Source organism: Pseudomonas sp. NFACC51, from assembly GCF_900103575.1.
Classification (GTDB): Bacteria; Pseudomonadota; Gammaproteobacteria; order Pseudomonadales; family Pseudomonadaceae; genus Aquipseudomonas; species Aquipseudomonas fluorescens_Q.
Window position 1 is genome coordinate 56637 of record NZ_FMXH01000013.1, and the last position, 110797, is coordinate 167433.

At 60.0% G+C, this 110797-nt stretch carries 110 protein-coding genes and 2 pseudogenes (2 of these 112 only partly in view); 52 read left to right on the forward strand and 60 right to left on the reverse strand.

The features are described from left to right. From BLT00_RS22870 to BLT00_RS22895, 6 genes are all read right to left on the reverse strand, one after another. Nucleotides 1-47, reverse strand: the start of a protein-coding gene (locus BLT00_RS22870) for a YkgJ family cysteine cluster protein (protein ID WP_003205513.1). Its footprint begins 259 nt before the window's first position; 47 of the gene's 306 nt are visible here — the first part of the coding sequence; its start codon is at nt 45-47; its stop codon lies off the left edge, out of view. A 27-nt stretch (nt 48-74) separates the two neighbouring features. Continuing rightward, complete coding sequence (locus BLT00_RS22875) at nt 75-848, reverse strand: SDR family NAD(P)-dependent oxidoreductase (protein ID WP_092149575.1); 774 nt, start codon at nt 846-848, stop codon at nt 75-77. A gap of 123 nt (nt 849-971) precedes the next feature. Beyond that, nucleotides 972-2423 carry a deoxyribodipyrimidine photo-lyase gene (gene phrB / locus BLT00_RS22880; protein ID WP_063325223.1) on the reverse strand — a complete coding sequence of 484 codons (1452 nt, stop codon included), beginning with the start codon at nt 2421-2423 and terminating at the stop codon, nt 972-974. A gap of 12 nt (nt 2424-2435) precedes the next feature. Then, on the reverse strand, nt 2436-3383 hold the full coding sequence (locus BLT00_RS22885; RefSeq protein ID WP_092149572.1) for a MerR family transcriptional regulator: 948 nt from the start codon (nt 3381-3383) through the stop codon (nt 2436-2438). After that, on the reverse strand, nt 3383-4345 hold the full coding sequence (locus BLT00_RS22890; protein WP_092149570.1) for a YbgA family protein: 963 nt from the start codon (nt 4343-4345) through the stop codon (nt 3383-3385). The genes BLT00_RS22885 and BLT00_RS22890 overlap by 1 nt, the downstream gene beginning before the upstream one ends. A 172-nt stretch (nt 4346-4517) precedes the next feature. Continuing rightward, nucleotides 4518-5504, reverse strand: a complete 987-nt coding sequence (locus BLT00_RS22895; RefSeq protein ID WP_092149567.1) for an NAD(P)/FAD-dependent oxidoreductase — start codon at nt 5502-5504, stop codon at nt 4518-4520. A 196-nt stretch (nt 5505-5700) separates the two neighbouring features. On the opposite strand from BLT00_RS22895, the gene BLT00_RS22900 reads away from it, so the two are divergent. Continuing rightward, the gene (locus tag BLT00_RS22900) at nt 5701-6600 is read left to right on the forward strand and encodes a TIGR01777 family oxidoreductase (RefSeq protein WP_092149564.1); all 900 of its coding nucleotides are present in this window, start codon (nt 5701-5703) and stop codon (nt 6598-6600) included. Between the two features lie 13 nt (nt 6601-6613). Next, nucleotides 6614-7639 (forward strand): ferrochelatase, encoded by a 1026-nt coding sequence (gene hemH / locus BLT00_RS22905; protein WP_092149561.1) that lies wholly within the window; start codon nt 6614-6616, stop codon nt 7637-7639. A gap of 119 nt (nt 7640-7758) precedes the next feature. Here hemH and BLT00_RS22910 read toward each other — a convergent pair whose 3' ends face one another. Together BLT00_RS22910 and upp are read right to left on the reverse strand one after the other, a co-directional pair. After that, nucleotides 7759-9033, reverse strand: coding sequence for a uracil-xanthine permease family protein (locus BLT00_RS22910; RefSeq protein ID WP_092149559.1), 1275 nt, complete (start codon nt 9031-9033; stop codon nt 7759-7761). 2 nt (nt 9034-9035) lie between these two features. Beyond that, on the reverse strand, nt 9036-9674 hold the full coding sequence (upp, locus tag BLT00_RS22915) for a uracil phosphoribosyltransferase (RefSeq protein ID WP_003185330.1): 639 nt from the start codon (nt 9672-9674) through the stop codon (nt 9036-9038). Nucleotides 9675-9838: 164 nt separating this feature from the next. Between upp and BLT00_RS22920 the strand changes: the two genes are divergently transcribed. Together BLT00_RS22920 and BLT00_RS22925 are read left to right on the forward strand one after the other, a co-directional pair. Beyond that, nucleotides 9839-10396 carry a hypoxanthine-guanine phosphoribosyltransferase gene (locus BLT00_RS22920; RefSeq protein WP_053125250.1) on the forward strand — a complete coding sequence of 186 codons (558 nt, stop codon included), beginning with the start codon at nt 9839-9841 and terminating at the stop codon, nt 10394-10396. Between the two features lie 3 nt (nt 10397-10399). Next, entirely contained in the window at nt 10400-10873 is a 474-nt protein-coding gene (locus tag BLT00_RS22925; RefSeq protein ID WP_092149556.1) for a WbuC family cupin fold metalloprotein, read from the forward strand. A gap of 126 nt (nt 10874-10999) precedes the next feature. Here BLT00_RS22925 and dauA read toward each other — a convergent pair whose 3' ends face one another. Next, nucleotides 11000-12739, reverse strand: a complete 1740-nt coding sequence (dauA, locus tag BLT00_RS22930; protein WP_092149553.1) for a C4-dicarboxylic acid transporter DauA — start codon at nt 12737-12739, stop codon at nt 11000-11002. Between the two features lie 266 nt (nt 12740-13005). Here dauA and BLT00_RS22935 point away from each other — a divergent pair, with 266 nt between their 5' ends. From BLT00_RS22935 to BLT00_RS22945, 3 genes are all read left to right on the forward strand, one after another. Beyond that, entirely contained in the window at nt 13006-13491 is a 486-nt protein-coding gene (locus BLT00_RS22935) for a hypothetical protein (protein ID WP_092149550.1), read from the forward strand. A gap of 61 nt (nt 13492-13552) precedes the next feature. Further along, on the forward strand, nt 13553-13840 hold the full coding sequence (locus tag BLT00_RS22940) for a PA4642 family protein (protein WP_092149547.1): 288 nt from the start codon (nt 13553-13555) through the stop codon (nt 13838-13840). Nucleotides 13841-14028: 188 nt separating this feature from the next. Continuing rightward, on the forward strand, nt 14029-14493 hold the full coding sequence (locus tag BLT00_RS22945) for a hypothetical protein (RefSeq protein WP_063324402.1): 465 nt from the start codon (nt 14029-14031) through the stop codon (nt 14491-14493). A 56-nt stretch (nt 14494-14549) separates the two neighbouring features. Here the strand turns inward: BLT00_RS22945 and mqo are convergent, their stop codons facing one another. After that, entirely contained in the window at nt 14550-16055 is a 1506-nt protein-coding gene (gene mqo / locus BLT00_RS22950; RefSeq protein WP_063324403.1) for a malate dehydrogenase (quinone), read from the reverse strand. 738 nt (nt 16056-16793) lie between these two features. Then, a complete protein-coding gene (locus BLT00_RS22955) occupies nt 16794-17027 on the reverse strand; it encodes a hypothetical protein (RefSeq protein ID WP_092149544.1) in 234 nt (77 codons plus the stop codon). Nucleotides 17028-17232: 205 nt separating this feature from the next. On the opposite strand from BLT00_RS22955, the gene BLT00_RS22960 reads away from it, so the two are divergent. After that, nucleotides 17233-17817, forward strand: a complete 585-nt coding sequence (locus BLT00_RS22960; protein WP_003205489.1) for a YajG family lipoprotein — start codon at nt 17233-17235, stop codon at nt 17815-17817. A 62-nt stretch (nt 17818-17879) separates the two neighbouring features. Here the strand turns inward: BLT00_RS22960 and BLT00_RS22965 are convergent, their stop codons facing one another. Next, nucleotides 17880-18086 (reverse strand): hypothetical protein, encoded by a 207-nt coding sequence (locus BLT00_RS22965; protein WP_003185312.1) that lies wholly within the window; start codon nt 18084-18086, stop codon nt 17880-17882. 361 nt (nt 18087-18447) lie between these two features. Between BLT00_RS22965 and BLT00_RS22970 the strand changes: the two genes are divergently transcribed. Then, nucleotides 18448-18729 carry a hypothetical protein gene (locus BLT00_RS22970; protein ID WP_063324405.1) on the forward strand — a complete coding sequence of 94 codons (282 nt, stop codon included), beginning with the start codon at nt 18448-18450 and terminating at the stop codon, nt 18727-18729. Nucleotides 18730-18938: 209 nt separating this feature from the next. On the opposite strand, the gene BLT00_RS22975 is transcribed toward BLT00_RS22970, so the two are convergent. Further along, the gene (locus tag BLT00_RS22975) at nt 18939-20105 is read right to left on the reverse strand and encodes a 1-acyl-sn-glycerol-3-phosphate acyltransferase (RefSeq protein WP_063324406.1); all 1167 of its coding nucleotides are present in this window, start codon (nt 20103-20105) and stop codon (nt 18939-18941) included. 139 nt (nt 20106-20244) lie between these two features. On the opposite strand from BLT00_RS22975, the gene BLT00_RS22980 reads away from it, so the two are divergent. The 3 genes from BLT00_RS22980 to BLT00_RS22990 are packed head-to-tail and all read left to right on the forward strand — an operon-like array spanning nt 20245 to nt 21364. Next, on the forward strand, nt 20245-20427 hold the full coding sequence (locus BLT00_RS22980) for a CPXCG motif-containing cysteine-rich protein (RefSeq protein ID WP_092149541.1): 183 nt from the start codon (nt 20245-20247) through the stop codon (nt 20425-20427). A 13-nt stretch (nt 20428-20440) separates the two neighbouring features. After that, nucleotides 20441-20701 (forward strand): putative signal transducing protein, encoded by a 261-nt coding sequence (locus BLT00_RS22985; RefSeq protein WP_092149538.1) that lies wholly within the window; start codon nt 20441-20443, stop codon nt 20699-20701. Between the two features lie 39 nt (nt 20702-20740). Then, nucleotides 20741-21364 (forward strand): SOS response-associated peptidase, encoded by a 624-nt coding sequence (locus BLT00_RS22990; protein WP_063324407.1) that lies wholly within the window; start codon nt 20741-20743, stop codon nt 21362-21364. Between the two features lie 77 nt (nt 21365-21441). On the opposite strand, the gene BLT00_RS22995 is transcribed toward BLT00_RS22990, so the two are convergent. The 3 genes from BLT00_RS22995 to algW all read right to left on the reverse strand — a co-directional run bounded on the left by BLT00_RS22995 (nt 21442) and on the right by algW (nt 25767). Next, the gene (locus tag BLT00_RS22995; protein ID WP_092149535.1) at nt 21442-22161 is read right to left on the reverse strand and encodes a DUF4198 domain-containing protein; all 720 of its coding nucleotides are present in this window, start codon (nt 22159-22161) and stop codon (nt 21442-21444) included. 10 nt (nt 22162-22171) lie between these two features. Further along, nucleotides 22172-24277, reverse strand: a complete 2106-nt coding sequence (locus tag BLT00_RS23000; RefSeq protein WP_092149532.1) for a TonB-dependent siderophore receptor — start codon at nt 24275-24277, stop codon at nt 22172-22174. A gap of 329 nt (nt 24278-24606) precedes the next feature. Further along, nucleotides 24607-25767, reverse strand: coding sequence for a Do family serine endopeptidase AlgW (algW, locus tag BLT00_RS23005; RefSeq protein WP_014340162.1), 1161 nt, complete (start codon nt 25765-25767; stop codon nt 24607-24609). Between the two features lie 104 nt (nt 25768-25871). Here algW and BLT00_RS23010 point away from each other — a divergent pair, with 104 nt between their 5' ends. The 3 genes from BLT00_RS23010 (at nt 25872) to cysN (ending at nt 29692) form a co-directional block, all read left to right on the forward strand. Then, on the forward strand, nt 25872-26630 hold the full coding sequence (locus tag BLT00_RS23010; RefSeq protein WP_092149529.1) for a Nif3-like dinuclear metal center hexameric protein: 759 nt from the start codon (nt 25872-25874) through the stop codon (nt 26628-26630). Between the two features lie 236 nt (nt 26631-26866). Further along, nucleotides 26867-27784, forward strand: a complete 918-nt coding sequence (gene cysD, locus BLT00_RS23015) for a sulfate adenylyltransferase subunit CysD (protein WP_003178041.1) — start codon at nt 26867-26869, stop codon at nt 27782-27784. 9 nt (nt 27785-27793) lie between these two features. After that, entirely contained in the window at nt 27794-29692 is a 1899-nt protein-coding gene (gene cysN / locus BLT00_RS23020) for a sulfate adenylyltransferase subunit CysN (protein WP_063324412.1), read from the forward strand. Nucleotides 29693-29824: 132 nt separating this feature from the next. Here the strand turns inward: cysN and BLT00_RS23025 are convergent, their stop codons facing one another. Genes BLT00_RS23025 through BLT00_RS23035 form a run of 3 tightly spaced genes read right to left on the reverse strand, consistent with a single transcriptional unit; the run spans nt 29825 to nt 33233 of the window. Next, complete coding sequence (locus BLT00_RS23025) at nt 29825-30733, reverse strand: acyltransferase (RefSeq protein WP_072344415.1); 909 nt, start codon at nt 30731-30733, stop codon at nt 29825-29827. After that, nucleotides 30734-32833: a phosphate acetyltransferase gene (pta, locus tag BLT00_RS23030; protein WP_063324414.1), complete on the reverse strand. Its 2100-nt coding sequence runs from the start codon at nt 32831-32833 to the stop codon at nt 30734-30736. Nucleotides 32834-32888: 55 nt separating this feature from the next. Beyond that, complete coding sequence (locus BLT00_RS23035) at nt 32889-33233, reverse strand: DUF3565 domain-containing protein (protein WP_072344588.1); 345 nt, start codon at nt 33231-33233, stop codon at nt 32889-32891. Here BLT00_RS23035 and BLT00_RS23040 point away from each other — a divergent pair. The 3 genes from BLT00_RS23040 to BLT00_RS23050 all read left to right on the forward strand — a co-directional run bounded on the left by BLT00_RS23040 (nt 33202) and on the right by BLT00_RS23050 (nt 35645). Continuing rightward, on the forward strand, nt 33202-33687 hold the full coding sequence (locus BLT00_RS23040) for an FKBP-type peptidyl-prolyl cis-trans isomerase (protein WP_003205467.1): 486 nt from the start codon (nt 33202-33204) through the stop codon (nt 33685-33687). The two genes, BLT00_RS23035 and BLT00_RS23040, sit on opposite strands and share 32 nt — an antisense overlap. Before the next feature lie 121 nt (nt 33688-33808). Next, complete coding sequence (locus tag BLT00_RS23045; RefSeq protein ID WP_072344396.1) at nt 33809-34291, forward strand: glutathione peroxidase; 483 nt, start codon at nt 33809-33811, stop codon at nt 34289-34291. 250 nt (nt 34292-34541) lie between these two features. Then, nucleotides 34542-35645, forward strand: a complete 1104-nt coding sequence (locus BLT00_RS23050) for an NADH:flavin oxidoreductase (RefSeq protein WP_092149522.1) — start codon at nt 34542-34544, stop codon at nt 35643-35645. A 138-nt stretch (nt 35646-35783) separates the two neighbouring features. Here the strand turns inward: BLT00_RS23050 and BLT00_RS23055 are convergent, their stop codons facing one another. Both BLT00_RS23055 and BLT00_RS23060 read right to left on the reverse strand, forming a co-directional pair. Beyond that, nucleotides 35784-36983 (reverse strand): glycosyltransferase family 4 protein, encoded by a 1200-nt coding sequence (locus BLT00_RS23055; protein ID WP_092149519.1) that lies wholly within the window; start codon nt 36981-36983, stop codon nt 35784-35786. 40 nt (nt 36984-37023) lie between these two features. After that, nucleotides 37024-37389 (reverse strand): annotated as a pseudogene (locus tag BLT00_RS23060) (EI24 domain-containing protein); the annotation flags it as partial. Between the two features lie 132 nt (nt 37390-37521). Here BLT00_RS23060 and BLT00_RS23065 point away from each other — a divergent pair. From BLT00_RS23065 to kwaB, 6 genes are all read left to right on the forward strand, one after another. Then, nucleotides 37522-38322, forward strand: coding sequence for a hypothetical protein (locus BLT00_RS23065; protein ID WP_139199645.1), 801 nt, complete (start codon nt 37522-37524; stop codon nt 38320-38322). A 153-nt stretch (nt 38323-38475) separates the two neighbouring features. Beyond that, nucleotides 38476-38904, forward strand: coding sequence for a very short patch repair endonuclease (locus BLT00_RS23070; RefSeq protein ID WP_092151204.1), 429 nt, complete (start codon nt 38476-38478; stop codon nt 38902-38904). Then, nucleotides 38864-40102, forward strand: coding sequence for a DNA cytosine methyltransferase (locus BLT00_RS23075; RefSeq protein ID WP_256572788.1), 1239 nt, complete (start codon nt 38864-38866; stop codon nt 40100-40102). Before BLT00_RS23070 ends, BLT00_RS23075 begins: the two co-directional genes overlap by 41 nt. Then, nucleotides 40099-40749, forward strand: coding sequence for an Eco29kI family restriction endonuclease (locus tag BLT00_RS23080; protein WP_092151202.1), 651 nt, complete (start codon nt 40099-40101; stop codon nt 40747-40749). Before BLT00_RS23075 ends, BLT00_RS23080 begins: the two co-directional genes overlap by 4 nt. Nucleotides 40750-40940: 191 nt before the next feature. Then, complete coding sequence (gene kwaA, locus BLT00_RS23085) at nt 40941-41525, forward strand: anti-phage protein KwaA (RefSeq protein ID WP_092151200.1); 585 nt, start codon at nt 40941-40943, stop codon at nt 41523-41525. After that, a complete protein-coding gene (kwaB, locus tag BLT00_RS23090) occupies nt 41525-42508 on the forward strand; it encodes an anti-phage protein KwaB (RefSeq protein ID WP_092151197.1) in 984 nt (327 codons plus the stop codon). The genes kwaA and kwaB overlap by 1 nt, the downstream gene beginning before the upstream one ends. Before the next feature lie 246 nt (nt 42509-42754). On the opposite strand, the gene BLT00_RS31460 is transcribed toward kwaB, so the two are convergent. The 3 genes from BLT00_RS31460 to cysZ all read right to left on the reverse strand — a co-directional run bounded on the left by BLT00_RS31460 (nt 42755) and on the right by cysZ (nt 44291). Then, nucleotides 42755-43018, reverse strand: coding sequence for a hypothetical protein (locus BLT00_RS31460; protein WP_139199644.1), 264 nt, complete (start codon nt 43016-43018; stop codon nt 42755-42757). Nucleotides 43019-43106: 88 nt separating this feature from the next. Continuing rightward, nucleotides 43107-43451 (reverse strand): DUF6538 domain-containing protein, encoded by a 345-nt coding sequence (locus tag BLT00_RS32620; RefSeq protein WP_371856984.1) that lies wholly within the window; start codon nt 43449-43451, stop codon nt 43107-43109. A gap of 84 nt (nt 43452-43535) precedes the next feature. Continuing rightward, the gene (gene cysZ / locus BLT00_RS23095) at nt 43536-44291 is read right to left on the reverse strand and encodes a sulfate transporter CysZ (protein WP_092152569.1); all 756 of its coding nucleotides are present in this window, start codon (nt 44289-44291) and stop codon (nt 43536-43538) included. A 310-nt stretch (nt 44292-44601) separates the two neighbouring features. On the opposite strand from cysZ, the gene trxB reads away from it, so the two are divergent. After that, on the forward strand, nt 44602-45564 hold the full coding sequence (gene trxB / locus BLT00_RS23100) for a thioredoxin-disulfide reductase (RefSeq protein ID WP_030139882.1): 963 nt from the start codon (nt 44602-44604) through the stop codon (nt 45562-45564). A gap of 175 nt (nt 45565-45739) precedes the next feature. Here the strand turns inward: trxB and BLT00_RS23105 are convergent, their stop codons facing one another. From BLT00_RS23105 to BLT00_RS23135, 7 genes are all read right to left on the reverse strand, one after another. Beyond that, nucleotides 45740-46990 (reverse strand): 2-aminoadipate transaminase, encoded by a 1251-nt coding sequence (locus tag BLT00_RS23105; RefSeq protein ID WP_092149355.1) that lies wholly within the window; start codon nt 46988-46990, stop codon nt 45740-45742. A 298-nt stretch (nt 46991-47288) separates the two neighbouring features. After that, entirely contained in the window at nt 47289-47627 is a 339-nt protein-coding gene (locus BLT00_RS23110) for a HopJ type III effector protein (protein ID WP_175456253.1), read from the reverse strand. Then, on the reverse strand, nt 47620-47916 hold the full coding sequence (locus tag BLT00_RS23115) for a DUF1244 domain-containing protein (RefSeq protein ID WP_063324421.1): 297 nt from the start codon (nt 47914-47916) through the stop codon (nt 47620-47622). Before BLT00_RS23115 ends, BLT00_RS23110 begins: the two co-directional genes overlap by 8 nt. Before the next feature lie 99 nt (nt 47917-48015). Beyond that, nucleotides 48016-48396 (reverse strand): dihydroneopterin triphosphate 2'-epimerase, encoded by a 381-nt coding sequence (gene folX, locus BLT00_RS23120; protein ID WP_063324422.1) that lies wholly within the window; start codon nt 48394-48396, stop codon nt 48016-48018. Further along, nucleotides 48397-48957 (reverse strand): GTP cyclohydrolase I FolE, encoded by a 561-nt coding sequence (gene folE / locus BLT00_RS23125; RefSeq protein ID WP_092149361.1) that lies wholly within the window; start codon nt 48955-48957, stop codon nt 48397-48399. A gap of 20 nt (nt 48958-48977) precedes the next feature. Continuing rightward, nucleotides 48978-49688: a dihydromonapterin reductase gene (gene folM / locus BLT00_RS23130; RefSeq protein ID WP_092149364.1), complete on the reverse strand. Its 711-nt coding sequence runs from the start codon at nt 49686-49688 to the stop codon at nt 48978-48980. A gap of 249 nt (nt 49689-49937) precedes the next feature. Continuing rightward, nucleotides 49938-50507, reverse strand: a complete 570-nt coding sequence (locus tag BLT00_RS23135) for an antibiotic biosynthesis monooxygenase (protein WP_092149367.1) — start codon at nt 50505-50507, stop codon at nt 49938-49940. Between the two features lie 221 nt (nt 50508-50728). Here BLT00_RS23135 and BLT00_RS23140 point away from each other — a divergent pair, with 221 nt between their 5' ends. Next, nucleotides 50729-51688, forward strand: a complete 960-nt coding sequence (locus BLT00_RS23140; RefSeq protein ID WP_092149370.1) for a MerR family transcriptional regulator — start codon at nt 50729-50731, stop codon at nt 51686-51688. Nucleotides 51689-51849: 161 nt separating this feature from the next. Here BLT00_RS23140 and BLT00_RS23145 read toward each other — a convergent pair whose 3' ends face one another. Beyond that, entirely contained in the window at nt 51850-52455 is a 606-nt protein-coding gene (locus tag BLT00_RS23145) for a hypothetical protein (RefSeq protein WP_092149373.1), read from the reverse strand. 54 nt (nt 52456-52509) lie between these two features. Next, nucleotides 52510-52983, reverse strand: coding sequence for a PAS domain-containing protein (locus BLT00_RS23150; RefSeq protein WP_063324428.1), 474 nt, complete (start codon nt 52981-52983; stop codon nt 52510-52512). Between the two features lie 153 nt (nt 52984-53136). On the opposite strand from BLT00_RS23150, the gene BLT00_RS23155 reads away from it, so the two are divergent. The 4 genes from BLT00_RS23155 (at nt 53137) to BLT00_RS23170 (ending at nt 56586) form a co-directional block, all read left to right on the forward strand. Beyond that, complete coding sequence (locus tag BLT00_RS23155) at nt 53137-53592, forward strand: flavodoxin (protein ID WP_063324429.1); 456 nt, start codon at nt 53137-53139, stop codon at nt 53590-53592. A gap of 136 nt (nt 53593-53728) precedes the next feature. Beyond that, on the forward strand, nt 53729-54511 hold the full coding sequence (locus tag BLT00_RS23160; RefSeq protein WP_063324430.1) for a class II aldolase/adducin family protein: 783 nt from the start codon (nt 53729-53731) through the stop codon (nt 54509-54511). Next, nucleotides 54511-55413: an alpha/beta fold hydrolase gene (locus BLT00_RS23165; RefSeq protein WP_063324431.1), complete on the forward strand. Its 903-nt coding sequence runs from the start codon at nt 54511-54513 to the stop codon at nt 55411-55413. Before BLT00_RS23160 ends, BLT00_RS23165 begins: the two co-directional genes overlap by 1 nt. A gap of 261 nt (nt 55414-55674) precedes the next feature. Continuing rightward, nucleotides 55675-56586, forward strand: a complete 912-nt coding sequence (locus tag BLT00_RS23170; protein WP_092149376.1) for an SDR family oxidoreductase — start codon at nt 55675-55677, stop codon at nt 56584-56586. Nucleotides 56587-56692: 106 nt separating this feature from the next. On the opposite strand, the gene BLT00_RS23175 is transcribed toward BLT00_RS23170, so the two are convergent. The 3 genes from BLT00_RS23175 to BLT00_RS23185 all read right to left on the reverse strand — a co-directional run bounded on the left by BLT00_RS23175 (nt 56693) and on the right by BLT00_RS23185 (nt 60592). Next, nucleotides 56693-57475 (reverse strand): ATP-grasp domain-containing protein, encoded by a 783-nt coding sequence (locus BLT00_RS23175; RefSeq protein ID WP_092149379.1) that lies wholly within the window; start codon nt 57473-57475, stop codon nt 56693-56695. Nucleotides 57476-57599: 124 nt separating this feature from the next. After that, on the reverse strand, nt 57600-57851 hold the full coding sequence (locus BLT00_RS23180) for a bacteriocin immunity protein (protein WP_092149382.1): 252 nt from the start codon (nt 57849-57851) through the stop codon (nt 57600-57602). Continuing rightward, entirely contained in the window at nt 57848-60592 is a 2745-nt protein-coding gene (locus BLT00_RS23185; RefSeq protein ID WP_092149385.1) for an S-type pyocin domain-containing protein, read from the reverse strand. Before BLT00_RS23185 ends, BLT00_RS23180 begins: the two co-directional genes overlap by 4 nt. Nucleotides 60593-61222: 630 nt before the next feature. Here BLT00_RS23185 and BLT00_RS23190 point away from each other — a divergent pair. The 4 genes from BLT00_RS23190 (at nt 61223) to BLT00_RS23205 (ending at nt 68096) form a co-directional block, all read left to right on the forward strand. Beyond that, nucleotides 61223-63016 carry a DUF1302 domain-containing protein gene (locus BLT00_RS23190; RefSeq protein ID WP_092149388.1) on the forward strand — a complete coding sequence of 598 codons (1794 nt, stop codon included), beginning with the start codon at nt 61223-61225 and terminating at the stop codon, nt 63014-63016. A gap of 22 nt (nt 63017-63038) precedes the next feature. Then, nucleotides 63039-64406 carry a DUF1329 domain-containing protein gene (locus tag BLT00_RS23195; RefSeq protein ID WP_063324435.1) on the forward strand — a complete coding sequence of 456 codons (1368 nt, stop codon included), beginning with the start codon at nt 63039-63041 and terminating at the stop codon, nt 64404-64406. Between the two features lie 304 nt (nt 64407-64710). After that, nucleotides 64711-67263 (forward strand): LuxR C-terminal-related transcriptional regulator, encoded by a 2553-nt coding sequence (locus BLT00_RS23200; protein ID WP_092149391.1) that lies wholly within the window; start codon nt 64711-64713, stop codon nt 67261-67263. 131 nt (nt 67264-67394) lie between these two features. Next, a complete protein-coding gene (locus BLT00_RS23205) occupies nt 67395-68096 on the forward strand; it encodes a hypothetical protein (RefSeq protein ID WP_092149394.1) in 702 nt (233 codons plus the stop codon). Here the strand turns inward: BLT00_RS23205 and BLT00_RS23210 are convergent. Next, entirely contained in the window at nt 68061-68882 is an 822-nt protein-coding gene (locus tag BLT00_RS23210) for an IclR family transcriptional regulator (protein ID WP_092149397.1), read from the reverse strand. The two genes, BLT00_RS23205 and BLT00_RS23210, sit on opposite strands and share 36 nt — an antisense overlap. 151 nt (nt 68883-69033) lie before the next feature. On the opposite strand from BLT00_RS23210, the gene hmgA reads away from it, so the two are divergent. The 3 genes from hmgA to maiA are packed head-to-tail and all read left to right on the forward strand — an operon-like array spanning nt 69034 to nt 72292. Beyond that, on the forward strand, nt 69034-70338 hold the full coding sequence (gene hmgA, locus BLT00_RS23215; protein ID WP_092149400.1) for a homogentisate 1,2-dioxygenase: 1305 nt from the start codon (nt 69034-69036) through the stop codon (nt 70336-70338). A 3-nt stretch (nt 70339-70341) separates the two neighbouring features. Next, nucleotides 70342-71646 carry a fumarylacetoacetase gene (gene fahA, locus BLT00_RS23220; protein ID WP_092149403.1) on the forward strand — a complete coding sequence of 435 codons (1305 nt, stop codon included), beginning with the start codon at nt 70342-70344 and terminating at the stop codon, nt 71644-71646. 10 nt (nt 71647-71656) lie between these two features. Continuing rightward, nucleotides 71657-72292 carry a maleylacetoacetate isomerase gene (gene maiA / locus BLT00_RS23225; protein ID WP_092149406.1) on the forward strand — a complete coding sequence of 212 codons (636 nt, stop codon included), beginning with the start codon at nt 71657-71659 and terminating at the stop codon, nt 72290-72292. A gap of 164 nt (nt 72293-72456) precedes the next feature. Here the strand turns inward: maiA and BLT00_RS23235 are convergent, their stop codons facing one another. Next, nucleotides 72457-73260, reverse strand: a complete 804-nt coding sequence (locus BLT00_RS23235) for a SirB1 family protein (protein ID WP_063324442.1) — start codon at nt 73258-73260, stop codon at nt 72457-72459. 187 nt (nt 73261-73447) lie between these two features. Here BLT00_RS23235 and BLT00_RS23240 point away from each other — a divergent pair, with 187 nt between their 5' ends. Then, entirely contained in the window at nt 73448-74467 is a 1020-nt protein-coding gene (locus tag BLT00_RS23240) for a Glu/Leu/Phe/Val dehydrogenase family protein (protein WP_003205422.1), read from the forward strand. 268 nt (nt 74468-74735) lie between these two features. Here the strand turns inward: BLT00_RS23240 and glyA are convergent, their stop codons facing one another. The 5 genes from glyA to BLT00_RS23265 form a co-directional block, all read right to left on the reverse strand. Next, complete coding sequence (gene glyA / locus BLT00_RS23245) at nt 74736-75974, reverse strand: serine hydroxymethyltransferase (protein ID WP_063324443.1); 1239 nt, start codon at nt 75972-75974, stop codon at nt 74736-74738. A gap of 11 nt (nt 75975-75985) precedes the next feature. Further along, nucleotides 75986-77239 carry a threonine synthase gene (thrC, locus tag BLT00_RS23250; RefSeq protein ID WP_092149412.1) on the reverse strand — a complete coding sequence of 418 codons (1254 nt, stop codon included), beginning with the start codon at nt 77237-77239 and terminating at the stop codon, nt 75986-75988. A 93-nt stretch (nt 77240-77332) separates the two neighbouring features. Continuing rightward, on the reverse strand, nt 77333-77764 hold the full coding sequence (locus BLT00_RS23255) for a Rid family detoxifying hydrolase (RefSeq protein WP_003205417.1): 432 nt from the start codon (nt 77762-77764) through the stop codon (nt 77333-77335). A gap of 30 nt (nt 77765-77794) precedes the next feature. Next, nucleotides 77795-78967, reverse strand: a complete 1173-nt coding sequence (locus BLT00_RS23260; protein ID WP_092149415.1) for an NAD(P)/FAD-dependent oxidoreductase — start codon at nt 78965-78967, stop codon at nt 77795-77797. Beyond that, on the reverse strand, nt 78964-80169 hold the full coding sequence (locus BLT00_RS23265) for a benzoate/H(+) symporter BenE family transporter (protein WP_092149418.1): 1206 nt from the start codon (nt 80167-80169) through the stop codon (nt 78964-78966). The genes BLT00_RS23260 and BLT00_RS23265 overlap by 4 nt, the downstream gene beginning before the upstream one ends. Before the next feature lie 342 nt (nt 80170-80511). Between BLT00_RS23265 and BLT00_RS23270 the strand changes: the two genes are divergently transcribed. Beyond that, a complete protein-coding gene (locus BLT00_RS23270) occupies nt 80512-81903 on the forward strand; it encodes an aminotransferase-like domain-containing protein (RefSeq protein ID WP_058543599.1) in 1392 nt (463 codons plus the stop codon). A gap of 74 nt (nt 81904-81977) precedes the next feature. On the opposite strand, the gene BLT00_RS23275 is transcribed toward BLT00_RS23270, so the two are convergent. Beyond that, complete coding sequence (locus BLT00_RS23275) at nt 81978-82238, reverse strand: YebG family protein (protein WP_063324447.1); 261 nt, start codon at nt 82236-82238, stop codon at nt 81978-81980. 315 nt (nt 82239-82553) lie between these two features. Between BLT00_RS23275 and BLT00_RS23280 the strand changes: the two genes are divergently transcribed. Then, nucleotides 82554-83054, forward strand: coding sequence for a phosphate-starvation-inducible protein PsiE (locus BLT00_RS23280; RefSeq protein ID WP_063324448.1), 501 nt, complete (start codon nt 82554-82556; stop codon nt 83052-83054). On the opposite strand, the gene BLT00_RS23285 is transcribed toward BLT00_RS23280, so the two are convergent. After that, nucleotides 83051-83368, reverse strand: coding sequence for a DUF3509 domain-containing protein (locus tag BLT00_RS23285; protein ID WP_063324449.1), 318 nt, complete (start codon nt 83366-83368; stop codon nt 83051-83053). The genes BLT00_RS23280 and BLT00_RS23285 overlap by 4 nt on opposite strands. Nucleotides 83369-83876: 508 nt before the next feature. On the opposite strand from BLT00_RS23285, the gene BLT00_RS23290 reads away from it, so the two are divergent. After that, on the forward strand, nt 83877-84287 hold the full coding sequence (locus BLT00_RS23290) for an HPF/RaiA family ribosome-associated protein (RefSeq protein ID WP_092149421.1): 411 nt from the start codon (nt 83877-83879) through the stop codon (nt 84285-84287). Nucleotides 84288-84368: 81 nt separating this feature from the next. Here the strand turns inward: BLT00_RS23290 and fecA are convergent, their stop codons facing one another. From fecA to BLT00_RS23310, 4 genes are all read right to left on the reverse strand, one after another. Continuing rightward, nucleotides 84369-86708, reverse strand: coding sequence for a TonB-dependent Fe(3+) dicitrate receptor FecA (gene fecA, locus BLT00_RS23295; RefSeq protein ID WP_092149424.1), 2340 nt, complete (start codon nt 86706-86708; stop codon nt 84369-84371). A 109-nt stretch (nt 86709-86817) separates the two neighbouring features. Further along, the gene (locus BLT00_RS23300) at nt 86818-87777 is read right to left on the reverse strand and encodes a FecR domain-containing protein (RefSeq protein WP_092149427.1); all 960 of its coding nucleotides are present in this window, start codon (nt 87775-87777) and stop codon (nt 86818-86820) included. Continuing rightward, a complete protein-coding gene (locus BLT00_RS23305) occupies nt 87774-88262 on the reverse strand; it encodes a sigma-70 family RNA polymerase sigma factor (protein ID WP_092149430.1) in 489 nt (162 codons plus the stop codon). Before BLT00_RS23305 ends, BLT00_RS23300 begins: the two co-directional genes overlap by 4 nt. 129 nt (nt 88263-88391) lie before the next feature. Next, the gene (locus BLT00_RS23310) at nt 88392-89267 is read right to left on the reverse strand and encodes a helix-turn-helix domain-containing protein (RefSeq protein WP_092149433.1); all 876 of its coding nucleotides are present in this window, start codon (nt 89265-89267) and stop codon (nt 88392-88394) included. 136 nt (nt 89268-89403) lie between these two features. On the opposite strand from BLT00_RS23310, the gene BLT00_RS23315 reads away from it, so the two are divergent. Next, complete coding sequence (locus BLT00_RS23315) at nt 89404-90306, forward strand: DMT family transporter (RefSeq protein WP_072344318.1); 903 nt, start codon at nt 89404-89406, stop codon at nt 90304-90306. Nucleotides 90307-90511: 205 nt separating this feature from the next. Here BLT00_RS23315 and BLT00_RS23320 read toward each other — a convergent pair whose 3' ends face one another. The 5 genes from BLT00_RS23320 to norR all read right to left on the reverse strand — a co-directional run bounded on the left by BLT00_RS23320 (nt 90512) and on the right by norR (nt 95586). Next, nucleotides 90512-91483 (reverse strand): 2-hydroxyacid dehydrogenase, encoded by a 972-nt coding sequence (locus BLT00_RS23320; protein ID WP_092149436.1) that lies wholly within the window; start codon nt 91481-91483, stop codon nt 90512-90514. A 115-nt stretch (nt 91484-91598) separates the two neighbouring features. Then, nucleotides 91599-92348 (reverse strand): YkgJ family cysteine cluster protein, encoded by a 750-nt coding sequence (locus tag BLT00_RS23325; protein ID WP_092149439.1) that lies wholly within the window; start codon nt 92346-92348, stop codon nt 91599-91601. Nucleotides 92349-92427: 79 nt separating this feature from the next. Next, the gene (locus tag BLT00_RS23330; protein WP_072344311.1) at nt 92428-92754 is read right to left on the reverse strand and encodes a hypothetical protein; all 327 of its coding nucleotides are present in this window, start codon (nt 92752-92754) and stop codon (nt 92428-92430) included. 101 nt (nt 92755-92855) lie between these two features. Then, nucleotides 92856-93758 (reverse strand): chemotaxis protein CheV, encoded by a 903-nt coding sequence (locus tag BLT00_RS23335; protein ID WP_057451776.1) that lies wholly within the window; start codon nt 93756-93758, stop codon nt 92856-92858. Nucleotides 93759-94029: 271 nt separating this feature from the next. Beyond that, nucleotides 94030-95586, reverse strand: coding sequence for a nitric oxide reductase transcriptional regulator NorR (norR, locus tag BLT00_RS23340; protein ID WP_092149442.1), 1557 nt, complete (start codon nt 95584-95586; stop codon nt 94030-94032). Nucleotides 95587-95738: 152 nt separating this feature from the next. Between norR and hmpA the strand changes: the two genes are divergently transcribed. The 8 genes from hmpA (at nt 95739) to cyoE (ending at nt 103360) form a co-directional block, all read left to right on the forward strand. Then, the gene (gene hmpA / locus BLT00_RS23345; protein WP_092149445.1) at nt 95739-96920 is read left to right on the forward strand and encodes an NO-inducible flavohemoprotein; all 1182 of its coding nucleotides are present in this window, start codon (nt 95739-95741) and stop codon (nt 96918-96920) included. 309 nt (nt 96921-97229) lie between these two features. After that, nucleotides 97230-97739 carry a disulfide bond formation protein B gene (locus BLT00_RS23350; RefSeq protein ID WP_033062546.1) on the forward strand — a complete coding sequence of 170 codons (510 nt, stop codon included), beginning with the start codon at nt 97230-97232 and terminating at the stop codon, nt 97737-97739. 93 nt (nt 97740-97832) lie between these two features. Continuing rightward, entirely contained in the window at nt 97833-98180 is a 348-nt protein-coding gene (locus BLT00_RS31480) for a hypothetical protein (protein WP_139199636.1), read from the forward strand. Between the two features lie 333 nt (nt 98181-98513). Then, entirely contained in the window at nt 98514-99461 is a 948-nt protein-coding gene (cyoA, locus tag BLT00_RS23360) for a ubiquinol oxidase subunit II (RefSeq protein ID WP_057451773.1), read from the forward strand. 3 nt (nt 99462-99464) lie between these two features. Next, nucleotides 99465-101495 carry a cytochrome o ubiquinol oxidase subunit I gene (gene cyoB, locus BLT00_RS23365; RefSeq protein ID WP_092149448.1) on the forward strand — a complete coding sequence of 677 codons (2031 nt, stop codon included), beginning with the start codon at nt 99465-99467 and terminating at the stop codon, nt 101493-101495. Nucleotides 101496-101498: 3 nt separating this feature from the next. Further along, nucleotides 101499-102125, forward strand: coding sequence for a cytochrome o ubiquinol oxidase subunit III (locus tag BLT00_RS23370; RefSeq protein ID WP_063324462.1), 627 nt, complete (start codon nt 101499-101501; stop codon nt 102123-102125). Beyond that, nucleotides 102126-102461, forward strand: a complete 336-nt coding sequence (gene cyoD / locus BLT00_RS23375; RefSeq protein WP_014340102.1) for a cytochrome o ubiquinol oxidase subunit IV — start codon at nt 102126-102128, stop codon at nt 102459-102461. A gap of 11 nt (nt 102462-102472) precedes the next feature. Next, nucleotides 102473-103360, forward strand: a complete 888-nt coding sequence (gene cyoE, locus BLT00_RS23380; protein ID WP_063324463.1) for a heme o synthase — start codon at nt 102473-102475, stop codon at nt 103358-103360. A 193-nt stretch (nt 103361-103553) separates the two neighbouring features. On the opposite strand, the gene BLT00_RS23385 is transcribed toward cyoE, so the two are convergent. From BLT00_RS23385 to BLT00_RS23400, 4 genes and pseudogenes are all read right to left on the reverse strand, one after another. Further along, a complete protein-coding gene (locus BLT00_RS23385) occupies nt 103554-104258 on the reverse strand; it encodes a hypothetical protein (protein ID WP_072348620.1) in 705 nt (234 codons plus the stop codon). 139 nt (nt 104259-104397) lie between these two features. Further along, nucleotides 104398-105141 (reverse strand): DUF72 domain-containing protein, encoded by a 744-nt coding sequence (locus BLT00_RS23390; protein WP_092149451.1) that lies wholly within the window; start codon nt 105139-105141, stop codon nt 104398-104400. A gap of 91 nt (nt 105142-105232) precedes the next feature. Continuing rightward, on the reverse strand, nt 105233-106246 hold the full coding sequence (locus BLT00_RS23395; RefSeq protein WP_092149454.1) for a sensor domain-containing diguanylate cyclase: 1014 nt from the start codon (nt 106244-106246) through the stop codon (nt 105233-105235). 259 nt (nt 106247-106505) lie between these two features. Then, nucleotides 106506-107402: pseudogene (locus BLT00_RS23400) on the reverse strand (LysR family transcriptional regulator); the annotation flags it as partial. A 99-nt stretch (nt 107403-107501) separates the two neighbouring features. Here BLT00_RS23400 and BLT00_RS23405 point away from each other — a divergent pair. Together BLT00_RS23405 and BLT00_RS23410 are read left to right on the forward strand one after the other, a co-directional pair. After that, nucleotides 107502-108677, forward strand: a complete 1176-nt coding sequence (locus BLT00_RS23405; protein WP_092149456.1) for an aspartate aminotransferase family protein — start codon at nt 107502-107504, stop codon at nt 108675-108677. Between the two features lie 152 nt (nt 108678-108829). Beyond that, nucleotides 108830-109567: a YiaD family glycine zipper/OmpA-like lipoprotein gene (locus tag BLT00_RS23410; RefSeq protein ID WP_063324469.1), complete on the forward strand. Its 738-nt coding sequence runs from the start codon at nt 108830-108832 to the stop codon at nt 109565-109567. A gap of 250 nt (nt 109568-109817) precedes the next feature. Here the strand turns inward: BLT00_RS23410 and ehuA are convergent, their stop codons facing one another. Next, nucleotides 109818-110687: an ectoine/hydroxyectoine ABC transporter ATP-binding protein EhuA gene (gene ehuA, locus BLT00_RS23415; RefSeq protein ID WP_371856979.1), complete on the reverse strand. Its 870-nt coding sequence runs from the start codon at nt 110685-110687 to the stop codon at nt 109818-109820. After that, nucleotides 110687-110797: the final stretch of an ectoine/hydroxyectoine ABC transporter permease subunit EhuD gene (gene ehuD / locus BLT00_RS23420; protein WP_092149459.1), read on the reverse strand. The gene runs 546 nt beyond the window's last position; the window shows 111 of its 657 coding nt (coding positions 547-657); its start codon lies off the right edge, out of view — the gene reads right to left on this strand; it ends in the stop codon at nt 110687-110689. The genes ehuA and ehuD overlap by 1 nt, the downstream gene beginning before the upstream one ends.

The following is a 110797-nucleotide window of genomic DNA, read 5'->3' on the forward strand; positions in this document are numbered from 1 at the left end:
CACGTGACTGCCGGTGCCGGGATTTCATGGACAGGGATGGTTTTCATGGCGCGCAGTGTAAGGCAATCGGCGGCTCAGGGTTGTCCCTTGATCGGATAGCCGTTTTTCGCCTGGCATGAGTCAATGTCGGGCGGCACGGTTTCGGTCGACGAAGGCAAAGGCCAGAGTGCGGTCATGGACGCAATGGGGAGCGCGGCTTCCCGCGGGCGCTCGACCAACAGATTCAGCACATGTCGCGCTGCTTCGTCCGCCGACCAGTGAGCCGGGGTTGGGAAGCTGTCTTCGGCCCCCTGCAATGGGCCGTCGTAGCCAGGGTGTACCAATGTCGCATCAACACCCGCGCGCGTCAGGTCTGCCCGAGCCGATTCGAACAGATGACGCATCCCGCTGCCACCGGCTTCGGTTTGCGAAGGCGGCAGGTAAGTCGCCGGGCTGGCAATACCCACCAGATGAGGCTCGGTTCCGGCGCGCAACAAGGGCATGGCCACTTCGATGCAGAAACTGGCAGCCAGCAGATTGCTGCGCACAATATGCTCGATCAATGTGTGATCAGCCGGCTGCCCGTCAACGTACTCAGCCGTCCCGGCATTGACGATCACCTGATCCAGGGCGCCCCATTGCCGGGTGATCTGTTCGCCGATTTCGCGCACGGCCCGGCTGTCGGTCAAATTGCCGGGCACGGCCAGCACTTGTCCTGGATAACGTACCGAAAGGGTTTCGCATGATCGGGTCGAGCGCGAACTGACGGCCAGGTATGCACCTGTCTCCAGTATCGCTTCAGCCAACGAAGCGCCGATTCCGTTGCCAGCCCCGGTGAGCCAATAGCGCCGTGGCAGTCTGAGACCCATTCCCTTCTCCTTTCGATTGGACAGCATACTGATCCGTGGCTTTTCAGTAGAGTCCGTACGATTAGTAAGACTATATGTTATCGGGTAAATGATGCATCCCCTAGACCGGCAATTTCGTGTTCGCTAATCGCCCATCCCTTCAACGGCTGCATCCTGTCGCGCTGGCAGGTTTCTGAACGCTGCCAGCGCACGCGCCCTGGATTGGCTCAAGTCGACAATCGGTGCCGGATAATCCACGGCGCCAAACAAGCCGCCCTGGGTATTTGGGCTATGGACCTGTTGCCTGTCCAGATCGTTCAGTTCAGGTAACCAGTGCTTGATGAACAAGCCCTCGCGGTCAAATTTTTCCGACTGGCTCAACGGATTGAAGATGCGGAACCAGGGCGCCGAGTCGGTGCCGGTGGAGGCGCTCCATTGCCAGCCGCCATTGTTGGCGGCGAGGTCGCCGTCGATCAGGTGCTGCATGAAAAAGCGCTCGCCTTCGCGCCAATCGATCAACAGGTTCTTGGTCAGGAACATGGCTACGACCATCCGCAAGCGGTTGTGCATCCAACCGGTCTCCAGCATTTGACGCATGGCTGCATCGATAATCGGTAGGCCGGTGCGTGCTTGCTTCCAGGCTTCCAATTCTGCGGGGGCCTTGCGCCATGCCAACGCCTCGGTTTCGGGGCGAAACGCACGATGGCGCGACACGCGTGGATAGCCCACTAGAATGTGTTTATAAAACTCGCGCCAGAGCAATTCATTGATCCAGGTCACAGCGCCGGCATTTCCGCTCTCGAATTCACCTTGGTTGGCTTGCAGCGCGGCGTGCAGGCACTGGCGCGGCGACACCACGCCGGCCACCAGATAGGCCGAGAGCTGGCTGGTGCCGGGCCTGGCGGGGTAATCCCGTTCACCTTGGTAATCGTCGATGTGCTGGTCGACGAAGGTGTCCAGGCGCCGACGGGCTTCGGTTTCCCCGGCGGGCCAGAGGGCTCGTAGCGCTTCGCTGGGCGGGGCGAAGCCATCGACTTGTGTCGGCACCGGGTCGCGGGCAATGCCGGTGGAGGCCTGCCGGGCCGGCGTGGCGACCAGGCTCGGCAATGAGAGGTGCAGACGGCTGTAGCAGACTTTGCGGAACTGACTGAACACTTGGAAATAATTGCCGGTCTTGGTCAGCACGCTGCCGGGCTTGAACAGTAATTGATCGAGGTGGCTGTGAAATTCAACGCCCTGGTCATTCAGCGTGCGGGCGACTTCGGCGTCGCGTCGTGTTTCATTCAGGCCGTACTCTTCGTTGACATGCACGGCGTCGACGTTCAGTTCGCGACACAGCTTGAGCAGTACCTGCGGTGCCTGGTGCCAATGCGCAGCGGCGCGGATCAGCAATGGGATGTTCAATTCGGCCAGGGCCGCACTCAACGCGCTGAGGTTGCGCAACCAGAAATCGATCTTGCACGGTGCGTCGTCATGGGCGCGCCATTGTTCGGGGCTGGTCAGGTACACCGCCACGCAGGGGCCTTGGGCTGCGGCCGCCGTGAGGGCGGTGTTGTCGTGTAGGCGCAAGTCGCTGCGCAGCCAGATCAGTTGCATGCTGTCTTCCATCTAAAGGAGTTCTCGACGACTCAGTTCGCGGTGAGCCGATAACGGGTCTTCGGCCCAGGACACGTCAATCATCGACACGCCTGTGGATAACCTGGCTTGGTGGATCGACGCAGCCGGGCCGGCAATGACGATCGGGCAATCGATTCCGCCCAGCAGCCTGGGCAGTTGGGACAGGTTGAGTGCGTGACTGGAATACAGCAGGACGCCGCGGGCCTTGAGGCGCTCGACCGCCAGGGCCAGTTCGCCGGCCAGTAGAGGGCCGTCGAACACTTCCACCGGGCAGTCGGCGCTGCTGGCCAGCCAGGCGGTGAGCCATAAGTGCGGCTCCTGGGGCGAGTCCGAATGATTGACCAGCAACAGTGGCGCGCCGCGCAACTGACGGTTGTTGTGGTAGATCCGGCTGCCGAACTTGCTGCGCAGCCACGAGTACAGGAAGACCCGTTCCAGCTGCGCACCGAACTGGCCTTGCCAGCGCAAGTGCAACTCGGCCAGCAACGGCAAGAGCAACTGCTCGCACACAGTCCAGGGTGGGTACAGCGCCATCGCCTGGTTGACCAGGTCATCGATCTGGCGCTCGGCCAGTTGCGTCACCGCCAGCACCAAGGCGTGGCGCTGTCGCTGCCAGTCATTCTCCGGCACCTGTGTGGGTTCGGTCGGTGGCTGCGGTGTGTCCAGCAAAGGCTTGATCTTGCTCACCGCAACGCCACGGTCGATCCAGGTGAGAATGCTCAGGATCCGTTGCACATGGTCGGCATTGAACAGTCGGTGGCCCTTGGGGGTACGGTGCGGCACGATCAGGCCATAACGGCGTTCCCAGGCTCGCAGCGTGACGGCGTTGACACCGGTTTGCCGGGCGACCTCGCGTATGGGCAGCCAGCCTTGCGCCAAGGCCTTGGCAAAGTCGGCCCCCAGGTCTTCGCTGGCGCTGGAGTCGGGTTCGTTCTTCATCAAATAGCGTTTCGCAAGCTGAGGTTTTCCGGGTGTGGTTGCAGGTAGACCTGCTGCGTCAGGTAAGGATCGGGGTGCTGGCGCAAGTGATGCTTGAGCAATGTCAGTGGCACCACCAAGGGCACGATGCCGAGGCGATATTGCCCGATCAGATGCTGTACTTCCTGTTTGTCATCGGCGTCGATGACGCGCTTGAGGTAACCGCTCAGGTGTTGCAGCACGTTGGTGTGGGTGCGACGGGTGGCGCATTTCTTCAAGGCGGCCATCAATGCGCTGAAATAGCGTGGGCCCAACTCATTGGGGTCGGCCTTGCCCATGTTGCCCAGCAAATTGCCCAGGGCCTTGTATTGCAGTGGGTTGTGGGCCATCAGCAGGTATTTGTAGCGCGAGTGGAATTCGATCAGGTCGCGACGGCTCAGTCCGTCGCGACGCAAAGGTTGCCAGGCGGCATAGGCGAACACCCGGGTCAGGAAGTTCTCGCGCAGCACCGGGTCGTTGAGGCGACCGTCTTCCTCCACCGGCAGGTCGGGGTGGCGTTCGCAGAAGGCCTGGGCATAGATCCCGCGGCCGCCGCCGTCCTGGGTCACGCCGTTGTGGTCATAAACCTTGACCCGCTCCAGTCCGCAGGACGGCGATTTCTGCATGAAGATATAGCCGCAGATGTCATCCAGTTCCCCAGCCATTTGCTTTGCGTAGTCGGCCAGTGGCCGGGTCGCGTTGAGCTCGCGATTCACCGTGCCGAGCGCCTCGGGATGTTTGGGGTCGCCCACCAGGCGAATCGGCTCCCGGGGGATACCCAGGCCGATGGCGACTTCGGGGCACACCGGCACGAAATCGAAATAGTCGACGAGGGTGCGGCTGCACAACTGCGATTGCTTGTGCCCGCCGTTAAAGCGAACTTCAGCCCCCATCAGGCAGGCGCTGATGGCGATTCTGGGTTTGGCGATGGCTGTGCTGGACATAGGCGACCTCTGATTGCTAAATCTTGTACAGATTTGTATTTCTGTACAATATTTTCATCATAGGTCCGAACGTGCACAAGTCAACCGGATTGTGTGGCGAGGCGACGTCAATCTGTGTCGCAGGCAGGCTGCTGTCTCTTTCGACAGCAGCGAATATCGATGGGTGATGCGCTTACTGCAGGCTTGCGTGCAGGCGGCGTGCGGCCTCCTGGCCGCTGAGCCATGCGCCTTCGACCCGGCCGGACAGGCACCAGTCGCCGCACACATACAGGCCCAGGTCGGCATCGGCCAAGGCGCCCCATTCGTGGTTGCCGGCGGGGCGGGCGTAGAGCCAGCGATGGGCCACGCTGAAGCTCGGTGCGGGCATCGCGCTGTGCAGCAGTTCGGCGAAGGCGCCGTGCAGATGTTCGATCACCGCTTCCTTGGACAGGTCGATGTGCTGCCGGCTCCAGTCGCTGGTGGCGTGCAGTACCCAGGTGTCGAGCGTGTTGTCGCGTCCCGGCTTGCTGCGGTTGCGCGCCAGCCAATCCAGGGGGCTGTCCTGTACGAAGCAGCCTTCCATGGGCGTATCCAGCGGTGTTTCGAAGGCCAGCGCCACGGCCCAGGTCGGGTCCATCTTCACGCCGGCGGCCACTGCGGCCAGCTTCGGTACGGCCGCCAGCAACGCGGTGGCCTGGGGCGCGGGCGTGGCGATCACCACCTGGCCGAAGGGGCCGTGGGTGAAACCTTCGGCGTCCTGCAAATGCCAGTGTTCCTGGCCGCGGTACACCTCGGTGATCCGGCAGGAAAACTGCACCTGCAACTTGTCGAGCAAGGCGCGGCTGATGGCGCTCATGCGCGGCGTGCCGACCCAACGGGTCTGCTCGTCCGGCGATGGGCTCAGTTGTCCGTTCTGGAAGTTGTAGAGTTGCGGGTTCCATTCCGCCGCCCAGCCGTTGGTTTGCCAGCGCTGGACCTCCGTGACAAAGCGGCGATCACGGGCGGTGAAGTATTGCGCGCCCATGTCCAATGCGCCGACGTCGCTGCGTTTGCTCGACATGCGTCCGCCGCTGCCGTGGCTTTTATCGAAGAGTTGAACGATATGCCCGGCCTCCGTCAGGGCCTGGGCGGCTGAAAGTCCGGCGATGCCGGTGCCGATGATTGCGATAGGTACAGTCATGAGGGCCTCGTTTACCTTTCTGTACAGACTACGCCGTCGTTTAAACCTGTACAATTCGGGTTTCTGGTATAAGTTTTACCGTTCGCGTTTGGACAGCTTGTCCTATTGTTAAACACAGACCCTGTCCGATACGAAAAATCCCTGCTTATAAAAATAGACTAATGGGCCGGGTAAAACGCGTTGCGAGGAACATCTCATGCACATATTGCTGACCGGCGGTACTGGTTTGATCGGACGTCAGCTCTGCCGCCTCTGGTTGGGGCAGGGACATCGCTTGACGGTATGGAGTCGCCGGCCCGAAGAGGTGGCGAAAATCTGTGGGGCAGATGTACGAGGCGTTGCCAGGCTCGATGAAGTTGTCGAGCCGGTGGACGCAGTGGTCAACCTCGCGGGAGCGCCGATTGCCGACCGGCCCTGGAGTCACAAGCGCAAGATGTTGTTGTGGAGCAGTCGCATCACGCTGACGGAAGTTTTGCTAGCGTGGCTGGAGCGTTGCGAGCAGAAACCGCAGGTGTTGATTTCCGGTTCCGCGGTGGGCTGGTATGGCGACGGTGGCGAGCGTGAGTTGACTGAGGAGTCGGGGCCGGTGAGTGAAGATTTCGCCAGTCAGTTGTGTATCGCCTGGGAAGAAACCGCGCAACGGGCCGAGGCGTTGGGCATACGCGTGGTGCTGGTTCGTACCGGCCTGGTCCTGTCTGCCGAGGGCGGCTTTTTGTCGCGGCTGCGGCTGCCGTTCAAACTGGCGCTGGGCGGGCGTATCGGCAATGGTCGGCAGTGGATGCCGTGGATTCATATTGACGATCAAATCGCCCTGATTGATTTTCTTCTGCACCGCTTTGATGCCAGCGGTCCTTATAATGCGTGCGCTCCGAACCCGGTGCGCAACCGCGATTTTGCCAAGGCCCTGGGGCATGCATTGCATCGGCCAGCCGTGGTGCCGATGCCGGAGCTTGCGTTGAAAGTCGCGCTGGGGGAGCTGTCCTTGCTGTTGCTCGGCGGCCAGCGCGCCACGCCGGCCCGATTGCAGGCGGCGGGTTTCACATTCCGGTTCACTGATTTGCCCGCGGCCTTGGAAGACTTGTCCAGCCGCCTTTGAAATAGGACGTTGCATGACCGATCACGCGTTGCTTCTGGTGAATCTGGGTTCGCCTGCCTCCACTTCGGTGGCCGATGTGCGCCGCTACCTCAATCAATTCCTGATGGATCCTTATGTCATCGACTTGCCATGGCCCGTGCGGCGCTTGCTGGTGTCGCTGATCCTGATCAAGCGTCCCGAGCAGTCGGCCCATGCCTATGCCTCGATCTGGTGGGAGGAGGGTTCGCCGTTGGTGGTGCTCAGCCGCCGGCTGCAACAGGCCATGACCGCGCAGTGGACCCAGGGACCGGTAGAACTGGCAATGCGTTATGGCGAGCCGTCCATTGAGTCGGCGTTGGTGCGGCTGGCGAGCCAGGGTCACAAGAAGATCACGTTGGCGCCGTTGTATCCGCAGTTCGCCGACAGCACCGTGACCACGGTGATCGAAGAGGCCAAGCGGGTCGTGCGGGAAAAGAGACTCGATGTGCAGTTCTCGATTCTCCAGCCCTTCTACGATCAGCCCGAATACGTTGACGCCCTTGTGGCCAGCGCCAAGCCGTACATGATGCAGGAACACGATCACCTGTTGTTGAGTTTCCACGGTTTGCCGGAGCGGCACCTGACCAAGCTCGACCCAACGGGCTTTCATTGCTTCAAAGACGCCGACTGCTGCAAGAACGCGCCGCCGGAGGTCATGGCGACCTGTTACCGCGCCCAGTGCATTCGCACCGCGCAACTGTTTGCCGAGCAGATGGGGCTGGCGGATGGTAGTTGGTCGGTATCGTTCCAATCGCGACTGGGCCGTGCCAAGTGGATCGAGCCTTACACTGAAGCACGCCTGGAAGAGTTGGCTAAAAGTGGCGTGAAGAAGGTGCTGGTGATGTGCCCGGCGTTCGTTGCCGACTGCATCGAGACCCTGGAAGAAATCGGTGATCGCGGGCGCGAGCAGTTCCGTGAGGCCGGAGGGGAGGAGTTGGTGCTGGTGCCTTGCCTCAATGATGAGCCGCAGTGGGCCAAGGCGTTGAGCACGCTGTGTGAGCGGGCGCCGATCGCGCTGTAATACAAAACCTGTGGCGAGGGAGCTTGCTCCCGCTTGGGTGCGAAGCGCCCACAACAGCGGGACTGCTTCGCAGTCCAGCGGGAGCAAGCTCCCTCGCCACAATAGAAGAGCAGGCTGATTTATAGCAGCGGCTCATCCGCCTTCTTGTGCTTCCAACTGTCATTGCCCGGCAGCAGCAGGTTCAGCGCGATCGCCACCACCGCGCACAACGCGATGCCTTTGAGGCCGAAATCGTCCGGCCCAGTGCCGGTGCCCACCAGCACACCACCGATGCCGAACACCAGCGTGACCGAAACGATCACCAGGTTGCGCGCCTCGCCCAGGTCGATCTTGTGGCGGATCAAGGTGTTCATGCCCACTGCCGCAATCGAACCGAACAACAGGCACAGAATCCCGCCCATCACCGGCACCGGAATGCTTTGCAGCAGCGCACCGAACTTGCCGATGAATGCCAGGCTGATGGCAAAGATCGCCGCCCAGGTCATGATCTTCGGGTTATAGTTTTTGGTTAGCATCACCGCGCCAGTCACCTCGGCATAGGTGGTGTTGGGCGGGCCGCCGAACAGGCCGGCGGCGGTGGTGGCAATGCCGTCACCGAGCAGTGTGCGGTGCAGGCCGGGTTTTTTCAGGTAGTCGCGACCGGTCACGCTGCCCACGGCAATCACGCCGCCGATGTGCTCGATGGCCGGCGCCAGCGCCACCGGGACGATGAACAGGATCGCCTGCCAATTGAACTCCGGTGCGGTGAAGGCCGGCAGGGCGAACCACGGCGCGGCGGCGATTTTCGCGGTGTCCACGACGCCGAAGAAAAACGCCATGGCAAAGCCCACCAGCACGCCGGAAATGATCGGCACCAGGCGGAAAATGCCTTTGCCGAACACCGCCACGATCAGGGTGGTGAGCAGCGCCGGCATCGAGATCATCATCGCGGTCTGATAATGAATCAGCTCGGTGCCGTCGCCGGCCTTGCCCATCGCCATGTTGGCGGCAATCGGCGCCATGGCCAGGCCGATGGAGATGATCACCGGGCCAATCACTACCGGCGGCAGCAGCCGGTCGATGAACCCGGTGCCCTTGATCTTCACCGCCAGGCCCAGGAAGGTGTAGACGAAACCTGCCGCCATCACGCCGCCCATGGTCGCGGCCAGGCCGAACTGGCCCTTGGCGAGGATGATCGGCGTGATGAAGGCAAAGCTCGAAGCCAGGAACACTGGCACCTGGCGCCCGGTGACGATTTGGAACAGGATCGTTCCCAGGCCGGCCGTGAACAGCGCCACGTTAGGGTCCAACCCGGTGATCAGCGGCATCAGTACCAGCGCGCCGAAGGCGACGAACAGCATCTGCGCGCCGGACAGCACCTGGCGCCAGAGCGGATCGTTGAACTCATCCTGCATGCTCAAGCGTCCTTCTGCTTGGTGCCGAAGATCTTGTCGCCGGCATCGCCCAAGCCCGGGATGATGTAGCCGTGCTCGTTGAGTTTCTGGTCAATGGACGCGGTGTAGATGGTCACGTCCGGGTGGGCGTCCTGCACGGCCTTGATGCCTTCGGGCGCGGCGACCAGCACCATGGCGCGGATGTCCCGGCAACCGGCTTTTTTCAACAGGTCGATGGTGGCGACCATGGAGCTGCCGGTGGCGAGCATCGGGTCGATGATCATCGCCAGGCGCTCGTCGATTTCCGGCACCAGTTTTTCCAGATAGGTGTGCGCCTGCAGGGTCTGCTCGTTGCGAGCCACACCCACGGCGCTGACTTTGGCCCCTGGAATCAGGCTCAGTACGCCCTCGAGCATGCCGATGCCGGCGCGCAGGATCGGCACCACGGTGATCTTCTTGCCGGCGATCTTCTCGACCTGGACCGTACCGGCCCAGCCGTCGATTTCATAGGACTCCAGCGGCAGGTCCTTGGTGGCCTCGTAGGTGAGCAGGGCACCGACTTCCTGGGCCAGTTCACGGAAGTTCTTCGTGCTGATATCGGCGCGGCGCATCAGGCCGAGTTTGTGTCTGATCAGCGGATGGCGGATCTCGAGGATGGGCATGGGGAAGGCTCCGGCGGCGGGCAAAAAAACCGGCCTAGATTAATCTATCCGAGGGTGTTGTCCTATAGACAATACAGAACGTTAGTCCACAAACGCTTGATCTGGCCGGGCGGGATGCGTACCTTTGCCGGCTTTTCCGAACCCTGCCACCCCTGGAGAGCGCCATGTCCGCTGATCTCGAGCATATCCGTCAAATCATGCGAGAGGCTGACTGCCTGTACACCGAAGCCGAAGTCGAAGCGGCCATCGCCCGTGTCGGTGCGCAAATCAATGAACAGCTGGCCGATGCCAATCCGGTGGTGTTCTGCGTCATGAACGGCGGGCTGATTTTCTCCGGCAAGCTGCTGACCTATCTGAACTTCCCATTGGAAGCGTCCTACCTGCATGCCACCCGTTATCGCAACGAAACCAGCGGCGGTGACTTGTTCTGGAAGGCCAAGCCGGAAGTCTCGTTCATCGACCGCGACGTGCTGATCATCGACGACATCCTCGACGAAGGTCACACCCTGGGCGCCATCATCGACTTCTGCAAACACGCCGGTGCCCGCGCCGTGCACACCGCCGTGCTGATCGACAAGGACCACGACCGCAAGGCCCGTCCGGACTTGAAAGCCGATTTCGTCGGCTTGCCGTGCATCGACCGCTACATCTTCGGCTACGGCATGGACTACAAAGGTTACTGGCGCAACGCCAATGGCATTTTCGCCGTCAAGGGAATGTAGTCGATGACCCGGCCAAGCTTTCTGGATCATGCACTGTTCGATGGATTGGCCGAAAAAGCCGCGGCCAGCCCTCGCGGACGGCAGCACCATAACTTCCACGAAATGGATGAGCCGTGCCACCGCATGGCGGTGGGCTTGCAGCCTTCGACCTACATCCCGCCGCACCGCCATCTGAGCGCCGACAAGGCCGAAACCTTGCTGGTGCTCAAGGGCCGGCTGGGGGTATTGATATTCGACGAAGCCGGCGCGGTGGTGGACAAGCGCATCCTGCAGGCCGGTGGCGATTGCCTCGGCGTCGACCTGCCGGCCGGCGTGTATCACGGATTGGTGGTGCTGGAAGCCGACAGCCTGATGTTCGAATGCAAAGCCGGCCCCTACCGCCCCGTGGGCGAGGGCGAACTGGCCCACTGGGCGCCCCGTGAAGGCGAGCCAGGCGTCGCCGAGTACCGGGCCTGGATGCGTGCCCAGTTCGACTGAGTACCGAATCAGTCGTCGGCACGGAGCTTTTGTGGCGAGGGAGCTTGCTCCCGCTTGGGTGCGTAGCACCCACCTGCAATTGGGGCTGCTGCGCAGCCCAGCGGGAGCAAGCTCCCTCGCCACAGTTCAAGCAAGTCTTGGATGAGCCGCGCCGCTGGCCAACCACTGCTCGCTCTTGACCCGCGCCTGCTCCAGGGTCTGCACATACGCCAATTGCCGCTGCTCGCGATGAATACCGGCGCGGCGCAGCTTCAGGCGCACCCTGGGCGCCGTCGCGACCAGGATCAGGCCGATGCCCTGCTTGCGGTAATCCTTCAGGATGTTTTCAAACGCAGCCAGCGCGGTCATGTCCAGCATGGGCACGGCGCTCATTTCCACCACCACCACGCGCACCCCCGGATCGAACTTGCGCAGCACGTCCAGGGCTTTTTCTGCCGCACCGAAGAACAGCGGCCCACGAATTGCGTAGCAGCGCACATGCTCGGGCATGCCCAGCAGGGCCTGGTGAAAGTGGCGAGGCAGTTCGGTGCTGTCGGTCAGTTCGCTCATGCGCTTGATGAACAGCCCGGCGGCCAGCAGCAGGCCGACGGCGACGGCCATGACCATGTCGAACAGCACGGTCAGGCTAAGGCAGGTCAGCAGCACCAGTACGTCGCTGCGCGGGGCGATGCGCAAGGTATGCAACACGTGTCCGGCTTCGCTCATGTTCCAGGCCACTATCACCAGTAGCGCCGCCAGGGCTGCCATGGGCAGGTAGCTGAACAGGGGCGCCAGCAACACCATCGCCAGCAGCACCACAAGGCTGTGAATGATCGCGGCCAGCGGTGAAGAGGCGCCGCTGCGCACATTGGTCGCGCTGCGGGCAATGGCCGCCGTGGCGGTGATACCGCCGAACAGCGGCGCCACAAGGTTGCCCAGGCCTTGGCCGATCAGCTCGGCGTTGGGGTCATGCTTGCTGCCGGTCATGCCATCCGCCACCACGGCGCACAGCAGCGATTCGATGGCGCCAAGCATGGCAATGGCGAAGGCCGGGCCCAGCAATTGGCGGATCAGATCATAGGAAAGCGTCAAGGGATGCCCCTGGCCATCTGGCAGGTTCCATGGCCACTCGAGGCTCGGTAAAAACGGCGGGATACCGGGGTGGCTGATGCCATCGACCATGTAGCTGAAACGCTCACCCAATGTCGCCACCGGCAAACCGCCGCGCTCCAGCGCCAGTCCCAATAGCGCCCCGACCAGCAAGGCAACCAAATGCCCGGGAACCCGCGGTACCCAGCGTGGCCAGGCAAACAGCACCGCCAGGCACGTGACGCCGATGATGCCATCGCCGAGCCGGGCACTGGGCAGCGCCACGATCAGTTCGCCCAACTGTTCGATGTAGTGCTTGGCTTGCCCGACGGTGGTCAACCCCAGCAGATCCTTCAGTTGCAAGGTGGCGATGACCACGCCGATCCCGGCGGTAAAGCCGAGGATCACCGGGTAGGGGATGTATTGGATCAGCCGTCCGGCGCGCATCAGGCCCAGGGTGATCAAGATCAGACCAGCGAGCATGGTGCACAACAACAGGCCGCCCAGGCCGTGCTGTTGCGTGATGGGCAGCAGGATTACCACGAATGCCGCCGTCGGCCCGCTGACGTTAAAGCGCGAGCCGCCGGTGAGGGCGATCAAGGGCGCGGCCACCAACACCGTGTACAAGCCATGTTGCGGTGGCACGCCAACGGCAATCGCCAGGGCCATGGCCAGTGGGATGGCGATGATGCCGACGGTCAGCCCGGCCACCAGGTCGCCACGCAGGCGCTCCAGGGTGTAACCGGCGCGCCAGGCCTGGCGCCAGGCGGCAAACAACGGTGGGGCGGAGAAAGACATGAATACTCCTCGCAAGGGGGACACTGGCACTGGCCCTGTGGCGAGGGAGCTTGCTCCCGCTCGAGTGCGTAGCGCTCGCAATATTATGGGGCGGCTGCGCCACCCAGCGGGAGCAAGCTCCCTCGCCACAAAGGCATGCGCCGGTAGGCCGGGGCTGATGGCTCTTTGAGTATGCCGTGCTCGTTGCGCGGATGTATTGATCTGGATCGTTATTTTTACCATCCAGGCTCATGCTAGAGTGCTCGGCCAAGACCCCGGAGCTTGTCATGCGTGTATCGATCCGCCGTAGCGCTACTTTGCTGTTGATCTCCAGCCTGCCCTTGGCGGCCGTGGCCGCACCGATGCACAGCCAGTTCCTGCCGCCTGATGACCTGGTGGTGCGCCAGGAGCAGCCTGAACAGCAGCAGTTGCTGCAAGTGACCGAGTATTCGGTGGTGCTGGGTAACCAGCGTCAGTCCAACCAGCAACCGATTCCGGTCACTTCGCCCTTGCTGGTCCGTCTCAAGGGCAAGCCGATGAACAAGGGCGCGACCCTCAGCCAGGTGATCCTTAACTTCGACGGCGAAAGCAAAAGCCTGAAGAAACCGGTTTTCGACGAGGCGAGCAAGACCCTGACGCTGTCTTATCCTCAGGCTCAGTACCGGGTGGTCATCGATCTGCTGCGCAACAACACGGTCTATGTGCAGTTTCTCACCTACGCCAACGGTCATATCTGGGCCGACCTGCACACCGGTGCCGAACGCCCGCGTTGAGCCGCGAGGCCTGCCGGGGGTAAACTGCCCGCCCCGTGAACTGTGCGAGCTGGAGCCGGCAATGCGTAAAGACAAGAAACAAGTGATTGGCGACGAGATTGGCGATGAACAGGTCAAGCTGTTCCTCAATTTCGAACCGGTCGATGCCACGTCGCCGTCGCTGCACAAACTGATCAAGGCCTACCGTGGGCTGCGGGTCGATGACTTCGAGCGGTTCCTGACGTTTTTCGTCGAGGCCGGTTACGACCTTAATGGCAAGGATGAGCAAGGCAAGGATTTCGTGGCGTTGATCCAGGACCAGCGTAACGCCGAGGAATACATTGAACTGATCAATAAGGCGCGTGGCTGATCGCGTTAATGTCATGTCCGCGGGCCGCCGCGGCGTTTGAATGTCTGCATCAGTATTTCATGACGTACTCAACTAAGCCCGAAAGGTTATGTCACCATTCGGGCTGTTTTGTTTTATCTGGATTTCCATTACTTTTGGGTTGAAACCAAGGGGTTTCATTTCAATCGCTAAATGGAGTTTTATTTATCATGGAAGATAAAGGTAAATGTATCGCCGGGTGTTTATTGGCCCTGATCGGCTGTCTGGCAAGTTCGGTTTCCAATGCGTTCGATGAGATCGTCAATGTGGAAATATTCAACGCAACGTCAGCGGTCATTGTGCCGGGTAGCGATTTCACGTGGTCTCTGGCCCCGGAAAATGCGGGCCACAGCTTTTCGATAAGTCCTGGGGAACGCCAGGAGCTAACCTATTATCTGCCCCAGGCGCGTGCCGAGCGGGAGTCATTTACCTACACCCAAGGAAACCGCACCTGCCATTTCAGTTTCGGGCATATTCCTGGCGTGCCGGTGAGTGACGGACAGACAATGCCTTATCGTCGCTGGGTTGAAGCGAAACCGGCAGGTGCCTGTGTTGCGGAGTTACTAGAGGTTGAAGATGACGATGATTATGTTCGTCATGGCGGAACACGCGTCAAGTTCAGTATGAAGTCATAATACGGGTAATAAAAAGCCTCCTGTTTGCACGGAAGGCTTTTTATCAGTACACAGTATCAGGCGTAACTTTGAGCCTTGCTGTCTTCAACCAACTCCAACGCAATGTTGTTCTGCGCGTTGATTTTTCGATACAGCGCCGCGTCGGTTTCCAACACTTTTTCCCGGGCCGGGAAGATCTCTGCGAGCTTGGCAGCCCACTCGCCCTTGGCTTTGTCCGGGAAGCAGCGCTCGATCAGTTCCAGCATGATCGACACGGTCACCGAAGCACCCGGCGATGCGCCGAGCAGGGCGGCGAGGCTGCCGTCCTTGGCCGCCACCAGTTCGGTGCCGAACTGCAGGACGCCACCTTTCTTCGGGTCTTTCTTGATGATCTGCACCCGCTGGCCGGCCACTTCCAGGCGCCAGTCCTCGGCTTTCGCCTCGGGGTAGAAACGACGCAGGGATTCCAGGCGCTGTTCCATGGACTGCATCACTTCGCTGATCAGGTACTTGGTCAGGTCCATGTTGTCCCGGGCCACGGCCAGCATCGGGCCGATGTTGCCGGCACGTACCGACAGCGGCAGGTCCATGATCGAACCGTGCTTGAGGAACTTGGTGGTGAAACCGGCGTATGGCCCGAACAGCAGGGATTTTTTGCCATCGACTACACGGGTGTCCAGGTGCGGCACCGACATCGGCGGCGAGCCCACGGCGGCCTGGCTGTAGACCTTGGCCTGGTGGTGCTTGACCACTTCCGGGTTGTCGCAACGCAGCCACTGGCCACTGACCGGGAAGCCGCCGAAGCCCTTGCTCTCCTCGATGCCCGAGGCTTGCAGCAGCGGCAACGCCGCACCGCCGGCACCGAGGAACACGAACTTGGCGTCGACATCGCGGCTGCTGCCGGAATTGACGTCCTTGATGCTCACGGTCCAGCCACTGCCGTTGCGCTTGAGACCGGTGACGCGCTTGCAGTATTTGACCTGAGTGTCCGGGGCGCTGGTCAGGTGCTTGAGCAACTGGTTGGTCAGGGCGCCGAAGTTGACGTCGGTGCCGTTCATGACGCGAGTGGCGGCGATGACCTCATCGGCCGGCCGGCCAGGCATCATCAGCGGCATCCACTCGGCCATCCGGGCCTTGTCCTCGGTGTATTCCATGTCGGCGAAGGCGTGATGCTGGCGCATCAGCTCGAAGCGCTTCTTCAGGAACGACACGCCTTTCTCGCCTTGCACGAAGCTCAGGTGTGGCACCGGGGCGATGAAGGACTTGGAGGAGCCGAACGTGCCTTTTTTGGTCAGGTACGTCCAGAACTGCTTCGACACCTCGAACTGGGTGTTGATGTGCACGGCTTTCTTGATGTCGACATTGCCGTCGGCTGCCTGGGGCGTGTAATTGAGCTCACACAGCCCGGCGTGACCGGTGCCGGCGTTGTTCCACGGGTTGGAACTCTCCGCGGCACCGGAATCCATCAGCTCGACGACTTCCAGCGAGATCGCGGGGTCGAGCTCCTTGAGCAGTACGGCCAGGGTGGCACTCATGATGCCGGCCCCTACCAGAACTACATCGACTGCTTCGTTATGCGCCATTTAACGCGTCTCCAAAATCTGCAGCACCAAATTGTCGGCATAGCGGCCAGGAGTGGCGGGGCAGGTCAGTTGCGCCCCAGTTATCCATGGCCAGGATCGCCATGTCCGAATCTTCGCAATTTTTCGCACCTACTGCGGATGCATGCAGCCTGGCCTCAAGAGTCACATGAACTCATTTAAGCGCCGGGCAGGCAATTCGACTTATGGCCGAGACATCCGTTCGTGCAACCAAATCCGTAGCGGACAGGCTTCAGGCGCCGGTTCTTGAGCGATATCCGGTCCTGTGTCGTTGGGCTGTTTCAGACGCTAATGGTGCTTGTTCAGACGCAAAACTCTTCATTTGCTCGCCACACTCTCGTGAAGTTGTGAAAACCCGTTTTTTCACGCTCTTTTGAAGACGTGAACCTCAAAAAAGGGCTGTCCCAGCCTGGCACTGCGCCCGGTTTGGTTGCCCCCATGTAGTACATGACAGGCAAAACGGGCAGACAGCTCAGTGACCGAGCGTAATGACAGCTCTGCAGATTCGCGAAAAGTGGTGATTTGCCTGGAGGAACAGCAAGCGCGCCAGCTTCACTCGATCTGTGTGGGCGGCTCTCTGTGGGCGTTGCGGGGTGCCAATACCAGCGCATCAGCGGTGTTGCGAGGCCCGATCAGGAGACGTCCTTATAATCGGGGGGAGATTGTATCGAAGAAACGCAGGGAAATGGTCGTGTTTAATGACTTTTATTAGCCGTCCGGTCAGATGGTCAACAGCTGCCGGTTACGTGCGCGGGCAGGAAGCGGTTGCACGCGGGCGCTGGCGGGCAATGGCTGGTGCAGCCAGTTGAGACGGATCTCTTCGATTTCCACCCAGCCTTCGCCCATGGGTTGCAGGCTGCACTGTTTGAACGCCTGGCAATGGCCGTTGCGATCGAGCAAGGCGAAGCTGCGGTGATGAGGGCGAGGGGTGAACAGGGAAATAAGGAAGCGCATGAGCGGATACCGGGTCAGGGAGCTTGGGGCAAGCCTGACAGCGGGCTATGACATGCCGGTGTAAGGACCGTGACAATGGGGTGACAGGAACCGGCAACCACGGCCCGTGTCAGACATTTCAGTATTCATCGTGCGACGCTAGTTCACGGCGATGGCGCACCGCTATACTGCCGGCCTGTTTGTGCCCGATTCTGGAGAGAAGAGCATGTTGCAACGCCTGTTGTTCGGTTTGATCGCTGTGACCAGTCTGACCCTCGTCGGCTGCGCCCACAGCCCGCAACAACTTAACCCGGAGCCCAAGCTCAATGCCCAACTGGCGCCTGTGGGTCGTGGCCAGCCGGTGGTGGTGCGAGTGGTGGACGGTCGTCCGTCGCCGACGCTCGGTACCCGTGGCGGGCTGTATCCGGAAACCAGTGTGATCACGGTGCAGGGCGCGCAGATCCTGCCCAAGCTGCAGGCCCAGGCTGAAGCTGCCGTGCGTTTGCTGGGCTTCACGCCGACCGCCAATGCCTTGAATGCACCGCAACTGACCGTAACCCTGGCCGAGCTCAAGTATCAGTCACCCAAGGAAGGCATGTATGTGACCGAAGCCACCATCGGCGCGACCTTCCGCTCCGACGTGCAGAACGCCAACCGCCGCTACAGCGGTCGTTACGGTGCTTCCCTGGACCAGCGTTTCGGCATGGCGCCTAACCAGGACACCAACACCAAGCTGGTCAGCGACGTCTTGAGCGATGCCCTGACCCGGCTGTTCAAGGATCCGACCATTGGGCAAGTGCTGGCTGAATAAGTAACAAACCTCACAACCCCTGTGGGAGCTTGCCCCACAGGGGTTTTTTATGGGCGATGTTCTCAGGCGGCCTGGGAATAGAACTCCAGCACACTGATCCCGGTCAGCAGGTCGGTCTCTGGAAGGTCGGCATGTTGATGACCGCCGAGGGCGCAATACACCAGCCAATGTCGGTCCTGCACGTTGAAGGACAGGCTGTCGACGAGGTTCTGTTGTTCGTCGCTTGGGCTGATGAGATAGAGGCGATCCTGGTTTTCGGCGTGCAACATGAGGGGTTCCGGGCAGGTTTGAAGGGCGACAGAGTGGCCTAATCAGATGACGAAACCGTGACGGGGGAAATTAACCCGAGGATTGATTACGGACCTGTGGCGAGGGAGCTTGCTCCCGCTGGGCTGCGCAGCAGCCCCCGACTAGCGTCTCGGTGTGTCAGGTTAATCGTGCAAGCTTTTTTTGGGACTGCTGCGCAGTCCAGCGGGAGCAAGCTCCCTCGCCACGAAGTCACCAGGCCATTATCCCAGCCGATCGTTACTGGTCGGAAAAAACGGTGCAGGGCGGCAGGCTTTCGGTAGAATCCGCGCCCTGTTCGTAGGCCACGGACGTGTCCTGTCCGTTTTTCGCTTGAGGTTCGTGATGTCGCTGCATCTGCTTTCGTTGTTCGCCGCCCACCCCGCCAAACTGATCAACTTGCTTGCGTTGCTGTTTGCCTGCCCGGGCGGTTGGGTGCTGCATGCGACGCGCCGCCGTGAACAACGGGCGCGGGCTTGCCTTGAAGCGCGCAATCGCGATGGCAACGAACGCTTCGAAGCGCTGCTGGATCTGGCCACTCAGCGGATGAACCGGTTTTTCTACCGGTTTGGCTTTGGCTGCCTGGCGCTGGCGTTGCTGATGTCGTGGATCAGTACGCAGTTCTGACTGCGTAGCCGTGGCAGGGTAAGTGAGGTTTGTCAGGCAGAGATGCTTTTGTGGCGAGGGAGCTTGCTCCCGCTGGGCTGCGCAGCAGCCCCCCTCGAACGGTCAACCCCAAGGCTCTGACTAATCGCAAGCCCGTTTTGCGATTGCTGCGCAATCGAGCGGGAGCAAGCTCCCTCGCCACAGGGAACCCGTGTCCTCAGACCTGTCGCTTAAAGCGCCAACCCCGCCTTGACCCGATACTGATTTCGCACCGGCGTTGCATATTGCAGCACCAGGAACGGCCGGTGTTCCGGCGGGCAAGCGTCCAGCCGGCGTTGCCATTCTTCCTGGGCCTTGACCAGCTCCTCGGCACCGAACACCTCGGCCGCCTTGGGCACTTGCAACTGCGGGTCGGCGTCGGCCCATTGGGCATAAGCCAGGTAATGCACCGGGAACAGGCGGTAGCCGCCGAGAATCTGCCGATCCATCTCCTGGGCCAGTTGCTTGGTGTCCTCGAACAGCTCGGTGATGGGCGCGGCGAAGTTCACGTGGACCCGGCCCTTGTAGCCGGTGATGCCCTTGGCGATGCTCACGTCGTCCTCGCCCGGAGCCTTGGTGTAGGTGCCGGTGGTTGCGCGGATGTACAACTCGCGGGCCTTGGCCTGGTCGCACGGATCGTATTCGTAGCTGATCGACACCGGGGTGAGGTTCAGTGACTGAATCACTTCGCCGAACGGCTCGTCCTTGCGGCTCATGTGGAACATCTTGAGGATCGCCGATTCGGTCCGGTCGTCACCGTCCTTGGCCCGTCCTTCGGCCTGGGCGATCCAGATCGAGGCGCAATCGTTGCGGATCGAATGGTTGATGTACGCCGACAACAACTGGTACGCCGCCATTTTTTCCCGCCGCCCGGTGATGGAGCGGTGCACGATGAAGCTCTTGTTCAGGCGCATCAGGTCGCTGACAAAGGGCTTTTGCAGCAGGTTGTCGCCAATGGCGATGCGCGGGGTCGGCAGGCCGGCGTGGTATACGGCGTAGTTGACGAAGGCCGGGTCCATCACGATATCGCGGTGGTTGGCGATGAACAGATACGCACTGCCGGACTTGAATTGCTCCACCCCGGTATAGGTCACGCCGTCGGTGGCGCGCTCGATGGTGTGGTCGACATAGAACTCCACTTTGTCCTGCAACGTGGCGACCGACGTCACTCCGGCGAACTCACGGCGCAATCTTTGCGCTATAAGGGGTTTGAGCATCCAGCCGAAGGCGCCGGCCAGGCGTGGGAAGCGGAAGTGGGTGAGGATATCTAGAAACGCCTTGTCGCCGAGCAGTCGTGCCAGCACCGCTGGGACTTCGCTGTCGTCGTAAGGTCGGATGGCATCGAATTCGCCCATCATGCTCTCTTGTTGGAAACGGCTAGGGTAAGTAAAGGTTCTAACGAAAAAACGACAGGGCACGGTCTGGAAGATAAGCCAGACAAAAATAGCCCTGCAAATAGACCGGCGATTATACGCACAAGTCACCTGGGAGACCGCGATGCTGGAAAGCGCTCATTATGAATGTCCGTATTGTGGGGAGGACGTAGAGACATCCCTGGACTTGTCCGGCGGCGATCAGGACTACATCGAGGATTGTCAGGTCTGTTGCCGGCCAATCACCTTTGTGTTGCAGGTCCATGGTGAGGAATGGCATCTCGAGGTCTTCAGCGAAAACGACTGACGGGGCGACACCGATGCAGCGAATCTACGAGCTGGAAAACCTGATGGAAGGCGAGTTGTTGCAAGGCATGCTTGCCAGTGAAGGCATCACGGCGCATCTGGTGGGGCGCGATTTGCTGGGCGGTGCGGGGGAGTTGCCCATGCAGGGCTTGCTGGGACTGGCGGTGGAAGATGACCAGGCGCAATACGCCCGGGAGTTGATCGCCGCGTACAATGCCGCACTGCCGTTGCCCGGCGATGAACCGGACAGCTATCCCGGTACGCTGGTCTGTTAGGCTGGCGGCCGTTTGTTCGATCAAGAGTCGTGTTGCCCCATGTGTGGACGTTATGCCCTGTTTCGCTGGAACCCCACCTTCGCGGCCCTGCCCGGTTTTCCCGCCGATCAGAAGGCTCAATGGAACATTTCGCCCAACGATTCGGTGCTGATCCTGCGGGCCGACGCCGAGGGCCAGCGCGAACTGGCCCGGGCGCGCTGGGGCCTGACGCCGCCTTGGTTGACCGACCTGTCCCGCACGCCGGCCCATGCCCGGGCCGAAACCGTGGCCGAGCAGCCGATGTTCCGCGAGGCCTTGCGCCTGCGCCGTTGCCTGCTGCCGGCCAATGGTTTCTATGAATGGCGCGGCGGTACGCGCAAGCGTCCGTACTGGTTGACGCCGGGGGAGGGTTCGTCGCTGTTTTTCGCCGCGATCTGGGAAGCGTATCCGGTGCAGGAACAGGTGTGGCTGAGCACGGCGGTCATCACTCAACCGGCGGCGGGCCAGCGCCGGCCGTTGATTCTGGACGAAGAAGGCCAGCGCCTGTGGCTCGACCCCGAGACACCGCTGCATGCTTTGCAAGGGCTGCTGGCAAGCGAGCCGGCGCCATTGCGCGAGCGGGTATTGGCCAATATGGTCAATGATCCGAAACTCAATGGGCCGGAGTGCTTGACTCCGGCTTGAGCGTTGCGGTGATTGTGCCGGCCTCATCGTCGGATCGCCGCCCGGAGCAAGCTCGCTCCCACATTAGGTTCTGGGCGTTACTCGTGATGCGGCTCCCCCAGGAAGGTCAATGAGGTGAACACGCCACGGGTGGCCACGTCCTTGTTGTCCTTGAGCGCAATTTCCATCTGCGCCGCGATCACATTCAAGCCTTCGTTGCGCACCAGCACCTTGGCCCGGCCTTCTGCGTCGGTTTCAGTCGATACGGTGTTCGGCATGCTGCGGTAGTCGCCCACCAGTTTCACACCAGCCGCGGGTTTGCCGTCCAGCAGCACCCGTACCGGCAATGACTGGCCCGGGCCAACGGTCAGCGGGTCGACTTCCGGCAGGATCACGAACTTGATCGGTGCAAGCGCCGGCAGTTTCGCCCCCGGCTCATAGATCGCCAGGCTGTATTTGAACGTATGGGTCGATTCGATCGCCCCGGGTACTTTGCTGCGGCCTTCGTTGATCCACTTCTTGTCGACCGTCTGGGACCACATGCCGTTGTCCAGCGCCACGGCCAGCACCGCTGGCGGCTTGAGCGGTTGCAGGCGGGCGTGGTCCGGCAGGCGCTCTACGGTGACGGGGATCATCTTGCCGCCCAGGTCATAGGCCCAGGCACCGCTGATTTTCTGCGCCTTGAAGGCATTGTCTTCGGCGCCGTGGCCGTAGATCACTTCGACGTTGCCGCGACGCTGTTCGGTCCACAGGCCATGGGCCGAGGCCTGTGTGGCCAGGAGCAGGCCAAGCAGGGCGAAGGTCTTGGGGTATTTCATGCTGACTTCCTTATAGATCGAGGGTGAGGCTGACAGTGAAGTTGCGCGGATCGCCGGGAGTGACCCAGTAATTGCTGTAGGAGCGTTCGTAGTATTTTTCGTCGAAGACGTTATTCAGGTTCAGGCCCACGGTGACGTCATCGCTGGCCTTGTAATGGGCCAGCAGGTCCACGGTGTGGTAGGCCGGCAGTTCGAAATCCTTGCCGGCTTCGCCCGAGCGATCGCCGACGTAAGTGAACGCCGCGCCAACATCCGAGCCGCGCAGGTGCCCATCCTGGAATTCGTAGACCCCCAGCAGGCTGCCGCTGTGTTTAGCGACGCCGAGGATCCGGCTGCCTGTGGGGTTTCCCGGGTCACCCTTGGTCACTTCGGCGTCGATGTAGGCATAGGCGCCGATCATCCGCACGGCGTCGGTCACCTGCCCGGTCAACTGCAAGTCGATGCCCTGGCTGCGGGCCTTGCCAATGGCGCGGCTGAAGTCGGTGCCGGCGACCGGGCTCAGGACGTTTTCCTTCTCGATATGGAACGCCGCCAGGGTGGTGCTCAGGCGATCGTCGAACAACTCGCTCTTGATCCCCACTTCATAGCCGACCCCTTCCTCGGGATCGAAAGTCTTGCCGCCGGCATCCAGGCCGTTGTTGGGTTTGAACGAGGTGGAGGCGTTGGCAAACAGGCCGACCTCGGGCGTCAACTGATACAGCAGGCCGGCCCGTTGCGTCAGGGCGTCGTGGCGTTGGCGGCTGGTGAGGTGGGTGTTGTGGTCGTCGATGCTTTGCTCGAAATGCTCATAGCGCACGCCGAGCATGCCCCGCAGCTTGTCGGTGAAGACGATCTGGTCCTGCAGGTTCAGTGCGCGGCTTTGTACATGTTCGAAAAAATCAGGGCCGGTGCGTTTGCCATCAGGTTTTGGCTGGCCGTAAATCGGTTGATAAATGTCGATGGGATAAGCGCTGCCGTTGATGGTGGTCACGCGCTCGTTCTTGCGATAGTCCTCATATTCCGTGCCGATCAACAGTTCGTGCTGCCAGGGGCCGAGGTCGAACATTCCACGCAATTCAAGTTGGGTGATGCTGTCGTGCCAATTGTTGTCGCGCTCGCGGTAGCGGCGGTTCACCGTGTGGCCGTCGGCATTCAACGGGCGTGCTTCGGAAGCGAATCCCCAGAGTTCACCCTGCTTGTAATGGCTGGCCAAGCGTAACTGCCAGGCGTCGTTGAGCTGATGCTCGAGGGCGGCCTGGAGCATGTTGTTGTGATTGTCGATGTCGCCGTCGTTGGGCTCGCCCAGGAACGTCGAGCGGGAAACGCCGCTCCAGCGATTGTTCGGAGCGACGATGCCGCGGTCGAACGTCGAGCTGTGGCGCACGATTTCGCTTTCCACCAGCAACCGCGTATCGGGGTTCAGTTGCCAACTGATGGAGGGCGCAACGAAAACACGTTTGCTGCCGACATGGTCGCGAAAGCTATTGTTGTCCTCGACCGCCAGGTTGACCCGCGACAGCAGGTTGCCTTCGGTGTCCAGTGGCGTGTTGACGTCCAGCGCAGTGCGGTAGCGATCCCAACTGCCAGCGCTGGTTTGCAAGGTGGTGAAGGCTTCGGGCTGGGGTTTCTTGGTGACTATGTTCACCGTACCGCCGGGATCGCCCCGTCCATACAGGCTGGCGGCTGGGCCCTTGAGTACTTCGATGCGTTCGATGTTCGCGGCGTCCGGGGTGCTTGGATAACCGCGGTTGGCGCTGAAGCCGTCCTTGTAGAATTCCGATGTGGTGAAGCCGCGCACGCTGTATTCGTAGAGCGTCAGGCCACCGAAGTTGTTCTGCTTCGATACACCGCCGGCGTATTCCAATGCCCGTTCGACGTTGGTGCTGCCCAGGTCCTTGAGCACGCTGGCGGGAATCACGCTGATCGATTGCGGGATGTCGCGCAGGGCGGTGTCGGTTTTGGTGGCACTGGCGGAGCGGGTGGCGCGATAGCCTGTGACGGGGCCGGAGGGGGATTCGTAGTCGGACGTCACGCTGATGGCGTCCAGTTCCAGCGGTTGGATTTCCTCGGCGTAGGCCGGATCGCCCAAAAGGCCGAAGGCCAGGCTGGCGAAAGACATCCGTGTTAGAGATGACATGTTATGTTGTTCCAAATCTTATAGTTGAAACAATATAACACTGCTAATGAGAATTTATGCTATCTGTAATTTCAAGTGAAATCTGGATGGGTTTGCCAGGGGGATCACTTTGGCGGAGCGGATAGGATTTTTTGTGGCGAGGGAGCTTGCTCCCGCTGGGCCGCGAAGCGGCCCCAAAACCTGCCAATGCGGAGCATCAGACACACCGCACCCGCCGGTTTACGACCGCTTCGCGGCCGAGCGGGAGCAAGCTCCCTCGCCACAGGTCCATCATTTTTCTGAAATGAACTGCATTCAGGAGGACTGGCCACCCGGGAAGTTGCCCGCGGCTACTGCTCTTCCTTGAGCACCACCGGTGCCGGCGGTGGGCGCAGGCCGATTTCAGCGGTGAGCTTGAGTTCCTTGCCATTGCGCATGACCTGGATCGTTACCTTGTCGGTGGGCTTGATCCGCGCCACCTGGTTCATCGAGCGGCGGCCATCGCCGGCCGGCTCGCCATCGATGCTCAGGATCACATCGCCCAGTTGCAGGCCGGCCTTCTGCGCCGGGCCGTCGCGGAAAATTCCCGCCACCACGATACCGGGCCTCCCGGACAAGCCGAAGGACTCCGCCAGTTCCTGGGTCAGCGGCTGGACTTCAATACCCAGCCAGCCACGGATCACCTGGCCGTGCTCGATGATGGACTTCATCACCTCCATCGCCAGCTTCACCGGAATGGCGAAGCCGATGCCCTGGCTGCCGCCGGACTTGGAGAAGATCGCCGTGTTGATCCCAGTGAGGTTGCCGTTGGCATCCACCAGCGCGCCGCCGGAGTTGCCCGGGTTGATCGCGGCGTCGGTCTGGATGAAGTCTTCGTAGTTGTTCAGGCCCAACTGGTTGCGTCCGGTGGCGCTGATGATGCCCATGGTCACGGTCTGGCCGACACCGAACGGGTTGCCGATGGCCAGGGTGACATCGCCGATACGGATGCTGTCGGAGCGGCCGATGGTGATGGCCGGCAGGTTCTTCAGGTCGATCTTCAACACCGCGAGGTCGGTTTCCGGGTCGCTACCGATGACCCGGGCCAGGGTTTCACGGCCATCCTTGAGGGCTACCACGATCTGGTCGGCGCCGCTGGTGACGTGGTTGTTGGTCAAGATATAACCTTCCGGGCTCATGATCACGCCCGATCCCAGGCTCGACTCCATGCGCTTCTGCTTGGGCGAGTTGTCGCCGAAGAACCGCCGGAATTGCGGGTCTTCGAACAGCGGATGGCTGGGCTTGTTGATGACCTTGGTGGTGTACAGGTTCACCACGGCTGGCGCGGCGGTGGTCACGGCGTCGGCGTAGGACACCGGCCCCTGTTGCACAGCCTTGGTTTGCGGCGCCTGCTGCAGGTTGACATCAAGGCTTGGCAGGCCGACCCATTCCGGGTAGCGCTGGATAATCAGTAGAGCGACAAGCACGCCGGCCAACAGCGGCCAGCCGGAAAAACGCAGCGCCTTGAGCATTAAGCACGTCCTACAAAGGTTGCAGGCGGTATGAGACCGCCCATAATGTCGCGCATTATACGAGGCCGCGCGTGCCTCTGAACGGGATATTTAGGAGTCTTTTCATGGCGGTAGCCCTGAACACCCTGGTCGAAGAAGCGGACCGTTACCTGGCCAGCAGCCGGATTGCCGATTACTGCCCCAACGGCCTGCAGGTCGAAGGTGCACCCCAGGTGATGCGCATTGTCAGTGGTGTCACCGCCAGCCAGGCCTTGCTTGACGCTGCCGTCGAGGCCGAGGCCGACCTGGTGCTGGTGCATCACGGTTATTTCTGGAAGGGCGAAAACCCTTGCATCACCGGCATGAAACAGCGTCGTCTCAGGACCTTGCTCAAGCATGATATCAGCCTGTTGGCCTATCACTTGCCGTTGGACCTGCATCCGGAGGTGGGCAATAACGTGCAACTGGCCCGCCAGTTGGACATCACTGTCGAGGGACCGCTGGATCCGGACAATCCCAAGATTGTCGGCCTGGTCGGCTCCCTGTCCGAACCGATGACGGCCCGGGATTTCGCGCGCAAGGTCCAGGAAGTCATGGGGCGTGAGCCGTTGTTGATCGAAGGCGAGCAGATGATCCGCCGGGTTGGCTGGTGCACCGGTGGCGGCCAGGGCTATATCGATCAGGCGGTATTGGCCGGCGTCGACCTGTATCTCAGCGGCGAGGCGTCGGAGCAGACGTTCCACAGTGCGCGGGAAAACGGCATCAGCTTCATTGCCGCCGGGCATCATGCGACCGAGCGCTACGGTGTCCAGGCATTGGGCGATTACCTGGCGCGACGCTTTGCCCTGGAGCACATCTTCATCGATTGCCCGAATCCCATTTGACTCACTCAGATCCCTTGTGGGAGCAAAGCTTGCTCGCGATGACGTCGGCACAGGCGACGCCGCTATCGCGAGCAAGCTTTGCTCCCACAGCGTTCACTGCAATACCCGAACCACCAGGCATATCCATATGCTGTTTCGATCTAGTTGGCGCCCTGATTAGAAGAGGTCGCTGTGCTAGGATTCCCCGCTCGAACACGGCCCGCTGGCCGTTCATAAGAAAGTTTTCGTGAGTAGCCATGGTCGACAAACTGACGCATCTGAAACAGCTGGAGGCGGAAAGCATCCACATCATCCGCGAGGTGGCCGCCGAGTTCGATAACCCGGTGATGCTGTACTCCATCGGTAAAGACTCCGCCGTGATGCTGCACCTGGCACGCAAGGCGTTCTTCCCCGGCAAGCTGCCGTTTCCGGTGATGCACGTCGACACCCGCTGGAAATTCCAGGAAATGTACAAGTTTCGCGATCGCATGGTCGAGGAACTGGGCCTGGACCTGATCACCCACGTGAACCCGGACGGCGTGGCGCAGGGCATCAACCCGTTCACCCACGGCAGTGCCAAGCACACCGACATCATGAAGACCGAAGGCCTCAAGCAGGCCCTGGACAAATATGGTTTCGACGCCGCGTTCGGCGGTGCCCGTCGCGATGAAGAGAAATCCCGCGCCAAGGAGCGCGTGTACTCGTTCCGCGACAGCAAGCACCGCTGGGACCCGAAGAACCAGCGCCCGGAGCTGTGGAACGTCTACAACGGCAAGGTCAACAAAGGCGAGTCGATCCGCGTATTCCCGCTGTCGAACTGGACCGAGCTGGACATCTGGCAGTACATCTACCTCGAAGGCATCCCGATCGTGCCGCTGTACTTTGCCGCCGAGCGGGAAGTGATCGAGAAGAACGGCACGCTGATCATGATTGACGACGAGCGCATCCTCGAGCACCTGTCGGATGAAGACAAAGCCCGTATCGTCAAGAAGAAAGTGCGTTTCCGTACCCTTGGCTGCTACCCGTTGACGGGCGCGGTGGAGTCCGAGGCCGAGAGCCTGACGGACATCATCCAGGAAATGCTCCTGACGCGAACTTCCGAGCGCCAGGGCCGGGTCATCGACCACGATGGCGCAGGCTCGATGGAAGATAAAAAACGTCAGGGTTATTTCTAAGGGGTTGTCATGTCGCACCAATCTGATTTGATCAGCGAGGACATCCTCGCCTACCTGGGCCAGCACGAGCGTAAAGAGCTGCTGCGCTTTTTGACCTGCGGTAACGTCGACGACGGCAAGAGCACCCTGATCGGGCGCCTGCTGCACGACTCCAAGATGATCTACGAAGATCACCTGGAAGCCATCACCCGCGATTCGAAGAAAGTCGGCACCACCGGTGACGACATCGACCTGGCGTTGCTGGTCGACGGCCTGCAGGCCGAGCGCGAACAAGGCATCACCATCGATGTCGCGTACCGCTATTTCTCCACCGCCAAGCGCAAGTTCATCATTGCCGATACCCCGGGCCATGAGCAGTACACCCGCAATATGGCCACCGGTGCGTCCACCTGTGACCTGGCGATCATCCTGGTGGACGCCCGCTATGGCGTGCAGACCCAGACCCGACGTCACAGCTTCATCGCCTCGTTGCTGGGCATCAAGCACATCGTCGTCGCCATCAACAAGATGGACCTCAAGGACTTCGACCAAGGTGTGTTCGAGTCGATCAAGGCCGACTACCTGAAGTTCGCCGAAGGCTTGAAGATGAAGCCCACCAGCATGCACTTCGTGCCGATGTCGGCCCTCAAGGGCGACAACGTGGTGAACAAATCCGAGCGCTCGCCGTGGTACACCGGCCAGTCGCTGATGGAAATCCTCGAGACGGTGGAAGTGGCGGGCGACCGTAACTTCACCGACCTGCGTTTCCCGGTGCAGTACGTCAACCGTCCGAACCTGAACTTCCGCGGTTTCGCCGGCACCCTCGCCAGCGGCATCGTGCACAAGGGCGACGAAGTGGTGGTGCTGCCGTCGGGCAAGAGCAGCCGCGTGAAATCCATCGTCACTTTCGAAGGCGAGCTGGAACACGCCGGCCCTGGCCAGGCAGTCACGCTGACCATGGAAGACGAGATCGACATCTCCCGTGGCGACCTGCTGGTGCATGCCGACAACGTGCCGCCGGTCACCGACAGCTTCGAAGCGATGCTGGTGTGGATGGCCGAAGAGCCGATGTTGCCGGGCAAGAAATACGACATCAAGCGCGCCACCAGTTACGTGCCGGGCTCGATTGCCAGCATCGTCAACAAGGTGGATGTGAACACCCTTGAAGAAGGTCCGGCCAGCGCGTTGCAGCTCAACGAAATCGGCAAGGTGAAGATCGCCCTGGATGCGCCGATTGCCCTGGACGGTTACGAGAGCAACCGCACCACCGGTGCGTTCATCGTCATCGATCGCCTGACCAACGGCACAGTCGGTGCCGGCATGATCGTCGCCCAGCCGCTGGCTCACGGCAGCAGCACGCACCACGGCAAACAGGCCCACGTGTCGGTGGAAGAGCGTGCCCAGCGCTTCGGCCAGCAGCCGGCCACGGTGTTGTTCAGCGGCCTGTCGGGCGCGGGTAAAAGCACCCTGGCCTATGCGGTGGAACGCAAGTTGTTCGACATGGGGCGTGCGGTCTTCGTCCTCGATGGCCAGAACCTGCGCCATGACCTGAACAAGGGGCTGCCGCAGGATCGTGCCGGACGTACCGAGAACTGGCGCCGTGCGGCTCACGTCGCGCGTCAGTTCAACGAAGCCGGCCTGCTGACCCTCGCCGCGTTCGTTGCGCCAAATGCCGAAGGGCGTGAGCAGGCCAAGGACCTGATCGGCAAGGAGCGTCTGTTGACGGTCTACGTCCAGGCCTCGCCAGCGGTGTGCGCCCAGCGTGATCCGCAAGGGTTGTATGCCGCCGCTGGCGACAACATCCCAGGCGAATCCTTCCCGTATGACGTGCCGCTGGATGCCGACCTGGTGATCGACACCCAGTCGCTGACGCTGGAAGAAAGCGTCAAGCAGGTCCTGGACCTGCTGCGCAAGCGTGGGGCGATATAAAGAGGTGCAGCTGTAAGTTTTTAGCTGCAAGCGGCAAGTAAAAGCCCGCAGGTGAGTGATCATCGGCGGGCTTTTTGTTGTCTGGAGGGACGCTATCGCGGGCTTGCTCGCGATGAGGCCAGTACAGACACCTCAAGACTTAGAGGGATACTCGCGGTGCATCTGCGCAAGCAACGCATCCTTGTCCTGCCACAACTGGTTGATCCAGCCCTGGAACTCCAGGCGATACACGCCGTCCTGATCGTAGTTCTTGCCAATGAACTGCGGTGGGATCTTCAGTTCCTGGAAATGCACCACCACCTCGTCCATCTTGCCGCACAGCAGATCCCAATACCCCGGACGCCCGCCCGGATAATGGATCGTCACGTTGATGATCGACTCCAGTTGTTCACCCATGGCGTCGAGCACAAACGCGATGCCGCCGGCCTTGGGTTTGAGCAGGTAGCGAAACGGTGACTGCTGCTGGGCATGCTTGCCTTCGGTGAAACGCGTGCCTTCGACGAAATTGAAAATACCCACCGGATTGTCGCGAAACTTCGCGCAGGTCTTGCGGGTGGTTTCCAGGTCCTTGCCTTTCTTTTCCGGATGCTTTTCCAGGTAAGCCTTGGAGTAGCGTTTCATGAACGGGAAGCCCAGCGCCCACCAGGCCAGGCCGATCACCGGTACCCAGATCAGTTCCTGCTTGAGAAAGAACTTCAACGGCCGGATGCGTCGGTTCAGCACGTACTGCAACACCATGATATCGACCCAGCTCTGATGGTTGCTGGTGATCAGGTACGAATGCTGGTAGTCCAGGCCCTCCAGGCCGCTGAGGTGCCAACGGGTACGACGCAGCAGGTTCATCCAGGCCTTGTTGTTGCTGATCCAGGCTTCGTGGATGTGGCCCATCAACCAGTCAGTGAAGCGCTGGGCAGCGGGGAAGGGCAGCAACAGCTTGAAGATCGCCACGATGAACAGCGGTGTGCAGCAGGCGATGGTGTTCAGCGCCAACAGCAGCGAGGCAATGACGCCGCGCAAGGGGGCAGGCAGAAAGTCCAGCATTTAAATGTCCAAAGGTCGGTTGGCGGCTTGGATCGCGGTCAGGGCGATGGTGTACACGATGTCGTCGACCTGGGCGCCGCGCGGCAAGTCATTCACCGGTTTGCGCAAGCCTTGCAGCATCGGCCCGAGGCTGACGCAATCGGCGCTGCGCTGCACGGCCTTGTGGGTGGTGTTGCCGGTGTTGAGGTCCGGGAAGATGAACACCGTCGCCCGACCGGCCACCTGGCTGTTGGGCGCCAATTGCCGTGCCACGGTTTCGTTGGCGGCGGCGTCGTATTGCAGCGGACCATCGATCAACAGGCCGTGCTGGGCCTCGTGGGCGAGCAGGGTGGCTTCGCGAACTTTTTCCACTTCTTCGCCACTGGCCGACTCACCGCTGGAGTAGCTGAGCATCGCCACCCGCGGCATGATGCCGAACGCGGCGGCCGAGTCGGCACTTTGCAGGGCGATTTCCGCCAGCTCCGCAGCGCTGGGGTGCGGGTTCATCACGCAGTCGCCGTAGACCAGCACTTCTTCGGGAAACAGCATGAAAAACACCGAGGACACCAGGGAGCAGCCTGGTGCGGTCTTGATCAGTTGCAACGCCGGGCGGATGGTGTTGGCGGTGGAGTGGATGACGCCGGATACCAGGCCGTCCACTTCATCCAGGGCCAGCATCATGGTACCGATGACCACGGTGTCTTCCAATTGCTGCTCGGCCATCGGCGCGTTCAGGCTCTTGCTCTTGCGCAACCTCACCATGGGTTCGACGTAGCGTTCGCGAATCGAATCCGGGTCGAGAATCTCCAGCCCCGGCGGCAGTTCGATGCCTTGGGCGCGGGCCACCGCTTCGACGTCGGCCGGTTTTGCCAGCAACACGCAGCGGGCAATGCCCCGGGCCTGGCAAATGGCGGCAGCCTGGACGGTCAAAGGTTCGCTGCCCTCGGGCAGCACGATACGTTTGTTGGCGGCCTGGGCGCGCTGGATCAACTGATAGCGGAACACCGCTGGCGACAGGCGCATTTCCCGTGGCGTGCCGCAGCGCTGGTGCAGCCACTTGGCGTCCAGGTGGCTGGCGACAAAATCGGTGATGATCTCTGCACGTTCACGGTCATCAATGGGGATTTCCTTGTTCAGGCCGTTGAGCAGGTTAGCGGTGTCATAGGAGCCGGTGCTTACCGACAGAACCGGCAACCCCGCCTGCAAGGCGCCGCGGCACAAGTCCATGATGCGCGGGTCGGGCAGGGTGTCGCTGGTCAGCAGCAGCCCGGCCAGCGGCACGCCGTTGATCGCTGCCAGGCTCACGGCCAGGATGATGTCGTCGCGATCGCCGGGGGTCACCACCAGCACGCCGGGCTTGAGCAGTTCCACGGTGTTGCGCATGGTGCGGGCGCAAATGATGATGTTGCTCATGCGCCGGGTTTCGTAGTCGCCGGCATTGAGCACCTGCGCGCCCATCAGGTCGGCCACGTCGCGGGTGCGCGGGGCATTGAGTTCGGGGCGAAACGGGATGCAACCGAGCAGGCGGAAATCGCCGCTGCGCAGCAAGGGCGAGTGCTCTTTGAGCCGTGCGGAAAACGCCTCCATGCTTTCGTCGGTGCGGACCTTGTTCAGGATCACCCCGAGAACTTTCGGGTCCTTCGGCCCGCCAAACAACTGCGCCTGCAACTCTACCCGGCCAGACAGCTCGGTCAGCACTTCGTTTTCCGGTGCCGACACCAGGATGACCTCGGCGTCCAGGCTCTTGGCCAGGTGCAGGTTGACCCGGGCGGCGTAGCTGGCGTTGCGGGTCGGGACCATGCCTTCGACGACCAGCACGTCCTTGCCGATGGCCGCCTGCTGATAAAGGGTAATGATTTCCTCCAGCAGCTCATCGAGTTGGCCGTCGCCGAGCATGCGCTCGACGTGCGCCAGGCCCAGGGGCTGCGGCGGCTTGAGGCCATGGGTGCGGGCCACCAGCTCGGTGGAGCGTTCCGGCCCGGTGTCGCCGGGGTGAGGTTGGGCAATGGGTTTGAAAAAGCCGACTTTCAGCCCGGCTCGTTCAAGGGTACGCACCAGCCCGAGGCTGATGGAGGTCAGGCCCACACCAAAATCGGTGGGCGCGATAAAAAAAGTTTGCATGCGGATTCTCTAAGGGAGCATGGCAAGGGTGTGACCTATGACTGGTCATCTACCATCAATTCCAGTCGCCAAGGTTATCGCTAACCGGGGCCTGTGCGCACCAGCCGCAGTCAAAGGGCTGGCCTATTTTTTCAATGCGCTGCGCAGGGTCCAGTACCCAGGCCCGGGACTGCCAGGGTGGCTGGTGGCGCAGGTGTTGGGTATGGCCACAGGAAAGCTCGGCCACCCAGTGCCCGTCCTCGTCCTGATGGAAGCCGGTGACCGTCGGTCTGTTCGGGCAAGTCCGTTTGTCCGGGTTCCGTTCGCTTTCGGGCAAATCCTTGTTTAGACTTGTCCGTTCTTCATTCTTATGCAAAAGGTCTCGCCCCATGCTGATCGCCGCCAATAAGGCTGTCTCCATCGACTATACCCTGACCAACGACGCTGGTGAGGTCATCGACAGCTCTGCCGGCGGCGCTCCGCTGGTCTACCTGCATGGCGCAGGCAACATCATCCAGGGCCTGGAAAAAGCCCTGGAAGGCAAAACGGTCGGTGACGACCTGAACGTTACCGTCGAGCCGGAAGACGCCTATGGCGAGTACTCCGCCGAACTGGTCAGCACCCTGAGCCGCAGCATGTTCGAAGGCGTTGATGAGCTGGAAGTGGGCATGCAGTTCCACGCTTCCGCCCCCGATGGCCAGATGCAGATCGTCACCATTCGCGACCTGGAAGGCGACGACGTCACCGTTGACGGCAACCACCCGTTGGCCGGCCAGCGTTTGAACTTCAAAGTCAAGATCGTCGACATCCGTGACGCCAGCCAAGAAGAAATTGCCCATGGTCACGTCCATGGCGAAGGCGGCCATCACCACTGATTTGTGCGCTACGCTCAAATGACCAGTGAACTGGAAAGGCGCCATACGGCGCCTTTTTAGTCGGTTGCTGTTAGCATCAACCATGGCTGTTTCGAAAAGATCCGCAAACCTGGAGTTCGTCATGAGTGCTTTCCACGACCTTAAACTCAAAGCCCTGGATGGTCAGGAGCTTGCTCTGGCGCCGTTCAAGGGGCAAGTCGTGCTGGTGGTCAACGTCGCCTCCAAATGTGGCCTGACGCCTCAATACGCGGCGCTGGAAAATCTCTATCAGCAATACAAGGCCAAGGGCTTCAGCGTGCTGGGCCTGCCCTGCAATCAGTTCGCCGGGCAGGAACCGGGAACCGAGCAGGAAATCCAGGACTTTTGCAGCCTCAACTACGGCGTGACGTTCCCGCTGTCCAGCAAACTGGACGTGAACGGCCATGATCGTCACCAGTTGTACCGCCTGCTGGCGGGCGAGGGGGCCGAGTTTCCCGGGGACATTACCTGGAACTTCGAAAAATTCCTGCTCGGCAAGGACGGCCGGGTGCTGGCGCGTTTCTCGCCGCGCACGGCGCCGGATGACCCCACGGTGATCCAGGCGATCGAAAAAGCGCTGGCTTGAAAGCCCGGCGCTGCCCCCTGTGGCGAGGGAGCTTGCTCCCGCTCGGTTGCGCAGCAACCGCAAAGAAAAGGGCTGCTACGCAGCCCAGCGGGAGCAAGCTCCCTCGCCACAGGGTTTCATGGTTGAGCAAACACCGCTGCGATTCCTTTTAATCCTTAATCATTCCAATCAATAGTGCTACCCAGCACTCGGCACGGCACATATTATCGCCGTCATATCGACCTGCGACCTTGTCCCGTGGAGTGCCCCCATGCCTGTAAAAGCCCTGTTCAAACCCTTCCACCTCGGCACGCTCGAGCTGCCGACCCGCGTGGTGATGGCGCCGATGACCCGTTCCTTTTCGCCGGGCGGCGTGCCGAACAGCAAGGTGATCGAGTATTACCGTCGTCGTGCGGCGGCCGGGGTTGGCCTGATCATCACCGAGGGCACGACGGTGGGGCACAAGGCTTCCAACGGCTACCCGAACGTGCCGCATTTCTATGGTGACGCCGCGTTGGCCGGCTGGAAAAAAGTGGTTGATGCGGTACACGCCGAAGGCGGCAAGATCGTTCCACAGCTGTGGCATGTGGGCAGTGTGCGACGCATCGGCACCGAGCCGGACGCCAGCGTGCCGGGCTATGGCCCGAGCGAAAAGCTCAAGGACGGCCAGGTGGTGGTCCACGGCATGACCCAGGCGGACATTGACGAGGTTATCGCTGCGTTCGCCCAGGCGGCAAAAGACGCTCAACGCATCGGCATGGACGGGGTGGAAATCCACGGCGCCCACGGCTACCTGGTGGACCAGTTCTTCTGGGAAGGCAGCAACCAGCGCACCGACGGTTACGGCGGCAGCCTGGCCAACCGTTCGCGCTTTGCGATCGAATTGATTCGTGCCGTGCGCGCGGCGGTGGGCGAGGGTTTCCCGATCATTTTCCGCTTCTCCCAATGGAAACAGCAGGACTACACCGCGCGTCTGGTGCAAACCCCTGAAGCCTTGGGCGAATTCCTCAAGCCATTGTCCGAGGCGGGCGTGGACATTTTCCACTGCTCGACACGGCGCTTCTGGGAGCCGGAGTTCGAAGGCTCCGAGCTGAACCTGGCCGGCTGGACCCGCAAGCTCACCGGCAAGCCCACCATCACCGTCGGCAGCGTCGGCCTGGACGGCGAGTTCCTGCAGTTCATGGTCAACACCGACAAAGTCGCGCAACCGGCCAGCCTGGAGAAACTGCTGGAGCGCCTGAATAACGAGGAGTTCGACCTGGTGGCGGTGGGGCGTGCGCTGCTGGTGGATCCGGACTGGGCACAAAAAGTCCGTGAAGGGCGTGAGCAGGAGATCTTGCCGTTCAGTCGCGAGGCGTTGATGAGCCTGGTTTAAGCGGCGCCTGATCTGACGCTATCGCGAGCAAGCTCGCTCCCACATTTTGATCTTCAGCGAACATGAGTCTGGTGTTCGACAAAGATCCCCTGTGGGAGCGAGCTTGCTCGCGATGGCGATTTCAATATTGCCGAAGACTCAGCGCACTGTCGGCGCAGCGGGTATCACTGATTCGCCGACACAAACCCCACGCAACTGCGCCTCGAATTGTTCGATCACCGCCGCCCAACCTTGGCGACTGGCATGTTGGCGCGCATTGAGCCTCACGCAACGCAAGGCCTCGCGCTCTTCCAACAGCCAACGGGCCCCCTCACAGAACGCTTCTTCATCCCCCGGCATTGCCAGCACACCGTTGTACCCATGGCGAATGTGCTGCGCGGCGGCGGCCTGGTCGTAGGCCACCACGCCCAGCCCGGACGCCAGCGCCTCCAGCACCACGTTGCCGAAGGTTTCGGTCAGGCTCGGAAAGACAAACACATCCCCGGACGCATAGTGGCTGGCCAGCGCCTCGCCGCGTTGCGAGCCGCAAAAGATCGCCTCGGGCAATTCCTGTTCCAGCTCGGACCGCTGCGGGCCGTCGCCGACCACCACCAGCTTCATCCGTCGCCCCGGGAAAGCGCTGCACAGCGTGTCGAAACTGCGCTTGAGCAGCCCCAGGTTTTTTTCCGGTGCCAAGCGTCCGACATGGAGCACGGCGATGTCGTCGTCGCCCAGGCCCCACGCTTGGCGCAGGCTCGACGAGCGCTTGACCGGGTGAAACAGTTGACTGTCCACGCCGCGGGACAACAACGCCACGCGCTCGAAATGTCGTCGCTCCAGTTCCAGGCGCTGGCTGAGGCTGGGCACCAGGGTCAGGCTGGAGCGGTTGTGGAACCAGCGCAGGTAATGGGTGAGTACGCGACTCAACAGCCCAAGGCCGTACTGCTGGGTGTATTGCTGGAAGTTGGTGTGGAAGCCGCTGACCACCGAGATACCCAGGCGTCGGGCTGCGCGCAGGGCCGACAGACCCAGCGGTCCTTCCGTGGCGATGTACAGCACGTCCGGACGATGGCGTTTCCAGCGTCTGAGCAGTTTGTGCATCGACGCCTGGCCCCACTGCAAACCCGGATAGCCCGGCAGCGGCCAGCCCCGGCACAGCAGCAACTGCTCGTCACTGGCCTGGCGTTGGTCGTCGACCTGGCGCGGTCGTATCAGCTCGACTTGATGCCCGCGGGCGAGCAAGCCGTCGTACAGGCGGCCCAGGGTATTGGCCACGCCATTGATTTCCGGCGGGAAGGTTTCGGTGATCAGGGTAATGTGCAGAGGTGTGGTCATGACCCCAGTGTCGACCGGGGCCATTTCGTCATTGTGACGCCAGGATGATGGATTTGTGACTGGCTCAGCCCTGGCGGGCCAACGCGGTCTCGGCACCTTGCTCACGGACCCAGAACAACGTCGCGCCGGCCACCGCTGCCGGCATCATCAGGATGTTCACCACCGGGATCAGCAACACCAGGTACACGCTGCCGCCAAAGCCCAGGCTCTGCCAGCGCTTTTCCCGCAGCCAGGCGAGCATTTCGTTCCAGCCCAGCTTGTGGTTGTCCGCCGGGTAGTCGATGTATTGGAAAGTGAGCATACATTGACCGAAAGCCACGCCGTTCACTGCCCTTCCCAAAGGGGTGAGTAGAAAATGTACCAGTGATATGGACCTACCGAAAGGTACGAATCGGCCTAGTTTTTTTGGAAGGCGTCTTGAGTTGATGGGAAAAGGTTAACGGATGCCAACAGGAAGAAATTTTTTTGACGTCAAAATTGCATTGTTTTCAAGCGCATGGTTCTATTGGCCATCACTGTTTTTTTAAACAGTGTTCTGGCTAAATTTCTCAGAGAGCACTTGATGCAAACAATCTTGGATTTGATCGATAACGCGACGATGCAGGCGTGGATTTGGGGACCTCTGATGGGGGTGGTCTTTGGTGCATTGTTCGCGGGGGTGACCAATTCGCCAACTGTGAATGCACCCATCACCGTGTCCCAGACGAGAAAAACTTACATCACCAAAATCGTTGTGAATCAACAACGATCAGGTTCTGGCGACGACGCTAGCGGTGTGATCGCTGTTTTGATCGCGGCTGGTTTAGGTTTGGTCTTCTTGGTCTGGAAATATGCGATCCACATTGACCTTGTTCATGAATGTCTTTGGGCGCTTTTGGCTACCTTGCTGTCTTTCAACTTGACTATTGCCCTGGTGTCGCTGGTTAAAGGGCAATTCACCTCAAGCAGTTGGAGCGTTTACATCGCTGCACCGATAGCTATTCTTGCTGCTTGTGGCCGTCTTTTGCTGCTGGCGAAGGCTTCCTTCGATCCTGAGCTAACGCAACTGGCATCTCAGCGTACGTTTTTGGATTTTTACGCGCATAGCCTATCGGCGTACGGGCAATCACTGATGATTTTTCAGGTGATCGGCGTGGCATTGATTTTCCTTGTCATGGTTTTCACTGGTGTCGCGCTGCTTCACTATCTGGCATTGATGAACCAGCGTAGCTATGGCCCGCTGCAAGGTTTTTGGATGTTCTTGACTGGCTCCACGATTTTTTTCTCGGGGAAGCTATGGTTTTTCGTTATGGCCGCTGGGCTTGGGTTGAGCTACATGGCAATCGAACCGAGCTTGGTTCCTACGTGGGCAACCCAAAGGTGAATCCGTTTGTCGGGTACCGAGTCCAGCAATGATCATCAGGTATGGGATCCGCGACGATCCCTTACCTGCCTTGACGGTATTTTTCAGGTGCTTGCAGGCATCACTATTCGTAGTTTTTGGTAATGAAGGAATCCCCTGTGACTGGTAAGATTCGTGGACACGCTGTCCCCATCTGACCGAAGCCTTCGCATGGCGAAGGTAAAGTCGAAGGGCACAAAGCCTGAAATGGTTGTGCGTCGGTTACTTTATTCGATGGGATTTCGCTATCGACTTCACGATCGTAGCCTTCCAGGCCGCCCGGACATCATTTTCAAGGGCAAGAAGAAAGTCATTTTCGTCCATGGATGTTTTTGGCACCGACACGATGGCTGTCCACTCGCAAGATTACCCAAGTCTCGATTGGACTTCTGGATTCCGAAATTGGAAGGCAACCGAGAACGCGATATCCGCACATTGCATCAGCTGAGGTCACTGGGATGGGATGTTCTTGTGATTTGGGAATGCGAGCTTAAAGATTTGAATTTATTAGAGAAAAAGCTGAATGGCTTTCTTGGTGGGGGTACAGGCGATGAAATCCGTTGAGCTATTCGCGGGGGCGGGTGGCCTTGCCATGGGATGTGAAATAGCTGGATTTTCACATCTGGCCGTCGTCGAGTGGGACAGGTGGGCTTGCGATACTGTTCGTGAAAACCAAAAGCGTGGCTATCCCCTGGTGCACCACTGGAAGCTACATGAAGGTGATGTGCGCGGTTTTGACTGGAGCAGCATTCCTGAAGGTATTGAGCTGCTTGCGGGTGGTCCTCCTTGTCAACCGTTCTCCATCGGCGGGAAACATGGCGCGTACGATGATAGCCGCGACATGTTTCCCGCAACTGTTGAAATCATCCGAAAATTAAAGCCGAAGGCGTTCATCGTCGAAAATGTGAAAGGGCTAACGCGAGCTGCTTTCGCTAATTACTACCAGTACATTTTGCTCCAGCTTGAGTTCCCAGAATTGCCACGTCGAAAAGACGAGGGTTGGCATGATCATTTGATGCGCCTGCAAGCTGAGCGAACCTCGGGTAAGCGCAAGGGTAAGGGCCACACCTACAACGTTGTGCCGACACTTGTGAATGCCGCTGATTATGGTGTTCCACAGAAACGGGAGCGGGTTTTCATCGTTGGTTTTAGGGACGATCTCGGAGTTGAATGGTCCTTTCCTGAAGAAACTCACAGCTATGATGCGTTGTTGCATTCACAGTGGGTCACCGGGGAATACTGGGTTAGGCATGGTCTCAAAATGCCAGAAGTACCTACCAAGCTTTTGTCACGTGTCCGGAAGCTGAGGAACGATCTGCTTCCCATGGATAAGGCACCGTGGAGGACCGTTCGTGATGCGATTGCCGATCTTCCCGATCCTGAAACCAAGGCTGCATTGAAAGTGCCTAACCATACTTTCCAGGGCGGTGCTCGCTCATACCCAGGGCACACCGGTAGCCCGTTGGATTTACCAGCCAAAACTCTGAAAGCTGGCGACCATGGCGTACCGGGTGGCGAAAATATGTTGGTCAAGCCAAATGGCGATGTGCGTTATTTCACTGTGCGTGAAAGCGCTCGTATTCAAACCTTCCCAGACGGCTTCCGGTTCCATGGAAGCTGGTCCGAAACGATGCGACAGCTTGGTAATGCGGTACCGGTATTACTAGCGCAGCACGTGGCTTCGAGTGTTGCGGAAAAGCTAGCAATTGCTGAGATCATCCGTATCCAAAAAACCGTCAAGAAGGTGGTAAACGTCGCATGACGGGCAAGGTTATTCCATTCAATCCGTTGGACAAGAAAAACCTAGGCGCCAGCGTTGCCGAAGCGTTGCTATCCAAGGAGGTTCACCCACTAGGTGCATTACCTGCGTTCGATGGGGCGGGGGTGTATGCGATTTACTACACTGGTGACTTTCCGGCATATGCGCGGTTAGCGTTATTGAACCAAAATGGGCAGTTCATGCTGCCGATTTACGTAGGCAAGGCTGTTCCTGCCGGTGCCCGAATGGGCGGCGATTTAGGATCGTCACCTGGAAAGGTTCTACATAAGCGATTGAAAGAACACGCTGACAGTATTCGAGCGGCTGAGAACCTGAATCTCGATGATTTCCACTGCCGTTTTTTGGTCGTGGACGACATTTGGATTCCATTGGGTGAATCGCTAATTATCGCGAGATTTACCCCCGTGTGGAATTCGCTAATTGATGGCTTCGGCAACCACAACCCTGGGAAGGGGCGCCATGCGGGGATGCGTCCGCGCTGGGACGTGTTACATCCAGGGCGATCATGGGCAATGAACCTTGCTGAGCGGCATGAGAAAGCGAAGGACATTGCAGACGACGCTGCTACTTATCTTCGTGAGCGAGCCCCAAGCCTCTCTACTCAATTCATTAAAGCGGAAGGCGAATAGCTGCTCTCCAGGCAGCTAGTATCTTGCCATCGCGCCCAATCGCTTAACCGCCTAATTTTAAGACCCGTGCAACTCGCCATGTAATCATGGTGGGTTGTCTTGTGATGGCCTATAGACATCTATGGCGTAATGGAATACGGTGCAGAAAGCTGCTTATTCATAAGTGGCTTGAGCGAAGGGATCATGACTCAATGCGAATACATGAAAGTAGAGAGAAGTTTGAGTTATATATACTTTCTCTATGGTTTTTATTCCTGCTGATTATAGTGATTACAGTTGATATTCCGTTTTGTTATGGTGATAAATGTAAATTTATCGGATTTTCATCATTGCTTACGCGGAATTTCGTTTCTGTCATTGCCTTCGCTTTTTTACTTTTCGGCACGATGTATTATTTTCGGTTTGATTATCGTATTGCGGGAGCTAAAAGTATCGCGGCGAGAGTGATTAAAATAGAAGATGTGAATTATGAGCATCTTACATTCTTAACTACCTATATTATTCCGTTGATTTGTTTTAATTTGACGAGTGTAAGATATCTGCTTGCCCTGGGAGTTTTGCTGTTTATCATCGGCGTGATATACGTTAAGACTGATAAATTTTATGCTAATCCGACTTTGGCGGTACTTGGTTTTAGGGTGTACAAAGTAAACTTGCAGACGCGCGTGGGGTTGGTGGAAGGTGCAGTGGTTATTTCAAAAGAACGCTTGGCTGTGGGGGACCAGATAAGTCGCTTGAGCCTGGATGATAAAGTCTTTTTCGTAAGGAAAGCGTAATGACTATAGATGAGTTGAAAGCGCAGATATCAGCGGTTATTGCCGATGGATGTGGGGCTGAAATCTATTTTCTTTTAGAGTCCGACGATGGCATGCAGGTAAAAAAAGCTGATATTGATGAGGTTCCACAATCTGAGTTGGCTAGTATGTTCGTTGATGCGATAACGAACAAAATTCTACTGAATGATGATCTTTCCTTGATTGAGCTTTCGAGCGCCGATGATCGTAGAGAAACGGTTTATCATTATGATCTTCCTGATATCCCTTCTGAATTACAACACTTGAGAAGCATCATTGCGGCTGATAATTTTGACGAGTTTTCTTTCGCTGAAGATAGGCTTAATAATCTTGAGGGTATATTGATTTTGCTCGGTAATGCAGAGCATCAGATGGCGTTGTATAAGTATCAGTACCCTGTTGCTTTGCTGCGTAAAGATACAGGCTTCAATTTGATGCGTGCTCGGGGTAGTAATAGATTCAAAAAGCTCGATGAAGATGTGCTGAAAATTAATGCGAAGTTTGAGTTTTTCAAGATAGGTGGGCAGTATTATATTCTTGACTTGAAAGCGTTGGAGCGTTTCTTTGGGTTTCATGATGCCATCAAGAATATAGCCACTCAAGGCATTGAAAATATCAGGCAAGCGGATTTGGTTGAAAGCGTACAAGTGTTTTCTGATAGGCTGGATGATATTTCATTTTCGAGAAAACTAGTAAAGGCGGCTAGCTCTTCTCCGGTTCTTAATTTGATACCTAATGCAGACGTTATCAGCTTTGCGAGTACGCATCCGGCATTGCGTGGGCGATTCAAGTTCACAGCTGATGGAGAGCGGTTTAGTTTGCGCACTAAAAAATCTCAGGGATTGTTTTTGAAGCTATTGAATGATGACTTTCTTCAGTCTGAGCTTACTAAGCGATACTATGATAGTTTGGCAAAAGATGCTATTGATGCGGGAGCGGCAGATGCCGTTGCCGAGGCGGTATGATTTTCAAAAATGTTGACCCTGCTGATTAGTAGGGTCATTTGAGGTGAATTTCTATCTCAAAAAGTGACCATCTATACACATCGAGCGGACCGGGCAGGTAATGGGCGTAGTTTTTTAGAGTAAATCTAGCTTCCAAGTTCAGTTTCTTACTCGCACTTTTAGAGGGGCAAAATGCGTCGTTAACGCAACTTAATATCCCTATGGGGCCAGAATGCTGTTTAGGCCAAAAACAGGGAGGTATTGAATTTAAACCCCCGGCAGCCCGCCAACGTGGCGTTTCGGTTTCGTCGGCCCCAAGCGTTTGTGAATACGTGATGCACTCACCGGATTCAATTCAATCAAGCCCGCATCCACAGCATAAGAAAATACGGATGATAGACGGGCGATAATCAGCCGAATCGAAGATGTCGCCAGTGGCGTATTGCTGTGCTTGACCACGGACCTAGTTAGCTTCCCGGCGAAATCCTGGATTTGCGGTTGTCCAATTTCCGCCACGTCACGGTCGCCCATCAGAGTTATGAATCGATCAACGGATCGCTTGTAGTCGACTGTATGCCGACGGACCACATGGGCAGGTTTGTTTCCCAGAGCTAATGATTCAACGTAACCAAGAAACGCTTCTGAGAGCCTTAGGGGCTTTCTGGATGGGGGGGCTTTCTCTTCCACTCGCGGTGGTCGCTTGCGTACAGATCGGGATTGAAGACGGATTAAAACGTGGTGCGGAAATCGGGCTCGAATGACCACTGCGCGCCTGTTGAAAAAAGCGCTCGGACTCTGCATACGCGATTAAAAATGCAGCCTTCGCCCGTTGAGGGTTTCGTGTGTTCAGCGACCGGCGAATTTCAGTTTTACCAATCACTTGTCGGATGTCATCCGGCACCCTGCGTCGTAGGTAATAGATACCAGAGTCGGAATGCCGGAATGGTTGTGCTATCAGTGCCATATGTACCAGCCTTGTGTACCAGTTGGCTGGGAAAGGGCAGTTCAGGCGAGTAGCAACCGAGTTCTTCTAACCAGTCATGACCTGTCAGCCTCGCCGCGCCAATGCGGTCTCGGCGCCTTGCTCGCGCACCCAGAACAAGGTCGCCCCGGCCACCGCTGCCGGCATCATCAGGATGTTCACCACCGGGATCAGCAACACCAGGTACACGCTGCCGCCAAAGCCCAGGCTCTGCCAGCGCTTTTCCCGCAGCCAGGCGAGCATTTCGTTCCAGCCCAGCTTGTGGTTGTCCGCCGGGTAGTCGATGTACTGGATCGCCATCATCCACACGCCGAACAGCAGCCACAGCGGTGCCGCCACCAGGTTGACCACGGGGATGAACGACAGCACGAACAACCCCAGGGCGCGGGGCAGGAAATAGCCAAGCTTGCGCGCTTCCCGCCCGAGGGTCCGCGGGATCATGGCAATCAACTCGGCCCAACTGAAGGCAGGGAAGTCGTCGGTGCCACGGATGACCACTTCGACTTTTTCCGCGAGAAAGCCGTTGAACGGGGCGGCGATGACGTTGGCGAGCATGGTGAAGGTGAAAAACACCATCAGCACGACGAGCACCACGAACAGGGGCCAGAGGACATAGCTGAGGAAACTGAGCCAGTCCGGCAGCGACGGCATCAGCGTATCGACCCACAGGCTGAACTGGTGGCCGGCCAGGTAAATCAATCCGACGAACAGCACCAGGTTTATCGCCAGGGGCAAGAGTACAAACAAGCGCAGGCCCGGGCTCAAGACCAGCTTGAGGCCCTCTCGCAAATATTGCGGGCCGGACAGGACGGGGGCGGGCATAGGTGGCTCCGAGCGAAGGTGAACGCGCCGACCTTACCGGCTTTGCCCCGCCCGGGAAAGCGGCGACATGGCGTGTAACAACGTTTCTTGAGGCGAAGGCGCCTATTGAAAGGGCCGCTGGGGATAGAGCTCACCTATGAGCTGGATTGTTAATCCGTATTTCCTTAATCTTCGCTCCCTCGATACGCTGCACCCATTCTTTTCCAGGACTGTCGAACCCAAGCCTTCCCCAAGTGCGTCAACGGTCCTTTTTATTCACGCCGCTCACCCGGCGTTCCGGCCCGCAAGGTCCGGTCAACAGGAGCAGGTCATGTCTGAAGTGCGTCATTCGCGAGTGATTATTCTCGGTTCCGGCCCTGCCGGTTACAGCGCTGCGGTTTATGCGGCCCGTGCCAACCTCAAGCCACTGCTGATCACCGGCATGCAGGCCGGCGGTCAATTGACCACCACCACCGAAGTCGATAACTGGCCGGGCGATGTCCATGGCCTGACCGGCCCGGCCTTGATGGAGCGCATGAAGGAACACGCCGAGCGCTTCGAGACCGAGATCGTTTTCGACCACATCAATGCCGTGGACTTCGCCGCCAAGCCATACACCCTGACTGGCGACAGCGCGACCTACACCTGCGATGCCTTGATCATTGCCACCGGTGCCAGCGCTCGTTACCTGGGCCTGCCGTCGGAAGAAACCTTCATGGGCAAAGGCGTTTCCGCCTGCGCCACTTGCGACGGTTTCTTCTACCGCAACAAGCCTGTGGCGGTGGTCGGTGGCGGCAACACCGCGGTCGAGGAAGCGCTGTACCTGGCCAACATCGCCAGCACGGTCACTCTGATCCACCGTCGCGAAACCTTCCGCGCCGAGAAGATCCTGATCGACAAGCTCAACGCCCGCGTCGCCGAAGGCAAGATCATCCTCAAGCTCAACGCGACCCTGGACGAAGTGCTGGGTGACAACATGGGCGTGACCGGTGCCCGCCTGAAGAACAACGACGGCAGCTTCGACGAGATCAAGGTTGACGGCGTCTTCATCGCCATCGGCCATACCCCGAACACCTCGCTGTTCGAAGGCCAGCTGGAACTCAAGGACGGCTACCTGGTGGTCAAGGGCGGCCGCGACGGCAATGCCACCGCCACCAGCGTCGAAGGTATCTTCGCGGCCGGCGACGTGGCCGACCACGTCTACCGCCAGGCGATCACCTCGGCCGGTGCCGGTTGCATGGCAGCCCTGGACACCGAGCGCTACCTGGATGGCTTGCAGAACGCTTCGTTCTGATCCATCAGGCATTAAAAAACCGGCTTCGGCCGGTTTTTTAATGGGGGGATGTTTATCAGTGGTCTCCTGTGGGAGCTGAGCTTGCTCGCGATCGCGGTGGGTCATGTGCAGTCATTTTTGAATGTGCCGCCGTCATCGCGAGCAAGCTCGGCTCCCACAGGGTGAGTGGGGATGTCTAGACCAGCTTCGCCAGGCACGCCTCCAGAATATCCAAGCCTTCCTCCAACACGTTCGGCTCGGTCGTCAATGGCGCCAGCAGCCGCACGATGTGTCGCGACTTGCCACTGGGCATCAGCAACAAGCCCGATTCCCGCGCCAGGGCCAGCAGTTGCGTCAATTGTGCCGAAGCCGGGGTGCCGTCGGCGTGGGTCAGCTCGATGCCGCGCATCGCGCCGACGCCGGTCAGGCGGCCCAGGTAGGGCGTCAGCCCACGGTTGCGCCAGGATTGGTAGCGGCTGACGATTGCCTCCTCCTGTTGCGAGCCCCAGGCATGCAGCTTGGCGTCGGTCATTTCATCCAGGGTCGCCAGGGCGGCGGCGCAGGCGATGGGGTTGCCCGAGTAGGTGCCGCCCAGGCCGCCCTTGGGCAGGTTGTCCAGCAGCGCCTTGCGTCCCACCACCGCGCCCAAGGGCACGCCGCCGGCAATGCTTTTACCGAGCAGGACCAAGTCAGGCTCGATGCCGAGCCGTGAGAAGGCAAAGCGCTGGCCGGTGCGACCGAAGCCGGACTGGATCTCATCGACGATCAGCACAATGCCCTTGTCGTCGCAGAACTGCCGCAGGGCCTGGGCGAAGGGCACATCCATCGCCAGGAAGCCGGCTTCGCCCTGCACCGGTTCGACAATGAAACAGGCCACGTCATTCACGTCGATTTCGACGCTGAACAGCCGCTCCATGGCCTTCAAGGCTTCTTCGCGGGTGACACCGTTGTCCTTGCTGGGGTACGGCAGGTGATACACCGGCCCGGGCAATACGCCGACTTTCTGCTTGTAAGGCGCGACCTTGCCGTTGAGGTTGAGGGTCGCCAGGGTGCGGCCGTGAAAGGCGCCATCAAACGCAATCACGGCGGTACGGCCCGTGGCGCCGCGTACGATCTTCAAGGCGTTTTCTGCTGCCTCGGCGCCGCTGTTGGTGAGCATGCCGCTGACCGGATAATCCACCGGGACAAACGCCGCCAGCCGTTCCATCAATTCAATGTACGGTGTATGGGGGGCGGCATTGAATGCGTAATGGGTCAACCGGGTGGCCTGTTCACGGATCGCCTCGACGATGCGCGGATGGCAATGGCCGAGGTTCAACACACCGATGCCGCCGACGAAATCGATGTAGCGTTTACCGTCGGTGTCCCAGACCTCGGCATTCTTGCCGTGGCTGAGGCTGACGGGATGCACGATGGAGATCGATTGGCTGATGGTTTCGCTGCTCATGGAAGACGGCCCGGACGATGGAGAAATTTCCGTTATCTAAGCCGCGAGCAGAGGGGCCCGGCAAACGAAATAAAGTTGCCGGGTCAATCTTAAAAGTCGGGATGTGGTGAGGCGCCGCTCACTTGGACTCAGCCTGTGGCGAGGGAGCTTGCTCCCGCTGGGGCGCGAAGCGGCCCCCCAAACCTGGCAACGCGGTGTGTCAGGCAAATTGAGTTTGACTGTTTGGGTCTGCTGCGCAGCCCAGCGGGAGCAAGCTCCCTCGCCACAACAGCGGACCTCGTCGTAATGGAAGGGGCGATCAGCGCCGTTGTAGCGGTGGCGCCTCGAACTTCACCCCGGCCAACCCATGCACCATCAGCGCACGGATATTGCCGTGATCACTGCCTTCGGGTGTGGCCAGCACCGAACGGTAGTGTTCGCCAAACGCCAGCAGCGCTTCTTCATCGCTCAAGCCCTCAAGCAGCGCCAGGCCCAGCGTCTTGCAGGATCCTTCGTTCTGCCCGGCGGCGTTTTGCACGCCGCCATTGTTGAAGGCCTGGGGCTGGTAGTCGTAACCGGCGGCGATAAAGGCCAGGGTGTCGGCGAAGGCATGTTCGCCGCTTTTGAGACGGGTACGCAGGGTATTGAGATCAGGCATCGGGTTTTCCTTTGGCGAACGCCGCTTGTTGTTCGGCGCTGGCTTCTTTCTGGTATTGGGCTTTCCACTCGGCGTACGGCATGCCGTAGACCACTTCGCGGGCGTCATCGAGGCTGACCTCGATCTGGCGTTCATCGGCGGCGGCCTTGTACCACTTGGACAGGCAGTTGCGGCAGAAGCCGGCGAGGTTCATCAGGTCGATGTTCTGCACATCCTTGCGGCTGTCCAGGTGGGCAACCAGCCGACGGAAAGCGGCGGCTTCGAGTTCGAGGCGTTGTTGGTCGTTCATGGGGATCTCTGCGAGGCAGCTTCAAGGGGCGAGCTTCAAGCTGCAAGTTTGGATTTGCGGTGGGCAGGCTTGAAGCTTACCGCTTGAGGCTTGCAGCTGCTACGAAGTCGCCCGACTTGCTGCGAGCGTAATCGACACTGATTCTGCGAATCGCAAGGCGTGGGGTTTGTCGACTTCGACTTCGGCGTATTGCACCGACTCGTTAGTCATGACCAGGTCGAGCAATTCCTGGGTCAGGCGTTCGAGCAGGGCGAAGCGGTTGCCCTCCACGTGGGCGATGATCGCCTTGGTGATGGTGCGGTAGTTCAGCGCGTGGTCGATGTCGTTGTCGCGTACTGCTTCCTGGGCGGCGTAGAGGATGGTCAGGTTGATCAACACATCCTGCTTGTTGAGGATTTCATCTTCGTTGATGCCGATGAAGGTGCGCAGGCGCAGGTCCTTGACCTTGATGCGTGCCATGGCTGGCTGAAGTTGTGGCATTTACTTGCTCCGTCGAATCAATTGCAGGAACTCCTGGCGCGTGGTGCTGGAATCGCGAAAGACGCCGAGCATCACCGAGGTGTTCATGGTCGAGTTCTGTTTTTCGACACCGCGCATCATCATGCACATGTGCTGGGCCTCGATCACCACCGCCACGCCGGCGGCCTGGGTGACCTGCTGCACCGCGTCGGCGATTTGCCGGGTCAGGTTCTCCTGGATTTGCAGGCGGCGGGCGAACATGTCCACCAATCGGGCGATCTTCGACAGCCCCAGGACCTTGCCCGTAGGAATATAAGCCACATGGGCCTTGCCGATGAAGGGCAACAGGTGATGTTCGCAGAGTGAATAGAGTTCGATGTCGGCGACGATCACCATTTCATCGCTGTCAGAGGCGAACAGCGCGCCGTTGACGATCTGCTCGACGCTTTGTTCATAACCATGGCAGAGGTACTGCATGGCCTTGGCGGCACGGACCGGGGTATCGAGCAGACCCTCGCGTTCGGGGTTTTCCCCCAGGCCGATGAGGATCTCGCGATAGTTCTGGGGCAGGGATAGCGTCATGGTGCATCCTCGAAACAAGGCTATTTGACGTGCCGCCCGCCGTTGACGGTCAGGGTCGTGCCGGTGACATAAGGGTTGTCCAGCAGATAACGCAGGCTCTGGTAGATCACTTCGCTGCCGGGTTCGATGCCCAGTGCGGACTTGGCCAGGGCCTTGGCGCGGTAAGCCGCGTCGTCTTCGGGGTTGAACAGTAGCAGGGCCGGGGCGATGCCGTTGACCTTGATCGCCGGGGCGAACTTGGCCGCGAACGACAGGGTCAAGCTTTCCAGGCCGGCCTTGGTGGCGCAATAGGCGATATGCCGGGCGCTGCCCTTGCGGGTCACATCATCGCTGATGTGCACGATATCCGCCGGGGTTGAACGCCGCAGTAGCTCGGCGCCGTGCAGGTTGATCAGGTAAGGCGCCAGCATGTGCACGCCGAACATGGCGTTGAAGGCCGCGGCTTCGCAGCCCGGGCCCTCGGCCAGCCAGGCCGAGGCGTTGTGCACGATGGCCCGCAGCCGGTCGGTGTGCTGTTTGAGTTGCTCGATAAAGGCCAGGATCCCCGCTTCGCTGGAGAAGTCGGCAAACAGCATGACCGCGCCCAGGTCCCGCAACGTTTGCACGCCTGGACGTTCGGTCCGGTAGGTCGCGATCACCGGTTGCCCGTCTTCCAGCAATCGCCGGGCACAATGCAGGCCGACGCGCTGGGCTGCGCCAGTGATCAGGATCGGAGCGGTGGCGCTGGACATAGGACGGCTCGGTTCACGGCTAGAGCAAAACTATAACAGCGACGCAAGATTGCGACAGGCGAATCTGTGACAGCGTCGATCCGACGTGCTCGCGAAGAGGGTGCGCCAGCCGACATCAGCGTTAACGGATAAACCGCTTTCGCGAGCAAGCCCGTTTCCACAGAGGATTATCGTCGAACACAAATGATGTGAACGACACAAATCTACTGTGGGAGCGGGCTTGCTCGCGAAGGCGGCATCCCGGTTAAATCACTGATTCTGTGTGAAAGGCTTGGCCGGCAACGTCCGCTGTGGCGCGCCGTTGAGCCAGTTCGCCAGCAGATGGGTCGACATCGGAATAAACAGGTAGACCATCAGTGGCGTCAGGATCAGCGTACTGATAAACACGCGGCTCAACAGGCCCAGTTCGCCCAGCAGCGGCCCCAACAGGAAATTGAACAACAGCGAGACGGGAAAAAACGCCAGCCAGATGGCCACGGCCTGTTTCCAGCGTGGCGGACGCTGACCGGCCGCGCCGAACCAGCCATCGATGCCGCGCACGCGGTGTTCGGAGGGATGGGCAAACAGATCGCTGCCCCGTCCCAGCCAGGCCGTGCGGGAGGCAGAGTGTTCCCAGGCGTGCAGCGTCTGCTCGTCGGCAAAACGGAAGATAATCTGGAATTCATCGTCCTGGGGCGGTGGCGCGAGCACGCCTGAGCCCAGGTAGCCGGGAAAATCGGTTGCCAATTGTTCGCCTTCGCGCAACCAGGCGATCAGATCCTGATAGCGTCCATGGGCGACGCGGCGGGCAACCATCAGGGTGACGGGTGAGGTAGACATTATGCATCTCCGTAAGACAGGCGCGGCACTCCGGGTAGGAGGTTCGCGGGGGACGCCCCCGGGGTGGTGGGCAGCGTCTGGTCGCCAAAAAACAGGCAAGGATTATTCCTGATTGTGCGTAAAACAACAAAAACGCACATCGAGTACGTTTGTCCTTGTCATGACATGTCCGGGGAGGGGTAAACTAGGATCCAATTTCCCAGCCGGAATTGTCTGCCAAAATGAGTGTAATCACAGAGGATGGCTTCGTTTTCCAGGCATCAGGCGCCTTCAGACGGGAAGACCTGTTTCCCATTCGCGAAGTCGCGCGCATGACCGGCGTTAACCCCGTGACCCTGCGTGCCTGGGAGCGGCGCTACGGTTTGATCCAACCTACACGCACCGAAAGTGGGCATCGCCTGTACTCGTTGGGCGATATTGAAAAAGTGCGCAGCATCCTGGCTTGGATCGAGCGCGGGGTGGCCGTCAGCAAAGTGGGAAGTATCCTGGCGAAGACCGAGTCGGTGCAACCGGTCTCCACGCTGATTTCATCCGATCAGGTCAGGGCCGATCATGCCCACTGGCAACAACAGGTGGCGGACGCGGTTAGCAACTTTGACGATGTGGAGCTTGACCGTGTCTACGGGCAGGTCTTTTCCACCTATACCGTGCCGATCGTCTTCCAGGACATCCTGATGCCGCTTTGGCGACAACTATTGCAACGCCAGCAGACGTTTGGGAAAACCAGCGAATGGGTGTTTCTTGATGGTTTCCTGCGTTCGCGCATCATCCAGCGGCTCTTGTTCAAGCGCGAAGGTACGTCGCCGCGTGTCCTGGCCTGCGCGATTGCCGATCATTGCCATGAACTGGAGTTGCTGGTCACGGGGCTTTTCCTGTCCAAGGCGGAAGTGGGCGTCAGGCTGTTGTCGATCGGCCTGCCGTTCGAGGAACTGACCCTGGTGTGCCAGAAGATCCAGCCGGTGGCATTGGTGCTGGTTTCCAATCATGCGCCGGCTCCAGACTTGCCAAAGCGCCTGGGCAAATTGGCAATGAGCCTGGATTGTCCTTTGATGCTGGCCGGTGATGCATCCGATCTGGCACAGGAGAGCCTGGTTGGATCGCCGGTCGGTTGCCTGGGGAATGAGGGGACAGTGATGCGCCAGCGCCTGCGTCAATTTCTGGCAGGCAACCTGGATACCTGAATGGTGTGTCCTGTATCGCAAGTACTGTTCCTTTTTGACGGCGTCTGTTGCCGTCATGCTGCGTTGCCGCTCCTCGCCATAGCGGGCTATGACTCGTCGCGGCGTCTTGCCTGACGACACCAGCCACTCGTCAAAAAGAAACGTGTTTGCGAAACAGGATACTAGAGGTGCATGGTCGGATGGGTCAGGCGATGTTGCTGCAGGATGTACTGGCGCAGGCGCTCGGTCTCGTCCTGGTCATTCTGGCTCAGGTGGTAGGCAAACAGGCCGCGATCGGTTTCCCGTTCGAAGCTGCCTCGCAGCGAAATTCTCTCGTAGCCTGATGGGCTGAACCACAAGGCAAACTGCTTCGGCGGTTTGGTCCGACTGCGGTTTTCCAGCAGTACGCCCTTGCAGGATACTTCGTGGACCCACAGCGGTCCCGGCTGCCCCTTGATGTTTTCCAGCGCCACCGGCTCTTCGAGCGCCAGGCGCCATGGGCGTATTTTCGGTCCGTCCTCGTAGATGCTTGGCACACCCAAGCGCAGGTGCATCGCATGGAATTCGTCTTCCACCAGATGCAGCGGAAAGGTCATTTGTTGGTTTTCGAAATTGGCTTGCAACGTAACCTGCTCATTTGCCGCCAGACGTGTCAGCAAGTCACGGATCTGCGACCCACCGTTTACCAGCAAGCTCGACGTGACATCCCGCTCGTTCAACTGCGGGTTGTGTTGCATGGTCCGGATGAAATCCAGTTCATCCTGCGTCAGGAGGGCATCGCGCTGCATGATCTGCTCGAAATGATAATTTACGTGTTCACTGGTGATTGTAGTGACTGACCATTAATTCGTGGTTTTGTTTGAACCGTCCGTCGCTTCGAGTCGGGCAATTGTCTGCCGCGCTTCGGCCAGTTCCTTTTCCAGCTGGGCGACGCGTTGTTGAGCCTTGACCTGGGTCGTGACGTCTTTTTGCACACCCACGAAATAGGTATGCCCGTCAGCCTGGTTTTTTACCGTGGACAGTGACAACTCATTCCAGAACGGCGTGCCGTCCTTGCGGTAGTTGCGCAGCACCTCACGACAGGTACCGCCCTCTTTCAAGGCTTTGCGAATGGGCTCCAGCGAGGGCTGGTCCCGATCACCCGATTGCAGGAACCGGCAATCCTGATAGAGGATTTCGTCGCGGTGATAACCGGTCAATCGTTCGAAGGCCGGGTTCACGTAGATCAGGATATTGTCTTCACCTTCTTTTTCGGCGATGACAATCCCATCGTTCGAAGCATTGATGACCAGTTGCATCAGTTGAGCGTTGATCATGGGGAGAACCCTTTGAACATCCTTGTAGAAGCAGCATTCTAAAAGAAATCGATAGGCTGTCCACTGGCCATTAGGGCCGTTGAGAGCCATTCGCAGCCTGACAGGTGCAACTGTTACTATCCTGGCTCTTTTTTCAGGTTCAGGATCAGATCGATGAAAGTCGCCATTCTTTCCGGCTCAGTGTATGGCACCGCCGAAGAAGTCGCCCGGCACGCCGCCAAACTGCTTCGCGAGGCAGGCTTTGAATCCTGGCACGACCCTCGTGCGACCCTGGCGGATGTGCAGGCATTCGCACCGCAGGCCGTGCTGGCAGTGACTTCCACGACCGGCATGGGTGAGTTGCCGGACAATTTGATGCCGTTGTATTCGGTCATCCGCGACCAGTTGCCCGGGTTCTTTCGCGGTTTGCCTGGCGCGGTGATCGGCCTGGGCGACGCCAGCTATGGGGATACCTTCTGCGCCGGTGGCGAGCAGATGTGCGAGCTGTTCGTCGAATTGGGCGTACGTGAGGTGCTGCCGATGCTGCGTCTGGATGCCAGCGAGAGCGTCACGCCGGAAACCGACGCCGAGCCATGGCTTGCTGAGTTGATTGACACGTTGCGCCCTTGAAGCGGATGCGCTGACTCGTTCGGCCAGTAAGCTGGCTGCGAACGCAACTACCGCCTCTGAAAGAGCTGACTAGACTGATTTTCTTGCGTACGACGTTTCGATCGAAACATATAACAAGAAACCAGAGGTCAGAGCCGTGAGCGTAGCGCCCGTCCAAACGACACTCAGCATCAAAGATCAGGTCAGTGCGGCCGAATGGCAAACCCGGGTGGACCTTGCCGCCTGTTATCGGCTTGTTGCGCTGCACGGTTGGGATGACCTGATCTTCACCCATATTTCCGCAAAGGTTCCCGGTACCGAGGATTTCCTGATCAACCCGTTCGGGATGATGTTCCATGAAATCACTGCCTCGAGCCTGGTCAAGGTCGATCAGGCCGGCAACAAGTTGATGGACAGCCCCTACGAGATCAACCCGGCCGGCTACACCATCCACAGCGCGGTGCATGAGGTACGCCATGATGTGGCCTGTGTGCTGCACACCCACACCGCTGCTGGCGTGGCGGTATCGGCCCAGAAACAGGGGGTGCTGCCGATCAGCCAGCAATCGCTGTTCGTGCTGTCGAGCCTGGCCTATCACGCCTACGAAGGTGTGGCCTTGAATCACGAAGAAAAGGCTCGCCTGCAGGCGGACCTGGGCGAGAGCAACTTCCTGATGCTGCACAACCATGGCTTGCTGACCTGCGGCGGTACCATCGCCGATACCTTCCTGATGATGTTCACCTTTCAGCGGGCCTGTGACATCCAGGTCCTGGCGCAGAGCGGCGGGGCCGAGCTGATTGCCATCGAGCCGCAGATCCTGGCTGGCGCCCGGGCGATGATCGCCGGGGTGACCAAAAGCGCCCAGGGCATGGGCGGCGCGTTGGCCTGGCCGGCGTTGTTACGCAAGCTCGATCAACAAGACGCTGGGTATCGAAGCTGATGCCCCTGGCCCAGATTCCCCTGCGTATCTGGCGCCAGCGCAGCCAGATCTTCATGTTCCGAGGTCATGCCATCCGTTACTGGGTGGCCGGGCAGGGCGAGCCGTTGCTGCTGATCCACGGGTTCCCCACAGCCAGTTGGGATTGGCACTACCTGTGGCAACCGTTGGCGCAACGTTACCGGGTGATCGCGTGTGACATGCTCGGTTTCGGCGACTCCGCCAAACCGACGGATCACGTCTACAGCCTGCTGGAGCAAGCCGATCTGCAACAGGCCCTGCTCGCGCACCTGAATGTGAGGGGCGCGCTGCATGTGTTGGCCCACGATTACGGTGATAGCGTGGCCCAGGAACTGCTGGCGCGGCATTACGAAGCGCGCATCCATCTCGCCAGTTGCGTCTTTCTCAATGGCGGCCTGTTCCCGGAAACTCACCGCCCAGTCTGGGCCCAGAAACTTTTGCTCAGCCCCCTGGGGTGGCTGCTGGGGCGGGCGTTCTCCCGGGAAAGCCTGGTCAGCAGCTTTCGGCAGATTTTCGGCCCCCGGACCACCCCCACTGAAAGCGAGCTGGATGATTTCTGGAGTCTGGTAGAAGCCCATCGTGGTCCGCGGATCATGCACAAGCTCATTGCCTATATTCCCGAACGCCGTGTGCAGCGGGATCGCTGGGTGCAGGCGATGCAGCGCGGCGACGTGCCGTTGCGGGTGATTGACGGCGCGGTCGACCCGATTTCCGGAGAACACATGGTGGCGCGCTACGAGGCCCTGATCCCGAGCCCGGACACAGTGTTGTTGCCCGACATTGGTCATTACCCGCACACCGAGGCGCCGGTGCAGGTGCTCAAGCATTACCTGGCGTTTCGCGAAGCCATCGCCGCACCGCACAGACAAATGGCCTGTTCATGACGATACCTTGTGGGAGCGAGCTTGCTCGCGAACGCGTCAGCACATCCAGCATCTATTCTGATTGAAAAACCGCTATCGCGAGCCTGCTCGCGATAGCGGTGCCTCTGCCAGCAGGAAAATCGAATAGGCCGCTGTGGCTTGGGCCCGCATCATCCCCTCACCTTATCGCCCACCATTCACTTGCAACCGTGTTGATTGTGACCGGTCGACTTGTGCCGGACACTCGTGCCCATTGTCCTGTCCGCCTGCTGGAGTTCTGCCATGAGTGAGTCTGTGCGCTTCGAAGATAAAGTCGTGATCGTCACGGGAGCCGGCGGGGGCCTGGGCCGCGCCCATGCGCTGCTGTTCGCCAAACAAGGCGCAAAAGTGCTGGTCAACGACCTTGGCGGCTCGGCTCAAGGGGAAGGGGCCAATGCCTCGGCAGCAGACCGGGTGGTCGCCGAAATCCGCGAGGCGGGCGGCATCGCCGAGGCCAACCACGACTCGGTGACCGATGGCGACAAGCTGGTACAAAATGCCCTCGACGCGTTCGGCCGGGTTGATGTGGTGGTCAACAACGCCGGGATCCTGCGGGACAAGACCTTTCACAAAATGGACGACGCCGATTGGGACCTGGTCTACCGCGTCCATGTCGAAGGCGCCTACAAAGTCACCCGCGCCGCATGGCCGCACCTGCGTGAACAGAATTATGGACGGGTGATCTTCACCGCGTCCACGTCCGGCATCTACGGCAACTTCGGCCAATCCAACTACGGCATGGCCAAGCTTGGCCTGTATGGCCTGACCCGCACCCTGGCCATCGAGGGGCGCAAGAACAATATCCTGGTCAACGCCATCGCCCCCACAGGCGGCACGCGCATGACCGAAGGCCTGATCCCGCCGCAGGTATTCGAGCAACTCAAACCTGAACTCGTCAGCCCGCTGGTGGTGTACCTGGCCAGTGAAACCTGCCAGGAAACCTCCGGCCTGTTCGAAGTGGGCGGCGGCTGGATGGGCAAGGTGCGCTGGGAACGCAGCCTGGGGGCGGGCTTTGATCCGCGCAAAGGGTTTTCGCCCGAAGACGTCGCCGCCCATTGGCAGCAGATCTGCGACTTCGAGCATGCGGTGCACCCGAATGACAATCTGGAAGCCTTGAAAGAAATGATGGCGAACTTGCAACACCACGCCATTTAAGTCTCATTACCTGGGCCGGTTGTCGCCCGCTGCGGTAACCGTGCTCATGGAAAATATTTTTGCACCAGGGCCGCCAGGTTCGCGGCGGTCTCGATAGGGCCCAGACCTATCCCGCACGGCTCAACATCCAGGCAAAGCGCTCAGCGGGCCATTCCTTGCGGTCTGATACCTGCCCGTCGCCGAGCTCGACCACCCGCAGCACACCGTCTGACCTGAGTACTACGTCGACCGAAAAAAAAGGACTGTCGATCAGCCGTGCGCACTCGGTCACCAACTCAGGAATCTCATCGGTGACGCCGTAGGCCTGCCCTTGGAGTACAAAATAACGACGCTCGGTTTCTTCAAGGTATTCCTCTCGTCGTCTGACGCAGATACCGCCCTCAATCTGCCCCCGGTATTGGCGCATCTCTTCAACAAGCGGTGCTATGCCTTCGGGAGTGTCCACTAGACTGCCACCACCGGTGTTAAGTGACTTTACGTAGTCCTTGATGAAGTAGCCTGGCCATTGCAGGTCTTCGAGCGCTTGAACGAAGTTTGCATCGCTGTCCAGCACCACCGTTTCGCTCGTATAGGCAGTCAACAACGGATACCACTGTGGCAGGTGATGACAGTGTCGGTATTGCGTGGCGTTGGTGACTTCAATGACGCCTTTTTCACGCAGTTGGTTAACCAAAGCAGCATAAGCGTCGGGTGTCAGCATCCACCCGCGGTACAAAATCGAGTCTCCGGGCGTGAGGGACGCAGAAGTCTTGAAAAGGCCCGCTTCGAAATCTTCAAAAGAGAACAGCACAGTCCTCAGTCCCGCAGTCATTACCGCTTCGTACTCTTCAGCGTACTGCTCGTCAGGACGTTTTTTATAAAATGGGTCGCTAGGATAGAGGAGGTGCATTGCTTCTTACCGATGAGGAGTGGATGGTCAAAATGCTGCTGGGTTCGGTACATCATGACGCCGGAGTCGAGAGACCCCTGCTGCCGATTATTCAGCAGCAAGGGGCGTTCAAATATCTGGAGCGTCAGGGTTGCTTGAAGCCTGGTTTACCGTTGGCTGCACGCCAGTTTTTTATCTCGTCGACTATCGCCTCAGAGCTTTCCTTGCCAGGCTCTGGATAAAATAGAAGATCTGATCCTGCGGGGTGCTCTGAGATACGCTTGAAATCCAAGACTGCGTTGTTATGTGCTTTTTCAGAAGGAAAATTTCCTTCTGAAATTTTTATTATGAAGGCGAGAAATTCTTTTTCAGTTATTTCGGTTATCGATTTCTTCATTGTTTGTGCTCTCTATGAATTTCAATATGTCTTTTAGGGGTGGCGAGAGTGATATTGTCAATGTCGTAAACTCCACCATTTAAAGAAATGTATTGTTTATGGTGAAGCTCATATTTGGTTCGTGCGCCAATCTGTTCAGTCTCCTTGGTATAGGCAGAACGACCTTTTTTCATTTCTACTAGATTACGTGAATTAAATTGTTGCGAAAGTATAGGATCGCCAGCGACGGCTTTCCAAAAAGCCTCCCGAAACTTCCTGAAACGCCTAAACTCCTTTCCCCTCAACTGATCCGCAATCTGCGACGGAATGGGTGCCCCTTCACCTTTCGATGCTGCATCCGTCCACACGCCTGAAACCGGAGCCCCCATTCCCAGCGCAACCCCAGGGTCTTCCCGTCGATCCCTGAACATGACGTACAGAGGCGGCAGGCCTGAGTCGATTGGGAAAACGAAAACATAATCATCGAAGCTGTTTGCGGTTATTTCGGGAAACGGATCGATCCTTCCCTCTATGGGCGTTACCGATGCGCCTGTATAAACAGGCGGGGCGGGCGGCTCGGCGGGAAGGGCCGTGGAGCTGTTTCCGGGTTGAACGACCGGCGTCCACGTCAAGGTTCTGGGTGGGGTTTGTTCAGTTGTAGCGATGTAGAGGTTCTGTTGTGCGTTATAGGTAACCGGCACCACTCTGGTTTTTGACGGGTGGGTTACACCGTCGGTGTTGATCACGAGGATTTCGGATTGACCATCCACGGTTGCTTGAGAAGTGAGGCGTACCGGCAAGTCAACGAATCCGTCGGCCGCCGCGATTGCATGCAAGTCGTGGTGATGTGTCGGTGCGAGCTCCGAGAGTGGCGTGCTGAACGCATATCGCTCGGGTAATTCACCGTTTGCCAGCTTGGGTGAATAGAGCAGCGCCGCAAAACCCGCCAAGGTCGGCGCTGCCACTGCGGTAAGCGATTCGACAGCCATGGCGACTGCGGCTCGTAGCGCGGCCTGGATGGCCAAGGTCGCTTCCGAACTTATGGCCAGGCTACTGCCGACAAGCGTGAACACCGGACCGGCTGCGGCCGCCGCGCCCGGTATAGGATAGGCGCGGCCCGCCAGGACTTGTTCCAGTGCTTGTGCCTGGGCTACGCCTAGGATCTCGGCTTCGGCTGCCTTGCGTGCCTCTTCCGTGGAAGCCCATTCAGAAGAGTTGTTAAAGACGGTATAGATGGGCGGAATACCCGACTCAACCGGGAACACCGTGACGAACCCACTACCAAAATCGTAATCCTCCAGCTCCGGATCCTTATCGACCCCTCTGGTTATGGCCCAGGGGGTTCCGCCCTCATAGAGGTCGATCTTCGGCACGATCGATGGCAGTGTCGTGGATGCATCCGTCTCTTTTACGATAGGCGTCCAGGTCATCAAGGTGGATGAGCCATCTGGACTGTAGGATTTGTAGACGTTGCTGTGAGGGTCGAGTGTTGCAAGCCTGACCGGCACGCTGGAGGGCACCGATGTTCCGTCGGCACTCGCGACGACGAACATCATCTCGTCGTCGGTGGTCATGGAACCCAGCACCACCGGGAGATTGACCTCTCCCTTCGATGTTGCGACTGCCAGCAAATCATCGGTGTTGGCTGGAGCTAGTTCTGACAGCGGAACACTCAGGGCGTAGCGTTCTTCGTTGCCCAGCTCCGACGGGTCAATCAGTGACGCAAACCATGCAACAGTGGGTAATGCCGTTGCGGTAACTGTTTTTAGGATCGCCGAAACCGCGGTGCGTAACTCATCCGTGATGCCCGAGGCGGTCACCCGGTTGGGGGCGAAGGTCCCACCTGCGATTGTAAATACTGGGCCGGCGGCTGCGGCGGAGCCCGATACTGGAAATGTACGGGTAGCCCGGGCTGGTTGACGTGCCTTTTTGACTTCTGCCTGACGCCTCGCTTCCTCCGCCTCCAGTTCTTCAGCAGCGGCCCACCTTTCGGCCTCCCATAAGGCCATGGCGGCATCGTGGGCTTGTTTAGCAGCTACTGTTGCGGCAATCCGTGCAATCCGTGCTTGTTCTTCAGCCGCGCGTTTAGCCTCGGCTTCGGCGGCCTTGCGCGCCTGTTCCTGAGCCACGCGTTTGGCTTCAGCTTGAGCCTTTGCCCGAGCCTCCGCGGCTGCTTTTGCGTTTGCCTGGGCAATGGCTTTGTTGTGTGCGGTTAAGCGAGCATCCAATAGCTTGATCTGCTCAGCCAGGAATTTTGCCTCGTACGCCGCAGCATAAGAAACATTCCACTTGGAAATTGCGTTGTAGTAAGCCCTTTCACCTCCACGACGGCCAATGAGCTCGAACCCCTTATAACGAGCGTCTTGAGTTTTGTGAGTCAGTGGATCATGACCATAATAAAGATTGGCTATCGCTATGTGTTCTTGATGATCTTTTCTCGCTTTGAACAGTTGTAGCTTGAGTGTTCGTAATTCAATTTCGGCTGCATCGGTTCCACGAGGGACCACCGCAGCAACGGCTGCTCTTGTTTTGGCGAGTTCGGCGTTGGTTATATGAGTGATATTCCTGACATTTTCTTTGAAGAGCTCTTCGGTAGAAGTGTTGCTTTCATCTAGCCAATCAAGAGCATAATCAACGGCATCGTATGCACGATCAGAGTGGTCTGGGCCTGACACGCGCCTTGCGTTAAACCCAAACCCGTCAGGTGACGAAGGCGTGCGAGGTATACCTCTATTTACAAGTAGATTTTTTTCTTGCTGCATATCGAGTTCCTTTCGAATCGAATCTGAATAGCCATGCCGTGATTCAATACGTGCAGTCGTTCATGGCTATTTGCGTAGTCACCCATCCTGGGCGACCAAGGAAACTATAAGTTCGTTCTCTTAAAACAGGCAGGTGAGCCTTTCCGACAACAACGTAGGAAACAAGAAGTTTTAACTCGGAAATAGGCGCACATAAAAAAGGCCGCTGCAAAAAGCAGCGGCCTAAGCGTGACGTTGCAAAGGAGCTACAAACCAACGTCGGTAAACACGGGATGATGGACCGATACGCCAATCCATCCGAAGACGGTGTGCCAGGCATGAGGGATGCCATGAGGCTTGTGCTTGCAGGCCCGTTGCCCTGAAAGCCCGGCCAGCATAGGCATCGAGCCCCGCGGGAAACAGCCCGGATTCAGACATGCACCGTTGCAGGGCGCGTAACAGTCGAAGGCTGGGCATGGGTATGCGCGGCGCTGATGACCCATCATCCAGTCCATCCATGCACGGCGCAAAGGCCTGCGCCGCATGGGCTGTAATCCTTTTTAGGTACAGCGCGAATACCTCCTTGGTGCGCTTATCGCCCCTGGCGTGCGGCAGTAGGGTGAAGCCTCTGTCACTCACCGGGGAAGACGCATGACAACAATAACAATGCGCGCCATCTTCAAGCCGCAGGCGCTGGCCGTCGCGGTGGCCTTGGGTTGCTGTGCCCAGGCGCAGGCCGTTTCATTCAACATTGGCGAGATCGAGGGTCAGTTCGATTCGTCGTTGTCCGTGGGCGCAAGCTGGGGCATGCGCGATGCCGACAACGACTTGGTTGGCACGGTCAACGGCGGTCGGGGCCAATCGTCCACCGGTGATGATGGGCGGCTGAATTTCAAGAAGGGCGAGACCTTTTCCAAAATCTTCAAAGGCCTGCACGACCTTGAACTCAAGTACGGCGATACCGGCGTGTTCGTGCGTGGCAAGTACTGGTATGACTTCGAACTCAAGGATGAAGGCCGCGAGTTCAAGGACATCAGCGACAGCAATCGCAAGGAAGGCGCCAAGTCCTCGGGGGCGCAGATTCTCGATGCATTCGTCTATCACAACTATTCCATCGCCGATTTGCCGGGCACCGTGCGCGCCGGCAAGCAGGTGGTCAGTTGGGGGGAAAGTACCTTCATCGGCAACTCGATCAACAGCATCAACCCGGTGGACGTGTCCGCGTTCCGTCGCCCTGGTGCGGAGATCAAGGAAGGCCTGATCCCCGTGAACATGCTGTTCGCCTCCCAGGGCCTGACCGACAAGCTCACCATCGAAGGCTTCTATCAGTTGGAGTGGGACCAGACCGTGGTGGATAACTGCGGCACGTTCTTCGGCAACGATGTGGTGGCCGATGGTTGCACCAGTGGCTACACGGTGGGCAGCCCGGCGATTGCGCCGTTCGTGCCATTGACCGAGGCATTCGGCCAGGGCATCCAGGTGTCCAGCGAAGGGGTGATCATTCCCCGTAGTGGCGACCGCGATGCCCGTGACTCCGGCCAGTGGGGTACCGCGTTGCGCTGGCTCGGCGATGATACCGAGTACGGCCTGTACTTCATGAATTACCACAGCCGCACGCCTACTGTTGGCACCATCACCGCAGGTTCCTCTACGCTGGCGGCCTTGCCGGGAATGATCTCGATTGCCAACATTCTGGCCCCAGGCAGCGGCAGCGGCCTGGCGCAAAGCGTCATGCTGGGACGCGGTCAGTATTACCTTGAATACCCGGAAGACATCCGCCTGTACGGTGCCAGTTTCTCCACGACGTTACCCACCGGCACCGCCTGGACCGGGGAAGTCAGCTACCGTCCCAACGCGCCGGTGCAGGTCAATACCAACGACCTGACCCTGGCGCTGCTCAACCCGATTGTCGGTGGCGCGGCCTCGCCCATCGCGACCTCGGCCGGGGCGGATAACACCGGCTACCGGCGCAAGGAAGTGACCCAGGTCCAGAGCACCCTGACGCACTTCTTCGATCAGGTGCTGGGGGCTGATCGCCTGACGCTGGTTGGCGAAGCGGCGGTCGTGCATGTCGGTGGCCTGGAGTCCAAGGACAAGCTGCGTTATGGCCGTGACTCGGTCTACGGCCAATACGGCTTCCAGGGCGACACCGATGGTTTCGTCACCTCGACATCATGGGGCTATCGCGCCCGGGCCATCCTCGATTACTCCAACGTGATCGGCGGGGTGAACTTCAAGCCCAACGTGTCCTGGTCCCACGACGTGGCCGGCTATGGCCCCAACGGTCTGTTCAACGAAGGCGCCAAGGCCATCAGCGTTGGTGTCGATGCCGACTACCGCAACACCTACACCGCCAGCCTGAGCTACACCGACTTTTTTGGCGGCGATTACAACGTTCTCGAAGACCGCGACTTCCTCGCGTTGAGCTTCGGCGTGAACTTCTGATCTGGCTGACAAGGAAAACCCAATGCGCAAGATGATCCTGCAATGCGGTGCCCTGGCCCTGAGCCTGCTGGCCGCGAACGTGATGGCGGCGGTCTCGCCGGATGAAGCGAATAAACTGGGTACCAGCCTTACGCCGTTGGGCGCGGAAAAAGCCGGCAATGCCGATGGCTCGATTCCGGCCTGGACCGGCGGCATTCCGAAAAACGCCGGTGCCGTGGACAGCAAGGGCTTTCTGGCCGACCCGTTCGCCAATGAAAAACCGCTGTTCACCATCACCGCCGCGACCGTGGACAAGTACAAGGACAAGCTGTCCGAAGGCCAGGTCGCGATGTTCAAGCGCTACCCGGAAACCTACAAGATCCCGGTCTATCCGACCCACCGCAGCGTGGGCCTGCCGCCGGAAATCTACGAGTCGGCCAAGCGCAGCGCCCTCAACGTGAACGCCATCAACGACGGCAATGGCCTGGCCAATTTCACCGGCAACCGCTACTACGCCTTCCCGATTCCCAAGAGCGGCGTGGAAGTGCTGTGGAACCACGTCACCCGTTATCACGGCGGCAACCTGCGCCGGGTCATCACCCAGGTGACGCCGCAGACCAATGGCAGCTTCACGCCGATCCGCTTCGAAGAAGAAATCGCCGTGCCGTTCCTGATCAAGGACGCCGACCCGGAAAAGGCCAGCAACGTGCTGACCTATTTCAAGCAGGAGGTCACTGCCCCGGCACGTCTGGCCGGTAACGTACTGCTGGTGCATGAAACCCTCGACCAAGTGAAGGAGCCACGCCTGGCCTGGATCTACAACGCCGGCCAGCGCCGGGTGCGTCGTGCCCCGCAAGTGGCTTACGACGGCCCGGGCACCGCCGCCGACGGGTTGCGCACCTCCGACAACTTCGACCTGTTTTCCGGTGCGCCGGATCGCTACGACTGGAAGCTGGTCGGCAAAAAGGAAATGTACATCCCGTACAACAGCTACAAGCTCGACTCGCCAAGCCTCAAGTACGACGATGTAATCAAGGCGGGTCATATCAATCAGGACCTGACTCGCTATGAATTGCACCGGGTCTGGGAAGTGGTCGGCACGGTCAAGCCCAGCGAGCGGCACATCTATGCCAAGCGCCACATGTACATCGACGAGGACAGCTGGCAGGCGGCGCTGGTGGATCACTACGACGGTCGCGGCCAGTTGTGGCGGGTGGCCGAAGGTCATGCCCAGTTCTACTACGACCATCAGAACCCGGGCTACACCCTCGAGGCGCTCTACGACATCATTGCTGGCCGCTACATCGCGCTGGGCATGAAGAACGAAGAGAAACACAGCTATGAGTACGGCTTCGAAGCCCGGGCCGCCGACTACACACCGGCAGCGCTGCGTTCGACCGGGGTTCGCTAACCCTTCGGACGGACACCGCATCTGTGGCGAGGGCGCTTGCTCCCGCTGGGGCGCGCAGCGGCCCTGAAACCAGACGGCTCGATGTATCAGGTGCATTGAGTGGACCGTTTTGGGGCTGCTGCGCAACCCAGCGGGAGCAAGCTCCCTCGCCCCGGGACCGAGTCTGATTTGAACCCGACATGACGACCGGCAGCGCTCCTGCCGGTCGTTTCTTTATGAGCGCCAATCAGCGCGCTGAATACTTCTCCAAAGCTCGGCGACACAGGACTAGGGTGGTGAAATAACAATAAACAGGATCACCCACATGACCGCCATGACCCCGTGTCCGGACCGTCCAGGATTGTTGCCTCGCCTGTCCTCGACGCACGTGCCGCGGCGGTCCCTGAGTGAGTCTTTGCTGACGTCCGAAGCGCGGGTAAAACTGCTTTGCGCGCCAGCGGGCAGTGGCAAGAGTGCATTGTTCGCCGAGTGTTTCCTGCAGGCTCCCGCCGGGTGTCGGTTGCATTGGTTGCCATTGGGGGGCGCGGCGTTGAGCGCGGTGCAAATGTGCGAGCGCCTGGCCCAGGCCCTCGGGTTGCCGATGCTTGATGAAGCGGGACTGCTGGCCCACCTGGCGCGTTTGCAGACACCCACGTGGTTGTTCCTGGATGACTACTGCCGGGTGCCGAATCCCGAACTGGACCAGTTGCTCGACCGTCTGTTGAACACCAGCAGTCCAGCGTTGCACCTGTGGCTCAATAGCCGCCGCCGTCCCCAATGCAACTGGCCGCGGCTGTTGCTCGATGACGAACTGCACGAGTTCGATGCGCAGGCGTTGTTCTTTACCCCGGACGATGTCCTGCCATTGCTGCGTCATCTGCCCGGCCCCCAGGCTGCCCGCACTGCCCGCGAGGTGATTCAACGTAGTGGCGGCTGGTGTGCCGGGGTGCGCATCACGCTGCTGGAACGTTGCGATTGGGCGCGCAAACATGCAACGCCCGGACGGCCGGGGACCTTGGTCGACTATCTGGAGTACGAACTGTTCAGCGCGCTGACTCCAGACCTGGCGCAGGCCTGGCATGTGCTGGCGCATCTACCGCGCTTCAATGCCCGGCTATGCGAGCATCTGTTCGGCGACACCGTGGGCGTGCAATGCCTGCCCTTGTTACTGGACCTGGGATGTTTCATCGAACCATGGGAGCAGACGTCGGACTGGTTGCAGATTTTTCCGGCGCTGGCCCGGCTGGTACGTGAAGAGCCCTGGCCGCAGGGGCGTTCCTGGCATCGACGGGCCTGCCAGTGGTTTGCTGCCGAGCAGGACTGGCAAATGGCGTTCGAGCAAGCCATGTTGGCCGAGGAGTTCGAGACTGCCGTGAGTTTCTTGCAGCATCTGAGCTTCGAGCACGTCTTGCAGCGTCGCAACGTGGTGCTGTTGCTGGGCCTGCACGATCAACAAGGTGAAGCGCTGACCCTCTGTACGCCACAATCGGTGGGGTTGGTCACCGCTGCGCTGTTGTTCGCCGGACGCTTCAACCAGGCGTCGACATGCATTGAGCAGTTGGCCAGGTTCATGCCGCAGCCTTCGGCCTGCCGGCAGCGACAGCTGCTGGCCAGGTGGCAGGTCTTGCAAGGCTGGTTGCTGCACCTCTCGGGCGATGGCGAACAGGCGCGCGAGCACTTTCTCCAGGCCCAGGCCAGCCTGGACCCCGAGGCCTGGGCCCAACGGTTGCTGTGCCTGGGTGGGCTGACGCAGCAGGCGCTGCTTGAAGGCGAACTGACTTCCGCGCATCGGATCAACCGCCAGGCGCTGTGCCTGGCGCGCGCACAGGGTTCGCTGGTGTTCGAAGGATTGCTGGAACTGGATCACGCCCAAGTCCTGGAACAACGTGGCGCGCCTCATCGGGCCGATCATCTGCTGGCCGCTGTCCAGGCGCTGCTGGATAAACCAGGCCAGGACTTTTCCCCGTTGTTGGGACGTATTGCCCTGCGGCGCGGGCGCCTGGCGTTGCGCATGGGGTTTGAAGAGCGCGCCGCCGAGCAGTTTCAAGCGGGTCTGGAAACAGGGCTGCACAGCCTGGACAAACAGGTGCTCTACGGATTTCTCGGCAAGGCCAGCCTGGCTGCCAACCAGGGCGATTATGGCGAGGCCTTCATGCAACTGCGCGATGCCGAGCGGATCATGCAGCAGCGGCACATCCCCGACACCGTTTACCGTGGCGTGTTATTGCAAACCAGCTGTCAGTTCTGGTTGCAACAGGGGCGGGCGGAATTGGCCCATGAAGCCTTGACCCGCGTCTTGCGCCACTTTCGTGGGCCGCAGGCCAAGCACGCGCCTCCCGCGACGCTGGAATTGATTGCGCGACTTGAATACCTGCTGGTGCTGGCCGAGGTCTACCTGCAACGGGCACAGGAGCCGCAGGCGTGCCTGCAAGCCATGATCACCCGGGCACAGCAGAGTGAAATGCATAGCCTGGAGACCGAACTGCATCTGGTGTTGACGGAGGTTGTCTGGTTGTCCGGCGATCGCTCCCAGGCCCGGACACTCCTGCAAGAAGGGCTCAAGCGAGTCACGTGCTGGCGGGCCCAGCAAGCCTTGTGCGAGCTGCGTTTGCGCCAGCCCGAGCTGGGCCACTGGACGCAATCGCCAGAGCCCATCGAACCATCAACGGCTGGCGCCGAAGATACGTTACTCAGTCACCGAGAGCTTGAAGTTCTGCAATTGATTGCACAAGGTCATTCCAATCAACAAATTGCCGAGCAACTGTTCATATCGTTGCACACGGTAAAAACCCATGCGCGTCGCATACATAGCAAGTTGGGGGTGCAGCGGCGTACTCAAGCAGTTGCGAAGGCTAAAGTCATGGGGGTGATGGGGTAGGTTGAAAACAACTCCCGAAGGTCTTTACGCACGCTTACATTTGTCTTTTTACAGTATGGGGTTTGTCTGATGTATAACTAAGCCTGCGGATCGAACAGGAAGTTCGGTCTATGACATGACAAGGATGTCTTATGAATACCAAGTTGTTTTCTTCTTACTCTGAAAAACTGCTCGCACTGAAGAATACCCGTGTGGATTTTGCCGTGCAGGTGTTGTTGGGGCGCTATTTGGAAGCGCTGGGTGTCAATCCGTTCAGCAGTTATCTGAATACATTGGCAGACTTTCCGAATCCCGAAGTTGGCTCGTCCGAAACCCTGTTCGATGAAGCATTGACCTGGGTTGAAAAGCAGCGGGTGCCCAACTACAAACAAGGCGTCAGTAACGTGTTCAACAAGCGTTATTCTTTTGCCGTTGAAGACCGTGTCAGGGCGCTGGATTTGATCGCGTTCGAAAAAATCGTTTCGGATATCGTCACCCAACTGACTGAAAAACCTGCAATGGATTTATCCTGGCGTTCCATCAAGCCTTTGTCCGTTGAGGATGTTCATGGTGCATTGAAACTGCACTTGCCCGGGGTCGATCTGGATAAAGTCTACGTCACCGGTTTTGTTACCCATGGCGCTGGTGAGCGCGTGGTGTCTTCTTCTGAACCGCTGGTCGACTATCTACTGGGCCATTTCGACAATAATGAGATTCCCTACCACTCCAAAGGCGATCACCAAGCTATTTACATGGTGCCCTTCAGTGGGGATGACCGTCATCTCCATCCGCGACTTGCCCCCGCTCACCTCAATGATCTAATGATCAAGATTGTCCCGGATTTCCTGGGCTGATTCCGAACTCGCTTCATAGCCCATTCGCCAACTCACGGCCTGGGTCGCTGCCAGCAGGCGTTGCGCCGCCGGGCCGTGCTCGTCGGCATGGAACAGCGAGGTCGGGCCAACGATGGTCATGACCGCCGTCACTTGGCCGACGGCATTGAATACCGGGGCGGACAAGGCATCCACCCCCGGCATCAGCAAACCATGCACATGGTGCAGGCCGCGACTGCGAATCTGCTCGCACAACACGGCATAAGCGCGGTCGTCGGCGAGGGCGTGGTGCTCGGTGCCTTGTACTTCCTGTTCGCGCAAGCCGATGGTCTCGCGCTCCGGCAGATAAGCGCTGAATACCAGCCCCGTGGACGAACTGAGCAGTGGCAATACCGAGCCCAGTTGCGTTACCACGGTTACGGCCCGCACGGCGGGTTCGATGCGCACCACGGTCGCGCCATGGTTGCCCCACACCGCCAGGAAGCAGGTTTCGTTCAAGTCGTCGCGCAATTCGGCCAGGGGCAGGGCGGCCACTTGCAGCACGTCCATGCCGTTGAGCGCTGCCAGGCCTACGCGCAGGGCCTCGCGGCCCAGGCCGTAGTGGTTGGTGGCTGCGTTCTGCTCGGCAAACCCGCTGGCGATCAAGGCTTGCAGATACCGATGAACCTTGCTCGCCGGCATTTGCACGTGTTCGGCCAGCCGCGACAGCGACGTGGAGGGCGACAGTTCGGCCAGGGCCTTGAGGATGTCGGTGCCGACTTCGGCCGAGCGGACTTTCTGTTTACCGTTGCTGAGCGGGGTTTCCATGGAGGCGCTGGGTCCTGAGGCGAATGGGCGTCTTTATAGCTTGACGGTCGCTGTCGAGCAAATTACGTTATGCGTAATTGAATTACGATAAAAACAACCCGGTACGCCTCAACCACTCCGTTGAGTGACGGGCCGCATTCCTGGAGGCTCCATGAACCTCGTTTCCCCAGCGTCGGACCTGGCTTACCAATCAGGCTTCGGCAATGAATTTGCCAGCGAAGCCTTGCCCGGCGCCTTGCCCGTCGGCCAGAACTCGCCGCAGAAAGTCCCATACGGTCTCTATGCCGAGTTGTTCTCCGGTACGGCGTTCACCATGGCTCGCAGCGAAGCGCGGCGTACCTGGATGTATCGCATCCGACCGTCGGCCAATCACCCGGCCTTCACCAAGCTCGAACGGCAACTGGCGGGTGGCCCATTGGGCGAGGTCACGCCCAATCGCCTGCGTTGGAACCCGCTGGAAATCCCCGCCGAGCCTACCGATTTCATCGACGGGCTGGTGTGCATGGCGGCTAATGCCGGTGCGGACAAACCGGCCGGCATCAGCCTTTATCAGTACCGCGCCAACCGTTCCATGGAGCGGGTATTTTTCAATGCCGACGGTGAATGGTTGATCGTGCCGCAACTGGGACGGCTGCGGATCGCCACCGAGTTGGGCGTGCTGGAACTGGCACCGCTGGAAATCGTCGTGCTGCCCCGGGGCCTGAAATTTCGCATTGAACTGCTCGACCCGCAGGCCCGTGGTTACCTCGCCGAAAACCACGGAGCGCCGCTGCGCCTGCCGGATCTCGGGCCCATCGGCAGCAATGGCCTGGCGAACCCACGGGACTTCCTGACACCGGTCGCCCATTATGAGAACCTCGCGCAACCCACCTCGCTGGTGCAGAAATTCCTCGGTGAGTTATGGGGTTGCGAGCTGGATCATTCGCCCCTCGACGTGGTGGCCTGGCACGGCAACAACGTGCCGTATAAATATGATCTGCGCCGCTTCAACACCATCGGCACGGTCAGCTTCGATCACCCGGACCCGTCGATTTTCACCGTGTTGACCTCGCCCACCAGCGTCCACGGCCTGGCCAACCTCGATTTCGTGATTTTCCCGCCACGCTGGATGGTGGCAGAGAACACCTTCCGTCCACCGTGGTTCCACCGCAACCTGATGAACGAATTCATGGGCCTGATCCAGGGTGCCTACGATGCCAAGGCCGAAGGTTTCCTGCCGGGCGGCGCGTCCTTGCACAGCTGCATGAGTGCCCATGGCCCGGACGGCGAGACCTGTACCAAGGCGATCAATGCTGAACTGCAGCCGGTGAAAATCGACAACACCATGGCGTTCATGTTCGAGACCAGCCAGGTGCTGCGTCCAAGCCGTTTCGCCCTGGACTGCCCGCAACTGCAAACCGACTACGATGCATGTTGGGCCTCGCTGCCTGTCACGTTCGACCCGACCCGGAGATAACCCATGACTCAACTTTCCCCTGCCCGTAGCTGGGTCGCCTGTGCCAACGGCCATGCGGACTTCCCGTTGCAGAACCTGCCATTGGGTATCTTCAGTGTCGATGGCGGTGCCCTGCGCAGCGGCGTGGCGATTGGCGAGCGGATTTTCGATTTGCAGGCGGCGCTGCACGCGGGCTTGTTTGACGGCGCGGCACGCCAAGCTGTCGAAGCCATGGCCGACGGCCAGTTGAATGGGTTTTTCGACCTTGGCCGAGGCGCCCGGGTTGCCCTGCGTGAGCGACTGCTGGAACTGCTGCGCGAGGACAGCCCCCTGCGGGGCAAGGTCGAAGCCCTGGGCGCGAAACTGCTGCTCCTCGCTGCCGACTGCCAGATGCACCTGCCGGCCAGGATCAACGACTACACCGACTTCTACGTCGGTATCGAGCACGCGCAGAATGTCGGCAAGCTGTTCCGCCCCGACAATCCGTTGCTGCCCAACTACAAATACGTCCCCATCGGTTACCACGGTCGCGCCTCGACCATTCGCCCGTCCGGCACCGACGTGCGCCGCCCCAAGGGCCAGACCCTGCCGGCCGGCCAGACCGAGCCGACGTTCGGCCCGTGTGCGCGGCTGGACTATGAGCTGGAGCTGGGCATCTGGATCGGCAAGGGCAATGCCCTGGGCGAACCGATCCCTATCGGCGATGCCGCCGAGCACATTGGCGGGTTCTGCCTGCTCAACGACTGGTCGGCCCGGGATATCCAGGCGTGGGAATACCAGCCTTTGGGACCGTTTCTGTCGAAGAGTTTCCTGACCAGTATTTCGCCATGGGTGGTAACGGCTGAAGCCCTGGAACCGTTCCGTCGTCCGCAACCGGCACGCCCGCAAGGCGATCCGCAACCGCTGCCGTATCTGCTGGACAAGCGTGACCAGGCCGGTGGTGCCTTCGACATCGAATTGGAAGTCCTGTTGCTGACCGAGGCCATGGGCGAGCAAAACCTGCCGGCCCAGCGCCTGACCCTGAGCAACACCCAGTACATGTACTGGACCGTGGCGCAAATGGTCGCGCATCACAGCGTCAACGGTTGCCAGTTGCAGGCCGGCGATCTGTTTGGCTCGGGCACCTTGTCGGGCCCTGAAAACCATCAATTCGGCAGTCTGCTGGAAATCACCGAAGGCGGTAAAAAACCGATCGAACTGGCGTCTGGCGAAGTGCGCCGATTCCTCGAGGACGGTGACGAAATCATCTTGCGGGCCCGTTGCCGCCGCGAGGGTTTCGCCTCCATCGGCTTCGGCGAGTGCCGGGGCAAGATCCTGCCGGCGCGTTGAGGGGCAGGGCATGGAACTCTACACCTACTACCGCTCCACCTCGTCCTATCGGGTGCGCATTGCGTTGGCGCTCAAGGGGCTGGATTACCAGGCCTTGCCCGTCAACTTGATCGCTGCGCCTGGGGGCGAGCATCGCCAGCCGGCCTATCTGGCGATCAACCCCCAGGGCCGGGTACCGGCGTTGCGTACCGATGAGGGCGCGCTGCTGGTGCAATCGCCCGCCATCATCGAATACCTGGAGGAACGTTATCCACAGGTGCCGCTGCTCAGCGCCGACCTGACGGTGCGCGCCCATGAGCGTGGCGTCGCCGCGCTGATCGGTTGCGATATTCACCCCCTGCACAACGTCAGCGTGCTCAACAAATTGCGGCAGTGGGGCCACGATGAAACGCAGGTGACGGAGTGGATCGGGTACTGGATCAGCCAGGGATTGGCGGCCGTGGAGCAGTTGATGGGTGACGACGGCTATTGCTTCGGTGCAGCGCCGGGGCTGGCGGATGTGTACCTGATCCCGCAGTTGTACGCGGCTGAGCGGTTCAATGTGTCTTTGCAGGCGTATCCACGGATTCGTCGGGTCGCGGCATTGGCGGCTGGGCATCCAGCATTCCAACAGGCGCACCCGGCGAATCAGCCGGATACCCCCTGAGGGCTTCACACGGTTCTGAAAACCAGGTGATCCCCTGTGGCGAGGGAGCTTGCTCCCGCTGGGACGCGAAGCGTCCCCAAGCTTTTCGGCGGTTGCTGCGCAACCGAGCGGGAGCAAGCTCCCTCGCCACAGGGCCGTCATCGCTCCTGAACAAAGTCCCCGGCTCAGTGCACAACCGAATTCGGCGGCAAATGCCCCAGCCGCTCCGTCAGTCGGATTCGCTGGATCGGATCGTCGCTGAGCATCAGGGCATGTTCCAGGTCGAAGCGCTCGGCGTTGGGGCAATCGAGTCGCTGGTACAGGCTGGCGCGGGCCAGGTAGTCGGCGGCGCTGGCGTTGCCCAGTTCCAGTACCCGTTCGGCGTCGATCAAGGCGGCGATGTAATCGTCGTTCGCCAGATGCAGTTGACGCAGGTTGCGCGACAGGCGCTGCAGCATCTGCATCGGCTCGGCATTGACCAGGTGTTCAGCCTTGAGCTGCATGTTCGCGCCGTATTGGCGCTGTAGCAGTTCCCGACAGTCATTGGGGTACAACCGACGGCCGCCGCACGGATCGAGCAGGTGATCGGCGCCGGGTACCTTCAACAGGAAATGCCCGGGGAAATTGACACCGACCATCGGAATTTCCAGGCCTCGGGCCAGTTCCAGGGCAATCAGCCCGAGAGCCAGGGGCTGCCCGCGTTTGCGTGCCAGGACTTTGTCCAGCAACGCCGCTCGTGGTCGCAGAGGCGTGAAGTCGTCCTGGGCGAAGCCCAAGTCATTGAGCCGTCGCAGCAAGGGCTGGCCCAGTTCGCTGACAGGCAGCATCGGCAGGCCATGGCTGACCCGCTGTTGCAGCTCCTTGAAATCCTTCAGCAAGGCCGGTACGTCGACCTCGCGATCATGTTCGGCGGCGATCCACAGCGCCGCTTCGAACAGCGCCGGTGGGGAGCGGTGCAGACAATCAAAAAAGGCTTGGCGCGGTTTCATCGAACTCTCCGGGCTACGCTCCCGTTTTAGCCCTGCCGTGGATTTTCGTCCAGTCTCGGACAGAGGCTATGACAGGTTATACCGAAAAAGACTGAGCACCGTGGCGACTTATTCCTGCGTGCTCCAGCAAATTTCGACTGCGCGCCTATACTGGCGAAACAAACAAAAGTGATTCGGGAGCCTTTCGATGTTTGCTCTCATGCAAAGCTCCCGCCTTGAATCGCTGCACCTAAGCGTAGACCCGGCAACCGGGTTGAAGGCGGTGATTGCCATTCATTGCAGTCGTCCGGGGCCCGCCCTGGGGGGGTGTCGTTATCTTGCCTACCCCGACGACGAAAGTGCCGTGGCCGATGCCGTACGCCTGGCCCAAGGCATGAGTTACAAGGCGGCGCTGGCCGGCTTGCCCGTGGGCGGCGGGGTGGCGGTAATCATGCGCCCCGCCCATGTCGAGAGTCGGGCAGCGTTGTTCGAAGCCTTTGGTCGTTGTATCGAGCAGTTGGACGGTCGCTATATCACGGCCATCGACAGCGGCACGTCGGTGGCCGACATGGATTGCATCGCCCAGCAGACTCGCCATGTCACCAGCACCACCGCCTCGGGAGACCCCGCGCCCCACGCGGCAATGGGGGTTTTTGCCGGTATTCGTGCCACCGCCATGGCCCGCCTGGGCAGCGATAACCTCGAAAGCCTGCGGGTGGCGATCCAGGGCCTGGGCAACGTCGGTTATGCCCTGGCCGAACAACTGCACGCCGCAGGTGCCGAGCTGCTGGTTAGCGACATTGACCCAGGCAAGGTGCAATTGGCGATGGAGCAACTCGGCGCCCATCCGATCGCCAACGACGCGCTGCTCAGCACGCCCTGCGACATCCTTGCTCCTTGCGGGCTGGGTGGGGTGCTCAACAGCCAAAGCGTGGCACAACTGCGCTGCTCGGCCGTTGCCGGCTCGGCCCATAATCAGTTGAGTAACCTGCAAGTGGCCGACCAGTTGGAAAGACGTGGAATCCTCTATGCGCCGGACTATGTGATCAACTCTGGTGGCCTGATCTACGTCGCCCTGAAACATCGCGGCGAAGAGCTGTCGACGATCACCGCGCACTTGTCGAAGATCGGTGCCCGGCTCACGGAAGTCTTTGCCCATGCCCAGGCGGAGAAGCGCTCACCGGCCCGGGTGGCCGATGAGCTGGCGGAGCGTTTGTTGTACCGCTGAAAAGCCAATTGTGGGAGCGAGCAAGCTCGCTCCCACAGGTTTTTTCTGGTGCTCCCAGACTGACTATTCCCGCCAACAAAACACCAACCCTGTGGCGAGGGAGCTTGCTCCCGCTCGGCGGCGCAGCCGTCGTAAAACCGGCTGGCGCGGTCTGCCTGAACGGTCGCAGTGATCCAATGGGGCCGCTTCGCAGCCCAGCGGGAGCAAGCTCCCTCGCCACGGTTTGTGCTCGCCTCTATTGCATTGCGCTTAAGCGACGGGTGTTGGCTTACCTCAACAGATACACCGGAAAGCATTCGCACAAATGCATCACTCGACGCCGGGTGTTGTCCAGGCGTGCTGCGTTGTCCGGCTGTTCCAGCAGGTCGGCGATCAAGTTCGCGACTTCGGCACATTCCGCTTCACCAAAGCCACGGGTGGTCAGCGCCGGCGTGCCGATGCGAATGCCGCTGGTGATGGCCGGTTTCTGCGGATCGTTGGGGATCGCGTTTTTATTCAAGGTGATATGGGCGCTTTCCAGCAACGCTTCGGCGTCTTTGCCGGTGATGTTCATCGAGCGCAGATCGAGCAGGAACATGTGGCAATCGGTACCGCCGGACACCACCCGCAAGCCGCGTCGGGTCAGGACGTCGGCCATGACGCGGGCGTTGTCGATCACCCGCTGCTGGTAATGCTTGAACCCGTCGCCCAAGGCTTCGTTGAACGCCACGGCCTTGGCGGCGATGACGTGCATCAGCGGGCCGCCCTGGTACACCGGGAAAATCGTCTTGTCGAGCAGGGCACCATATTGCGCCTTGGCCAGAATCAGGCCGCCGCGCGGGCCGCGCAAGGTCTTGTGGGTGGTGGAGGTGATGAAGTCGGCGATGCCAACCGGCGACGGATAGACGCCCGCGGCGATCAAGCCGGCGTAGTGCGCCATGTCCACCATCAGGTAGGCACCGATTTCATCGCAGATCTTGCGAAAGCGCTGGAAGTCGATGGTCCGGGAATAGGCCGAGGCCCCGGCGATGATCATCTTCGGCCGGTGTTCCCTGGCCAGGGCTTCCATTTCTTCGTAGTCGAGGGTTTCGGTTTCCGTGTCCAGGCCATAGGAAAATGCCCGGTAGATCTTGCCGGAAAAATTCACCGAGGCGCCGTGGGTCAGGTGGCCGCCATGGGCCAGGGACATGCCCAGGATGGTATCGCCGGGTTCAAGTACCGCCAGGAAAACCGCCTGGTTGGCTTGGGAGCCGGAGTGCGGCTGCACGTTGACGTATTCGCAGTTGAACAGCTTGCGAGCGCGTTCGATGGCCAGGTTCTCGATTTCATCGACGACCTTGCAGCCGCCGTAGTAACGCTTGCCCGGATAGCCTTCGGCGTATTTGTTGGTGAGCACGGAACCCTGGGCCTGGAGCACTTCCTCGCTGACATAGTTTTCCGAAGCGATCAGCTCCAGGTGGGTTTCCTGGCGGTTGCGCTCGCGGTCGATCAGGCGGGCAAGGGTGGGGTCGAAATTTTGCAGGCTCATGGTGCGATTCCCTAGATAAGCGCCTCGGCCAGCGGCGCAGTCACGTGATGCGGCAACACCCGTGGCTGGCTTTTGGTCGAGTCGGATAGAAAAATGGAGGTGTCTTTCAAACCGCTGCCGGTGATCAGGATCACGGCGGTTTGCGGTGTGTCGGGGTGTGTTTCGGCGTACTTGAGCAGACCGGCGAAGGCACTGGCGGCGCCGGCTTCTGGAAACACGCCGGTGCTGGCGGCCAATCTCGAGGCGGCGGTGACAATGCTCGGATCGCTGACACAGATGAACTCACCGCCGCTGGCGGTGACCGCACGCATGGCCTTGAGGCGATCACGCGGCAGCGCCACATTGATGCTGCTGGCCAGGCTGGTGGGGGGGCGGCGCTCGGTTTTCTGCATCGAGCGGTCGTTGCGCCAGGCGCGGTACATGAAGTTGCTGTGCTCGGCCTGCACGCCGATCAGGCGAGGGATGCGTTCGATCCAGCCCAATTGCAGCAAGTCGAAAAAGCCTTTGTAGACCGAGCCCAGGATGCAGCCGTTGCCGACGGGCACGAACACCAGGTCCGGCACTTGCCAGTGGAGTTGTTCGCACATCTCGAAGGCGACGGTCTTCTTGCCTTCGCTCATGTACGAGTTGATCCCGGTGGTGCGGTTGTACCAGCCGTGCTCTTGGCAGGCGTTGAGACATTGTTCGAAGGCTTCGTCATATTGCCCGTCGACCAGCACGATCTCGGCGCCGTAGCCCTGCATCTGCGCGAGCTTTTCGCGGGGCGCGCTCTTGGGCAGGTAAATGACGTTGTGCAAGCCCAGGCTGGCGCTCATCCCGGCCAATGCCGAAGCGGCATTGCCGGTGCTGGCCACTGCCACGGTGCGTGCACCGGATTGCAGGGCGTGGGCCACCGCCAGGGCGCTGGCGCGATCCTTCAACGACCCGGTCGGTTGCCGCGATTCGTCTTTTACGAAGACTTTGATCCGGGCGCCCTTGCCGAGCAATTCCGGGCGCGAGTACAGCGGCGTGTTACCCACCAGTAACGGTGGAATGAACTGCGTCGAGCTCAACGGCATCAAGCGGTCATAGCGCCACATGCCACGGGCGTGGTCATGGGCCAGGCTGTCCCGGGACCATTCGCGCTTGAGTGCCGGGTAATCGTAAAGCGCGTCCAGGGCACCATCGACTTTGCAATGAGGGCAGTAATAGCTGACCTCATGGGGCTGGTAGCTTCGATCGCAAACCAGGCACTGCAATACATACTCTCTGTACGAATTTTTCATGTCACCCTCCGAAAGTACGCTGTGCTGGTGCTTTCCTTGCCAACGTCGGTCCAGCTCACCAGACCGACGGGCACTCCGCTGACAGAAGGTGTTTCAGATCACCATGATGGCGTCGATGGCAACCAGGGTGTTGCGTGCCAGTGCACTGGCGCCCGCGGTGGTGCGGGCCGGGTAGGGCTTGGTGAAGTACTCTTCCATGACGCGGTTGAGGGTCGGGAACTCACTCAAGTCAGTGATGAACGCCGTGACCTTGACCACGTTCGCCAGGGTGCCACCTGCCGCTTCGGCCATTTGCACCAGGTTGTCGAGGGTCTGGCGCAGTTGGCCTTCGAAATCCTTGGCCAGCACTTCGTTGTTCAGCGCCGAGACCGGGGTCTGTGCCGACAGGTAGATGGTCTGCCCGTGGCTGACCTTGATGCCCTGGGAATAGGTACCCAGCGGCAATGGCGCCTTGTCGGTGAAAATGACGTTCTCTTCGCCCAGGAAAGGTTTGGCGGCGGGCTGGATTTGAGCGGTGGTTTGCATAGTGACGTTCCTTGTTAAGTGGGATGGGGGTTAGTGCAAATCGGCAACCTGCTTGACGGCCTGGCTGGAAAATTCCTCATCGCGGCAACGGGCCGGGGAAAAATGCTGATAGTTGAGCTGCAGCGCCGCCAGGTCGTCCGGCATGGCGATGCCCAGCGCCGCATGGCTGCACAGGCGTGCAATGGCGGGCGCAGCCTGGATGCCGTAGCCACCGAGGGCGGCGAGCCAGATAAAATGCTCTTGCTGTGGGTCCTGGCCGAGCACCGGCGAGCGGTCGGCGACGAAGGTTCGCAGGCCCGCCCATTTGTTGATGATCGAGCGCGGACGCAGGCGCGTGGTGTTTTGCAGACGATCCATGGTGATGGCCAGGTCAAGCTCTTCCGGCAGTGCGTCGCAGGGCAACGAAGGGCTTTCATCGCAGGGGGAGACGATCAGCCGCCCGGCTTCAGGCTTGATGAAAATGTCCTCGTCGACCGTGCCCAGGTAGGGCGTGTGGTGCACGTCGCACTGTGGATCGACCGCCAGTACGGTGCGCCGCAATGGTCGGACACCGACCTTGGGCACGCCGCAGCGCTCGGCGAATTCGTCGGCCCAGGCACCAGCGGCGTTGACCACGATGGCTGCTTGCAATTGCTGTCCGTCCTGGGTGTGCAAGCGCCAGTGCCCGTCGCGATGTTCGCCACGCAGCACTTCGGTCTCGCGCTTGATCACGCCACCACGGGCCCGCAGCCCACCGAGGTAGGCGCCGTGGATGCCATGCACATCCAGATCGAAGGCGCTGGGCTCGTAGATCCCGGCGCTCCAGGCGCCTTCGGCGAGGTAGGGGACCAGCTCCTGCACTTGCTTGTCGTCGAGCAGCTCGGCCGTGGGCACTTGCCCCAGGACGGCGCTGAAACGCGCTTTGAGTTTGTCCACCCGTGCCGCCTGGGCCACGATCAGCGCGCCCCGGGGCGACCATAGCGGATGCTCGGCCAGGCCCTCGGGCGGGTTCTCGAAAAAGCGCCGGGATGCGCAGGTCAGTGAGCGGATCTGTTGGTTGCCGTAGCTTTCCATCGAGATCGCGGCTGAACGCCCCGTGGTGTGATAGGCCAGTTGCTGTTCCTGTTCGAGCAGGCAGACGCTGCCATGGGCTGCCAATTCATAAGCGGCAGACACGCCGGCGATGCCGCCACCCACCACAATGAAGTCGTAACGAGTGGTCATGGTCGGCTGCCCTCGGCAATAACGGCGGCTTTGCGTTCGCGGGTGTAGGTCAGCACGAAGTGCGCCACGAGGCCGAAGATCAAGCCCCAGAACGCGGCGGCCAGGCCGAGGAAACTCATGCCCGAAGCCGTTACCAGGAAGGTGATCAGTGCCGCTTCGCGTTGTTTCTCGTCAGCCATGGCGCCGGTCAGCCCGGCACTGATCGCGCCGAACAAGGCGAGACCGGCGAGGGAAGCGATCAATTCTTTCGGCAGTGCGGAGAACACCGAGGCCAGGGTGGCGCCAAAGGTCCCCATCAGAATGTAGAACACCCCGCAGGCGATCCCGGCCATGTAGCGTTTGTCGCGGTCTTCGTGGGCTTCGCGGCCGGTGCAGATCGCTGCGGTAATGGCCGCCAGGTTCAAACCGTGGGAACCGAACGGGGCCATCAGGATCGAGCCAATCGCGGTGACCGAAATGATCGAGCGTGCTGGCGTGTTGTAGCCAGAGGTGCGCAATACCGCCATGCCTGGCACGTACTGGCCGGTCAAGGTCACCAGCGCCAGGGGCAGGCCGATGTTGATGATTGCATGCCAGTTCCATTCAGGGGCGATGAAGACCGGTTGGGCCACGGCGATGGTGATCGAGGTGCTGTTGAGTTCACCGAACGAGGCGGCCACCGCGCAACCGACGATCAGCACCGACAGGATCGCGTAGCGTGGCGAAAAGCGCTTGAAGATCAGGTACGCCGCGATCATCGCCAACACCAGCGCCGGCTGCAGTTTGATCGACGTGAACAGCTCGGCGCCGAAGCGGAACAGGATCCCGGCGAGCATGGCGGCGGCAATGGCCTTGGGCAGGCGGCTCATCAGTTTGTCGAACGCACCGGACAGGCCGACCAACGCGATGATCATCGACGCCACCACATAGGCACCGATGGCCTGGGGCAGGGTCACGGTGGGCAGCATCGACACCAGTAACGCTGCACCCGGTGTCGACCACGCGGTGATGACCGGAACACGCAGGCGCCAGCTCAGGAACAGGCCGGTAATCCCGCTGCCAATGGAAATGGCCCAGATCCATGAAGACACCACGTCATTGGGCAGGTGCGCTTCCTTGGCTGCCTGGAACACGATGATGAGTGGGCCTGCGTAGGAAATGATCACGGCGATGAAGCCCGCGATCATCGCCGACAGAGATAGATCCTTTCTGAATGTGTCCATGATGTCTCGACTTGGCGCGACAGGAGCGCGCAGTGAATGATTGAGTCGATTGCTTCGATTCTGGATCAGTGTATTTGAATGAATTGAGTTGATTCAATAGGGGGCGGGATTGTTACGAGATATTTTTCTGCCATGACAGGCTATTTTTGCGATTTTTATTAATTAACTATTTGATTTTAAATAATATTATTTCTAATAAATTTTTCTTCATGTCGCATTGAAAAACGATTCAATAATCGTATCAATCGATTCAATGTGTCGATTGTGTCGAATTATTAGTTGCCTAACCTCCATGTGATATGCTCGGATATTCATCATTTCTACGATGGGCAGTGATCATTCATGTGGGTTCCCCAGCTAAGCGAGTTCAGCCAACCGATGTATTTGTCGATTGCCGATGCGTTGGCGCGCGATATCAACAACGGCGTGCTGAACGAGGGCGATCGCCTGCCGACCTTGCGGGAGTTGGCCACCACCTTGAATGTCACGCCGGGCACCATCAGTCGGGCCTATAGCGAGGCCCATCGGCGTCGGTTGGTGCAGGGGGAGGTGGGGCGTGGCACTTACGTGCTCAACCAGAAGCAGCTGGAGCTGCCGGCCAGCAACAGTGCCGCCGCGCCACTGAACCTGGGGCAATCCGAACTGCTCGATCTTTCGATCATCAAGCCCTACAGCGAAACCCTGGAGTACTGGTTGCGTGGCGCCCTGGTGGGCATGGCCAAGAGCACCGATTTCGCTCGCGCACTGGATTACGCACCGGATGGCGGTCACCCGGCGCATCGCGAGGCGGGGGCGCAATGGTTGCGTCATTCATTGCCCGACGCGCAATGGCAGCAAGTGGTGATTACGGCAGGGGCCCAGCATGGCTTGATGGTGGCGATGAGCGCCCTGACCAACGCCGGTGACCTGGTGCTCTGCGAAGCGCTTTGCTACCCGGGCATCATTTCCCTGGCCCACGGTCTTGAGCGTCGCCTGCGTGGCGTGCCAATGGATGACGAAGGCATCATTCCCGAAGCGTTGCGCGAGCTGTGCCTGCGAGAGAAGCCGGCGATGCTGGTCTGCGTGGCGACTTGCCAGAATCCGACGGCGGCGATCATGTCGCAGAAGCGCCGGGCCCAGATCGCCGCGCTTGCCGAGGAATTCGACTTCATCATCCTGGACGATGATATCTATGGCTTCCTGGCCACCGATCCGTCGATCAAGCCGCTGTCGGCCTTTGCGCCGGACCGTTCGGTGTACCTGACCAGCCTGTCGAAATCGGTCATGCCGGCGCTTCGCGTCGGTTATATCTACAGCCCGCCAAAACTGCTGTCGCGCCTGACCTCGATGGTGCGCAGCAGCGTCTGGATGCCGTCGCCATTGACCGCGCAGTTGGCCAGCAATGTGATTACCGAAGGCCTGGACAAGAAACTGATTCGCATCCAGCGCAACGAGGCGGCGGGGCGACAAGCGATCGCCCGGGAAATCTTTGCCAATTTCGAGCTCAAGACCCAGCCATATTCCTATCACGTCTGGTTGACGCTGCCGGAGCCATGGACCAGCGATGAGTTCACCATGCTCGCCCGGGCCAACGGCGTATTGGTGCTCAGCGGCACCCAGTTCCAGGCTGAGCGCTCAGGCACCACTCGCTGTGTACGGCTGGTGTTGATGTCCCCCACCAGCCAGGACGAACTGCGTTTCGCCCTGACCAAGCTGGCGAGCCTGATCGATTCGGATCCGCGCCGTTATTACTGAAAAGATCGCAGCCTTCGGCAGCTCCCGCACGGTGTATTCCCTGTGTGAGCTGCCGAAGGCTGCGATCTTTTTAGTTATTCGTTCGACGGATTGAGCAGTTCGGACAAGGCGTCCGGCTGGCTCTTGAACGCCTTGGCGAACACATCACGATTCTTCGCCATGTAGATCCCGGCTTCCTCGACCTGTTGCTCGCTCAGCGATGGAACGGCTTTTTGCAACACTTCTGCCAGCAATTCGGCGAGTTCCAGCATTTTGTCATGACGGTCAGCTTCGGCTTTATCCATGAACAAGCGCTCCAGATCTCGGCTGCTGCGGTATACCACTTCGACGGCCATTCACCACCTCACATGCCTTCACATTGGTTGTCTTTGTGACTACTGTATTTATATACAGGCAAAAGAATAAGCGAATCCTGTTGCTTTGGATAGTGGCTTTTTAATGTAGACCGGTTTCGGCATGTGAGGGCAAAGCTTGTGGGAGCAAAGCTGGTGTGGGAGCTTGCTCGCGATACGGCGAATGAAGCTCCCAAAAGTGCCGGATACCAGCCTATCGCCATCTCACCTTCAGTCGCTGGCCTTTTTTCTGCATGCAGAACAACCGTCACGTCCAACCCGCATCATCCGGTCGAGTCGACCTAAGGAAACTACATCGTGAAAATCAACTGGGCCGAGACCCTGCGCCAGAACGTCCATCAACTGGCCGAGTCCCTGGGGAACCTGTTCGTCGAGACCTTCCATTACCTGGCCCTGTTCGCCATTGGTGCGGTGACCGCGTGGGCGGCGGTGATGGAATTCTTGCAGATGATCGAAGCAGGACACATCAAGATCGATGACATCCTGCTGCTGTTCATCTATCTGGAATTGGGGGCGATGGTCGGGATCTACTTCAAGACCAACCACATGCCGGTGCGGTTTTTGATCTACGTGGCGATCACGGCGCTGACGCGGCTGCTGATTTCCAACGTTTCCCATCACAGCCCGCCAGACCTGGGGATCATCTACTTGTGCGGTGGCATCCTGCTGCTGGCGTTTGCGATCCTGGTGGTGCGCTACGCTTCGTCGCAGTTCCCCTCGGTGAAGATCGAGCACCCGCACCGCAAGGTCGGCGCGGGTTCCAGCGAACATGCCGAGGTGGAGAAAGGAGAAATCTAGATCCCGGCGGCAGAGGGCGCCGGCCCCTGTGCGTGCGGTGGTGGCAGCTTGATGCTGTCACCGCCGGTCATGGCTTCGAGGATGGCCACGGCGCTGTGGCCCTGCTCAATGGCGATGCCGAACTGAATGCTTTGCACCAGGCGCTTGAGACGCTCCGGGTCGTTGCGCTGCAGGGCGCTGATCATGCGTTTGGCGACGATGCGCCCGCTCTTGGACAGGGTCAGCATGATGCTGCCGTCCAGGCCCTGAATGCTCAGGTTGATTTGATAATGCGGCGCAAAGGCGTCGGTAATGATCTGAAAAGGGTTGTCCATGATGCGTCACCGCCTGATTGAACGTGCAGTTGTTGACCGGCCATGATCGGGATTAGTTCGCAACGCCGGACCACCGGCCATTCCATGATCGTGTTCAGCTCAAGATTCCAGGGGCCAGGCAGGCCTCAGGATCAAAAGATCGCAGCCTGCGACAGCTCCTACAGGGAGTTAGCAAGTGGCATGCCGGAAAAACTGTCGGACAATGATCACGGAGCCTGGGCGCCGAACGCTCTGGAATGCGGCTGTGGTCGCTGCCCGTTTCGGGGCAATAACGCGCGGATGTTCGCTGACGGTGCAGGTGGGGAGGCGATTTACGGTGGGTAGGCAGGGCAGGGGCAACTCCCGACATTAACAGCGCTTTTGCCTGTTGTCTGGCTTTATTTGCGTATGAATATTTATCTTTTTTTAGGGGTTGAATTGTTCTTCCGCCAGCCCGACTCTGTATTCAAGGGGCCGTTGCATCAACGTCGACGGCCCCCGGCGAGCTAGCTGAAATAAGGGATGAACTATGCAAATCCAAGTCAATAGCGATAACCATATTCAAAGCAGCATCCGACTGGAGGAGTGGGTACGTACTACCATCGAAAGCACGCTCGAACGTTATGAAGAGGACCTGACACGGGTTGAGGTTCATTTGCGAGACGAGAACGGCGACAAGCCGGGTCCCCATGACCTGCGTTGCCAGCTTGAAGCACGGCCGAAGGGTCATCAGCCAATTTCCGTGACGCACAAGGCCGAATCGCTGGAACTGGCGATCGAAGGCGCGGCCGCCAAACTTGAAAATGCCCTGGAGCATTTGTTCGGCAAACTGCGCGGCAAGCGCGCCGCCGTTGCGACACCGACCGAATCCGTTGCCTTGGCCGATGCGCTATTGGAAGAAGAATTCCTGGAGAACGAACGGGCCGCCCTCAACGGCTGAGCCCGATCGCTTGAAGTCACTCACCGAACGGGCCTGCAATCGCAGGCCCGTCTTGTTTCAGCGGTTCACCGTAGCCCCGAATCAAAACGCCACGGACGTCTGCACATACACCGTGCGCGGTTCCCCCACGTACTTGCCTCGGTTGTTGTCGTCGAACGAGCGGGTGAAGTATTGGGTATTGAAGATGTTCTTCACGCCCACCGCCACGTTCAGGTCCGACAGTTGCGGGCCGAAATCATAGGCAGCGCGGCTGCTGAACAGCATGTAGCCGGGGATATTGCCGGTACTGCCGTCGGCGCTTTCAGCCCGGGTGTTGGCGTTGTCGGCAAACTGCGCGCTCTGATAGGTGCTGTCCAGGTTCAGCTTCCACGGCCCGTCCGTATAACCCACGCCCAGTGTGCCTTTGTGCTTCGAAGAGAATGGCACGCGGTTGCCTTTGTTCGGTCCGTCTTCACGAATGGTGGCATCGACGAAGGCATACGTGGCATACACGTCGAAACCGGCCAGTGCAGGGCTCAGGCCATCAAGGGCGTAGTTGATGCTGGTTTCGATGCCTTGGTGGCGAGTCTCGCCTCGGGCGATCACCGAATCGTTGGTCTGATTGCTTTCATACTGGTTGTCGAAGTTGATCAGGAACGCGCCGATCTCCGCCCGCAGGTTGCCATCGTCATAGCGGGTGCCAAGCTCCCAGGTGCGGGCCTTTTCCGGTTTCACTTCGCCGCTGCTGACACGGTTGGGCATCTGGCTGTACTGCACACTGCCGAACGAGCCTTCGGTGTTGGCATACAGATTCCACTCATCGGTCAGGTGATACAGCACGTTCAATGCCGGCAAGGCCGTGTTGTAGTCGCCCTTGTACTTCACATTCGTCAGGTTGTTGGTCTGCTGGGATTCGATCATTTCGTAGCGAACACCCGGCGTGATGGTCCATTTTCCGATGTCGATCCGGTCATCGATGAAAAATGCATTGGCCTCGGTGCCCCCGCGCGTATCACGGTCGTTGCGGCTGGAGGTTGTCGGCAATTCGTTGCTGGCGATCGGCGTGCGGTATCGCAGTTCGTGGCCGGCCTCGTTGATGTAGCGATAGCCGATGCCAACCTCGTGGCTGGTCGGGCCGAGGTCGAAACCCTGGGCGAAACGGGTTTCCAGGCCGCGTACCCAATATTCACGGGGTGACAGGGACAGGAAGGTGCCTTGGTCCAGGTAGCCGCTGCGCAAGGTCTTGGTGAAGAACGTGCTGGCGGTGAATTCCCGGCGGTCCTGTTGGTAGCGGTAGCCGACATTGACCAGGGTGCGACGGCCCCAGAAACGGTCGTTCGGACGCGTGGATTGATACGGGTCGGCATCGTAGTCGGCCACATTCAGGCCGCCGGGCATGTCGGCCTCGCCTTCGTAATACTGGGCCATGGCATTGAAACTGTTGGCCTCGTCCAACTGGTAGTTGCCCTTGAGGATCAGGTCATCGATTTGTGTGTCGCTATGTTCGCGCCAGTCGCCGCCGCGGGTGCCGGAATACAGCAGGGCACCGCCCAAGCCGTTGTCGGCGGTGCCGCCGGCCAGCAGATTGGAGGAGGTCTTGAAGCCGTCATGGCTGGAGGACGGGCTCGTCTCGGTCTGCAAGCCCCCTTTTATCGTGGGTGCATCGGGAATCGCCCGCGTCACGAAGTTGACCACGCCGCCGACGTTCTGTGGGCCGTAGCGCACCGCGCCGCCGCCGCGCACGACATCTACCGCGTCCATGTTACCCATGCTGACCGGCGCGAACGATAGCTGCGGTTGGCCGTAAGGTGCGAAAGGCACCGGGATGCCGTCCATCAGCACCGTGGAGCGTGAAGCCAGGCGAGGGTTGAGCCCGCGAATACCGAAGTTCAGCGCCATGTCATGGCTGCCGGTGCCATTGTTTTCCGGTGCATTGACGCCGGGAATGCGATTGAGCACATCCCGCGCCTGCGTCGCACCCTGGCGTTCGAACGTTTCACGGCGGATAACGTCACGGGCGCCGGGGTGTTCGAAGACATTGGCCTGCGCGGCGTCGCCGAGCCAGTCTCCGACCACGGTGGTGGTGCCGATGTCCAGCGCGGTGGTGGAGTCCGGCTGCAGGCTGAAGGCATTATCTCCCTCGGGCCGGGCTTGCAGGCCTGTGCCTTCGAGCAGCGCACTGAGCCCTTGCTCTGGGCTGTAGCTGCCTTCCAGGCCACGACTCTGCAGACCAGCGGTCGTCTGCGAGCCGAAGGAAATCAACACCCCGGCCTCCCGCCCGAACTGATTGAGGGCATTTTCCAGTGACGACGGCGCGATGTGATAGGCCTTGGCATCTGCAGCCTGTACACAAGGCAGTGCGACGAAACTCAAGCTGGCCCCCAGGAGCCATTGACGCACGGTACGGGCGAGCGGGGTGAGGCGGGTAGGTTGCTGCGGCATGGATGAGGATCCCGAGAAGGTTGTATCGAAGTGGCTTTCCTTCTCTGTCACCCGAGTCCGGGAAAACGGCTCACGGTTGCGTGTTTTTTTCTGGCAAGACGATCATGGTTCAAGCGCGAGCCTCGACCGAGACCCAATAGCGAGTAAAGCGGCGTACGTTTACCGGCAGGCTGACCTCCAGCAGATCGAGGATTCGTTCGCTGTTGTCCAGCGGATAAGTTCCGGAGATCAACAGGTTGGCGACCGCCTCGTCGCAGCGCAATTGGCCGCGGCGATACCGGCCGAGTTCGTCGAGAAAGTCCGCCAGGCGCATGTGCGCGGCTATCAGCATGCCTTCCGTCCAGGCACCGCTGTTGGCATCCAGCGCCGTGGCGGGCCCGGCGCCGTTGATGCCAAGGCTCAGTTGCCGTGATGTGCCCAGCAACGACGACGGGCCGTTTCGGCTGCGAATGTCCACCTCGCCGTCAAACACCGCCACTTGGGTGTGTTCCGGATATTCACGTACGTTGAACCGGGCGTTGCGGCTTTCCAGCCGGCCATGGGCGGTCAGTACGTACAGGGGCCTGGGGTCCCGGGCCGCAGTCAACAACAGTTCACCCTCCAGCAGGCGGATCAAGCGACGTTGAGCGTCGAAGCGAACGTCGACCGCGCTGCCGCTGTTGAGCTGCAACTGGCTGCCGTCATCCAGCATCAGGCGACGCCGTTCGCCCACCGGGCTGCGGAAATCGGCCATCAAGGGTGGCAGCCATTGGCGCTCACGCAGGCCCCAGGCCAACGTTGAGCCGGCCCCCAGTACCAGCAACGTCTTGAGTGCCCGCCGCCGCATGGCGGACTTCGGTGCATTGAGGGCCGCATGGGCTAACGCAGGGGATACGCTACGCAGCCGTTGATTGACCCGTTGGATATGTTCCCAGGCGCGGCGATGTTCGCTATGGGCATCGAGCCATTGCTCCCAGGCTTGCTGCTGGCGGGTGTCGAGTGGACCTTGCTGTATTTCCAGGAGCCAGTGCACGGCCTGCTCGGCGACTTGGGCGCTGACGTCAGGTGCGCCATTGATCGACGGGGTCATAAAGCAAAGTAGCAGCGCATCGCTGCCTTGTTCAGATGGCGCTTGACCGTTGCCAGGGAAATCCCCAGTTCACGGGCGATTTCGTTGTAGGTCAGGCCATCGACCTGGGCCAGCAGAAACGCCTGCTTGACCGCTCGCGGCAACCCATCGAGCAGTTGGTCCAGTTCCGTCAGGGTTTGCAGGATGATTGCCCGTTCTTCCTCCGACGGCGCCACCTGCTCCGGCAGTTGGGCGAGGGTGTCGAGGTAGGCGCGCTCCAGGTCCTGGCGGCGGTAATGGTTGAACAGTACGCGCTTGGCAATAGTCGTAAGGAACGCGCGGGGTTCCAGGACAGGCTGCGGATCGCGCGTCGTCAGTACGCGCATGAACGTGTCCTGCGTCAGGTCGGCGGCACTGTCGGGGCAGCCGAGTTTTCTTCGCAACCAGCTGTTGAGCCAACTGTGATGGGCGTTGTAGAGCACTTCGACGGTGTGTGCAGGCGGCAACGAGGAACATCCCGACAGCGCTGAGCTGTGCTAGAGAACAAGAATTGTTCGCATTGTAGGGGCGCGGCAGTGGCTACGGCAATCGGGATCAGTGCCTGGTTGTTTCATTTGACCGGAGCGCGGTGGTGCCTAGCGCAAGAATGCCTGTCGATATTCCCCGGGGCTTGCCCCCAAGGTCTGGCGAAAACGATTGGTGAAGTGGCTGGCGCTGGCAAATCCGCAGGCCAGCGCCACGTCGCCCAGCGGTTGTGAGGTGGTGCGCAGTAAATGCCGCGCGCAGGTCAAGCGTCTGGCCAGCACATATTGATGAGGAGGCAGCCCGAAGCTCTCGCGGAACATCCGCGCGAAGTGGTATTCGGACAACGCACACAACGCCGCCAATTGGCCGAGGCTGATGGTATCGGCCAAGTGGCTGTCGACGTAATCCACCAGCAACCGCCGCTGATGAGCGGCCAGGCCGCCTTTGAGGCGAAGTCCCTGGCGTTGGCCCACCTGGCTGAGCAGCAGGTGATTGAGCAAGTCATGGGCCAGGCTGGTGGTCAGCAGGCGTTCACCGGGTTCGTCCCAGTTCAGCGCGATCAACTGGCGAAAACGCTGTGCCTGTCGCGGGTCGTCGAGGAAGGTCTCTTCGTGCAGTTGCACCTGCCGGGGTTCGCGGTCCAGCAGTGTGACGCAACCAAGGGCAAATTGTTCAGCACTGAAATACAGGTGGGCGAGGCGAATGTCGCCGTTGATGACCCAGGCCGATTCATGCCCGGCCGGCAGGATGCAGAGTTTGTCCGGTGCCCCCGTGGTGTCGGGCCGCTCGCGGCGAAACGTACCGGTGCCGCCAGCGATGTAGCACGACAGCGTATGGTGCGTTGGCGCCTCGTAGTCCCGGGCGTCGTGGTGGTTGCTCCACAAAGCGGCCGCCATGCCGTCCCCGAGCTCGGCGCTGTGCTCCAGGCGAGCATTGGGCGAGCTGTTGAGGGCTTGAAAGACTTGTAGGGTTTGCAGTGTGGACATGATCGGTTCTCCAACGCTTGCATCCTACTCTGTCGGTCGATCCGTGCCAGCCTGTCAGCCGACAAAACCGCAAGTTTACGCAAGCGCCGGGTCAATGGCAGCGGGACACTGAGCGTCATTGTCAGGAGCCGTCACCATGAACCTCTCGTTGTACCTGCTTACCGTGCTCATCTGGGGCACCACCTGGATTGCCCTGAAATTGCAGTTGGGCGTCGTCGCCATTCCCGTGTCGATTGTCTATCGCTTCGGCCTTGCGGCCCTGATCCTGTTTGCGATGCTCTTGCTCAGCCGGCGCTTGCAGGTGATGAATCGGCGCGGTCATTTGATTTGCGTTGCCCAGGGCCTGTGTCTGTTCTGCATTAATTTCATGTGCTTCCTGACCGCCAGCCAGTGGATTCCCAGCGGGTTGGTCGCTGTGGTGTTTTCCACCGCCACGCTCTGGAACGCCCTCAATGCCCGCGTGTTCTTCGGTCAGCGGATTGCCCGTAACGTGCTATTGGGGGGCGCCCTGGGGCTGCTGGGGCTGGCGCTGCTCTTCTGGCCGGAACTGGCCGGCCATAGCGCAAGCCCGCAAACCTTGCTTGGCTTGGCGCTGGCGTTGCTGGGCACCTTGTGTTTCTCGGCAGGCAACATGCTGTCGAGCCTACAGCAGAAGGCGGGCCTCAAGCCGTTGACCACCAACGCCTGGGGCATGGCCTATGGCGCGGCGATGCTGGCGGTGTGGTGTGCGTTCAAAGGCATCCCGTTCGACATGGAATGGAGCACACGCTACATCGGCTCGCTGTTGTACTTGGTGATCCCAGGTTCGGTGATCGGCTTTACGGCCTATCTGACGCTGGTGGGACGCATGGGCCCGGAGCGGGCGGCGTATTGCACCGTGTTGTTCCCGGTGGTGGCGTTGAATGTCTCGGCGTTTGCCGAAGGGTATCAGTGGACCGCGCCGGCGCTGGTCGGGTTGGTCCTGGTGATGCTGGGGAACGTGCTGGTGTTCCGCAAGCCGCGGCCGGTGGCGACGAATGTCGCGCTGGGTGCCCGCTGAGACAGAACGCCTGGCGATAACCCCGTGGCGAGGGAGCTTGCTGTGGCGAGGGGATTTATCCCCGCTGGGCTGCGGAGCAGCCCCAAACCCTGACAGCTCGGTGAGTCAGGTCGACCACATCAGCCGGATCAGGGCTGCTCCGCAGCCCAACGGGGATAAATCCCCTCGCCACGGTGTTTCCCCCAGGGGGGCTTTTGCGGAAAGTTTATTTCCAGACCTGCGGGTTGACCAGGTTCTGCGGTCGCTCGCCCAGCAATGCACTGCGCAGGTTATCCACAGCAAGATCGGCCATGGCGGCACGGGTTTCGTGGGTGGCCGAGCCGATGTGGGGCAGGGTGACGGCGTTTCTCAACTGGAACAGCGGTGATTCGGCCAGCGGTTCTTTCTCGTAGACATCCAGCCCGGCACCGCGGATGCGATTGTTCTGCAGGGCTTCGATCAGCGCCGGTTCATCCACCACAGGGCCCCGGGAAATGTTGACCAGGATGGCACTCGGCTTCATCAGGCCCAGTTCACGCTGACCGATAAGGTGGCGGGTCTTTTCGCTCAACGGTACGACGAGGCAGACGAAGTCCGCTTCGGCCAGCAACTGATCCAATTCGCGAAACTGTGCGCCCAGTTGGTTTTCCAGTTCAGTCTTGCGACTGTTGCCGCTGTAGAGGATTGGCATGTTGAATCCAAGTCGGCCACGCCGGGCAATGGCCGCGCCGATATTGCCCATGCCGACGATACCCAGGGTCTTGCCATGTACATCGCTGCCGAACAGTTGCGGACCGACTGTCGCCTGCCATTGGCCAGCCTTGGTCCAGGCGTCCAGTTCGGCCACGCGCCGGGCGCTGCTCATCAGCAGGGCGAAGGCCAGGTCGGCGGTACTTTCGGTGAGCACGTCGGGGGTGTTGGTGAGCATGATCCCGCGTTCATTGAAGTAGGCCAGGTCATAGTTGTCGTAGCCCACCGACACGCTGGAGACCACTTGTAGGTTCGTGGCGCTCTGCAGTTGCTCGCGGCCGAGCTTGCGACCGACACCGATCAGCCCGTGGACGTGAGGCAAGGCTTCGTTGAACTGCGCGTTGATGTCGCCGTTCGACGGGTTGGGGACGATCACGTCGAAGTCCTGGCGCAGGCGTTCGATCATGGGGGGCGTGATACGGCTGAAGGCAAGTACGGTTTTTTTCATCGTGCAAGGCTCATCTGCAGGGAATACCAAGCACGCTAACATTCCTGGCGCGGGTTAGGCGAGAGGGGAGGGTGTAATCGCAGCGCCGCCAGTCCTCTGGGGGATCTTTACAGACTCAGGCGGCTCGCAGGGAAATGAACGCGTAGGTGACCGGTGCTTCAGTGACCACCCGCGCGCCGCTGGCCGAGACCTGGTTGGCCACATCCTCGCCGGACAGGTGGAACTGCCATTCGCCAGCCGCTTGGTCCAACGGCCGAGAGCGGGCTTGATCGATGGCGGCGGCAAACGCAGCCATGTTCGGCAGGTAGGCCGTGAATCCGTCGCCCTTCAACGCCGTCGTGTGGATACCCAGGGACATGCAGATGCGCTCCTTGATCGCGATTTCCTCACGATCGGCCTGGCGTGAACGCTCGATCAACCGGGCCAGTTCCTGGTCCACCAATTCACCGCCAAGTATCAACTGCGGCCCCGTTCCCCACGACTCCGGTGGGCAATCCTTGGCGGCGGGATTGAGCGGGATGTGTGGGTTGATTTCCATGGGATAGATGCGGCACACCAAGGGTCTGCGCTCATAGATGCGGCACAGGTTTTCGTCGTCCAGATTATGGCAACGACCCACGTTATAAGCGGCGAGCGTGATCGCCACCAGCGCGTCGCTTGTGCCGCTACGGACCACCGCCGAGCGGCGTTCGGCATGCTCGCGTTGCCCTGCCGGCAGGCCGAGGCCATTGGGCAGGAAGGCTTCCACCAGGACAATCACCTGGCCGCCGTCGTCCGCCCACATCCGGGCCTCGTCGAGGGTCAGGGGGACGTGGTGATCGGTGCAGCATTTGCCGCACCCTACACAGGAAAACGTTGTGTTCATTGAGCGCCCGGTCGCAGAAAGCTGGGGACGGCGACAGAAAAACGCCGTGATGGACCGTGCGAAGCAAGTTATGCGCCACTCACCGGTCGGTAGCGGCAGGGTGGATCGAGTCCCACTCGGTCACGTAGGCGGTTTTGGTTTTTTTGCGGTAGAGGCACAACTCGGTGCCGATCGCCCCTTTCATGTGTTCCTGCGGATATTGGCCTTGCAGCAATAGCGCGGTGTAGCCGACCCGGTCGTCGAATTGAGCGGCGCTACCTACCGGCTCAGCGCTCTTCAAGCTGCTGGCCTTGATGCAACTGGCCAGCACGGCTTTATCGTGGGTGGCCCAGGCGTCCGGGCTGGAGGCATGAGCCTGGGAGGCCAGGACGGTGAGACCAAGGAGAATCAACAGACGGATTTTCATCAGGGAGCCTTGTTCCGGGAAGCCAGGACAAGAGTATGCCTGAGGTTGTCGGACGGTGATCGCTCCCGCGCTGGAACGCAGAAGCGAGCAACCGAGATGACTCAGTGACCTTGCTCGGCAACGGCCTTGGCCGCCGTGATCAGGCACTTGGTCAGTTCCGGTGAAGAGAACTTGGTGAGCACGCCGTTGGCACCCGACAGCCGGGCTTTTTCGCTGTTCATGGCACTGTCCAGCGAGGTGTGCAGCAACACGTAGAGGTGGGCGAAGTCAGGCGTTTCGCGCAGGGTCCGGGTGAGGGCATAGCCGTCCATCTCGGACATCTCGATATCGGAGACGATCAGGTTGATCTGTTCGGCCGTGCCTTGCAGGTCCAGCAGGCATTCGATGGCTTCCTTGGCGCTGCGGGCGGTGTGGCATTGCAGGCCCAGGTTGCGCAGGGTGTGTACCGATTGCTGCAGCGCGACCTGGCTGTCATCGACCACCAGGATCCGTGCGTTGCCCAGCACTTCGGCGTCTTCCATGCTCAGTTCGGTCGGCGCGGTTTCGATCTGCGCTGGCGCGATGCCGTGGATGACCTTTTCGATGTCCAGCACCTGCACCAGCGTGCCGTCCACCGAGGTCACGCCGGTGATGAACGAACGCACACCGCCGGAGCCGTAGGGCGGTGGTTTGATGTCGGTGGTCAGGCAATGCACGATCTTGCTCACGGCCTGCACATGCAAACCCTGTTTGGAGCGGCTGACGTCAGTGACGATCAGGCAGCCACCATCCGGGTCTTCCAGCGGTCGCTCGCCAATGGCGCGGCTCAGGTCGATCACCGACAACGATGTCCCGCGCAGGGTGGCGATGCCTTTGACGTGCGGATGCGACTCCGGCAGCTTGGTCAATGGTGGGCAGGGAATGATTTCGCTGACCTTGAGCAGGTTGATTGCCATCAGCTTGCCGCTGCGCAAGGTAAACAGCAGAAGCGAAAGTGAATCTGCGCGGGCTTTGTTGGAAGACATAAAAACCTTCTGTGGAAAAAGGTGGGGCGAGCATGCCGCTCGCCAAAACAGCTTTTGATATTGGGTTATCGACTTGTCGGGGGCAGGCTTTAGGGCGAAAGCTGTCGATAACAGGGGGCGTTGTAACAAGATCCCGGTGGTGAGGCGTTTTTGTGGCGAGGGAGCTTGCTCCCGCTCGAGCGCGCAGCGGTCGCCAAATTCGACCTCCCACCGCGTCTGATGGGAGTGCTTCGCACTCCAGCGGGAGCAAGCTCCCTCGCCACAGAGCCGATCACTTCAGCCCCAACCGCCGGGCCATCCGCCCCAGGTTCGCCCGGTCCAGCCCGAGCTCCCGGGCGGCGCTGGCCCAGTTGTGTTGGTGACGCTCCAGGCAGGCAGCGATCAGCGTGCGCTGGAACTCGTCCACCGCTTCGCGCAAGTCCCCCGTTACGCCCTGCGCGGTCGACGCCGGGCTGATGGACGAAGGAGTGGGGTTGTCCACAGGCGCCTGGGGCAAATCCAGGTCCTGGGCGCTGAGGCTGAGGATTTTCGGGCGCGTCGCGCACCGGCCCAAGGCCTTCAAGGCGCTGCGGCCGATCAGGTGTTCCAGTTCGCGCACATTGCCTGGCCAGTCGTAGGCCAGCAGCGCGGCCTGGGCGTCGCCGGTCAGGCGCAGGCTGCCCAGGCCCATGCGCGAACGGTTGTGCTCCAGGAAAAAACCGCTGAGCAGCAGCACATCACGTCCACGATCGCGCAGCGCCGGCACCTGCAGCGGGTACACACTCAAGCGATGGTAGAAGTCGGCCCGATAACGGCCGTTGCGCACTTCCTCGGCCAAGTCGCGATTGGTGGCCGCGATCAGGCGCACATCGACCCGGTGTTCCCTGTCCGAGCCCAGGCGTTGCAGTTGGCCGCTTTGCAGTACCCGCAACAACTTGGCCTGGACGGCCAGGGACAACTCGCCCACTTCGTCGAGAAACAAGGTGCCGCCGTCGGCCAGTTCGAACTTGCCGCGCCGGTCGTTCGTGGCCCCGGTGAAGGCGCCTCGTACATGGCCGAAGAGTTCACTTTCCACCAGGGTATCGGGCAGGGCGGCGCAATTGAGACTGATGAGTGGCTGCTCGGCACGTTTCGACGCGGCATGGATGGCCTGGGCGACCAGTTCCTTGCCTACGCCGGTTTCGCCGGTGATCAATACCGTCAGGTCGCTGCTGCCCACCAGCGTGATCTCTTCCACCAGGCGTTTGTGGGCCTTGCTCTGGCCGACCATGTCGCGAGGTTGCTGGCCGCTGGCCTGGCGATAGACCTCGGCGCGGCGGTGCTCGTCCTCGGCCTTCAGGGCCAGGCGCTCGATGCGCTCGGCGGCGCTGACCGTGGCGGCGGCGAGGCTGGCGAAGGCTTGCAGGGCACTCAGGTCGATGGGCTCGAAGCGCTCCGGATCCAGCGAATCCAGGGTCAGCAGGCCCCAGGGCCGCTCGTCGACGAACAGCGGGCAGCCCATGCAGTCGTGAACCTCCAGATGCTCGGCGAGCCCTTCAACCAGTCCGTCGTAGGGATCGGGCAGGCCGCTGTCGGCGGCGAAGCGGGTGGGCTGTGGGTTGGCCAGCAGCGCTTCGAAGCGCGGGTGTTCGCTGACCCGGAATCGCCGGCCCAGTGTATCGGTGCTCAGGCCATCCACGGCGAGCGGCACCAGGCAGTCGCCGTCCAGGCGCAACAACGCCGCCGCATCGCAGGGCAGCAGGGTTCGCAAGGTGCCGAGCAGGCGCCGATAACGTTCGCCTTCAGGCAGTTCGCGGGACAGATCGGCCACCAGTGGCAGCAGGGAGGTCAGCAGGGCGGTTGCGGTCATAATGACTCCATGTAGTCTTAACGACTATAAGATGAACCGTGTCGATATGACTACACTGTATGTAACTGACTGATATTCAATAAAAAAATTAATGGCATGGAAACTGATAAGACTTACCTAACTGTTATCGGTCATACGCCAGGAGTCACCTTATGCTCAGTCGAGAAGAACGCGCCATCATTCGTTCCACCGTTCCGTTGCTTGAAAGTGGTGGTGAGGCGCTGATCACTCACTTCTATCGCATGATGCTGTCCGAATACCCGCAGGTACGCCCGTTGTTCAACCAGGCTCACCAGGCCAGTGGCGATCAGCCGCGGGCTTTGGCCAACGGTGTGTTGATGTATGCGCGGCACATTGACCAACTCGATCAATTGGGCGACCTGGTGGCGAAGATCGTCAACAAGCACGTTGCCCTGCAGATCCTGCCGGAACATTACCCGATTGTCGGTTCGTGCCTGCTGCGAGCAATCGCCGAAGTGCTGGGCGCGGAGATCGCCACACCCGAAGTGATTGCGGCGTGGGGCGCAGCCTACAACCAGTTGGCCGATATCTTGATCGGCGCCGAAGCTGGCATGTACGACAAGAAGGCCGAGGCGCCGGGCGGCTGGCGTGGCGAGCGTGAGTTCATCCTGGCGGCCAAGGTCCAGGAAAGCTCGGAGATCACCTCGTTCTACTTCGAACCGGCGGACAAGGGCCCGATCCTGTTGGCCGAGCCGGGCCAGTACATCGGCATGAAGCTCATGCTCGATGGCGAGGAAGTACGCCGCAACTACTCATTGTCAGCCCTGGCGGACAACGGTCAATACCGTATCAGCGTCAAGCGCGAGCCGGGCGGGCGGGTGTCCAACCACCTGCATCATCATTTCGACGTCGGCAGCCGCATCCAGTTGTTCCCGCCGTCCGGGGATTTCTACCTGACTGCCAGCGACAAACCGCTGGTGCTGATCAGTGGCGGCGTCGGCATCACCCCGACCCTGGCCATGTTGCAGGCGGCGCTGCAAACCGAGCGGCCGGTGCATTTCATTCATTGCGCGCGCAACGGCCGTGCCCATGCTTTCCGCGACTGGATCGACGACCTGGCCAAGCGGCATCCGCAGCTCAAGCGCTTCTATTGCTACGACGAAGACGACGGCTTGAGCCCGGTGGCCGACAAGGTTGGGCTGCTGAGCCAGGAACAACTGGCGCAATGGCTGCCGCAGCAACGTGACGTGGACGCCTATTTCCTCGGCCCGAAGGGCTTCATGGGTGCCGTCAAGCGTCACCTCAAGGCCTTGGGCGTGCCGGAGCAGCAGAGCCGTTACGAATTCTTCGGCCCGGCGGCAGCGCTGGAATAAGGTCTCCACGCCCGCCACAGATCCCTTGTGTGAGCGGGCTTGCTCGTGAAGACGGCGGCACATCCAGCATTGATGCAAGCTGACCCATCGCTTTCGCGAGCAAGCCTGCTCGCGATGGCGACGGCAGGTCCATCCTTGTCCAGCTGCCAGAATTAATCCGCACTTAACCTTCTTGCGGTCTATTCCCCTTCAATGTCGACGCCCGCTGCTCGTTCACTGTCATGGTCTGCGTGTAGACTTCGGGCATCCGACCGCGCGCCCGAATGTTGCCGTGCCGCGCGTCGATCCATGCAGACAAAGGGAAACGCAATGAGTGAGGAAATGATGCGGTTAGGGCGTGAGCGGCGCTATCTGGTGCTGCTGGGGCTGATCTGCCTGGCGCTGATTGGCGGTGCGCTGTATATGCAGGTGGCCCTCGGTGAGGCGCCGTGCCCGCTGTGTATCTTGCAACGCTATGCGCTGTTGCTGATCGCAATCTTCGCCTTCATCGGTGCCGCCATGCGCACCCGCCGCAGCCTGACGATCTTCGAAGGCCTCGTGGTGCTCAGCGCCCTGGCCGGTGCCGGTGTGGCAGGGCATCACGTGTACACCCAGTTCTTCCCGGCAGTCAGTTGCGGCATCGACGTGTTGCAACCGATTGTCGATGACCTGCCGCTGGCGAAGATCTTTCCGTTGGGATTCCAGGTCGACGGCTTTTGCTCCACCCCCTACCCACCGATCCTGGGGCTGTCCCTGGCACAGTGGGCACTGGTGGCCTTTGTGTTGACAGTGGTGCTGGTGCCGTTGCTGGTGTCACGTAACCGCAAACCGCTTCGCTGAAACGCCTCGATGAAACGCCCCGGTTCTCTTCTGGAGAGCCGGGGCGTTTTACGTTTCACGCTCAAGCCGGAGCGTCCTTGATCCGAGGCAAGAATGACCTGCGGCAATGTGCGACACGTTGTCACATATCTTGCGGCGCTCAGCCCTTGCGAGGGAGATAAAGCACGCTTTCCTGTAACAAAAAAATGTCTGGTTTCGCAATCAGGGTATCGCCTGCAGCAGGCATTTTTAACAGCGCCGCGTCAGGCGCCGCAGGCCCCGAAAACTGGGCGCTTGCCGGGCAAAAAACCTCTTGATGATCCTCTCGAGCTGTCTAAATCGGGCGTAGTAGGCCTACGTTTTTTGGGGTTCTTGTTGAGAATGAATTTCGATAACATGCTGGCTCGTTGCAATATCGGCAAGAGATTGTTGCCGGATCGGATAAAAATTATTTCGAGATGAGACATGGTCTACAGCGCGTCAGCTCACTACAATCGCCCGCACCGATTTTCCGACCCGGCTCAAGCTTGAGCACGAGAGTGGTCGAAGGGCGCCAGCGCCCCATGCGACCCCAGGTGTCGGTGCCTCCAACTACCCGCACCAAATGGAATTGGGCTTGAACTAGGCCTTTGACCAACGAATAAGAACTCACTGCTGGCCCAGGATGTGTCGAACTGCCGCTGACGTTCGACGGGCAGCCCTTATTCAATCCAAGAAAATGCCAACCCTTGGCAGGGTGAAGTGTTGGCGATCAAAACCCAACTGCATTGCGCAAGCTGCTTTAGAGGTCGTGAGATGAGTAAAAACAGGTACCCCCGATTACTAGGCTTGTTGCCGCTGCTCGGCACGTTGCTGCTGGGAGGCTGCAACATGACCTTGCTCGATCCCAAGGGCCAGGTCGGCCTGGATGAACGAAACCTGATCATCACCGCTACGCTGCTGATGTTGCTGGTCGTTGTGCCGGTCATCGTCATGACCTTCCTGTTCGCCTGGAAGTACCGCGCAACCAATACCAATGCCACCTACACGCCGAAGTGGTCGCACTCGACCAAGATCGAAGTGGCGGTGTGGACCATTCCGGTGCTGATCATCATTGCCCTGGGTTACATCACCTACAAGTCGACCCACGCCCTGGACCCCTATCGTCCGCTGGATTCGGACGTCAAGCCGATCACCATTGAAGTGGTCTCCATGGACTGGAAGTGGCTGTTCATCTACCCGGAACAAGGCATCGCCACGGTCAACAAGATCGTGTTCCCGGCCCACACGCCGATCAATTTCAAGGTCACTTCAGACACCGTGATGAACTCGTTCTTCATCCCGGGCCTGGGCGGCCAGATCTACGCGATGGCGGGCATGCAGACCAAGCTGCACCTGATCGCCAACCAGAACGCCGAACTCGACGGTATCTCCGCCAACTACAGCGGCGCGGGCTTTACCGGCATGAAGTTCAAAGCAATCGCCACGACCCAGGAAGATTTCGACGCCTGGGTCAACGATGTGAAGAAGGCACCTAAACAGCTTGAAAAAGCTGAATACGAAGCCCTTTCCAAGCCGAGCCAGAACAACCCAGTCGAACTCTACTCGTCGGTTACGCCGAACCTGTTCCAGACCATCATCGACAAGTATGAAGGGATGAATCCGGGCAAGCCGATGCACCACGAGAAGAACGAGAAGGAAGTGGCTCACAACATGGAAGGGATGGACATGAGCTCGCATTCAGCTGCCGGGGCAGAGGAGTAAACGATGTTTGGTAAATTAAGTTGGGAAGCGATCCCGTTCCACGAGCCGATTGTCATGGTGACCCTCGCCATCATCGCGCTCGGTGGTCTGGCATTGTTTGCAGGCATCACTTATTTCAAGAAGTGGACCTACCTGTGGACCGAGTGGCTGACCTCGGTCGACCACAAGAAAATCGGCGTGATGTACATCATTGTCGCCATGGTCATGCTGCTGCGTGGTTTTGCCGACGCCATCATGATGCGTACCCAGCTGGCCATGGCCACCGAGGGTTCGCCTGGCTACCTGCCGCCTGAACACTATGACCAGATCTTCACCGCCCACGGTGTGATCATGATCATCTTCATGGCGATGCCCTTCTTCACCGGCCTGATGAACCTCGCAGTGCCGCTGCAGATCGGCGCCCGTGACGTGGCCTTCCCGTTCCTGAACTCCTTGAGCTTCTGGTTGCTGGTGTCCGGCGTGGTGCTGATCAACCTGTCCTTGGGCGTTGGTGAGTTCGCCAAGACCGGCTGGGTTGCCTATCCGCCGCTGTCGGGCCTGCAATACAGTCCGGGCGTGGGGATGGATTACTACATCTGGGCGCTACAGCTTTCCGGATTGGGTACGACGCTGACGGGGGTCAACTTCCTCGCCACCGTGGTGAAGATGCGTACCCCGGGCATGAAGCTGATGGACATGCCGATCTTCACCTGGACCTGCACCTGGGCCAACGTGCTGATCGTCGCTTCCTTCCCGATCCTCACCGCCACCCTGGCCCTGCTGACGCTTGACCGCTACATGGATTTCCACATTTTCACCAATGAACTGGGTGGAAATCCGATGATGTACGTCAACCTGTTCTGGGCTTGGGGTCACCCTGAGGTGTACATCCTGATCCTGCCAGCGTTCGGGATTTTCTCCGAAGTCATCTCGACCTTCTCCGGCAAGAAACTGTTCGGCCACCACTCGATGATCTACGCTTCCGGCGCGATCTCGGTACTGGGCTTCATGGTCTGGCTGCACCACTTCTTCACCATGGGTTCGGGTGCCAGCGTCAACGCCTTCTTCGGCCTGGCGACGATGCTGATTTCGATCCCGACGGGGGTGAAGCTGTTCAACTGGCTGTTCACCATCTACCAGGGCCGTCTGCGTTTCACCAGCCACGTGATGTGGACCCTGGGCTTCATGGTGACCTTCGCCATCGGCGGCATGACCGGCGTATTGCTGGCCATCCCGGGTGCTGACTTCGTGTTGCACAACAGCCTGTTCGTGATCGCGCACTTCCACAACGTGATCATCGGCGGTGCGGTGTTCGGCTACATCGCCGGCTTCGCCTTCTACTTCCCGAAAGCCTTCGGCTTCAAGCTGCACGAGGGCTGGGGCAAGGCAGCGTTCTGGTTCTGGATCACCGGCTTCTTCGTCGCGTTCATGCCGCTCTATGTACTGGGCTTCATGGGCATGACCCGTCGCCTGAACACCACCACCAACCCTGAGTGGGTGCCGTACCTGTACGTCGCCATGTTTGGTGCGGTGATGATCGCTGTTGGTATCGCCTGCCAGCTGATCCAGTTGTATGTCAGCGTGCGCGATCGCAACAAGCCAGAGAACATGTGCGAACACGGCGACCCGTGGAATGCCCATACCCTGGAATGGTCGACCTCTTCGCCACCGCCGTTCTACAACTTCGCCGTGCTGCCAAAAGCAGACGTCATCGACCCGTTCACCGAAGCCAAGGAAAACGGTACCGCGTACCCGGTCCCGGCCAAGTACGAGCCGATCCACATGCCCAACAACACGGCTACCGGTGTGGTCATGGGCGCGCTGCTGACCGTGTTCGGTTTCGCGATGATCTGGCACATCTGGTGGCTGGCCATCGCCAGCCTGGTCGGCACCGTGGTGTATTTCGCTATCCATGCTGCCCGTGACGATCAGGGCTACATGGTGCCGGTGGATGTCATCGAGCGCATCGAAGCCGAGCAGCACAAACGTCTGGTCGCGGCCGGGAAAGTCCCCGCCAACGCCACCCGTGTTGAAACCTCGTTGGAACAGGCTTAAACCATGTCGAACTTAGTGACCACTGTTGGACACGCCCATGGTCATGACCATGGGCACGATGACCATCACCACGATTCGGGCGAGATGACCGTATTCGGTTTCTGGCTCTACCTGATGACCGACTGCATTCTGTTTGCGTCGATCTTCGCAGCGTACGCGGTGCTGGTTAACAACGTCGCCGGTGGCCCATCGGGCCACGACATCTTCGAACTGCCGTACGTACTGGGCGAAACCGCGCTGCTGCTGTTCAGCTCGATCACCTACGGCTTCGCCATGCTGGCGTTGTTCAAGGGCAAGAAAACCCAGGTACTGGGTTGGCTGGCCATGACCTTCCTGTTCGGTGCCGGCTTCATCGGCATGGAGATCAACGAGTTCCACATCCTGATCTCCGAAGGCTTCGGTCCTAGCCGCAGCGGTTTCCTGTCCGGGTTCTTCACCCTGGTCGGCACCCACGGCCTGCACGTGACCAGCGGCCTGATCTGGATGGCGATCATGATGTACCAGGTCCACAAAAACGGCCTGACCGCCACCAACAAGACGCGCCTGAGCTGCCTGAGCCTGTTCTGGCACTTCCTGGACGTGGTGTGGATCTGCGTATTCACCGTTGTTTATCTGATGGGGACCCTGTAAATGGCTAACGCACATTCCCATGATGGCCACGACGCCGGCCACGGCAGCGTCAAGTCCTACGCCATCGGTTTCATCCTGTCGGTGATCCTGACCGTCATTCCGTTCGGCCTGGTGATGTACCCGTCGCTGCCCAAGAGCCTGACCCTGTGGATCATCCTGATCTTCGCCGTGGTCCAGGTATTGGTGCACCTGGTGTACTTCCTGCACCTGGACCGCTCCGCCGCCCAACGTAACAACGTGGTCGCGTTTGTCTTTGCCGCGATCGTGATTGTCCTGCTGGTCGGCCTGTCGTTGTGGATCATGTTCAGCATCCACACCAACATGATGGCGCACTGAGGAAAGTCCGGATGTCCCTGAAGCACTTTATCCAAATCACCAAGCCGGGGATCATTTTCGGTAACGTGCTTTCTGTGGCAGGCGGTTTTTTCCTGGCCTCGAAAGGGCATGTCGATCTGGCCATCTTCCTGGCGGCGATGATCGGCACTTCCCTGGTGGTGGCGTCCGGTTGCGTGTTCAACAACTGCATCGACCGCGATATCGACATCAAGATGGAGCGCACCAAGAATCGGGCGCTGGTCCAAGGCCTGATTCCGGTGCAACTGGCCCTGGCATTCGCCACGGTGCTGGGCGTGGCCGGTGTGGCGCTGTTGTACTGGGTGGCCAATCCGTTGGCGGCGCTGTTCGCGGTGATCGGTTTTGTCATCTACGTCGGCCTCTACAGCCTGTACCTCAAGCGCAAGTCGGTCCACGGCACGCTGGTGGGCAGCCTGTCGGGGGCGATGCCGCCGGTGATCGGCTACGTGGCGGTGAGCAACAGCTTCGACATGGCGGCGCTGACGCTGCTGGTGATGTTCAGCCTGTGGCAGATGCCGCATTCCTACGCCATTGCGATCTTCCGCTTCAATGACTACCTGGCAGCGTCGATTCCGGTGTTGCCGGTCAAGCGCGGTATCCTGGTAGCCAAGAAGCACATCCTGCTCTACATCCTGGCCTTCCTCGTGGCGACCTTGATGCTGACTTTCAGCGGTTACGCCGGCATGAGCTACCTCGCCGTCGCCGCCGCCATGGGCATGTACTGGCTGTACATGGCCTGGACCGGCTACAAGGCGGTGGATGACACGGTCTGGGCACGCAAGCTGTTCGTGTTCTCGATCTTCACCATCACCGCCCTGAGCGTCATGATGTCCCTGGACTTCAAAGTGCCGAGTGAGCTGCTGCTGACGTACGCGCCTTAAGCTTCAGAAGCTGCACGAAAAGCCCCGCCTTCGAGAGAAGCGCGGGGTTTTTTCATGGGCGTTGCCTGGAGGATCGTTCCCACGCTCTGCGTGGAAATGCAGCCAGGGACGCTCTGCGTCCCAAGAAGCCGAACGCGGAGCGTCCGAGGAGGCATTCCCACGCGGAGCGTGGGAACGATCGTTGGGCGATGGCTTATTGCTGGGCGATGCTGTAGCCGTCGAATGCTTTTTGCTGTTGCAGGGCGGTGACGATGCTTTTGCGGGTGGCCTGTTGTTCGGTGCCGTCATTGTCCAGGAAAGTTTCGCTTTCCAGCTCGGCTTCGTCGCCTTCGCCTACGAAGTTGAAGCCCAGGAACTCGAAGGCCTCGCGGTCGACGTTCGGCTTGGAGCGTGGTGTGCGCAGGGGCAGGGTGACGCTGATGCCGTCCTTGCTGATGACAAACACTTCGGCTTCTTTCTTGGCGCGTGAGGCCTTGCCCTTGCTGCCGCTCGGATTGCTGATGGCCTGATGGGTCTGGTTCAGTACTTTCAGGGCCAGGCCGTAGACCAGTTCTTGAAACGACGGGTCGTCCTTGTAGCTGGAGAGGATACGGCTGATGGGGAAGCGGCTGCTCAGGTCTTCCAGGGCCGCGAAATCGGCGGCTTCGGCGTCTTTGAGTTGTTTGAGCTGGCCCATCAGTTCGTAGGCCTTGTCGTCGTCGAACGCATCGTGAGCCTGGCGGATGGCGTTGCGCAGTTCGCGGATCTGGTCGCTTTCGCGATTCGACTGGAATGCATCGAGGACCATTTCGCTGATGGTTTTGGCCTGGGGCAGATGCTGTGAAAGATTGATGGAGTTTTCGTATTCCGCTTTGGACGACAGGGTGACTACGGATTCAGCGGTGTTGGAATCGGACATTGAAATTTCACTACTTCTGTTAGCGGGATGAGGCGAGAAAGGCATTGAGCTTTTTTCCGGTCGCCTAATCTATTGGACGCGGGCGGTGTTGTCACGGTCGGACCGGTAGCAGTTGACCATTTGTTGTCGGTAGCGGGTTTCAGTTGTGCATCAGGTCCATCAATCGCAAGGCATCGCTCGTCGCGGCGGCGCTGGCGGTGTTGTCGAAGATGCACCAGGTCGGCGTGTCGGGGTTAGCTTTCAATGCTCGGGCGAGGCGCTCCAGCCAGACGTCTTCGTAAGCTGAGTAGTAAATCCGTGGTGAACCGTGCAAGCGGTAGTAGCGAATGCCAGGCCAGCCAGCGGGTTGATCGCCGCCGGGCAAGGGGGACGGATCGGCGGCGACACGGCCGATGCATTCGTCTTGCAGCATCGCTGCGGCCTGGGGCTCGAGCCAGCTCGGGTGTCGCGGCTCAAGCACCGCGTAACCCTGATAACGGTCTCGCACGGCCTTGAAGAACGCCCCAGCCGCCGCGGCATCGAACGCCAACGACGGGGGCAACTGAATCAAGAGGCAGCCAAGCTGATCTCCCAGTTGCGAGCATTGCCCGAGGAATTCATCCACAGGCCCTTCGCAGTCGATCAGTCGCCGTTCATGGGTGATCTGCTTGGGCACTTTGACCGAGAAACGAAAATCCCGGGCCACGCTGGCTGCCCACTTTGCATACGTGGCGGGACGGTGAGGGCGGTAGAACGAGCTGTTGATTTCCACGGCCGGGAATCGGCTGCTATAGCGTTGCAAATGAGTCCCGTCGACAGCAAAGGCCGGCCAGTGCTCCCGGGGCAGCGACCAGCCGGCGCAGCCCAGGTAAAGGCGTGGGAAGGAGGGGGATCGAATCGGCAAGGGTGAAGGCCTGATTGCTAGGGATACAGCCTATGACCGCTGCCAGCGCCTCATATCTGCATTCTTTTTTACCTTCGGGCCTGGGCCCGGTTCATTCACAAATCACATTCTTGCCCGACATCTTGGAGCGATACAGCGCCTGATCCGCCCGGTGCAGCAACGTCGCGTGCTGTTCATTCTCGAGTCCCTGCACCACGCCAAAACTCATGGTGATCTGGAAGTCGCCCACCGGCAGCAGGTCGGACAGACCCCGGCGAATGCTTTCCGCCAGCAGGCGGGCGTCGGCCAGGGTGGTATTGGGCAAGATCATGATGAATTCGTCACCGCCCCAGCGCACCAGCAAATCGCCGTCGCGCTGGCAACGCTTGACGCTCTGCACCACTTGCACCAGCGCTGCGTCGCCAAAGGCGTGGCCGTAGCGGTCGTTGATGTCCTTGAAATCATCCACGTCCATGGCGATCAGCGACAACGGCTCGCGGAAACGCTGTGCGCGCTCACAGGCCAGCGGCAGTGCCTGGTCCAGGCGATAACGGTTGGCGACCCGCGTCAGCGCATCGGTTTCGGCAAGCCGGCGATTCTCGTCGAGCTGGATCTGCAACTGATGGTTGACCCGGGACAGTTCGCGGGTGCGTTCTTCAATGATGACTTCCAGGGATTGGTTACGCTGTTCCAGTTGTTCGAACAGACGCTTTTTGTCGTCGATACTGCGATGGGCGCCGATCATGCGCGCCACCGTGCCGTCCGGATTACGGGCGATCACGTAGCCGCGATCCTCGATCCAGATGTAGGCCCCATCGCGCTTGCGGCAGCGGTATTCGGCCTGGTAACCGTGGGAGCGTTGTTCCAGGTAGTCGTCGAACAACGCCATGACCCGTGGATAGTCATCCAGGTGGATCACGCTCTCCCAGGTCAGCACGTTGTTGTCCAGTGAATGAGGCAGGTAGCCTAGCATCGTGTACCAGCCGGGGTTGCGGTAGACGAAGCCGGTGTTGGCATTCCAGTCCCAGATGCCATCGCTGACCAGTTCCAGGATGGTGTGCAGTACGCCTTCGTCCAGATCGGACAGGTCGAACCGCAGCATATCGATGTTCGAGGCATCTCCCATCATCGTTTCCTCATCAACCTTGATATCAAAATGCTCGTCCAAGGAGGAAGAGTAGCTGATGGGGGGAGTGGGGAACTAGCGGCGGATGTTCAGACGGGGTTTGCTTTGGTGGCGAGGGGATTTATCCCCGCAGGGGCGCGTAGCGGCCCCCCAAAAATCATCAAACCCGACATCACCTGCGATGTGAACCGACAGTCTTGGGGTTGCTGCGCAACCCAGCGGGGATAAATTCCCTCGCCACAGCATCATTGGGTTGGGGTTTGCCCCATTTCTCCAGTGCGAACTCGACAAAACTGCGCAGTTTCGGCAAACGGTAGCGGTCCTGCGCGTACATCAGGCTCATTGGGCGATGGGGCAACTGATAGTCCTGCAACAACGCCACCAGGTGACCATCCTTCAGGTCCTGGGCCACCAGCGCATCGGGCAGCATCACCACGCCCATCCCGGCCAAGGCGGCGCGATGCAGGCCCGAGGAGCTGTTGATCAGCATCGGTCCGTTTACCGGGACCTTGATCTCGCCGTCCGGGCCGTTGATGGGCCAGTGTTCCTGGGCGAAGCGCCATTCGTCTGCTGCCGAGTAGGCGAACGACAGGCAGTCGTGTCGTTGCAGGTCCGCCGGTTGTTCCGGTGTGCCGCGCCGGGCCAGGTAGGCAGGGGAGGCGCAGATGGTCAGGGTGTAGTCCACCAACGGACGGGCAATCAGTTTCGGGTCGGGATGGCCGAGGCGAATGGCGACATCGAATCCATGTTCGAGCAGGTCCAGCCGCTGATTGGTCAGCATCACGTCGAGCTTGACCTGGGGGAAGCGCTGGCTGAATTCGGCCAGCGCCGGCGATAGGCGTTCGGTACCAAAGGTCAGCGGCGCGGTGATGCGCAGGGTGCCGCTGGGCTCGCCTTGGGTCTGTTCGGCCAGGCGCTCGGAATCGGCCACCAGCCCGAGCACTTCCAGGCAACGTTGGTAGTAGGTCGAGCCAAACTCAGTCAGGCGCTGGCGCCGCGTCGTACGGTTGATCAGGCGTACGCCGAGACGTTGCTCCAGTGCACGAAGATGATTACCCACCATGGTGGTGGACATTTCGCACGCCTGGGCCGCCGCCGTCAGGCTTCCGGTTTCTACTACCTTCACGTAAACGGTCATTGCTTGGAACAAGTCCATTATCAAGCTCGGCTTTTAAATGATTGAAGTAAAGCAGCGTTTATCCAGTCTTGGTGGCTAACCATACTGGAAAAAACCAACCCTATGGAGCTTGATGCCATGACCGCTGCCTGCCTGATGACCACTTACCAACCCCTGGCGCTGAGTTTCACCCATGGTTTGGGTACGCGCCTGTGGGACCAGGATGGCCGCGAGTACCTCGATGCGGTGGCGGGCGTGGCGGTGACCAATGTCGGCCATTCCCACCCACGGTTGGTGGCCGCCATCAGCGAGCAGGCCGGCCTGCTGTTGCACACGTCGAACCTGTACAGCATCGATTGGCAACAACGCCTGGCGCAAAAGCTCACCCAGCTGTCTGGGCTGGAGCGGGCGTTTTTCAACAACTCAGGCGCCGAGGCCAACGAAACCGCATTGAAGCTGGCACGCCTCTATGGTTGGCATAAAGGCATTGAGCAGCCGTTGGTAGTGGTCATGGACAATGCGTTCCATGGGCGCACCTTGGGCACGATGTGCGCCAGTGACGGCCCCTCCGTGCGGCTGGGTTTCAATCGGTTGCCGGGGGATTTCATCAAGGTGCCGTTCGGCGATCTGGCGGCGTTTGAAGCGATCCAGCAAGCTCATGCCGAGCGCATCGTCGCAGTACTGGTAGAACCGATCCAGGGCGAAAGCGGTGTGCAACTCGCACCGCCGGGCTATCTCAAGGCCTTGCGTGAACTGTGCAGCCGGCGCGCCTGGTTGTTGATGCTCGACGAGATCCAGACCGGCATCGGTCGCACTGGCCAATGGTTCGCGTTCCAGCACGAGGGCATCGTGCCGGACGTCATGACCCTCGCCAAAGGCCTGGGCAATGGCGTACCCATTGGTGCTTGCCTGGCGCGGGGCAAGGCGGCCGAGCTGTTTACCCCTGGCAGCCATGGCAGCACCTTTGGCGGTAATCCGCTGGCCTGTCGGGTCGGCTGCACGGTGCTGGAGATCATTGAGCAACAAGCGCTGGTGGACAACGCCAGGCACCAGGGCGACCTATTGCTGAGCCGGTTGCGCATCGAGTTGGCGGACACCCCGAATGTATTGGCGATCCGCGGCCAGGGGTTGATGATCGGCATCGAACTCAAGCAACCGGTCCGCGACCTGGCCCTTCGCGCCGCCCGGGACCACGGCCTGCTGATCAATATCACGCGGGGCCAGACCATCCGCCTGCTGCCGCCGTTGACGATCGATGGGCGAGAAGTGGAGATGATTGTCAGGGGCGTGAGCCGCTGTCTGGCGCAGGGGTGAGGGGCGTTCGCCGGGATGCCGGTTTTTTATCGGTCAGCCGGGCGAAGCGCAACGCAGCGCGACGGAATTTTTAACGATTGCCGCGTTCCAACGCCTGCCAGAGTCGATTGCCTACACTTTGGCATTCAGACTGAAAACCCAGGAGCATCTTCATGTTCACCTCGCGTCGCTTGATCGTTGTCGCTACTGCTGTGGCCTTGTTGTCCGGCTGTGCGTCGCCTAACCCCTATGACAATCAGGGCCAGGCCTCTACCGAATCTTCGGGCATGAGCAAAACCGCCAAGTATGGCGGCCTCGGTGCACTGGCGGGGGCGTTGGCCGGTGCGGCCATCGGTCACGATAACCGTGGCAAGGGCGCGTTGATCGGTGCAGCGGTGGTGGGGGCTTCTGCGGCCGGTTACGGCTACTACGCCGACCAGCAGGAAAAGAAGCTGCGCGCCAGCATGGCCAATACCGGCGTTGAAGTGCAGCGCCAGGGCGACCAGATCAAGCTGATCATGCCGGGCAACATCACCTTCGCCACCGACTCGGCGAACATCGCGTCCAGTTTCTACCAGCCGCTGAATAACCTGGCCAACTCCCTCAAGGAGTTCAACCAGAACCAGATCGAAATCGTCGGCTACACCGACAGCACCGGCAGCCGCCAGCACAACATGGACCTGTCCCAGCGTCGTGCGCAGAGCGTGGCGACCTACCTGACGTCCCAGGGCGTGAGCGGTGCCAACCTGTCGGCCCGTGGCGCCGGCCCGGACAACCCGGTGGCCAGCAACGCCGACGTCAATGGCCGTGCGCAGAACCGTCGTGTCGAGGTCAACCTCAAGGCGATTCCCGGCCAGCAATATCAGGAGGCGCCGCAGCAGCAGGGGCAGACTTACCAGCAGTACCCTTGATCGCTGGGCAGTAAATGAAACGGGGGCCATGCAGACATGGTCCCCGTTTTTTTATGGCTGCCATTTCCCTTCAGGCTGATACCAAAACCTGTGGTGAGGGGATTTATCCCCGCTGGGCTGCGAAGCAGCCCCCAAACTGTCCGCTCAATCGGACTGACACACCGAGGTGTTTGAGCTCAGGGCTGCTTTGCAGCCCAACGGGGATAAATCCCCTCGCCACAATAAGGTGTACTCAGCTCATTTGATGGGATCAATTGGCCTCTTTCACCGCACTCAAAAACGCGCACGTCCGTTCTTGTTGCGGATGTTCGAAGATCTGCGCCGGAGTGCCCTGTTCGTGAATCTGCCCTTTATAGAAAAAGCACACCCGGTCGGCGAACTCCCGGGCGAAGCCCATCTGGTGGGTCACCATCAGCATCGTCAGGTTATGTTCGGCCCCCAGTTTGCGGATCACATTCAGCACTTCGCCGCACAACTCCGGGTCAAGCGCCGAGGTCACTTCGTCGAACAGCATCACCTTGGGCCGCATTGCCAGCGCCCGGGCAATCGCCACCCGCTGTTGCTGGCCGCCGGACAACTGCGACGGATAATGGTCGAGCTTGTTGCCCAGCCCCACCAGTTCCAACAGGTCGGCGGCGCGCTCCCGGGCTTCTTTCGGGTTCATGCCCAGCACCTGCACCGGCGCCTCGATCACGTTTTGCAGCGCCGTCATGTGGGGGAACAGGTTGAAACTCTGGAACACCATGCCGATCTTGCCGCGCACCCGGCGGATGTGTCGGTCGTTGGCCGGCACCAGCACGCCGTTGCGGTTGGGCATGTGGGTCAGGGAGTCATCCTCTACGCGGATCTGGCCCTGATTGATGCCTTCCAGGGTCATCAACACCCGCAGCAGCGTGGACTTGCCCGAGCCGCTGGGGCCGATGATCGCGACCTTTTCACCGGGGGAGACATCCAGGTTCAGATGGTCGAGCACGGTGAAGCTGCCATAGCTTTTGGTCACGTCCTGGAAACTCACGATCGGCCGGGACGGTGTGGGATCTTGCATGGCCGGGGCCTCCTGCTGCGACGCCAGCGTGCTGCGCCGGGACAAATCGGTGGGCGTGGACAGAGGTAAAGTCATTAGCGTAGCTCCATGCGCGTTTCAAGGCGCCGTACCAGATAGGCCAAGGCAAGGCTCAGGGCGAGGAAGAACAGGCCGACCATGGTGATCGGTTCCAGGTAACGGAAATT

Bases quoted from the DNA above. Each gene is read 5' to 3' on its own strand.
- BLT00_RS22875 (WP_092149575.1), bottom strand. From the start codon at position 848: ATGGGTCTCAGACTGCCACGGCGCTATTGGCTCACCGGGGCTGGCAAC.
- phrB (WP_063325223.1), bottom strand. From the start codon at position 2,423: ATGCAACTGATCTGGCTGCGCAGCGACTTGCGCCTACACGACAACACC.
- BLT00_RS22885 (WP_092149572.1), bottom strand. From the start codon at position 3,383: ATGAAGAACGAACCCGACTCCAGCGCCAGCGAAGACCTGGGGGCCGAC.
- BLT00_RS22890 (WP_092149570.1), bottom strand. From the start codon at position 4,345: ATGTCCAGCACAGCCATCGCCAAACCCAGAATCGCCATCAGCGCCTGC.
- BLT00_RS22895 (WP_092149567.1), bottom strand. From the start codon at position 5,504: ATGACTGTACCTATCGCAATCATCGGCACCGGCATCGCCGGACTTTCA.
- BLT00_RS22900 (WP_092149564.1), top strand. From the start codon at position 5,701: ATGCACATATTGCTGACCGGCGGTACTGGTTTGATCGGACGTCAGCTC.
- hemH (WP_092149561.1), top strand. From the start codon at position 6,614: ATGACCGATCACGCGTTGCTTCTGGTGAATCTGGGTTCGCCTGCCTCC.
- BLT00_RS22910 (WP_092149559.1), bottom strand. From the start codon at position 9,033: ATGCAGGATGAGTTCAACGATCCGCTCTGGCGCCAGGTGCTGTCCGGC.
- upp (WP_003185330.1), bottom strand. From the start codon at position 9,674: ATGCCCATCCTCGAGATCCGCCATCCGCTGATCAGACACAAACTCGGC.
- BLT00_RS22920 (WP_053125250.1), top strand. From the start codon at position 9,839: ATGTCCGCTGATCTCGAGCATATCCGTCAAATCATGCGAGAGGCTGAC.
- BLT00_RS22925 (WP_092149556.1), top strand. From the start codon at position 10,400: ATGACCCGGCCAAGCTTTCTGGATCATGCACTGTTCGATGGATTGGCC.
- dauA (WP_092149553.1), bottom strand. From the start codon at position 12,739: ATGTCTTTCTCCGCCCCACCGTTGTTTGCCGCCTGGCGCCAGGCCTGG.
- BLT00_RS22935 (WP_092149550.1), top strand. From the start codon at position 13,006: ATGCGTGTATCGATCCGCCGTAGCGCTACTTTGCTGTTGATCTCCAGC.
- BLT00_RS22940 (WP_092149547.1), top strand. From the start codon at position 13,553: ATGCGTAAAGACAAGAAACAAGTGATTGGCGACGAGATTGGCGATGAA.
- BLT00_RS22945 (WP_063324402.1), top strand. From the start codon at position 14,029: ATGGAAGATAAAGGTAAATGTATCGCCGGGTGTTTATTGGCCCTGATC.
- mqo (WP_063324403.1), bottom strand. From the start codon at position 16,055: ATGGCGCATAACGAAGCAGTCGATGTAGTTCTGGTAGGGGCCGGCATC.
- BLT00_RS22955 (WP_092149544.1), bottom strand. From the start codon at position 17,027: ATGCGCTTCCTTATTTCCCTGTTCACCCCTCGCCCTCATCACCGCAGC.
- BLT00_RS22960 (WP_003205489.1), top strand. From the start codon at position 17,233: ATGTTGCAACGCCTGTTGTTCGGTTTGATCGCTGTGACCAGTCTGACC.
- BLT00_RS22965 (WP_003185312.1), bottom strand. From the start codon at position 18,086: ATGTTGCACGCCGAAAACCAGGATCGCCTCTATCTCATCAGCCCAAGC.
- BLT00_RS22970 (WP_063324405.1), top strand. From the start codon at position 18,448: ATGTCGCTGCATCTGCTTTCGTTGTTCGCCGCCCACCCCGCCAAACTG.
- BLT00_RS22975 (WP_063324406.1), bottom strand. From the start codon at position 20,105: ATGATGGGCGAATTCGATGCCATCCGACCTTACGACGACAGCGAAGTC.
- BLT00_RS22980 (WP_092149541.1), top strand. From the start codon at position 20,245: ATGCTGGAAAGCGCTCATTATGAATGTCCGTATTGTGGGGAGGACGTA.
- BLT00_RS22985 (WP_092149538.1), top strand. From the start codon at position 20,441: ATGCAGCGAATCTACGAGCTGGAAAACCTGATGGAAGGCGAGTTGTTG.
- BLT00_RS22990 (WP_063324407.1), top strand. From the start codon at position 20,741: ATGTGTGGACGTTATGCCCTGTTTCGCTGGAACCCCACCTTCGCGGCC.
- BLT00_RS22995 (WP_092149535.1), bottom strand. From the start codon at position 22,161: ATGAAATACCCCAAGACCTTCGCCCTGCTTGGCCTGCTCCTGGCCACA.
- BLT00_RS23000 (WP_092149532.1), bottom strand. From the start codon at position 24,277: ATGTCATCTCTAACACGGATGTCTTTCGCCAGCCTGGCCTTCGGCCTT.
- algW (WP_014340162.1), bottom strand. From the start codon at position 25,767: ATGCTCAAGGCGCTGCGTTTTTCCGGCTGGCCGCTGTTGGCCGGCGTG.
- BLT00_RS23010 (WP_092149529.1), top strand. From the start codon at position 25,872: ATGGCGGTAGCCCTGAACACCCTGGTCGAAGAAGCGGACCGTTACCTG.
- cysD (WP_003178041.1), top strand. From the start codon at position 26,867: ATGGTCGACAAACTGACGCATCTGAAACAGCTGGAGGCGGAAAGCATC.
- cysN (WP_063324412.1), top strand. From the start codon at position 27,794: ATGTCGCACCAATCTGATTTGATCAGCGAGGACATCCTCGCCTACCTG.
- BLT00_RS23025 (WP_072344415.1), bottom strand. From the start codon at position 30,733: ATGCTGGACTTTCTGCCTGCCCCCTTGCGCGGCGTCATTGCCTCGCTG.
- pta (WP_063324414.1), bottom strand. From the start codon at position 32,833: ATGCAAACTTTTTTTATCGCGCCCACCGATTTTGGTGTGGGCCTGACC.
- BLT00_RS23040 (WP_003205467.1), top strand. From the start codon at position 33,202: ATGCTGATCGCCGCCAATAAGGCTGTCTCCATCGACTATACCCTGACC.
- BLT00_RS23035 (WP_072344588.1), bottom strand. From the start codon at position 33,233: ATGGAGACAGCCTTATTGGCGGCGATCAGCATGGGGCGAGACCTTTTG.
- BLT00_RS23045 (WP_072344396.1), top strand. From the start codon at position 33,809: ATGAGTGCTTTCCACGACCTTAAACTCAAAGCCCTGGATGGTCAGGAG.
- BLT00_RS23050 (WP_092149522.1), top strand. From the start codon at position 34,542: ATGCCTGTAAAAGCCCTGTTCAAACCCTTCCACCTCGGCACGCTCGAG.
- BLT00_RS23055 (WP_092149519.1), bottom strand. From the start codon at position 36,983: ATGGCCCCGGTCGACACTGGGGTCATGACCACACCTCTGCACATTACC.
- BLT00_RS23065 (WP_139199645.1), top strand. From the start codon at position 37,522: ATGCAAACAATCTTGGATTTGATCGATAACGCGACGATGCAGGCGTGG.
- BLT00_RS23075 (WP_256572788.1), top strand. From the start codon at position 38,864: ATGGCTTTCTTGGTGGGGGTACAGGCGATGAAATCCGTTGAGCTATTC.
- BLT00_RS23080 (WP_092151202.1), top strand. From the start codon at position 40,099: ATGACGGGCAAGGTTATTCCATTCAATCCGTTGGACAAGAAAAACCTA.
- kwaA (WP_092151200.1), top strand. From the start codon at position 40,941: ATGCGAATACATGAAAGTAGAGAGAAGTTTGAGTTATATATACTTTCT.
- kwaB (WP_092151197.1), top strand. From the start codon at position 41,525: ATGACTATAGATGAGTTGAAAGCGCAGATATCAGCGGTTATTGCCGAT.
- BLT00_RS31460 (WP_139199644.1), bottom strand. From the start codon at position 43,018: ATGGGCGACCGTGACGTGGCGGAAATTGGACAACCGCAAATCCAGGAT.
- BLT00_RS32620 (WP_371856984.1), bottom strand. From the start codon at position 43,451: ATGGCACTGATAGCACAACCATTCCGGCATTCCGACTCTGGTATCTAT.
- cysZ (WP_092152569.1), bottom strand. From the start codon at position 44,291: ATGCCCGCCCCCGTCCTGTCCGGCCCGCAATATTTGCGAGAGGGCCTC.
- trxB (WP_030139882.1), top strand. From the start codon at position 44,602: ATGTCTGAAGTGCGTCATTCGCGAGTGATTATTCTCGGTTCCGGCCCT.
- BLT00_RS23105 (WP_092149355.1), bottom strand. From the start codon at position 46,990: ATGAGCAGCGAAACCATCAGCCAATCGATCTCCATCGTGCATCCCGTC.
- BLT00_RS23110 (WP_175456253.1), bottom strand. From the start codon at position 47,627: ATGCCTGATCTCAATACCCTGCGTACCCGTCTCAAAAGCGGCGAACAT.
- BLT00_RS23115 (WP_063324421.1), bottom strand. From the start codon at position 47,916: ATGAACGACCAACAACGCCTCGAACTCGAAGCCGCCGCTTTCCGTCGG.
- folX (WP_063324422.1), bottom strand. From the start codon at position 48,396: ATGCCACAACTTCAGCCAGCCATGGCACGCATCAAGGTCAAGGACCTG.
- folE (WP_092149361.1), bottom strand. From the start codon at position 48,957: ATGACGCTATCCCTGCCCCAGAACTATCGCGAGATCCTCATCGGCCTG.
- folM (WP_092149364.1), bottom strand. From the start codon at position 49,688: ATGTCCAGCGCCACCGCTCCGATCCTGATCACTGGCGCAGCCCAGCGC.
- BLT00_RS23135 (WP_092149367.1), bottom strand. From the start codon at position 50,507: ATGTCTACCTCACCCGTCACCCTGATGGTTGCCCGCCGCGTCGCCCAT.
- BLT00_RS23140 (WP_092149370.1), top strand. From the start codon at position 50,729: ATGAGTGTAATCACAGAGGATGGCTTCGTTTTCCAGGCATCAGGCGCC.
- BLT00_RS23145 (WP_092149373.1), bottom strand. From the start codon at position 52,455: ATGCAGCGCGATGCCCTCCTGACGCAGGATGAACTGGATTTCATCCGG.
- BLT00_RS23150 (WP_063324428.1), bottom strand. From the start codon at position 52,983: ATGATCAACGCTCAACTGATGCAACTGGTCATCAATGCTTCGAACGAT.
- BLT00_RS23155 (WP_063324429.1), top strand. From the start codon at position 53,137: ATGAAAGTCGCCATTCTTTCCGGCTCAGTGTATGGCACCGCCGAAGAA.
- BLT00_RS23165 (WP_063324431.1), top strand. From the start codon at position 54,511: ATGCCCCTGGCCCAGATTCCCCTGCGTATCTGGCGCCAGCGCAGCCAG.
- BLT00_RS23170 (WP_092149376.1), top strand. From the start codon at position 55,675: ATGAGTGAGTCTGTGCGCTTCGAAGATAAAGTCGTGATCGTCACGGGA.
- BLT00_RS23175 (WP_092149379.1), bottom strand. From the start codon at position 57,475: ATGCACCTCCTCTATCCTAGCGACCCATTTTATAAAAAACGTCCTGAC.
- BLT00_RS23180 (WP_092149382.1), bottom strand. From the start codon at position 57,851: ATGAAGAAATCGATAACCGAAATAACTGAAAAAGAATTTCTCGCCTTC.
- BLT00_RS23185 (WP_092149385.1), bottom strand. From the start codon at position 60,592: ATGCAGCAAGAAAAAAATCTACTTGTAAATAGAGGTATACCTCGCACG.
- BLT00_RS23190 (WP_092149388.1), top strand. From the start codon at position 61,223: ATGACAACAATAACAATGCGCGCCATCTTCAAGCCGCAGGCGCTGGCC.
- BLT00_RS23195 (WP_063324435.1), top strand. From the start codon at position 63,039: ATGCGCAAGATGATCCTGCAATGCGGTGCCCTGGCCCTGAGCCTGCTG.
- BLT00_RS23200 (WP_092149391.1), top strand. From the start codon at position 64,711: ATGACCGCCATGACCCCGTGTCCGGACCGTCCAGGATTGTTGCCTCGC.
- BLT00_RS23205 (WP_092149394.1), top strand. From the start codon at position 67,395: ATGAATACCAAGTTGTTTTCTTCTTACTCTGAAAAACTGCTCGCACTG.
- BLT00_RS23210 (WP_092149397.1), bottom strand. From the start codon at position 68,882: ATGGAAACCCCGCTCAGCAACGGTAAACAGAAAGTCCGCTCGGCCGAA.
- hmgA (WP_092149400.1), top strand. From the start codon at position 69,034: ATGAACCTCGTTTCCCCAGCGTCGGACCTGGCTTACCAATCAGGCTTC.
- fahA (WP_092149403.1), top strand. From the start codon at position 70,342: ATGACTCAACTTTCCCCTGCCCGTAGCTGGGTCGCCTGTGCCAACGGC.
- maiA (WP_092149406.1), top strand. From the start codon at position 71,657: ATGGAACTCTACACCTACTACCGCTCCACCTCGTCCTATCGGGTGCGC.
- BLT00_RS23235 (WP_063324442.1), bottom strand. From the start codon at position 73,260: ATGAAACCGCGCCAAGCCTTTTTTGATTGTCTGCACCGCTCCCCACCG.
- BLT00_RS23240 (WP_003205422.1), top strand. From the start codon at position 73,448: ATGTTTGCTCTCATGCAAAGCTCCCGCCTTGAATCGCTGCACCTAAGC.
- glyA (WP_063324443.1), bottom strand. From the start codon at position 75,974: ATGAGCCTGCAAAATTTCGACCCCACCCTTGCCCGCCTGATCGACCGC.
- thrC (WP_092149412.1), bottom strand. From the start codon at position 77,239: ATGAAAAATTCGTACAGAGAGTATGTATTGCAGTGCCTGGTTTGCGAT.
- BLT00_RS23255 (WP_003205417.1), bottom strand. From the start codon at position 77,764: ATGCAAACCACCGCTCAAATCCAGCCCGCCGCCAAACCTTTCCTGGGC.
- BLT00_RS23260 (WP_092149415.1), bottom strand. From the start codon at position 78,967: ATGACCACTCGTTACGACTTCATTGTGGTGGGTGGCGGCATCGCCGGC.
- BLT00_RS23265 (WP_092149418.1), bottom strand. From the start codon at position 80,169: ATGGACACATTCAGAAAGGATCTATCTCTGTCGGCGATGATCGCGGGC.
- BLT00_RS23270 (WP_058543599.1), top strand. From the start codon at position 80,512: ATGTGGGTTCCCCAGCTAAGCGAGTTCAGCCAACCGATGTATTTGTCG.
- BLT00_RS23275 (WP_063324447.1), bottom strand. From the start codon at position 82,238: ATGGCCGTCGAAGTGGTATACCGCAGCAGCCGAGATCTGGAGCGCTTG.
- BLT00_RS23285 (WP_063324449.1), bottom strand. From the start codon at position 83,368: ATGGACAACCCTTTTCAGATCATTACCGACGCCTTTGCGCCGCATTAT.
- BLT00_RS23290 (WP_092149421.1), top strand. From the start codon at position 83,877: ATGCAAATCCAAGTCAATAGCGATAACCATATTCAAAGCAGCATCCGA.
- fecA (WP_092149424.1), bottom strand. From the start codon at position 86,708: ATGCCGCAGCAACCTACCCGCCTCACCCCGCTCGCCCGTACCGTGCGT.
- BLT00_RS23300 (WP_092149427.1), bottom strand. From the start codon at position 87,777: ATGACCCCGTCGATCAATGGCGCACCTGACGTCAGCGCCCAAGTCGCC.
- BLT00_RS23310 (WP_092149433.1), bottom strand. From the start codon at position 89,267: ATGTCCACACTGCAAACCCTACAAGTCTTTCAAGCCCTCAACAGCTCG.
- BLT00_RS23315 (WP_072344318.1), top strand. From the start codon at position 89,404: ATGAACCTCTCGTTGTACCTGCTTACCGTGCTCATCTGGGGCACCACC.
- BLT00_RS23320 (WP_092149436.1), bottom strand. From the start codon at position 91,483: ATGAAAAAAACCGTACTTGCCTTCAGCCGTATCACGCCCCCCATGATC.
- BLT00_RS23325 (WP_092149439.1), bottom strand. From the start codon at position 92,348: ATGAACACAACGTTTTCCTGTGTAGGGTGCGGCAAATGCTGCACCGAT.
- BLT00_RS23330 (WP_072344311.1), bottom strand. From the start codon at position 92,754: ATGAAAATCCGTCTGTTGATTCTCCTTGGTCTCACCGTCCTGGCCTCC.
- BLT00_RS23335 (WP_057451776.1), bottom strand. From the start codon at position 93,758: ATGTCTTCCAACAAAGCCCGCGCAGATTCACTTTCGCTTCTGCTGTTT.
- norR (WP_092149442.1), bottom strand. From the start codon at position 95,586: ATGACCGCAACCGCCCTGCTGACCTCCCTGCTGCCACTGGTGGCCGAT.
- hmpA (WP_092149445.1), top strand. From the start codon at position 95,739: ATGCTCAGTCGAGAAGAACGCGCCATCATTCGTTCCACCGTTCCGTTG.
- BLT00_RS23350 (WP_033062546.1), top strand. From the start codon at position 97,230: ATGAGTGAGGAAATGATGCGGTTAGGGCGTGAGCGGCGCTATCTGGTG.
- BLT00_RS31480 (WP_139199636.1), top strand. From the start codon at position 97,833: ATGACCTGCGGCAATGTGCGACACGTTGTCACATATCTTGCGGCGCTC.
- cyoA (WP_057451773.1), top strand. From the start codon at position 98,514: ATGAGTAAAAACAGGTACCCCCGATTACTAGGCTTGTTGCCGCTGCTC.
- cyoB (WP_092149448.1), top strand. From the start codon at position 99,465: ATGTTTGGTAAATTAAGTTGGGAAGCGATCCCGTTCCACGAGCCGATT.
- BLT00_RS23370 (WP_063324462.1), top strand. From the start codon at position 101,499: ATGTCGAACTTAGTGACCACTGTTGGACACGCCCATGGTCATGACCAT.
- cyoD (WP_014340102.1), top strand. From the start codon at position 102,126: ATGGCTAACGCACATTCCCATGATGGCCACGACGCCGGCCACGGCAGC.
- cyoE (WP_063324463.1), top strand. From the start codon at position 102,473: ATGTCCCTGAAGCACTTTATCCAAATCACCAAGCCGGGGATCATTTTC.
- BLT00_RS23385 (WP_072348620.1), bottom strand. From the start codon at position 104,258: ATGTCCGATTCCAACACCGCTGAATCCGTAGTCACCCTGTCGTCCAAA.
- BLT00_RS23395 (WP_092149454.1), bottom strand. From the start codon at position 106,246: ATGGGAGATGCCTCGAACATCGATATGCTGCGGTTCGACCTGTCCGAT.
- BLT00_RS23405 (WP_092149456.1), top strand. From the start codon at position 107,502: ATGACCGCTGCCTGCCTGATGACCACTTACCAACCCCTGGCGCTGAGT.
- BLT00_RS23410 (WP_063324469.1), top strand. From the start codon at position 108,830: ATGTTCACCTCGCGTCGCTTGATCGTTGTCGCTACTGCTGTGGCCTTG.
- ehuA (WP_371856979.1), bottom strand. From the start codon at position 110,687: ATGACTTTACCTCTGTCCACGCCCACCGATTTGTCCCGGCGCAGCACG.